Annotated in this window: 93 protein-coding genes and 2 pseudogenes (1 of these 95 running past the window's edge); 65 read left to right on the top strand and 30 right to left on the bottom strand. The window is 65.0% G+C overall.

The features are described from left to right. Nucleotides 1-553 precede the first annotated feature (553 nt). Genes hemL through ccsB form a run of 6 tightly spaced genes read left to right on the top strand, consistent with a single transcriptional unit; the run spans nucleotide 554 to nucleotide 6,791 of the window. The gene (hemL, locus tag ACWDPV_RS02015) at nucleotides 554-1,924 is read left to right on the top strand and encodes a glutamate-1-semialdehyde 2,1-aminomutase (RefSeq protein ID WP_449741560.1); all 1,371 of its coding nucleotides are present in this window, start codon (nucleotides 554-556) and stop codon (nucleotides 1,922-1,924) included. Further along, nucleotides 1,924-2,550 (top strand): histidine phosphatase family protein, encoded by a 627-nt coding sequence (locus tag ACWDPV_RS02010; protein WP_449741559.1) that lies wholly within the window; start codon nucleotides 1,924-1,926, stop codon nucleotides 2,548-2,550. Before hemL ends, ACWDPV_RS02010 begins: the two co-directional genes overlap by 1 nt. Nucleotides 2,551-2,605: 55 nt before the next feature. Next, on the top strand, nucleotides 2,606-3,226 hold the full coding sequence (locus ACWDPV_RS02005; RefSeq protein ID WP_449741880.1) for a TlpA family protein disulfide reductase: 621 nt from the start codon (nucleotides 2,606-2,608) through the stop codon (nucleotides 3,224-3,226). Continuing rightward, nucleotides 3,223-4,011, top strand: coding sequence for a cytochrome c biogenesis CcdA family protein (locus ACWDPV_RS02000; protein ID WP_449741558.1), 789 nt, complete (start codon nucleotides 3,223-3,225; stop codon nucleotides 4,009-4,011). The genes ACWDPV_RS02005 and ACWDPV_RS02000 overlap by 4 nt, the downstream gene beginning before the upstream one ends. Then, nucleotides 4,008-5,711: a cytochrome c biogenesis protein ResB gene (gene resB / locus ACWDPV_RS01995; RefSeq protein WP_449741557.1), complete on the top strand. Its 1,704-nt coding sequence runs from the start codon at nucleotides 4,008-4,010 to the stop codon at nucleotides 5,709-5,711. The genes ACWDPV_RS02000 and resB overlap by 4 nt, the downstream gene beginning before the upstream one ends. A 45-nt stretch (nucleotides 5,712-5,756) precedes the next feature. Beyond that, on the top strand, nucleotides 5,757-6,791 hold the full coding sequence (gene ccsB, locus ACWDPV_RS01990; protein WP_449741556.1) for a c-type cytochrome biogenesis protein CcsB: 1,035 nt from the start codon (nucleotides 5,757-5,759) through the stop codon (nucleotides 6,789-6,791). On the opposite strand, the pseudogene ACWDPV_RS01985 reads toward ccsB, so the two are convergent. The 3 genes and pseudogenes from ACWDPV_RS01985 to ACWDPV_RS01975 form a co-directional block, all read right to left on the bottom strand. After that, a pseudogene (locus tag ACWDPV_RS01985) lies at nucleotides 6,748-6,975 on the bottom strand (helix-turn-helix domain-containing protein); the annotation flags it as partial. The gene ccsB and the pseudogene ACWDPV_RS01985 overlap by 44 nt on opposite strands. 171 nt (nucleotides 6,976-7,146) lie before the next feature. Continuing rightward, on the bottom strand, nucleotides 7,147-7,350 hold the full coding sequence (locus ACWDPV_RS01980) for a hypothetical protein (RefSeq protein ID WP_348805093.1): 204 nt from the start codon (nucleotides 7,348-7,350) through the stop codon (nucleotides 7,147-7,149). A 111-nt stretch (nucleotides 7,351-7,461) separates the two neighbouring features. Further along, complete coding sequence (locus ACWDPV_RS01975; RefSeq protein ID WP_348805092.1) at nucleotides 7,462-7,677, bottom strand: BldC family transcriptional regulator; 216 nt, start codon at nucleotides 7,675-7,677, stop codon at nucleotides 7,462-7,464. Between the two features lie 404 nt (nucleotides 7,678-8,081). Here ACWDPV_RS01975 and ACWDPV_RS01970 point away from each other — a divergent pair, with 404 nt between their 5' ends. The 9 genes from ACWDPV_RS01970 to ACWDPV_RS01930 all read left to right on the top strand — a co-directional run bounded on the left by ACWDPV_RS01970 (nucleotide 8,082) and on the right by ACWDPV_RS01930 (nucleotide 18,507). Next, nucleotides 8,082-8,393, top strand: a complete 312-nt coding sequence (locus ACWDPV_RS01970; protein ID WP_449741879.1) for a DUF4229 domain-containing protein — start codon at nucleotides 8,082-8,084, stop codon at nucleotides 8,391-8,393. Nucleotides 8,394-8,403: 10 nt separating this feature from the next. After that, nucleotides 8,404-9,558 (top strand): PLP-dependent cysteine synthase family protein, encoded by a 1,155-nt coding sequence (locus ACWDPV_RS01965; protein WP_449741555.1) that lies wholly within the window; start codon nucleotides 8,404-8,406, stop codon nucleotides 9,556-9,558. 24 nt (nucleotides 9,559-9,582) lie between these two features. Beyond that, nucleotides 9,583-10,272: an ABC transporter ATP-binding protein gene (locus ACWDPV_RS01960; protein ID WP_449741554.1), complete on the top strand. Its 690-nt coding sequence runs from the start codon at nucleotides 9,583-9,585 to the stop codon at nucleotides 10,270-10,272. Continuing rightward, nucleotides 10,269-12,845, top strand: a complete 2,577-nt coding sequence (locus ACWDPV_RS01955) for an FtsX-like permease family protein (RefSeq protein WP_449741553.1) — start codon at nucleotides 10,269-10,271, stop codon at nucleotides 12,843-12,845. Before ACWDPV_RS01960 ends, ACWDPV_RS01955 begins: the two co-directional genes overlap by 4 nt. A gap of 145 nt (nucleotides 12,846-12,990) precedes the next feature. Continuing rightward, nucleotides 12,991-13,230, top strand: a complete 240-nt coding sequence (locus tag ACWDPV_RS01950) for a helix-turn-helix domain-containing protein (protein WP_449741552.1) — start codon at nucleotides 12,991-12,993, stop codon at nucleotides 13,228-13,230. 31 nt (nucleotides 13,231-13,261) lie between these two features. Then, nucleotides 13,262-14,188: a Clp protease N-terminal domain-containing protein gene (locus ACWDPV_RS01945; RefSeq protein WP_449741551.1), complete on the top strand. Its 927-nt coding sequence runs from the start codon at nucleotides 13,262-13,264 to the stop codon at nucleotides 14,186-14,188. Nucleotides 14,189-14,367: 179 nt separating this feature from the next. Then, nucleotides 14,368-16,149 (top strand): siderophore-interacting protein, encoded by a 1,782-nt coding sequence (locus ACWDPV_RS01940; protein ID WP_449741550.1) that lies wholly within the window; start codon nucleotides 14,368-14,370, stop codon nucleotides 16,147-16,149. A gap of 140 nt (nucleotides 16,150-16,289) precedes the next feature. After that, a complete protein-coding gene (locus ACWDPV_RS01935; RefSeq protein ID WP_449741549.1) occupies nucleotides 16,290-16,928 on the top strand; it encodes a TetR/AcrR family transcriptional regulator in 639 nt (212 codons plus the stop codon). A gap of 184 nt (nucleotides 16,929-17,112) precedes the next feature. Continuing rightward, nucleotides 17,113-18,507 (top strand): MFS transporter, encoded by a 1,395-nt coding sequence (locus ACWDPV_RS01930; protein WP_449741548.1) that lies wholly within the window; start codon nucleotides 17,113-17,115, stop codon nucleotides 18,505-18,507. On the opposite strand, the gene ACWDPV_RS01925 is transcribed toward ACWDPV_RS01930, so the two are convergent. Further along, complete coding sequence (locus ACWDPV_RS01925; protein ID WP_449741547.1) at nucleotides 18,498-20,078, bottom strand: aspartate:alanine exchanger family transporter; 1,581 nt, start codon at nucleotides 20,076-20,078, stop codon at nucleotides 18,498-18,500. The genes ACWDPV_RS01930 and ACWDPV_RS01925 overlap by 10 nt on opposite strands. Nucleotides 20,079-20,231: 153 nt before the next feature. Between ACWDPV_RS01925 and ACWDPV_RS01920 the strand changes: the two genes are divergently transcribed. Both ACWDPV_RS01920 and ACWDPV_RS01915 read left to right on the top strand, forming a co-directional pair. Beyond that, nucleotides 20,232-20,990: a hypothetical protein gene (locus ACWDPV_RS01920; protein ID WP_449741546.1), complete on the top strand. Its 759-nt coding sequence runs from the start codon at nucleotides 20,232-20,234 to the stop codon at nucleotides 20,988-20,990. Between the two features lie 69 nt (nucleotides 20,991-21,059). Continuing rightward, entirely contained in the window at nucleotides 21,060-21,929 is an 870-nt protein-coding gene (locus ACWDPV_RS01915; RefSeq protein WP_348805078.1) for a 1,4-dihydroxy-2-naphthoate polyprenyltransferase, read from the top strand. A 259-nt stretch (nucleotides 21,930-22,188) separates the two neighbouring features. Here the strand turns inward: ACWDPV_RS01915 and ACWDPV_RS01910 are convergent, their stop codons facing one another. From ACWDPV_RS01910 to ACWDPV_RS01895, 4 genes are all read right to left on the bottom strand, one after another. After that, nucleotides 22,189-22,983, bottom strand: a complete 795-nt coding sequence (locus ACWDPV_RS01910; RefSeq protein WP_449741545.1) for a potassium channel family protein — start codon at nucleotides 22,981-22,983, stop codon at nucleotides 22,189-22,191. Between the two features lie 75 nt (nucleotides 22,984-23,058). Then, entirely contained in the window at nucleotides 23,059-24,087 is a 1,029-nt protein-coding gene (locus ACWDPV_RS01905; protein WP_449741544.1) for a cellulase family glycosylhydrolase, read from the bottom strand. A gap of 154 nt (nucleotides 24,088-24,241) precedes the next feature. Continuing rightward, nucleotides 24,242-25,096: an SGNH/GDSL hydrolase family protein gene (locus ACWDPV_RS01900; protein WP_348805075.1), complete on the bottom strand. Its 855-nt coding sequence runs from the start codon at nucleotides 25,094-25,096 to the stop codon at nucleotides 24,242-24,244. Nucleotides 25,097-25,229: 133 nt separating this feature from the next. After that, nucleotides 25,230-26,414: a lipase family protein gene (locus tag ACWDPV_RS01895; protein WP_449741878.1), complete on the bottom strand. Its 1,185-nt coding sequence runs from the start codon at nucleotides 26,412-26,414 to the stop codon at nucleotides 25,230-25,232. A gap of 159 nt (nucleotides 26,415-26,573) precedes the next feature. On the opposite strand from ACWDPV_RS01895, the gene ACWDPV_RS01890 reads away from it, so the two are divergent. From ACWDPV_RS01890 to ACWDPV_RS01880, 3 genes are read left to right on the top strand one after another with little or no spacing between them, the layout of a single operon-like run. Further along, nucleotides 26,574-28,139 (top strand): glycosyltransferase family 2 protein, encoded by a 1,566-nt coding sequence (locus ACWDPV_RS01890; protein WP_348807891.1) that lies wholly within the window; start codon nucleotides 26,574-26,576, stop codon nucleotides 28,137-28,139. After that, nucleotides 28,136-28,447 carry a hypothetical protein gene (locus tag ACWDPV_RS01885; RefSeq protein WP_348807713.1) on the top strand — a complete coding sequence of 104 codons (312 nt, stop codon included), beginning with the start codon at nucleotides 28,136-28,138 and terminating at the stop codon, nucleotides 28,445-28,447. Before ACWDPV_RS01890 ends, ACWDPV_RS01885 begins: the two co-directional genes overlap by 4 nt. After that, nucleotides 28,432-30,495 carry an acyltransferase family protein gene (locus tag ACWDPV_RS01880; RefSeq protein WP_348807714.1) on the top strand — a complete coding sequence of 688 codons (2,064 nt, stop codon included), beginning with the start codon at nucleotides 28,432-28,434 and terminating at the stop codon, nucleotides 30,493-30,495. Before ACWDPV_RS01885 ends, ACWDPV_RS01880 begins: the two co-directional genes overlap by 16 nt. A gap of 767 nt (nucleotides 30,496-31,262) precedes the next feature. On the opposite strand, the gene ACWDPV_RS01875 is transcribed toward ACWDPV_RS01880, so the two are convergent. Together ACWDPV_RS01875 and ACWDPV_RS01870 are read right to left on the bottom strand one after the other, a co-directional pair. Further along, nucleotides 31,263-31,805, bottom strand: a complete 543-nt coding sequence (locus ACWDPV_RS01875; RefSeq protein ID WP_348805071.1) for an excalibur calcium-binding domain-containing protein — start codon at nucleotides 31,803-31,805, stop codon at nucleotides 31,263-31,265. A gap of 95 nt (nucleotides 31,806-31,900) precedes the next feature. After that, nucleotides 31,901-32,890 (bottom strand): glycoside hydrolase family 26 protein, encoded by a 990-nt coding sequence (locus ACWDPV_RS01870; protein WP_449741877.1) that lies wholly within the window; start codon nucleotides 32,888-32,890, stop codon nucleotides 31,901-31,903. 179 nt (nucleotides 32,891-33,069) lie between these two features. Between ACWDPV_RS01870 and ACWDPV_RS01865 the strand changes: the two genes are divergently transcribed. Continuing rightward, nucleotides 33,070-34,155 (top strand): hypothetical protein, encoded by a 1,086-nt coding sequence (locus ACWDPV_RS01865; protein WP_449741543.1) that lies wholly within the window; start codon nucleotides 33,070-33,072, stop codon nucleotides 34,153-34,155. Between the two features lies 1 nt (nucleotide 34,156). On the opposite strand, the gene ACWDPV_RS01860 is transcribed toward ACWDPV_RS01865, so the two are convergent. Further along, nucleotides 34,157-34,453 carry a hypothetical protein gene (locus ACWDPV_RS01860; RefSeq protein WP_449741542.1) on the bottom strand — a complete coding sequence of 99 codons (297 nt, stop codon included), beginning with the start codon at nucleotides 34,451-34,453 and terminating at the stop codon, nucleotides 34,157-34,159. Between the two features lie 176 nt (nucleotides 34,454-34,629). On the opposite strand from ACWDPV_RS01860, the gene ACWDPV_RS01855 reads away from it, so the two are divergent. The 5 genes from ACWDPV_RS01855 to ACWDPV_RS01835 all read left to right on the top strand — a co-directional run bounded on the left by ACWDPV_RS01855 (nucleotide 34,630) and on the right by ACWDPV_RS01835 (nucleotide 37,567). Further along, a complete protein-coding gene (locus tag ACWDPV_RS01855; protein ID WP_449741541.1) occupies nucleotides 34,630-35,454 on the top strand; it encodes a hypothetical protein in 825 nt (274 codons plus the stop codon). 119 nt (nucleotides 35,455-35,573) lie between these two features. Beyond that, entirely contained in the window at nucleotides 35,574-35,969 is a 396-nt protein-coding gene (locus ACWDPV_RS01850) for a hypothetical protein (RefSeq protein WP_449741540.1), read from the top strand. A 74-nt stretch (nucleotides 35,970-36,043) separates the two neighbouring features. Next, nucleotides 36,044-36,604, top strand: coding sequence for a hypothetical protein (locus ACWDPV_RS01845; RefSeq protein WP_348805064.1), 561 nt, complete (start codon nucleotides 36,044-36,046; stop codon nucleotides 36,602-36,604). Between the two features lie 130 nt (nucleotides 36,605-36,734). After that, nucleotides 36,735-37,229, top strand: coding sequence for a hypothetical protein (locus tag ACWDPV_RS01840; protein ID WP_449741539.1), 495 nt, complete (start codon nucleotides 36,735-36,737; stop codon nucleotides 37,227-37,229). Nucleotides 37,230-37,372: 143 nt separating this feature from the next. Then, the gene (locus tag ACWDPV_RS01835) at nucleotides 37,373-37,567 is read left to right on the top strand and encodes a hypothetical protein (protein WP_449741538.1); all 195 of its coding nucleotides are present in this window, start codon (nucleotides 37,373-37,375) and stop codon (nucleotides 37,565-37,567) included. Between the two features lie 311 nt (nucleotides 37,568-37,878). Here ACWDPV_RS01835 and ACWDPV_RS01830 read toward each other — a convergent pair whose 3' ends face one another. The 5 genes from ACWDPV_RS01830 to ACWDPV_RS01810 are packed head-to-tail and all read right to left on the bottom strand — an operon-like array spanning nucleotide 37,879 to nucleotide 49,394. Beyond that, a complete protein-coding gene (locus ACWDPV_RS01830; RefSeq protein ID WP_449741537.1) occupies nucleotides 37,879-39,396 on the bottom strand; it encodes a hypothetical protein in 1,518 nt (505 codons plus the stop codon). 31 nt (nucleotides 39,397-39,427) lie between these two features. Next, complete coding sequence (locus ACWDPV_RS01825) at nucleotides 39,428-43,948, bottom strand: hypothetical protein (protein WP_449741536.1); 4,521 nt, start codon at nucleotides 43,946-43,948, stop codon at nucleotides 39,428-39,430. Continuing rightward, nucleotides 43,948-46,449: a hypothetical protein gene (locus tag ACWDPV_RS01820; protein WP_449741535.1), complete on the bottom strand. Its 2,502-nt coding sequence runs from the start codon at nucleotides 46,447-46,449 to the stop codon at nucleotides 43,948-43,950. Before ACWDPV_RS01820 ends, ACWDPV_RS01825 begins: the two co-directional genes overlap by 1 nt. Before the next feature lie 24 nt (nucleotides 46,450-46,473). Next, nucleotides 46,474-48,534: a DUF6603 domain-containing protein gene (locus tag ACWDPV_RS01815; RefSeq protein ID WP_449741534.1), complete on the bottom strand. Its 2,061-nt coding sequence runs from the start codon at nucleotides 48,532-48,534 to the stop codon at nucleotides 46,474-46,476. 14 nt (nucleotides 48,535-48,548) lie between these two features. Beyond that, nucleotides 48,549-49,394, bottom strand: a complete 846-nt coding sequence (locus ACWDPV_RS01810; RefSeq protein WP_449741533.1) for a hypothetical protein — start codon at nucleotides 49,392-49,394, stop codon at nucleotides 48,549-48,551. 459 nt (nucleotides 49,395-49,853) lie between these two features. Here ACWDPV_RS01810 and ACWDPV_RS01805 point away from each other — a divergent pair, with 459 nt between their 5' ends. The 3 genes from ACWDPV_RS01805 to ACWDPV_RS01795 all read left to right on the top strand — a co-directional run bounded on the left by ACWDPV_RS01805 (nucleotide 49,854) and on the right by ACWDPV_RS01795 (nucleotide 52,608). After that, nucleotides 49,854-51,299, top strand: a complete 1,446-nt coding sequence (locus ACWDPV_RS01805; RefSeq protein ID WP_449741532.1) for an RNA polymerase sigma factor — start codon at nucleotides 49,854-49,856, stop codon at nucleotides 51,297-51,299. Nucleotides 51,300-51,411: 112 nt separating this feature from the next. Next, complete coding sequence (locus ACWDPV_RS01800) at nucleotides 51,412-51,996, top strand: hypothetical protein (protein WP_449741531.1); 585 nt, start codon at nucleotides 51,412-51,414, stop codon at nucleotides 51,994-51,996. Nucleotides 51,997-52,023: 27 nt separating this feature from the next. Continuing rightward, complete coding sequence (locus tag ACWDPV_RS01795; protein WP_449741530.1) at nucleotides 52,024-52,608, top strand: class F sortase; 585 nt, start codon at nucleotides 52,024-52,026, stop codon at nucleotides 52,606-52,608. Nucleotides 52,609-52,681: 73 nt separating this feature from the next. Here the strand turns inward: ACWDPV_RS01795 and ACWDPV_RS01790 are convergent, their stop codons facing one another. Further along, a complete protein-coding gene (locus ACWDPV_RS01790; protein WP_449741529.1) occupies nucleotides 52,682-53,089 on the bottom strand; it encodes a hypothetical protein in 408 nt (135 codons plus the stop codon). Nucleotides 53,090-53,429: 340 nt separating this feature from the next. Then, complete coding sequence (locus ACWDPV_RS01785; RefSeq protein ID WP_449741528.1) at nucleotides 53,430-56,555, bottom strand: hypothetical protein; 3,126 nt, start codon at nucleotides 56,553-56,555, stop codon at nucleotides 53,430-53,432. A gap of 258 nt (nucleotides 56,556-56,813) precedes the next feature. Here ACWDPV_RS01785 and ACWDPV_RS01780 point away from each other — a divergent pair, with 258 nt between their 5' ends. Next, nucleotides 56,814-58,301: a hypothetical protein gene (locus ACWDPV_RS01780; protein WP_449741527.1), complete on the top strand. Its 1,488-nt coding sequence runs from the start codon at nucleotides 56,814-56,816 to the stop codon at nucleotides 58,299-58,301. 48 nt (nucleotides 58,302-58,349) lie between these two features. After that, nucleotides 58,350-60,176: a hypothetical protein gene (locus ACWDPV_RS01775; protein WP_449741526.1), complete on the top strand. Its 1,827-nt coding sequence runs from the start codon at nucleotides 58,350-58,352 to the stop codon at nucleotides 60,174-60,176. Between the two features lie 37 nt (nucleotides 60,177-60,213). On the opposite strand, the gene ACWDPV_RS01770 is transcribed toward ACWDPV_RS01775, so the two are convergent. Continuing rightward, nucleotides 60,214-61,299 (bottom strand): hypothetical protein, encoded by a 1,086-nt coding sequence (locus ACWDPV_RS01770; RefSeq protein ID WP_449741525.1) that lies wholly within the window; start codon nucleotides 61,297-61,299, stop codon nucleotides 60,214-60,216. 645 nt (nucleotides 61,300-61,944) lie between these two features. Between ACWDPV_RS01770 and ACWDPV_RS01765 the strand changes: the two genes are divergently transcribed. The 9 genes from ACWDPV_RS01765 (at nucleotide 61,945) to ACWDPV_RS01725 (ending at nucleotide 68,541) form a co-directional block, all read left to right on the top strand. Next, entirely contained in the window at nucleotides 61,945-62,661 is a 717-nt protein-coding gene (locus tag ACWDPV_RS01765) for a LuxR C-terminal-related transcriptional regulator (RefSeq protein WP_449741524.1), read from the top strand. Nucleotides 62,662-62,709: 48 nt separating this feature from the next. After that, nucleotides 62,710-63,921 carry a sensor histidine kinase gene (locus ACWDPV_RS01760; RefSeq protein ID WP_449741523.1) on the top strand — a complete coding sequence of 404 codons (1,212 nt, stop codon included), beginning with the start codon at nucleotides 62,710-62,712 and terminating at the stop codon, nucleotides 63,919-63,921. Next, on the top strand, nucleotides 63,918-64,367 hold the full coding sequence (locus tag ACWDPV_RS01755; RefSeq protein ID WP_449741522.1) for a hypothetical protein: 450 nt from the start codon (nucleotides 63,918-63,920) through the stop codon (nucleotides 64,365-64,367). The genes ACWDPV_RS01760 and ACWDPV_RS01755 overlap by 4 nt, the downstream gene beginning before the upstream one ends. Continuing rightward, entirely contained in the window at nucleotides 64,322-64,960 is a 639-nt protein-coding gene (locus ACWDPV_RS01750) for a hypothetical protein (protein WP_449741521.1), read from the top strand. The genes ACWDPV_RS01755 and ACWDPV_RS01750 overlap by 46 nt, the downstream gene beginning before the upstream one ends. Before the next feature lie 440 nt (nucleotides 64,961-65,400). Next, nucleotides 65,401-65,814 carry a hypothetical protein gene (locus ACWDPV_RS01745; RefSeq protein ID WP_449741520.1) on the top strand — a complete coding sequence of 138 codons (414 nt, stop codon included), beginning with the start codon at nucleotides 65,401-65,403 and terminating at the stop codon, nucleotides 65,812-65,814. Between the two features lie 48 nt (nucleotides 65,815-65,862). Further along, the gene (locus tag ACWDPV_RS01740; protein ID WP_449741519.1) at nucleotides 65,863-66,324 is read left to right on the top strand and encodes a hypothetical protein; all 462 of its coding nucleotides are present in this window, start codon (nucleotides 65,863-65,865) and stop codon (nucleotides 66,322-66,324) included. 77 nt (nucleotides 66,325-66,401) lie between these two features. After that, nucleotides 66,402-67,415, top strand: coding sequence for a hypothetical protein (locus ACWDPV_RS01735; protein WP_449741518.1), 1,014 nt, complete (start codon nucleotides 66,402-66,404; stop codon nucleotides 67,413-67,415). Nucleotides 67,416-67,422: 7 nt separating this feature from the next. Then, on the top strand, nucleotides 67,423-67,698 hold the full coding sequence (locus ACWDPV_RS01730) for a hypothetical protein (RefSeq protein ID WP_449741517.1): 276 nt from the start codon (nucleotides 67,423-67,425) through the stop codon (nucleotides 67,696-67,698). A gap of 720 nt (nucleotides 67,699-68,418) precedes the next feature. Next, on the top strand, nucleotides 68,419-68,541 hold the full coding sequence (locus ACWDPV_RS01725; protein WP_449741516.1) for a hypothetical protein: 123 nt from the start codon (nucleotides 68,419-68,421) through the stop codon (nucleotides 68,539-68,541). Between the two features lie 208 nt (nucleotides 68,542-68,749). Here the strand turns inward: ACWDPV_RS01725 and ACWDPV_RS01720 are convergent, their stop codons facing one another. Further along, a complete protein-coding gene (locus ACWDPV_RS01720) occupies nucleotides 68,750-70,150 on the bottom strand; it encodes a PQQ-binding-like beta-propeller repeat protein (protein WP_449741515.1) in 1,401 nt (466 codons plus the stop codon). A gap of 376 nt (nucleotides 70,151-70,526) precedes the next feature. Further along, a complete protein-coding gene (locus tag ACWDPV_RS01715) occupies nucleotides 70,527-70,724 on the bottom strand; it encodes a hypothetical protein (protein WP_449741514.1) in 198 nt (65 codons plus the stop codon). Between the two features lie 676 nt (nucleotides 70,725-71,400). On the opposite strand from ACWDPV_RS01715, the gene ACWDPV_RS01710 reads away from it, so the two are divergent. After that, nucleotides 71,401-72,120, top strand: coding sequence for a hypothetical protein (locus ACWDPV_RS01710; protein WP_449741513.1), 720 nt, complete (start codon nucleotides 71,401-71,403; stop codon nucleotides 72,118-72,120). Between the two features lie 228 nt (nucleotides 72,121-72,348). Here ACWDPV_RS01710 and ACWDPV_RS01705 read toward each other — a convergent pair whose 3' ends face one another. Next, nucleotides 72,349-73,881 carry a sugar transferase gene (locus tag ACWDPV_RS01705; protein ID WP_449741512.1) on the bottom strand — a complete coding sequence of 511 codons (1,533 nt, stop codon included), beginning with the start codon at nucleotides 73,879-73,881 and terminating at the stop codon, nucleotides 72,349-72,351. Between the two features lie 441 nt (nucleotides 73,882-74,322). Between ACWDPV_RS01705 and ACWDPV_RS01700 the strand changes: the two genes are divergently transcribed. Both ACWDPV_RS01700 and ACWDPV_RS01695 read left to right on the top strand, forming a co-directional pair. Next, nucleotides 74,323-75,384 carry a hypothetical protein gene (locus tag ACWDPV_RS01700; RefSeq protein ID WP_449741511.1) on the top strand — a complete coding sequence of 354 codons (1,062 nt, stop codon included), beginning with the start codon at nucleotides 74,323-74,325 and terminating at the stop codon, nucleotides 75,382-75,384. Nucleotides 75,385-75,466: 82 nt separating this feature from the next. After that, on the top strand, nucleotides 75,467-75,856 hold the full coding sequence (locus ACWDPV_RS01695) for a hypothetical protein (RefSeq protein WP_449741510.1): 390 nt from the start codon (nucleotides 75,467-75,469) through the stop codon (nucleotides 75,854-75,856). A 31-nt stretch (nucleotides 75,857-75,887) separates the two neighbouring features. On the opposite strand, the gene ACWDPV_RS01690 is transcribed toward ACWDPV_RS01695, so the two are convergent. From ACWDPV_RS01690 to ACWDPV_RS01675, 4 genes are all read right to left on the bottom strand, one after another. Beyond that, nucleotides 75,888-77,489: a cellulase family glycosylhydrolase gene (locus ACWDPV_RS01690; protein WP_449741509.1), complete on the bottom strand. Its 1,602-nt coding sequence runs from the start codon at nucleotides 77,487-77,489 to the stop codon at nucleotides 75,888-75,890. 306 nt (nucleotides 77,490-77,795) lie between these two features. Then, complete coding sequence (locus ACWDPV_RS01685; protein WP_449741508.1) at nucleotides 77,796-79,028, bottom strand: alpha/beta hydrolase-fold protein; 1,233 nt, start codon at nucleotides 79,026-79,028, stop codon at nucleotides 77,796-77,798. Nucleotides 79,029-79,273: 245 nt separating this feature from the next. Further along, nucleotides 79,274-79,870, bottom strand: a complete 597-nt coding sequence (locus ACWDPV_RS01680; protein ID WP_449741507.1) for a YdcF family protein — start codon at nucleotides 79,868-79,870, stop codon at nucleotides 79,274-79,276. After that, nucleotides 79,867-81,279 carry an O-antigen ligase domain-containing protein gene (locus ACWDPV_RS01675; protein ID WP_449741506.1) on the bottom strand — a complete coding sequence of 471 codons (1,413 nt, stop codon included), beginning with the start codon at nucleotides 81,277-81,279 and terminating at the stop codon, nucleotides 79,867-79,869. Before ACWDPV_RS01675 ends, ACWDPV_RS01680 begins: the two co-directional genes overlap by 4 nt. A gap of 237 nt (nucleotides 81,280-81,516) precedes the next feature. Here ACWDPV_RS01675 and ACWDPV_RS01670 point away from each other — a divergent pair, with 237 nt between their 5' ends. Genes ACWDPV_RS01670 through ACWDPV_RS01640 form a run of 7 tightly spaced genes read left to right on the top strand, consistent with a single transcriptional unit; the run spans nucleotide 81,517 to nucleotide 89,632 of the window. Beyond that, nucleotides 81,517-82,977, top strand: a complete 1,461-nt coding sequence (locus ACWDPV_RS01670; protein WP_449741505.1) for a polysaccharide biosynthesis tyrosine autokinase — start codon at nucleotides 81,517-81,519, stop codon at nucleotides 82,975-82,977. Then, nucleotides 82,974-84,290, top strand: a complete 1,317-nt coding sequence (locus ACWDPV_RS01665) for a lipase family protein (RefSeq protein WP_449741504.1) — start codon at nucleotides 82,974-82,976, stop codon at nucleotides 84,288-84,290. Before ACWDPV_RS01670 ends, ACWDPV_RS01665 begins: the two co-directional genes overlap by 4 nt. Further along, nucleotides 84,287-84,982, top strand: coding sequence for a YveK family protein (locus tag ACWDPV_RS01660; RefSeq protein ID WP_449741503.1), 696 nt, complete (start codon nucleotides 84,287-84,289; stop codon nucleotides 84,980-84,982). Before ACWDPV_RS01665 ends, ACWDPV_RS01660 begins: the two co-directional genes overlap by 4 nt. Then, nucleotides 84,979-86,223, top strand: a complete 1,245-nt coding sequence (locus ACWDPV_RS01655; protein ID WP_449741502.1) for a lipase family protein — start codon at nucleotides 84,979-84,981, stop codon at nucleotides 86,221-86,223. Before ACWDPV_RS01660 ends, ACWDPV_RS01655 begins: the two co-directional genes overlap by 4 nt. Further along, complete coding sequence (locus ACWDPV_RS01650; protein ID WP_449741501.1) at nucleotides 86,220-87,536, top strand: acyltransferase family protein; 1,317 nt, start codon at nucleotides 86,220-86,222, stop codon at nucleotides 87,534-87,536. Before ACWDPV_RS01655 ends, ACWDPV_RS01650 begins: the two co-directional genes overlap by 4 nt. Next, nucleotides 87,536-88,750, top strand: a complete 1,215-nt coding sequence (locus ACWDPV_RS01645) for an alpha/beta hydrolase family protein (RefSeq protein ID WP_449741500.1) — start codon at nucleotides 87,536-87,538, stop codon at nucleotides 88,748-88,750. The genes ACWDPV_RS01650 and ACWDPV_RS01645 overlap by 1 nt, the downstream gene beginning before the upstream one ends. 6 nt (nucleotides 88,751-88,756) lie before the next feature. After that, on the top strand, nucleotides 88,757-89,632 hold the full coding sequence (locus ACWDPV_RS01640; RefSeq protein WP_449741499.1) for a sialate O-acetylesterase: 876 nt from the start codon (nucleotides 88,757-88,759) through the stop codon (nucleotides 89,630-89,632). On the opposite strand, the gene ACWDPV_RS01635 is transcribed toward ACWDPV_RS01640, so the two are convergent. Both ACWDPV_RS01635 and ACWDPV_RS01630 read right to left on the bottom strand, forming a co-directional pair. Continuing rightward, the gene (locus tag ACWDPV_RS01635; RefSeq protein ID WP_449741498.1) at nucleotides 89,622-90,617 is read right to left on the bottom strand and encodes a GDP-mannose 4,6-dehydratase; all 996 of its coding nucleotides are present in this window, start codon (nucleotides 90,615-90,617) and stop codon (nucleotides 89,622-89,624) included. The two genes, ACWDPV_RS01640 and ACWDPV_RS01635, sit on opposite strands and share 11 nt — an antisense overlap. After that, nucleotides 90,614-91,609, bottom strand: a complete 996-nt coding sequence (locus ACWDPV_RS01630; RefSeq protein ID WP_449741497.1) for a GDP-mannose 4,6-dehydratase — start codon at nucleotides 91,607-91,609, stop codon at nucleotides 90,614-90,616. The genes ACWDPV_RS01635 and ACWDPV_RS01630 overlap by 4 nt, the downstream gene beginning before the upstream one ends. A gap of 203 nt (nucleotides 91,610-91,812) precedes the next feature. Here ACWDPV_RS01630 and ACWDPV_RS01625 point away from each other — a divergent pair, with 203 nt between their 5' ends. The 7 genes and pseudogenes from ACWDPV_RS01625 to ACWDPV_RS01595 all read left to right on the top strand — a co-directional run. Next, nucleotides 91,813-92,880 carry a hypothetical protein gene (locus ACWDPV_RS01625; protein WP_449741496.1) on the top strand — a complete coding sequence of 356 codons (1,068 nt, stop codon included), beginning with the start codon at nucleotides 91,813-91,815 and terminating at the stop codon, nucleotides 92,878-92,880. Nucleotides 92,881-93,132: 252 nt separating this feature from the next. Further along, nucleotides 93,133-94,290: a glycosyltransferase gene (locus ACWDPV_RS01620; RefSeq protein ID WP_449741495.1), complete on the top strand. Its 1,158-nt coding sequence runs from the start codon at nucleotides 93,133-93,135 to the stop codon at nucleotides 94,288-94,290. Beyond that, nucleotides 94,287-94,916, top strand: a complete 630-nt coding sequence (locus ACWDPV_RS01615) for an acyltransferase (RefSeq protein ID WP_449741494.1) — start codon at nucleotides 94,287-94,289, stop codon at nucleotides 94,914-94,916. The genes ACWDPV_RS01620 and ACWDPV_RS01615 overlap by 4 nt, the downstream gene beginning before the upstream one ends. Nucleotides 94,917-94,926: 10 nt before the next feature. Further along, a complete protein-coding gene (locus ACWDPV_RS01610; RefSeq protein ID WP_449741493.1) occupies nucleotides 94,927-96,042 on the top strand; it encodes a glycosyltransferase in 1,116 nt (371 codons plus the stop codon). Next, nucleotides 96,039-97,298 (top strand): lipopolysaccharide biosynthesis protein, encoded by a 1,260-nt coding sequence (locus ACWDPV_RS01605; RefSeq protein WP_449741492.1) that lies wholly within the window; start codon nucleotides 96,039-96,041, stop codon nucleotides 97,296-97,298. The genes ACWDPV_RS01610 and ACWDPV_RS01605 overlap by 4 nt, the downstream gene beginning before the upstream one ends. A gap of 1 nt (nucleotide 97,299) precedes the next feature. Continuing rightward, nucleotides 97,300-98,430: a glycosyltransferase gene (locus ACWDPV_RS01600; protein WP_449741491.1), complete on the top strand. Its 1,131-nt coding sequence runs from the start codon at nucleotides 97,300-97,302 to the stop codon at nucleotides 98,428-98,430. An 88-nt stretch (nucleotides 98,431-98,518) separates the two neighbouring features. Continuing rightward, nucleotides 98,519-99,169: pseudogene (locus ACWDPV_RS01595) on the top strand (sugar nucleotidyltransferase); the annotation flags it as partial. A 12-nt stretch (nucleotides 99,170-99,181) separates the two neighbouring features. Here ACWDPV_RS01595 and ACWDPV_RS01590 read toward each other — a convergent pair. Continuing rightward, nucleotides 99,182-99,592, bottom strand: a complete 411-nt coding sequence (locus tag ACWDPV_RS01590) for a hypothetical protein (RefSeq protein ID WP_449741490.1) — start codon at nucleotides 99,590-99,592, stop codon at nucleotides 99,182-99,184. Between the two features lie 30 nt (nucleotides 99,593-99,622). Continuing rightward, the gene (locus ACWDPV_RS01585; protein WP_449741876.1) at nucleotides 99,623-99,871 is read right to left on the bottom strand and encodes a TetR/AcrR family transcriptional regulator; all 249 of its coding nucleotides are present in this window, start codon (nucleotides 99,869-99,871) and stop codon (nucleotides 99,623-99,625) included. Nucleotides 99,872-100,467: 596 nt separating this feature from the next. Between ACWDPV_RS01585 and ACWDPV_RS01580 the strand changes: the two genes are divergently transcribed. From ACWDPV_RS01580 to ACWDPV_RS01545, 8 genes are all read left to right on the top strand, one after another. Beyond that, on the top strand, nucleotides 100,468-101,973 hold the full coding sequence (locus ACWDPV_RS01580) for a sugar transferase (protein WP_449741489.1): 1,506 nt from the start codon (nucleotides 100,468-100,470) through the stop codon (nucleotides 101,971-101,973). After that, the gene (locus ACWDPV_RS01575) at nucleotides 101,973-103,274 is read left to right on the top strand and encodes a UDP-glucose dehydrogenase family protein (protein ID WP_449741488.1); all 1,302 of its coding nucleotides are present in this window, start codon (nucleotides 101,973-101,975) and stop codon (nucleotides 103,272-103,274) included. The genes ACWDPV_RS01580 and ACWDPV_RS01575 overlap by 1 nt, the downstream gene beginning before the upstream one ends. Before the next feature lie 517 nt (nucleotides 103,275-103,791). Beyond that, a complete protein-coding gene (locus ACWDPV_RS01570) occupies nucleotides 103,792-104,394 on the top strand; it encodes a glycosyltransferase (RefSeq protein WP_449741487.1) in 603 nt (200 codons plus the stop codon). 29 nt (nucleotides 104,395-104,423) lie between these two features. Next, nucleotides 104,424-105,554 (top strand): glycosyltransferase family 4 protein, encoded by a 1,131-nt coding sequence (locus tag ACWDPV_RS01565; RefSeq protein WP_449741486.1) that lies wholly within the window; start codon nucleotides 104,424-104,426, stop codon nucleotides 105,552-105,554. Nucleotides 105,555-106,866: 1,312 nt separating this feature from the next. Continuing rightward, entirely contained in the window at nucleotides 106,867-108,264 is a 1,398-nt protein-coding gene (locus tag ACWDPV_RS01560; protein WP_449741485.1) for an O-antigen ligase family protein, read from the top strand. Next, nucleotides 108,179-109,321, top strand: a complete 1,143-nt coding sequence (locus tag ACWDPV_RS01555; protein ID WP_449741484.1) for a glycosyltransferase family 4 protein — start codon at nucleotides 108,179-108,181, stop codon at nucleotides 109,319-109,321. The genes ACWDPV_RS01560 and ACWDPV_RS01555 overlap by 86 nt, the downstream gene beginning before the upstream one ends. Next, the gene (locus ACWDPV_RS01550; RefSeq protein WP_449741483.1) at nucleotides 109,322-110,776 is read left to right on the top strand and encodes a polysaccharide biosynthesis tyrosine autokinase; all 1,455 of its coding nucleotides are present in this window, start codon (nucleotides 109,322-109,324) and stop codon (nucleotides 110,774-110,776) included. Nucleotides 110,777-111,526: 750 nt separating this feature from the next. Beyond that, nucleotides 111,527-113,537, top strand: the start of a protein-coding gene (locus ACWDPV_RS01545; protein ID WP_449741482.1) for an amino acid adenylation domain-containing protein. 15,623 nt of this gene lie beyond the right edge of the window; only the first 2,011 of its 17,634 coding nucleotides appear in the window; its start codon is at nucleotides 111,527-111,529; its stop codon lies off the right edge, out of view.

Here is a 113,537-nt window from a genome sequence, read left to right as displayed (position 1 = left end):
TGAGGTGGGTCGGGCTGGTCGTTCGGGGGTTGGGATCACGGCTCGGCCGGCCGGTTGGGGTGAGTCGGGTGGGGGATTGGCCGTCGGTGCCGATACAACCGGGATGGCTCAGGGGTCTCGCGTCAATAATTGTCGTGAGTGGGCGTATTCGTCCCGGTTATATGTGGGCTGTCGGGGTGGATACCCCGACGGTTGGGCAACGTGTGGCGTGTGTGGCCGGTGGTGCTGTGAGGTGGGTCGGGCTGGTCGTTCGGGGGTTGGGATCACGGCTCGGCCGGCCGGTTGGGGTGAGTCGGGTGGGGGATTGGCCGTCGGTGCCGATATAACCGGGATGGCTCAGGGCTTTCGCGTCAATAATTGTCGTGAGTGGGCGTATTCATCCCGGTTATATCCGCACCGACCGGCGTCCGCCCGGAATACAGCGAACAGCAACCGCCCATGACGACGGCACGCTCGGCGTGCGAAGCGCCCAGTGAGTCGCAGCCCGACCGCACCGAACCCCCTGACCAGCGTGAATTTGGGTCACTCGGTGCCATTTGGAACACTGGAGCCCGTGAGCAGATCCGCCGAGGCCCCGCCGAAGTCCAGTGAACTGTTCCGTCGGGCTCAACACGCCATCCCCGGTGGGGTGAACTCGCCGGTCCGGGCGTTCTCCGCGGTCGGCGGCGATCCGCGGTTCATCGCCTCGGCCAAGGGCTGCGAGCTCACCGATGTGGACGGCAACACCTACGTCGATCTCGTCTCCTCCTGGGGTCCGATGATCCTGGGTCACGCCCACCCGGCGGTCGTCGAGGCTGTGCAGAAGGCCGCCGAGGGCGGTCTGTCCTTCGGTGCTCCCACCGAGTCGGAGATCGCGCTCGCCGAGGAGATCATCGATCGCGTCGACCCGGTGGAACGGGTCCGGCTGGTCAACTCCGGTACCGAGGCCACCATGTCGGCGATCCGGCTGGCCCGCGGTTTCACCGGCCGTCCCAAGATCATCAAGTTCTCCGGCTGCTATCACGGTCACGTCGACGCACTGCTCGCCGACGCCGGATCGGGAATCGCCACCCTCGGGCTGCCCACCAGCCCCGGCGTCACCGGCGCCTCGGCCCACGACACCATCGTGCTGCCGTACAACGACCTCAAGGCCGTCGCGAAGGCCTTCGAGGAGTTCGGTGACGACATCGCCGCCGTCATCACCGAGGCCGCAGCCGGGAACATGGGGGCGGTGCCCCCGGTCGACGGCTTCAACGCCGGATTGCGCGAGGTCACGCGACGTCACGGCGCCCTGCTCATCATCGACGAGGTGATGACCGGATTCCGGGTGAGCCCGGCCGGCTGGTTCGGACTCGAAGGCGTCGGCGCCGACCTCTACACCTTCGGCAAGGTGATGAGCGGTGGGCTGCCCGCCGCGGCCTTCGGTGGTCGCGCCGACATCATGGAACGCCTCGCCCCCACCGGCCCGGTCTATCAGGCGGGCACCCTGAGTGGGAATCCGGTCGCCGTGGCCGCCGGACTCGCCACCCTGCGCACCGCCGACGCCGACACCTACGCCACGCTCGACGCCAACGCCGACCGCCTTGCCGACCTCCTCGCCGGCGCCCTCACCGAGGCCGGCGTGGAGCATCGCGTGCAGAAGGCGGGCAATCTCCTCAGTGTGTTCTTCGGAACTCCCGCCGACCGCCCGATCACCGACTATGCCGCGGTGAAAGCGACCGAGACCTGGCGTTTCGCCCCGTTCTTCCACGCGCTGCTGGACGCCGGCGTGTACCCGCCGCCGAGCGCCTTCGAGGCCTGGTTTGTCTCCGCGGCCCTGGACGGGGATGCTTTCACTCGAATCGCCGACGCGCTGCCCACGGCCGCCCGCGCCGCCGCCGCGGCGGTGCCCGCCCAGGCCGGCGCCGCGCGCACGACCGAATCCGACTCCGGGGAGAACGACTGATGCACACGATCGTCCACATGATGCGCCACGGTGAGGTGCACAACCCGGACGGCATCCTCTATGGCCGGCTGCCCGGATTCCGCCTGTCCGACGCCGGCCGGGCCCAGGCCCGCAAGGTCGCCGAATCCCTCGCCGACCACGACATCACCGCCGTCTTCGCCTCGCCGCTGCAACGCGCGCAGGAGACCGCGACGCCGATCGCCGCAGCACACGATCTGCCGATCTTCACCAACGACGAACTCATCGAGGCCGACAACATCTTCGAAGGCCTCAAGGTCTCCGTCGGCGACGGCGCGTTGCGCAAGCCGCGGCACTGGCCCAAGTTGCGCGATCCGTTCACCCCGTCGTGGGGTGAGCCCTACATCCAGCTCGCGCATCGCATGCTCGCCGCCGCCAACAAAGCCCGCGACACCGCCCGCGGCCACGAGGCCATCTGCGTCAGCCATCAACTGCCGGTGTACACGCTGCGTCGCTTCCTCGAAGGTCAGCGCCTGTGGCACGATCCGCGTCGTCGGCAGTGCTCGCTGGCATCGCTGACCAGCCTCATCTACGACGACGACGCGCTCGTCGACATCATCTACTCCGAGCCGGCCGGCTCGTCGGATCCCCTCGTCACCGGGGCGTGACGGGAAGAACGTGAAGGTTGTGAAGGTGCCAGTTCGTGGTGTGCCCGGCACGCCGATGTCCGCTCCCCGGACCGCCCGGTACCTGAAAGTCGTTTTCGCACTGTTCATCTCGATTGCCGCATTCATTGCCGCCGGCTGCAGCACCGGCGACGACGCCGTCTCCCAGGGCGACACCTTCCAATTCGTCTCGCCCGGCGGCAAAACCGTCATCACCTACGACCCCGCCGACCGCAAGCAGATCGCGACCATCTCGGGCGAGGTCCTCGTCACCGGAAAGCCGTTGTCGCTGGACGATCCCCGGTTCGCCGACAAGGTCGTGGTGATCAACGTGTGGGGATCGTGGTGCGCGCCGTGCCGCGGTGAGGCCGCCGCCCTGGAAGAGGTGTACGAGAAGTACAAGTCGCAGGGCGTGGAGTTCCTCGGGATCAACCTGCGCGACGACCGGCAGTCGGCGCAGGACTTCGTCACCGACCGCAACGTCGGCTTCCCGTCCCTCTACGACTTCCCCGGGGCGTCGCTGGCCGCGCTGACCACCCCGACGTCGGTGGTCCCCACGACGATCGTGCTCGACCGGCAGCATCGTCCGGCCGCGGTGTTCCTGCAGGCCGTCGACGCGCAGATGCTCGGCGACGCGGTGGCGAAAGTGGTCGCCGAATCACCGCAGGCGGCGTCGTGAGCAGCATCGGGGAGACCTTCGCCGACACCGTGTCGTCGGGGCCGTTGCTGCTCGGCGCGGCCGCCGCCGCCGTCGCCGGTCTCGTCTCGTTCGCCTCGCCGTGCGTGGTGCCGCTGGTGCCCGGCTATCTGTCCTATCTCGCCGGGCTCGTCGGTGCCGAGGCGCCCGCGGTGACCGTCGACGAACCCGCCAAACGCGGACGGTCGCGGGTGGCACTGGCCGCCGGACTGTTCGTCGCCGGATTCACCGTCGTCTTCGTCGCCGCCACCGCCACCGTGCTCGGCATCACCAGCACCTTCATCCTCAATCATGAACTGCTGCAACGCATCGGCGGTGTGGTGACCATCCTGATGGGTCTGGTCTTCATCGGCCTGGTGCCGATGATGCAGCACGAGTTCCGGTTCGCGCCGCGGATGGTGTCCAACATCGTCGGCGCCCCACTGCTCGGCGCGGTGTTCGCTCTCGGCTGGACGCCGTGCCTGGGTCCGACCCTCGCCGCGGTCATCGCCACCGCCAGCGGCACCGAGGGCTCCACCGCCGCCAGGGGTGTGTTCCTCATCGTCGCCTACTGCCTCGGACTGGGCATCCCGTTCGTGATCCTGGCGTTCTCGTCGGCGTGGGCGCTGCGCAGCCTGGGCTGGCTGCGTGACCACGCCCGCGCCATCCAGGTCTTCGGTGGTGTCATGCTGATCCTCGTGGGTATCGCGCTGGTCACCGGGCTGTGGGATCAGTTCATCGTGTGGGTCCGCGACGCCTTCATCACCAACCAGGAACTCCCCGTATGACGCGCGCCGACACCCCGCTCGAGGTCCCCGCCACCCCGCCGCCACCGCACAAGCCGCACTGGGCGATCCGCCGCCTCTGGTGGCCGGCCCGCAACCTGTGGCGGTCGCTGACCTCGATGCGCACCGCGCTGGTGCTGCTGTTCCTGCTGGCGCTGGCCGCGATCCCCGGTGCACTGCTGCCGCAACGTGAACTCAACGAGCAGAAGACGCTGACCTACATCGCCGACAAGGGCTGGGTCGGCCAGTGGATGGACCGGCTGCAACTGTTCGACGTCTTCTCCAGCGTGTGGTTCACCGCGATCTACGTGCTGCTGTTCGTGTCGCTGGTGGGGTGTCTGACCCCACGCATGATCGAACACGCCAAGAGCCTGCGCGCCACCCCCGTCGCCGCACCCCGCAACCTGGCGCGGCTGCCGCGGCACATCGAGACCACCGTCGACGGTGAGCCCGATGACCTCGCCGAACGCATCTCCGGCAACCTGCGTGGCTGGCGTCGCAGCGTCGTCGTCCGGGAACCGTCGGACAAGTATCCCGACGGCTGTGTCGAGGTGTCCGCGGAGAAGGGCTACCTGCGCGAATTCGGCAACCTCGTCTTCCACTTCGCGTTGCTGGCGCTGCTGGTCTCGATCGCCGTCGGCAAGATCTACGGCTACGAGGGCACCCGCAGCCTCGTCGCGGACGGCCAGGGCCTGTGCAACACCTCGACCGCGGTCTACGACTCCTTCCGCGCCGGCGCCCTCGTCGACGGCACCGACCTCGAGCCGTTCTGCTTCCGCGTCGACGACTTCTCGGCCACCTTCCTGCCCAACGGTCAGCCCGACATGTACGACGCGACGATGTCCTACAGCGACAACGCCACGACCGCGCCGAGCGAATGGCAGCAGACCTCGGTGCGCGTCAACGATCCGCTGCGGGTGGCCGGCGACCGCGTCTACGTCCTCGGCAACGGTTTCGCGCCGACCTTCACCGTGACCTTCCCGAATGGTGAAAAGCGGACGCAGACAGCCATTTTCATACCCGATGAACTGCAGACGATGCTGTCGTCGGGGGCGGTACGCTTCGATACCCCGGCCGGGATGTATCCCGACGAGGACGTCCGCCGCAAGAACCAGATCGCCATCGAGGGTCTGTTCGCGCCGACCGCCGACTACCAGGGCACACTGCTCAGTTCGTCGTCGCCGGTGCCGCACGACCCGCAGGTCGCCATCCGCATCTACAAGGGTGACACCGGCCTGGACACCGGCCTGCCGCAGAACGCGTACACCCTCGACCAGGGGCTGATCGATCAAGGCCGGCTGCAGCGGCAATCCCAGGTGAATCTCGCGCAGGGGGCGAGCACCCGCCTTGCCGACGGCACCGAGGTCACCTTCGACGGCTACCAGCGATGGGTGTCGGTGCAGGTGTCCCACGACCCGGCGCAGACGTGGGTGCTGGTCTCGGCGATCGCGATGCTCATCGGACTGTTGGTGTCGCTGCTGGTGCGTCGTCGACGGATCTGGGCGAGGCTGGTGCCGGTGACCGCCGCCGATGCGGGCGGGGCGAGCACCACCACGACGAAACGACGTACTGTAGTAGAAATCGCCGGGCTCGCCCGGACCGACCAGGCCGGTTGGGGTGAGGGCTTCGACGAGCAGGCCACCGCCCTGATCGATCCCGACGCCCGCCCCACCGGGTGGACGGCCAAATTCCGCAGACTCTAGTTCCGCAGGCTCTGAAAGCTGAAGAGTGACAACCGAGGTGAACCGATGAACACTGGCGCAGTACAGGTCGACGAGACCCTGGCGCGGTACTCCGACCTGCTGTTCGGCACCGCCATCACCGTCTACGTGATCGCGATGTTCCTGTTCCTCGCGGCGCTCGCCGGCGCCCGCAGTCGTCGGCTCGCAGCCAAGGAACTCGTCGGTGCCACCGCCGGATCAGCCGGATCGTCGGCGTCCGGCTCGTCGACGCCGGTCGACCGGACCCCCGGCAAACTGGCCCAGGGGACCCGACGCAGCTTCTCCGAGAAGCTCGGCGCCATGGCCTACCCGGTGGTCTTCGTCGGGCTGGCCGCTCACATCGCCTCGATCGTCACCCGCGGCATCGCCACCGACCGCGCGCCCTGGGGCAACATGTACGAGTTCATCTCGATGACCTGTGCGGCCTGCGTGATCGCCGGCGTCGTGGTGCTGCGCAAGCCGTCCAACCGGCCGCTGCTGTCGTTCGTGCTGCTCCCGGTCATCCTGCTGATGTTCATCGCCGGCCGTTGGCTCTACACCCAGGCGGCGCCGGTGGTGCCCGCGCTGAAGTCGTACTGGCTGGCCATCCACGTCTCGATCATCTCGATCAGCTCGGGCGTGCTGCTCGTCTCCGGCGTCGCGAGCGTGTTGTACCTGGTGAAGATGCAGTGGGGCGCCAAGGCCGAGGATCCCAAGCGCAGCGACTCCGGATTCACCGGCGGCGTGATGCGGCTCGTCGCGCACATCCCGGGCGCCGACACCCTCGACCGCCTCGCCTACAAATGCGTCGTCTTCGGGTTCCCGCTGTTCGGCCTCGGCGTCATCTGCGGCGCGATCTGGGCCGAGTCGGCGTGGGGTCGGTTCTGGGGCTGGGACCCCAAGGAGACCGTCTCGTTCATCGCGTGGGTGATCTATGCGGCCTACCTGCACGCCCGCGCGACGGCCGGCTGGCGCAACACCGCGGCCGCCCGGATCAACGTGGCCGGGTTCGTCGCGTTGCTGTTCAACCTGTTCATCATCAACCTGGTGGTCTCCGGCCTGCATTCCTACGCCGGGCTGTGATCACCGGCTGACGACGCGGTTGGTCCCGCGGACACAGCGATGTCCGGTCGATCCCGGCAGGTGTGCCGGTGATCGACCGCATCTTCACGCGTCGAGAGCGGGATGGCCGAGGATAGGTGACGCTCACGTCGAAGGCGCGGGCAATGGCCTCGACCGTCCGGAACGACGGCGTGCGGGCCCTTCCCGGAGCGTGGTTGCGACCGTGTCGCGTCGCCCCGGGGTGTACGTGCCGGGTCGTGCGTGGATGGCTGGTGGGCGTCGGTCGCGACGGTACGACGCCGACGAGGGGAGTGGTCGGACGCACCCAGTCGACGGATGCATTCAGTGGTCGGACGCACCCAGTGGTTGGACGCACTCAGTGGTCGTCGGCGTCGGAACCGTTGCTACCGCGACTACGCCGGTCGAGATCCTTCAGGAAGTCGGGATCATCGTCGGGGCCGACCGGCCCCCGCGGTGCCGACCTCACGTGCCGTGACTCGTCGGGCATCTGCGGCCCGAAGGCACGCCACAACAGGAACCCGACGGCCACGATGCCGATCAGCGTGAACAGAAATGCCATGGCAACCTCCCTGTAAGCGAGTTTACGTGAGGTTTGTTGCCCAGTGGGTCATCTGTCCGACGTCAACGGGTCGTCGGCGATCGGTCGTCGCGGGGCGACGGTTTGGCTCGGTCAGGGGCGACGGTTCAGCAGCGCGACGACGTCCTCTTCACGGAAACGACGATGCCCACCGGGGGTGCGGATCGAGCCGAGGATGCCCGAGCTGGCCCAACGCGCCACGGTCTTGGGGTTCACATTGAACATCGAGGCCACCTGACCGGGGGTCAGGGTGTGCTGGCTGGCCATGCCCGGGGTGATGACGCTCATGGGGTGATTGATGGCGGTCATGAGAACTCCCTCTTCTTGCGCCGCGAATCCGATGCCGCGGCCGTGCACCATGAATACACGCAAATCGCCCAGGTACTCGAACCGTCAGCGGTAAGTAAAGAGAGTGCAAAGAAGCCTGTGACCTGCGCACACGCCCCACCAGCGCCTTTTACGCGTGCTTTGCCAAGCCCTGCCACACCGTTGGTGGGAAACCGCGCCGACGGCGGTGCACACAGCGTTCGTACAGGGTTCGCCCGGACGCCCGCGTCGACGTTGACGGCGCTCCCGCTCGCGTTGACGGCGCTCACCCACACGTTGACGGCGCTCTCGCTCGCGTTGACAGCGCTCTCGCACACGTTGACAGCGCTCTCGCTCGCGTTGACAGCGCTCCGCCGACCCGAATCGACCACCGGGTTACCCTGGAAATCGTGAGTGAAGAGCAACAAGCGCAGGGCAGCGCCGGCAGCCTGGCCCTGGCCGTCGCCCTGTACACCCTGGCCCGTCTGGCTCTCGTGGTCGTCCTCGCGGCGATCATCTGGGGCATCGGCAAGCTGGCCGGGGTCGACGTCCCCATCCTGGTGGCCGCCGTCTTCGGCGTGTTGATCGCGTTGCCGTTGGGCATGGTGGTGTTCAAGTCGCTGCGGTTGCGCGTCAACAGCCAGATCGCCGCCGTCGACGAGCAGCGCCGACGCCGTCACGACGACCTGCAGACGCGTCTGCGCGGCAGCGGCAGCTGAACCGCGGCTGATGACCCGCGACACCGTGCCCCCGACGGCCCCGACCCGCACCGTCGACATCGACCGCCGCCTCGATCGCGGCTGGGCCGACAACGCCGTCCGCATCATCGAGGCCGACGCCCGCCGCAGCGCCGACACCCATCTGCTGCGCATCGAACTGCCCGAATGGTCCCGCTGGATCGACGAGTCGGGTGCCGAGGTCGGCGTCGACCTCTACCTCAAGGACGAGAGCACCCACCCGACCGGATCGCTCAAACACCGCCTCGCGCGGTCGCTGTTCCTGTACGCGATCTGCAACGGCTGGATCACCGAGGGCACCACCGTCATCGAGGCGTCGTCGGGCTCGACGGCGGTCAGTGAGGCCTACTTCGCCCGCCTGATCGGCGTGCCGTTCATCGCCGTGATGACCTCCAACACCTCGCCGTCGAAGACCGCTCTCATCGAACGTCAAGGTGGCCGTTGCCATCTCGTCGACCGGCCGTCCGACGTGTACGACGCGGCGCTCACCCTGGAAGCCGAACTCGGCGGCCATTTCATCGACCAGTTCACCATGGCCGAACGGGCCACCGACTGGCGCGGCAACAACAACATCGCCGAGTCGATCTTCGCGCAGATGGCCGACGAGGAACACCCGGTGCCCACCTGGATCGTCGTCGGCGCCGGCACCGGCGGCACGTCGGCCACCCTCGGCCGGTACCTGCGCTATCGCCGCCATCCGACCTGGCTCGCCGTCGTCGACCCGGAGAACTCGGTCTTCCTGCCCGCCTACGAGTCCGGCGACGGATCGATCACCTCGGAACTCGGCTCCCGCATCGAGGGCATCGGCCGACCGCGCGTCGAGCCGTCGTTCGTCTCCCAGGTCATCGACCGCATGATCGGCGTGCCCGACGCCGCGTCCGTCGCCACCGCCCGGTGCATCAGCAATCGGCTCGGCCGGCGCGTCGGTGGATCGACCGGTACCAACGTGTGGGGTGCACTGAAATTGGTGTCCGAGATGGTCGCCGGCCGTCGGCCCGGCAGCGTCGTCACCCTACTCTGTGACTCCGGAGACCGTTACGGCACAACGTATTTCGACGACGACTGGCTGGCATCGCAGGGGCTGGAGCTGACCGCGGCGACGGCCGTGCTCGATGAGTTCTACGCCACTGGACGGTTCACCGGGTGAGCCTTCCCACTACGATCTGATCCCATGGCAGCGGTGGGGGAGCAGAACCTGGTGGAAGCCGTCGATCTGGTGCGGGAGTACTCGCTCGGTGATGAACGGGTGCGAGCCCTCGACGGGGTGAACCTGTCGTTACCGGGCGGCCAATTCGTCTCCGTCGTCGGTCCGTCGGGCGCCGGCAAATCGACGCTGCTGCACCTGATGGGTGCGCTCGACACCCCCACGTCCGGTTCGATCCGCGTCGACGGCGTCGACCTCGGCTCTCTCGACGACAACGCTGCATCGGCGTTCCGCCGCACCCGCGTCGGCTTCATCTTCCAGTTCTTCAATCTGGTGCCGACGATGTCGGCATGGGAAAACGTAGCTCTGCCAAGGCTTCTCGACAGTCAGTCACTGCGCAAGGCCAAACCCCGCGCCATCGACCTCCTCGACCGCGTCGGACTCGGTGACCGCGTCGATCACCGGCCGTCGGAGTTGTCCGGCGGCCAGATGCAACGCGTGGCGATCGCCCGTTCGCTCATCATGGAACCCGCGATCCTGCTGGCCGACGAACCCACCGGCAACCTCGATTCGGCCACCGGGGCGTCGGTCCTCGACCTCCTCTCGGAGGTGGCGCACGAGGGTCGGCGTCGCCTGGTGGTGATGGTGACCCACGACGCGGCCGCCGCCGGAGTCGCCGACACCACGATCACGGTGCGCGACGGACAGATCGCGTGAACCGCGTCCGCGCCGTCGGCGCTGGTGTGCTCGCCGGACTCACCCGCGTCCGCATCCTCAACCTGCGCGAGATCCGCACCCACCGGCTGCGCGTATTCACCTCGCTCAGTGTGGTGCTGGTGTCCTCGGCGTTGCTCGTCGCCGTGTTGGGGACATACGGGTCGTTCACCGAATCGGTCCGTGATTTCAACGCCGCGATCTCCGGGACCGCCGACGTCGAGGTCGCCGCCATCACCGACTCCGGGATCGACGACTCGTTGGTCGGCCAGATCCGCACCGAGGTGCCCGACGCGAAGGTGGTGGTGCCGATGATCCGCGGTGCCGTCACCGTCGACGGCAGACCGATCCCGTTACTGGGCTCCGATTTCCGGGTCACCGCCCTCTCCAGTGACCTGCAGTCGGTGCAGGGCGGGACCAGCGTGTCGCTCGACGATCTCGCCGACGGGGTGATCGTCGGCCCGAACACCGGATTCCATGAGGGCCAACAACTCTCGATGGACGGCATCGACGTGCGGGTGCTGCGGGTCGCGACCGGCGAGGGGGCCGACCGGCTCAACGGCGGCACCTATATGTTCGCCTATCTCGATCTGGCACAACGACTCACCGGCAAGGAAGGCGAATTCGGCAACGGTGATGTGGCGCTACCCGGCAAGGTCGACTCGATCTTCATCGTCGCCAAACCCGGTGTCGACATCGCCGCGTTGCGCAGCCGGATCTCCCAGGTCGTCGGCGGACGGGCGGTGGTCGTGGACCCCGACTTCCGCACCCGCCAAGCCGAAGTCGCCACCTCGGTCACCCGCGATGCGACTCTGCTGGTGTCGTTGATCTCGTTGGTGATTGCGGCGTTCCTGGTGTTCAACACGATGAACATGGCCGTCGCCTCCCGTCGGCAGTCGCTGGCGATGGTGCGGGCCCTGGGCGCCCGGCGACGCAACCTCGTCGGCGACATGCTCGGCGAGGCAGCACTGTTCGGACTGATCGGTGGCGGGATCGGCGTACCGATCGGCATTCTCGCCGGTCGTTGGGCGGTGTCGACGGTGCCGCCGGTGACCCGCGACGCGGTGACCATCAAGATCGCCTACCACCTGCCCGCCTACGCGCCCGTCGTCGCCGTCATGGCCTGTGTGATCGCCTGCGTCGGTGCGACGAGTCTGGCTGCGCGGTCGGTGTTCTCGGTGTCGCCGGTGGAGGCGATGACGCCCGGTGAGGTCGCCGACAGTGTGCCCCGCCGCGGCGTGGTCGTCTGGACCGCCGGCATCGTCGGCGTGCTCACCGTCCTCGCCGCGTGGATCATCGTCGTCACCGTGCCGGGCCGCCCGGCCATCATCGCCGGTGCGGTGTACGCCGTCGGCGCGCTGCTGATCTGCTTCGCACTCACCCGGCCCCTGGTGGCCGCGGTGGTGCGGTTGGCCCGATTCTTCGGTGGTCCAGGGCGTCTGGCATCGGTCAACACCCGACGTGCGCCGCGTCGTGCCTGGGCGACATTGATGACGGTGGCGGTCGCGATCGCCGTCGGCATGGGTACCTCCGGTGCTCTGGACAATCTGGTGTCGTCGATCTCGTCGTCGCTCGACGGTCTCGGTGACCCGGACTGCTACATCTCGTCACAGTCGAAAGATCAGGTGCCCCTGGGGCCGGAGCTGTCGCCGGAGATCTATCAGGAGGCCCGGGAGGTGCCCGGCGTCACCGATGTGGTGGTCGGCCAGTGGGCCAACGTGAACGCCGGTGCCGACCGCATCCTGCTGCAGGGCCTGGTGCCGGGGTCCCGGGCGCCGTTCATGCGCAAGGCTTCTCCCGAGGCGGTGCGACAAGTGTTGGACGGCAACGGGATTCTGCTGTCCAATGTGCTGGCACGCACCCTCGGCGTCGAGACCGGTGACACCCTGCGGCTGGCGTCGCCGACCGGCTATCACGACGTGATCGTCCGCGACACAGTCGATTACGTGTCCATCGACTCCGGAACCGGCGCGGTGTCCAACGCGCTGCTGTCGACGTGGTTCGATCGCAGCGGCGCCACCTACCTTCAGGTGATCACCGCACCCGACGCCGACAAGACCGCGGTCCGCGCGGCACTGGAACGCATCGCCGCCGAGAACCCATCGCAGGGCGGCTCCCCGGTGTATGTGTACTCCGGCGCCGAGGCGCTCGCCGCGACCCGTGGGCAGGCCGAGCAGTCCGGTGCCTTCACCGTCGCCATCCAGTGGATTGTCTCGGTGGCCGCGGCGATCGCACTGCTCAACACCCTGTTGCTCTCGGTGATCGAACGGCGACGCGAACTCGGCGTGCTGCGCGCGATGGGCGCATCCCGACGGTTTGTATCCCGCATGGTGCTCGCCGAGGCCGGCGCGGTCGCCGTCGTCGGAGCGCTCACCGGCCTCGTCGTCGGCGCCATCCTGCATGTGCTGAGCGACGAGATCCTCGCCGCCACGACGTCGATCGACGTCGCCTACTCGCCGCGTCCGATCACCATCGTGTTCGTCGCGGCATCGGTGGTGCTGTGCCTCGTCGGAGCGGCGGTCCCCGCCCGGCGCGCCGCCCGCATGAACATCACCGAGGCCATCGCCAACGAGTAGGGCGACGCGCTCCGGTTGTACTGACAGCGCTCTCGGTCACGCATAAACCCAGTTCAGACCTGCCACTGAGTCGTCCGCGGCGTCGCGGAACAATTCTTCGTCAATAATTCTTGACATGCCCAGTCAGTCAAGATAACCTGACACCATGCACGACGAGAACACCGAATCCACCGAGGCCCAGAACCTGGCCGGAGCCGCCGCAAGCGACGACCCGGCACGGGGGTTGGCAGCAGTGCGCGCCCTGCGCACACTCGCCGACCACCTCGAGGGAGTGCAGGTGGCCAATGCCCGCGACAAGGGCTGGAGCTGGCAGGCGATCGCAGATGTGTTGCAGATCAGCCGTCAGGCCGTGCACCAGAAACATTCATCACGCGAGGCCCAGTGATGGGCCCCCACGATCTCTAAGGAGAACCATCATGTTTGGTCGATTCACTCGAGACGACAAGATGCTGCTGGCCTTTGCCACGCAGGAAGCCGCCGACCTGGGGCACACCCGGCTCGGTAACGATCACCTCATTCTCGGAATGCTGTGCAACGCGCGTTCGCCGCTGTTCGGCATCCTCTCCGAGCAGGGGCTGACCCTGGCGGGGGCGCGTGACGCGGCCCGCGCCTACCACGACGAGCACGACGTCGACGACGACACCGCCGCCGAGCAAAGTGCTGCCGACCGCTACGAGGAAGACCGAGAAGCGTTGCGCTCCATCGGTATCGATCTCGACAAGGTGCGGGCCGCCATACGTGACAACTTCGGCGACGACCTCGCCGACGGCTGGGCCGAGCGCCCCGAACGTGGACGCGGTCGAGGCCGCGGCCGTGGATCGCGTGGTCGTCGCGGCCACCACGATCACGGCGAAGGACGCGGCCGTGGCCAGGGGATCTGCGGTCCCGACGCATTCGGCCCGGGCGGTTCCGGCCCCGGTGGCCCGGGCGGACGCGGCGGTTTCGGTCCCGGCGGTCCCGGTGGACGGGGCGGTTTCGGTCCCGGTGGACGGGGCGGTTTCGGTCCCGGCGGACGCGGTGGATGGGGCGGTTTCGGTCCCGGCGGTCCGGGCGAGGACGTTGACTTCGGTGACGGACCGTTCGAACCGGGCCGCGGCCGGCGCGGACCGCGCGGCCGGGGCATGCGCCCCCGCTTCGCCCCCGAGACGCGACAGGCGCTCGAGGCCGCGATTCGCATCGCCCGCGAACGCGGGGACACCACCCTGCGCGGCGAATACCTGTTGCTCGGCATCCTCGAGACCGCAGACGCCGCGTCGGTGGCCGTGATCACCTCGGCCACCACGGTCGACGATCTCAAGGCCGCGGTCCTCGCGAGCCTTCCCGAGGCGCCCGCCGGCGTCTGACTCCCGTCAGGCCAGGTCAAGCACCCAATCGCAATCGGCCGCACACCACCGGTGTGCGGCCGATTGTCGCGTCCGGACCCCGTCGCCGGCGATCTGCGCGCGGCCACCTCGGCCACGCGCGGTAGCTTAGTGTCACCTAAATAGTTGCCCACGAGTCCGTGACGAGGTGATGCGAGTCCATGAACCGTTCCCGCTACCGAGCCCACCCGTTGGTGCTGCGTTGTGTGCAGGTGCGCCGCGTCGAGGACATCACGCCGCGGATGCGCCGCGTCACCGTCGGCGGCCCCCAACTCGGTGAGTTCACCCGCGACGGCATGACATTCCCCGCGTTCGACGCCCCGATGTTCGACGACCACGTCAAACTCATCTTCGCGCCCGGCGGAGACATCGCCGACGCAGTGCCCCACCAGAGCGAAAACGGCATCGACTGGCGGCCGTCGGAGCATCGTGAGACGCGCGACTACACCCCGCATCACCACGATCCGGCGGCCCTCGAGGTGTCCTTCGACTTCGTCGTCCACACCTCGGATCGACACGCGGGTGGCCCGGCCGAGGCGTGGGCGCGGTCCGCGCAACCCGGTGACAACCTCTGGTTCGTCGGGCCCAAGGCCTCGACGATCATTCCCGATGACGTCGACGAGATGATCCTCATCGGCGATGAGACCGCCGTCCCGGCGATCGACCGATTCTTCACCGAACGGCCCGTCGACGGCCCCGCCCGCGCGATCATCACCATCTCCGATGATCGTGCCCGTCAGGACATCCTCACTCGCACAGGGGATTCGGTCACCTGGGTCCTCGCTGAACCCGGCGATCGGGACGCCTTCACCGCGGCGGTGGCATCCGTGCCCGCGCCCCGCGGAGTCGGTTACGTCTGGGCCGCCGCGGAAAGCCGTGCGCTGCTTGCGCTTCGGCGTCACATCAGCCGCGAGTGGGGGATTCTCAAGTCGCACACCGATATCACCGGGTACTGGCACATCCGGGACGAGCCCGGTGTAGATGCGGACACGGAATCGGATACCTCGGCAACTCGCGCCGAGATCGGTTCCCCCGTGCCGTGGTTGGCGACCCGCGCGGCACTGAAGCTGGGACTGCTCGATGCTGTCGCCGCGGGCCCCCGCGACCGCGCCGAACTCGCCGATTCCCTGAATGTGGCTGCCGCACAGATCGACCCGGTGATCAACGTGCTGCTGGACGCCGCCGTTCTACGTCTGGACGGTGACAAGATCTCGATCGGGGAGTACGGCGAGCGACTCGTCGACGATGACCACGCCCGCGAGGAGTTCGACAGCCTCTACGCCGATCAGGTGCTCGCGCTCGCCGGACTCGCCGACGCCGTCACCGCGCGACGGTCGGCGTGGGAACACCGCACGGGCGCCACCCTGCGCCGCCACGTCGCATCCGCGGCCGATCGCTACGACGAGTTGGTCGACGAAGCCGACGGCCTGACCTTCCTGATGCCCGCTCTTGCTCGACTTCCGTTGTGGCGCGGATACTCCGACATCTCCATCGGCGGCCCGGCCGCACTCGTCGTCGCCGACGGGCTGCGCGACGGCGGCGTCAAAGCATCCATGCGGATCGTCGAGGAGGCGGAACCGCTGTCTGCGCTCCGGCGGGCAGATTCGCAGGGCGACAAGGACTTCGGTGAGGAGTGGACCCGCACCGACGTGATGGTGCTGGCGAGCGCATGCGAACACCGCACCGACGACGAGGTGATCGGGAATCTGCGGGAACTGGTCGAGATCGCCGACTCGCTGATCCTCGTCGAATCGACCGAGCCCGACGCGCTCAACGCCCGCGCCACCGAAATGGCCCTGGTGCACCTCGGCGCCGTCGGCGTCCCCCCGCGCACCCAGGTCGACATCGAGCGGCTCACCACCGCCGCCGGCTGGTCGATCGTCACCTCCACGCCACTCGGGTGGGGCGTGGACTGCATCGAACTGACACCGACCGAGAGCTGACCGCTCGCCGACCGGTCGCTGACCCCGGCATCGTTGACGGCGCTCTCTCACGCGTTGACAGCGCTCGCGTGAACGTCGACAGCGCTTTCGAATGCCGTGAATCGGTGAATCGTGGCCACCACTGGTAGAAATAGGGCACCATGCCCCCGGCCCCGTCCCTGACCCGTGACGCCATCGTCGACGCCGCCATCCTCATCATCGAGCGCGACGGTGTCGACGGCCTCAGCATGCGCCGCCTGGCGGCAGAGCTCGGCTCCAAGCCGATGACGCTCTACAATTACGTGGCCAACAAAACCGAACTGCTGCAACTGGTTCTGACCGAAGTGTCGGCACGAATCCCATGGGTCCGGCCCGACGGTCCGCCGCGTGACCGGATGATCGACGTCGCGGTCGGCATGTACGACGAACTGGCGCGCATCTCCTGGATCGTCCCGATTCTGCGTGACGGGACCACCGTCGGCGCACCTGCGCTGGTCCTTGCCGAGACCTTCGTCGAGGCCGCCCTGGAGCTGGGGGTCGACGAGGTCGAGGCGATGTCGGCCTGGCGCGCGGTGTGGTACATCGTCGCCTCCGAACTCCAATGGCAGGACACCCTCGCGCGCCGCACACCGGGCGAGAAGTCGTGGCATCAGACCATCGATCCCGCCGACCTCGTCGACGTCCCGACGATCGCGCGCCTCCTGCCGCACCTGCCCGAGTACGCCGCGCAGTTCCGGGTCCGCGACGCCGTGTCGGCACAGGTCGACGGGGTGCTCGCGCGGGCGTCGCGGGGCGCCTGAGCGCTGTCAACGCACACCAGGGCGCTGTCAACGTAGACGAGAGCGCCGTCAACGCACACCAGAGCGCTGTCAACGGCGCGGGGAGTCCCTTGTACCAACCGGGAGTCTTAGGTTACCCTCACGTACGCATACGTAAACGTACGCGTACCGAAACGCGTCGCGTACCTCGATCGGAGGTTCCCTCGTGACCACGCCGTCGACGTCCGTCGCCGCGCCCGCACACCATCGGGCACTCATCGCGACGATCTTCTCGTTGCAGTTCCTCGTCGCGCTCGACATGTCCCTGGTCAACATCGCGCTCCCGCAGATGCGCGGTGACCTCGGGTTCACTGCTGCCGGACTGCAATGGGTGGTCACCGCCTACCTGCTGACCTTCGCCGGGCTGATGCTGCTCGGCGGACGCCTCGGCGATCTCTGGGGACGACGGACGGTCATCCTGGCCGGCCTCGCCCTCTTCGCGGTGGCCAGCATCGCCGGAGGAATGGCGACGGGCTCCGCCCTGCTCGTCGGCGCCCGCGCACTGCAGGGCGTCGCCGGGGCACTTCTGGCGCCTGCATCCCTCGCTCTCGCGTCGAGCATCGCCGACCCGGCCGTCCGCAAGACGGCGATGGCCTTCTGGGGTGGTGCAGGAGCCGCCGGAGGTGCGGTCGGCGTCGTGCTCAGCGGCGTCCTCACCGACTGGTTCTCCTGGCGGGCAGTGCTGTTCGTCAATGTGCCGATCGTCGCGATCGCCTTCGCCGCGGCCCTGCGCGGTGTCGCGCACGAGCAACGGCGCGATGCCGGACGCCTCGACGTCGGTGGCGCGGTCCTCGTCACCGCAGGCGTCGGTGCGCTGGTCTACGCGGTCAGCTCCGGCGGCGACCACGGCTGGTCGTCGGCGCCCACCGTCATCGGATTCATCTGTGCGGCAGTACTACTGATCGGATTCGCTCTCGTCGAACGCTCCGTCACCCACCCGCTCATGCCGCCGCATCTGATGGCCGCCCGTAGTATTCTGGGCGCCAACATCTTCGGATTCATGCTCGCCGCCGGCCAACTCGCGGCATTCTACTTCGCCTCGCTGTTCGTGCAGACGGTCTGGAATGTCGAATCCGACATCGCCGGATTACTGTTCCTGCCGTTCTGCGTCGGCGTCGTCATCGGCATCGTGGCCTCGAGCCGGATCGCACCGATCATCGTTCCCCGCAACAGCATCGGGGTCCTTGGTCTGCTCGGCGCCGTCGGACTGCTGCTGTTCGCGCTGGTGCCCGACGAGTTCGACTTCTGGCGCGGAATCCTGTTGCCCTCGCTGGTCGCGGCCATCGGTATCGGCGGATCGATGGTGCTCGTCGGAACCGTCGGGACCGCCGGTGTGCGTGACTCCGACGTCGGCCTCGCCTCCGGCGTGCTCAACAGTTCCCGGCAACTCGGCGGCACCATCGGCCTCGCGATCCTGGTGACCGTCGCCGCGCACTCCGCACTCCCCGCCGACGGCTTCCGGACCGGATTCGCGGTGGGCGCAGCATTTCTCGCGATCGGCACGGTGATCGCATGGCTCGTGCTACCCGGCACGACCCACCAGCACGACGCTCAGAAGTAGACCACCATGATCTGCGCCAGAAGCACTTTCACGATCATCGACACCGGGAACAACACCGCATACCCCAGCGCCACCCGCTGATCGGGCACCTTACCCATCGCGAACGCATACGGCGCCGGATTCAATTGCGACCCGGTCAGACCGCCGAGTGCCCGCGCCGTCCCATAGTGCAGCACGGTACGCAGGCCGACGACGCACACCAGGGCGTGCGCCAGGGAGATCGTCAACCCCAGCGTCACCAACTGAATACCGTTGTCGCCCAGCGCCGTCACTAGACCTGCGCCGGCGCCGGTGCCGACCGCCACCAGAAACACCAATAGCGAGTACTGATTCAAGGTGTTGGCGACGTTGCCCGGTAGCGTCCACACCACCGGGCCGGTGCGGCCGAGCGCGCCCAGGATCACACCGACGATGAGAGGCGCTGTGGCCGTGCCCAATACGAGCGTGCCGCCTCCGGGCAGCGGGATCTCGACGAACGCCAGCATCAGACCGATCGTCAATCCCAGGCCGAGGCCGATCGGATTGATGTCACCGGCGGCGCGTTCGGAATCACCGAGTTCGGTGGCGATCTCGGCGAGCCGATCGCGGTGTGCGGTCACCCGGAGACGATCCCCGCTCTGCAGCACCAGATCCGGCGTGGCGATGATGTCGACGTCGCCGCGACGCACCCGGCTGACCACCGCGTCGAACCGCTCCTCCATCCGTAGCTCCTGCAACTCGCGGCCCACCAGCCGCGGATTCGACAGGGTGATCCGACGAAAGTCGATGGCACTGCGATCCATCCACGGTTCCGACGCCGCGGGCCGCCCCAACTCGTCGACGATCGATTCCGCCACATTCTCCCGCGCCGTGATGGTCACCAGGTCGCCGGGATACAGACGTTCGGACTCATGCGCGACGACGGTCTCCGCGTCCCGGGTCAATCGCGAGATGACCGCCGAAAACCGTTGGGAGAAATCGTGAACGGTCAGGCCCGGATCATGCACGATCTCCAGGGTGCGCACCACGATCGGCGGGAGCTTCTCCCGGTCCTCGGCGGTCGGCTTGCGTCTGCCGGCCGAGATCAGATACGTACACGCCAGGATCGTCAGGAACACCGTGATCGGATACGCCACGGCGTAGCCGATCGCGGGTTGCGGTGGGATGGGGCCATCGCCGGCGAGTTGCTCCTGCACGGCGCCGAGCGCGGCGGTCGCGGTACCCGCACCGGCGAACGACCCGGCGATCGTCCCGATGTCCAGCCCGAAGGCCTTGCCCACGCCGAGCGCGGCGGCGGCCATCGCGATGATGGCGGTGATCGACACCAGCACGGGTTTCCAGCCGGTGCGAATGGCGTTGACGAATGACGGCCCCGCGGCGATTCCGACGACATAACAGAACACGCACAGCGACAGGCTCGTCACGATCGGCGGCAATGACACATCGGAGTCGATCGCCGACAACGCGAGCGCGACGAACAATGCGCCCGCCGGGCCGAAGGAAACGGGGCCGAACGGGATTTTCCCCACGATGCATCCGACCCCGACGCAGAAGAACAGGGTGAGAAGTGGGCTGTCGACAAACCAGTGCATGAACTGCTCCCGACGTGAGTTCGAAACCTCTCACAGATCACCACGTCCATCACCCGATGGCAAGGGGCGCCGAAATCCCACCAGTCTCATCATTCACATCTATGCTGGGCGAAAGTCCCTGCCCCTACGTTCGACCGAAGGGGATGATCGTCGATGTCCCGACGACGGCAACGCGCACTCGCCGCGATCGGACTTGCCCTGATGGCGACGCTGACGGCATGCGGATCACCCACCCGACCACCCGAGAATCCTGCGCAAATGGTCACGCTCGACGACGAAACGATCCCCGCCCAATTCGACATGACCTACCGCTGGATTCCCGGTCCCGTCGTCGAGGTCAATGGCCCGGAGGGCACATTCGTGCGTGCCTTTGTCGAATCCTTCGAATTGGCCAACGCCGGGGAATCCCTGCAGTGGGGATATCCCGGTTTCGCCGATGCCGCGCCATCGAATATTTCCCAGATGATCACCGTCTATCCACCCGAGGTGTCCCCGACGGAGCCCGGCGTGGGTACCACCTTCTACACCGCGCTGCGCCGCGAGGACAGGGCCGACTGGACGCGAATCGTGTTGTGCCGATACAGCTATCAATCGGTGCGCGGCGCCGACAGCCCCAAGTGGCGATCCCGGACGATGCCCGCCCGCCCGGTCGAGATCGACCTCGTCCGCACCGGCGCCACCCCACCCGCCCGACCCACCGGCCCCGGTCGTACCACTGGCCGCAACGTCTTCGGCGGCTGGTATGTCACCCGCTTCGACTTCATGGCGATCTACCCGACCCCCACCGCCGACCAGCAGGCCTGCGACGCGTCGACGCCGGCCGAGTTGCCCCGCCGCGAACCGATCGACCAGGCCCAGCCCTGGCCGACGATGCCACCGAGCCCCGGCTGGGCGACCGCGCCGCAGGTGTGACCGATCCCCTGGGAACTCGGCGTCGACGTCGCGTCGGCCGCCCGCACCGGCCGTGGCACGATCAAGGGCGTGGCAACCCCAACCCAGTGGATCGCAGGCGCGCGACCCCGAACCCTGCCCAACGCGATCGCCCCGGTGGTCGCCGGTGTCGGCGCAGCCCTCTACGTCGGCGACGTCACCTGGTGGAAGGCGGTGCTCGCGCTGCTGGTGTCCGTCGCCCTGATCATCGGGGTGAACTTCGCCAACGACTACTCCGACGGCATCCGCGGCACCGACGATGAGCGGGTCGGGCCGATGCGGCTGGTCGGGTCCGGGGCCGCCGCACCCGGGGCGGTCAAGGCCGCCGCGTTCGCCTGCTTCGGGTTCGGTGCTGTCTGCGGTCTGATCCTCGCGGTCACCACCGCGTGGTGGCTGGTGGTGATCGGTGCCGTCTGCATCGCCGGCGCCTGGTTCTACACCGGCGGATCCAAACCGTACGGCTATTACGGACTCGGCGAGATCGCCGTGTTCACCTTCTTCGGCCTGGTCGCGGTGCTCGGCACCCAGTACGTCACGTCGGGCCGCGTCGACTGGGTGGGCCTGGTCTGCGCGATCGCCGTCGGCGCCATCTCCACCTCGGTCCTGGTGGTCAACAACCTCCGCGACATCCCCAGCGACACCGAATCCGGCAAGATCACCCTCGCCGTCCGGCTCGGCGACCGCGCCACCCGCGTCCTGTTCGTCGTCCTCCTGTCGGTGCCGCTGATCGCGAGTCTGGTGCTCATCCCCGCCACCCCATGGGTGTTGATCGGGCTGGCCACCGCACCGTTGATCGTCGTCGCCGCCCGCCCGGTCCTCCGACACGCCACCGGTCCCGGTCTCATCCCGTCGCTGGGTGCCACCGGCATCGCGATGCTGGTCTGGTCGATCCTCACCGCGGTCGGTGTGGCCCTGGCCTGACGGGCCTGTAGCGGATCACTCGATATAACTGGGATGGCTCAGCGGTCTCGCGTCAATAATTGTCGTGAGTGGTCGTATTCATCCCGGTTGTATCGGCATCGGCGCCCGCGACCCCGCTTCCCGTGCCGCATCGATTGCTGCAGCATGCGGGTCTCGTCCTGTAGCGCGTGGTCGGTGCTCGCCGCGGTCGGTGTGGGCCTGGCTTGACGGGCCTGTAGCGGATGAGCCGATATAACCGGGATGGCTCAGCGGTCTCGCGTCAATAATTGTCGTGAGTGGTCGTATTCATCCCGGTTATATCGGCATCGGCGGCCGCGACCCCGCCTTCCGCGCCCAACGATTCCCGCAGCATGCGGATCTCGTCCTTCAACTCGCGGATCTCGGCGGCGGTCGCGGCCCGGCCGGCGTCATCCTCCTCGGCAACCCGCTCGACGATCCACGACGCGATCGTCGCGGTGACCACACCGATGAGACTGATCCCGCCGATCATCAGCAGTACCGCGACGACCCGTCCGGTGATCGTCACCGGCGCAGAATCCCCGTAGCCGACGGTGGTGACGGTGACGAACGACCACCACACCGCATCCCCGAACGACGTGATCGTCGCGCCCGGATGTCCCCGTTCGGCGTCGTACACCGCCAGGGATGCCACATAGATGAGCAGTATCGCCGTCGCGGAGGTGTAGATCGCAACTCGACCGCGGATCGCACCCCCGAGTGCCTTCTGTAGCGCACCGACCAGGATCACCAAGCTGACCAGCCGCAACGGCCGCAGGATCGGCAGGAGGACGACCGCCAGATCGAACAGGTGCCGCACAAACCAGCGTCCCCGATCCGGGGTGATCGACAACCGCACGAAGTAGTCGACGACGAACACCAGCCACGACAACCCGACGACGATCCGGATACCGAAGGAGAACAGCCGACCGGGATCGCCGAGCACATCCACCGAGTACGCGATCAGGAACAGGGCGGCGATGATCGCCAACGGCCATTCCGCACGTTTCTCCCACCCGGCAAGGAGATCGAAGCGCTCCTCGCGCGATCGTGGCATCCCATGTCCTCACGTCGGGTGAACTGTCATCCGAATCGGTCGGCCCACGGTACCTGCCCGGTCCGACATCGGTGATCACTCGGCGGGTTCGGCCTCCGGGATGTCGCTCGGGCCGGACTCCGAGGACTCCGAGGGCTCCGACGGCTCCGAAGAGGTGCTCGGAATCACCTGCCCATCGAATTCGGGGACCTCGGGGACCGCGGGTTGCTCGATCGGCGTCACCGGCGCATGGGTTTCGGAGGTGCTCGGCTCCGTCGTGGTCGTCGACGTCGTCGAACTCGATTCGGCAGCACCGCCGCCACCGCTGCCCGCGTCGGGGGCTTCGGAGGTGGTCTCGGCGGGCGGGGCGGGTGCGGTGGTCGCCTCGGTCGGGGCGGACGGAATGGGTGTCGACGGCACCGGGCTCGCCGGATCGGTCGCCGCCGGGGCGGCCGCGGACTCGGGGTCGACGGAGGCGACCTGGGCGGCAAGGGTCTGCTGGGTCGCGACGAGCGCGGTCGGGTCGGTGGCCTGGATGGCGGCCGTCGCCGCGACGAGCAGATCCATCACCGCGCCGGGTTCGGTGCCCGCAACACCGAGGGAACTCCACACCTCGTATCCGCGGACCTTGCCCCGATACCGTTTGGCCAATTCGGCTGCGAAGGCCGCGAACTCGTCGATGCGCGGGGCGTCGGTGTCGGTCTCGCCCGCCGACCACGGTGAGGTGACCCCCGCGACGATCACCACGTTCATGCCGCGCGCCTGGGCCCCCTCGACGATGTCGTCCAGGCGTGACCACGCCGCCGAATTCTCGCCATCGGCCTCCAGATACTGCCACGGCGCGCCGACCCGGATGTCGGTCACACCCAGCGCACTCAGGTTGTCCAGGGTCGCGTCGAGGTCGGCGTCGGAGATCCGGTAGATCTTGTCGTCGACGACACCGAGTTGGGTGGGTTCGGCCCCCATCGAGGCCAGCGCGACCTGCAGGTCGGTGCTGGGTGCCGACGCGCTGGTGTCGACGCCGGGTACCGCCCACACCGTGGTGCCGACCATCACGCCCGCTATCCCGGCCGTTAGCACACCCGCAGCGACGCGGCGCGTCAGCGGGGTGAAACTCGGCATCATGACGGGACTTTCTCAGGTGCGATAAGGACGTACTCAGGATTGTCCCGTACTTGGGGGCCATAAGGGAAGTAAATGCCTGTCCTACGACCAAGCGAATTTCAAAAAGTGCGCAATCCGTGACCGCGTCGGGTCATCCCGACGGACCGAGGGGGTCTCAGGACGACGCCGGCAACCCGAACGCCGCGAGCACCGTCTTCGACCACAGCTTCTGGCCCGCCTCGTTCGGATTGAGGCCGTCGGCCATCAACGCGGCGCGTGCGGAGGCGTCGGCGGGAAACGCCGAGTACACGTCGATCACCTGAATGCCCGCGGCATCCATCGCCGACGCGTACCCCGACACCTGGTCGGAATTGTCGCCGTCACGCGGCGGATTCTGCTTGATCACCGCAATCCCGGCATCCGGATATTTCTTCTGAATGGCCGAGATGAGTGGCTGGATCTGCTCGGCCAGCGGCTGCGACGCATCCTCGGTGAGGCCGAAGTTGAGCAGCACCAGATCCGGTGTGCCGATCGATTCGCCCGACGGGGCGGTGGTCAGCGCGGTCAGATTGTCCAGCGCATACGCCGCGTCCTTGCCCGACGCCGAACCGTTCCAGAAGCCGATCGCCCCGTTGGGGCCGGTGCCGAGGACCACCGGTGCCCCGTACTTGGAGGTCGTGGGGTTCCAGTAGGCGGTGGCGACCGTCCGGTCCAGTGAACTGCTGATCGCCCGGCCCAGCTCCGGGGCCCACCCCGACGTCGAGGCTCCCGTCGAATCACCAAGCAGCAGAATCGTTTTCGGCTCCTTCGGGTCCGCCTTCGCGGCGTCGAAGAAGGCGACGGTGGCCGGGGTGGCCGCGGGCGCGGTGGTACTCGGCGCGCTCGGCGTCGTCGTCGCGGTCGATGACGTCGGAGCGGTCCGGTTGGACGAGATCACCAGCCCGACCACCAGGATCACCACGCACACGGCCATGACAATCCACGCCCACAGCGGAGCGGAATCATAGATCCGCCGCACCCAATTCTTCACGTCGCCAAACCCCGATCACCGAACCGCACGCCCAACAAATGTCCTCACCCTAGCGGGCCCCGGGAATCACTGCCCGATTCACCGTCGCCGTCGTGTGGTCCGATCGAGGGAATTCTCGTCCGGGAAATTCGCCTCAACAATCACCGGTGGCCGGCTGTCCGGCGAAACGCGCGGCGATCCACTGTCCGAGCAGTGCACCGGGGTCCAGCGAATGCCCCTGCCCCTCGCGACGCACCCTCGTCACGGTGTCCCCGAGCGTGCACGCCCGACCGAGGGTGACTTCCATCACGTCGACCGGGATGATCTCGTCGACGCTGCCGTACATCGCGAGGATGGGCACGTCGGTTCGGGTGCGCGGCAACGACATCGAGTCCAGGACGCCCCGCAGCCGGTCGGCGTCGGCGGCATCGGCCATGAAGGCGTCGCCGTCGGCGGCGTTCACCTCGTCGGTCAATCCCGAGCGTTCCCCCGAACACGACACCAGCGCGTCGACGTTCTGCCCGACCGCCCCGTGTAGGTAATCCCCGGCGGTGAGCTGCGGATTCGCCTGCGCGACGCCCTTCACCAGAATCGGATACAGCCACCGTTGTGACGGCGTCAGTTCGCCCGACTGGGCGCGATCGACGAGGTAACCGGCGTCGAGCAGGGGCACCGTCGCCGCCGCTCCCACCAACTGCCCGGCGCCCGGACCGTAACCGGCGAACTCCTCGGCGCTCGCCCACGCCGCCGCGCCGCCCTGAGAGGCGCCGACCGCCACCCACTCCGGGCCGATCGTCGGCTCCACCGACCGTGCCGCGCGGGTGGCGTCGATGACGTTGTAGCCCGCGGTCCGCGGCTCCAGATAGGGGTGAGCCGGCCCGCTCGTGCGTTCGCCCAGACCCTGATAATCGGTCGTGACCACCGCATATCCGGAGTTCAGAAAGCCGGCGACGGCCCGGATGTCACCGAACATGTCCGCGCGGTCGGACGGCCCGCAATCGCGGGTCACACCCGTGGTGCCGTGCGCATAGGCGATCAACGGCCAGCCGCCCGCGGGCCGGTCGCCGCCGGGAACGAACACCGCACCGGAGACGGTGGTGGCCGCGCCGTCGACCCCGGACACCGACCGATACACGATGCGGGTGGCGCGCGTCTCCGACGGCAGGTACGACGACCACGCGGTCAGCGGATCGGTGGACGACACCACCTGCCCGCGCGCCGCCAGGGTCGCCGCCGCCGGCGAGGGTGCCGCGGCGGGGGAGTGCACGGCCTCCGGTGCCGCGGAATCGCAGCCGACGACGACGATCGCGGTGCACACCGCCACCACCGCACCGGCCATCCGATTCCGCAACAACACACGGAGAACGGTAGCGGGCCCGCCGACGCCGGATTGCATTGGCGTTGCGGGTGCATGATTCTGTTTCGCGTGGGTGTGCTTCTCGGGGGAGAAATCGGGACCGACGACGACGCTGTCGACGACAGGCGGCGGCGCAAGTCGATGCCGCCGGAAATCAGTGCCGACCCCGAGGCGATCGTCGCGCCCGCCGACGACGAGATCTACGAATACCTGGGCCCACAGATGCGATGGGTGCAGCTCGCGTTGCTGATCGCGTTCGGGTTGTCGGCGTGGTCGCTGACCGCCTTCGCCACCGCGCACCCCTGGCTGTGGCCGGCGCTGGTGGTGCTGGGCCTCAACGCCATCGGCACCCTGCTGTCCCTGGCGACCGGCCTCAGCCGACGTCGTGTGACCTGGCGCACACATCAACAGTGTGCTGCCACTTGGGTTCCCGACGGCGGGGTGTTCGCCTCCGTCGACGTGTTCCTGCCGACCTGCGGCGAAAGCCTGGCCATCCTGCGCGCCACCTACACTCACGTCGCGGCGTTGTGCTGGCCGGGTGAGCTCACCGTGCACGTGCTCGACGACGCCGCCTCCGACGAGGTCCGCGACCTCGCCGCCGAATTCGGATTCCGCTATCACCTCCGCCCCGACCGCGGGCACCTCCGCAAGGCCGGGAACCTCCGTTACGGATTCACCCAGAGCTCCGGTGACGTGGTGATCATCTTCGACGCCGACTTCTGCCCACGCCACGACTTCCTCGCGCACCTGATGCCCTACCTCGACGACCCGCGGGTCGCCATCGTGCAGAGTCCGCAATGCTTCGCCACCACCGAGACGATGGGCTGGATCCAACGCACCGCCGGCGCCACCCAGGAGTTCTTCTACCGGTGGGTGCAGCCGTCCCGCGACCGCATGGACGCCGCCAATTGCGTTGGCACATCGGCCCTCTACCGGCGCAGCGCCCTCGAGGCGGTCGGCGGGTTCGCCCCCATCGAACACAGCGAGGACCTGCACACCGGCCGTCACCTGCAGCAGGCCGGCTACCTGATTCGCTATGTGCCGGTGGTGCTCTCACGGGGACTGTGCCCGTCGGATCTCGCCGGCTTCCTCAACCAGCAGTACCGCTGGTGCATGGGATCGCTGTCGCGGGTGCGCAATACCGTTGTGGCCGAGCCGAAACGGATGACCTTCCGGCAGGCGATGGCCCATTGGGCCGGGGTCTTCTACTACCTGACGACCGCATTCAACGTCTTCCTGGTCTTCCTGCCCGGCGTCATCATGGTGACCGCCTTCCCCGACGACGTCCGGCCCTGGCAGCTGGTGCCGTTCCTGTTCGGGCTGTGGGTGTATGTGGTGATGTTCCCGTTGGTGTCGCGCACCCGCTGGCGATTCGAGGTGCTGCGCATCCAGATGGCCTACAGCTTCGCCCACGCCATCGCCATCCTGCACAAGATCATCGGCCGCGAAATCGGTTGGGTGCCCACCGGAGTCGTCGGCAAGTCCAACTCGCTGGCCCGCTCCATCAGCATCCTCGGCGCGGTGTCGCTGGGGGCGTCGCTGATCGTGTTCTGGGTGTTCATCCTGCGCGACATCCGCTACCACGGACTCGCCTCATTCTGGATGATGGTCGGATTCGCCTGCGTCTACACCTATCTCGCCCTCCCCCTGTTCGTCGAATTCATGCGGATCCTGTTCTCCCGCGGACGATCGAAGGTGTCGGCATGAACGGCTGGACCGACCCCGACGACCATCCCACCCAGCGCATTCCGCGGATCGCGGACGTGCCCGGATACGAGATGGGTCCCGACGATGTGGATACCGACCGGTTCGGTGCGGCGGAGCCGACCCCGCCTTCCGACGTCCCCCCGCGTGACACTCTTCCTCGTCCGACCATCACCGACCGCCGCCCGACCGCACCGAACTGGAACCGCATCACCGCGTGGGAAGTGGTGGGCTACACCGCCGTCATCGTGTTCATCGGGGCGGTGGCATTGGGTGTCTTCGACATCATGTTGCCGTGGACGACGTCGTGACCGCACCGCACACCTCGAAGTTCTTCACCGACATCGCCGGGCTCCGCGGCGTCGCGGTGCTGCTCGTCGTCCTGTTCCACGCCCGCATCCCCGGACTCGACGGCGGGTTCGTCGGCGTCGACATCTTCTTCGTCATCTCCGGGTTCCTCATCACCGGCCTGCTGATCCGGGAGTTCGAACGCAGCGGATCGTTGTCGTTCAAGGGGTTCTACGCCCGGCGCTTCCGGCGGATCATCCCGGCCGCCGCCCTGGTGATCGTGGTGTCGCTGATCGGCGCGATGCTGACGATGCCGCTGCTGCGGGTGTTCAAACAGGCCATCGACTTGCTCGCCGCCGCAGCCAATCTCGCGAACTGGCACTTCATCGCGCAGAACGCCGACTACCTCGCCGGCGCCATCGACGGCAGCCTCGCCACCCACTTCTGGTCACTGGCCATCGAGGAACAGCTCTACTTCGTGTGGCCGCTGACGATCTTCTTCGCCGCCATCCTCGTCGCGAGAACCCCACTGCGCAGACACCTTTCGATCCGCTGGTCCATCGCGCTGGTCGTCGGACTGTTGACCATCGGGTCGTTGATCTGGGCGATCCGGCTCACCCCGGTCGATCCGGCCACCGCGTACATGGCCACCTACACCCGCGTCTGGCAGTTCGGAGTCGGTGGACTGCTCGCCGTGATCGAACCATTGCTGGCGTGGTGGTCGCGAAAAGCGCTGTCGGCGCGAGCGTTCGCGATCCTGCTGGGGTGGGCCGGGCTCGCGGGCATCGTCGCATCGGCGGTCCTCATCGACGCCTCCACGCCGTACCCGGGAACGGCGGCACTGCTGCCGACGCTGGCGGCGGCCCTGCTGATCCTGTCCGGACAGGTCAGTCCCGGAGCATGGTTCGCCCCCGGATTCCTGCTGTCGTTTCCGCCGATGCGTTTTCTCGGTCGGGTGTCGTACTCGTGGTACCTGTGGCATTGGCCGGCGCTGGTGCTCTTCGAGACGCAGACCGGGATCACCACCTGGCCCGCGTTGCTCGCGGTGAGCGGGGTGTCGCTGCTGATCGCGACCGCCTCGACGCTGTACTTCGAAGAGCCGATCATCCGCAATGCCGAACTGAAGCGCAACAATTCGGCGTCCATCTCGGTCGGGCTGACCGGGCTGGTCATCGGGTTGGCGACGGCGATGGTCGTCGGCGTGGTGACCGTCAACATCGCCAGCAAGGACACCATCACCAACGCCACGTTGAGTTATCAGTCGGTGTTCGGGCAGGAGAGTTCGGCCACGTCGGGACCGGTGGTACCCAACCCGTTCCAGGCCTACGACGACCGTCCCGAACCCCACGAATGCCTGGTCCCGGTGGGGGAGTACGGCCCACCACACGAATGCGCCTTCGGGCCCGGTGACGGTATCCCGGTGGTGCTGTTCGGTGACTCGCACGCCGAACAGTGGGCGGAGACGGTGCGCGACATCGGGAATGCGCACGGCTGGCGGATCTACCAGTTCACCAAGGCGGCCTGCCCGGTGCAGAACATCCTGCCGCAACGCGGACGACCCGACCCGTTCAACAAGGAGGACTGCATCCGCTGGCGGGAGGACACCCTCAACCAGATTGCGGCCATCCAGCCGAAGGTCATCGTGTTCTCGTCACTGTCGACGTATGTACCCACCTACGAGGAGTCGGCCGCGGCCTGGGACGACAGCCTCACCCGGCTCCGCGACACCGGTGCCGAACTGGTCTACCTTGCCGACACCCCGTACCCCAATTTCCAGATCGCCGACTGCATGTCGGGTGCCCTCGACGACTGGACGAAATGCAACTTCCACCTCGACGACGTCGTCCGCCACGAACCCATCCTCACCGAACAGGCCCGCGGCGGCGACCGCGACATCCTCACCCTGTCGGTCAATGATCTTCTGTGCGAGGGCAATACCTGCTTCCCGGCCCGCAACAAGATTCTCTTCTACCGTGACGAATCCCACCTGACCGCCACCGCCGCACGCGTTCTCGGTCCGGCCCTCACCAAACAACTCGACAAGGCGCGGTTCGACTATCGGGCGAGGTGACCCCGCCGACCGACCGTAACGCCCGACCGTAACCCCCCCCGGCGGCTACGCCGCCGACTCGCAACGCTCGTCGGCACTCGGCCAGCGGGAGCTGGTCGGTACGAACTGCTTGGTGGGCCAATATAACCGGGACCGCTCAGCTCATCGGGAGCAATTATGGTTCTGATCGGCTGAGCCATCCCGGTTGTATTGCCTCGCTGCCCGATCCCACCCCGAAGGCCGATATAAACGCGGTGTGAGAGGGCCTTCGCGTCGTATATCGACACGAGCGGCCTCTCACACCGCGTTTATATCGGTTGCTGGTGCTGGTGCTGGTGCTGTTGCGGCGAGATCAATCCCCTGGACGATCGTCACCCCGCTGGCCGAGTGCTCGCGAGGAACGATCGAGTGTCGAGGCCGCTTGGCCGCACGGTGCTGGGAGTTGTTGGGCGGGTGAGGCTGTCGTGTTGCGGTGAGAGCCTCGACCTCGACGAGCTCGGCTCGTCGGAGACACCACCGACTGGCAACGCTCGTCGGAACTCGGCCGGCGGGAGCTGGTCGGTACGAACTGCTCGGTGGGCCAATATAACCGGGACCGCTCAGGTTATCTGGAGCAATTATGGTTTCTGATCGGCTGAGCCATCCCGGTTGTAGCGCCTCGCCGCCCGATCCCACCCCGAAGGCCGATACAAACGCGGTGTGAGAGGGCCTTCGTGTCGTATATCGACACGAGCGGCCTCTCACACCGCGTTTATATCGGTATCCGGCTGGTCAGCTTTCACCACCCGTCAATTCTGGTCGCAGGCAACCCCGTCGCCGTCACGGTCGAGGCCCGGCCGGTAGCCGGGTTCGCCGAGATACAGCGGAGCCGCCCCGGCCGCGCGGGCATCGGCGCAACTCGAGTAGTACGCACCCGGCGCCTGCGTGGTGGTCGGCACACGGGGAATCGTGGTGGTCGGCTCGGGGGTCTCGGTGCTGGTCGGGATGAGCCCACGGGGGACCGTACTGGCGTTCGGCACCGCCGAGGTCGACGCCGGGGCCGACGACGACGCCCTCGAACTGGTGCTCGGCGATTCGGTGACCGTCACCGTCGACACACTGGTCACCGTCGTGGTGCTCGGCGCGGCCGCGGTGTCCCCGCCGGAGCCGATCACCCCGCCGATCCCGCACGACAGCAGCAGCGCAAACAGTCCGAGAATGATGGCGCCGATGATGAGCAGCGGCTTCTTACCCCCACCCGACGACCCACCCGACGGCGGTTGCCCACCCGTCGGCGGCTGATCACCCGGCGGCGGGGTCGGGGGAGTCGGCGGCCACTGCTGCGTTGTCATACTTGTTCGCCTTTCACACGATCTCCCGTGTTCCTACCAGTCCGGGTGCAGGTGTCACTGTCCCCCGAAGAGACCAATTCGGACAAACCGCCAGGTCAGCCGCCGACCATCGTCGCCAGTCCCTGCCGGAACGCGGCCAGGCTCGCCGGCGTCGAATTGAAACGCCAGTCCCGTTCCTTGTCCATCTGAAACCAGACGAATCCCTGCACCCGCGAGTGGTTTTCGACGACACCGAAGAAGTCGCGAATCCAGTTGGCCTTGGCGTCGGGACCCTCGCCCTCGGCGGCGGCGACCTCGGTGATGAGGATCGGGTGGCGGGAATCCAGACGTGCCAACGCCGCCAGACCCGACGTGAACAGGTCGGGGGCGCTCTGCCAGTGATGGCCGGGCACATCACCCCAGTTGTAGCCGTCCAGGCCGAGCCGATCCACCAGGTTGGGTCCGGGGTAGGCGTCGTCAAAAGGACTGGTGCCCAGGGTCAGTGTGTTGGGCGCCCACACGAACTCCAGTGTGCCCGGACGTTGCGCGCTGATCACCGTGTGCATCCGCGTCCACGCGGCGCGGTAGTCGGCGGCGGTGTTGCCGTTCACGCCGACCGCCCACGGATACCACGTCCCGTTCATCTCCTGAGCGAACCGCAGCAGCACCGGTTTGCCCCACGACGCGAGAGTGCGTCCCCAACGGGCGAATTCGGTGTCGTACCGACCGGCGGCCACCTGCGACAACGCATACGCGGGCTGGGTGATCCCGCCGTCGGGACGCCACGGTTCCAGCGTCAGTAGGGGAGTCGCGCCGAACTCGGTGATCGCCGACAGCGTGCGTAGCGGTACCTCGTCGCCGATCGCGGCAAAGCAGTGCACATACGACGGTGGCGCACCCGCCAGGTTCGTCAGCTGCTGCAGCGGAGTGCGGGTCGTCCCGGCCACCGGCATCACCGACGGAATGAATGCGCCCCACCGTCGCGGGGGCGGGGCCGCCGAGGAACTGGTCTCCGCCGGCGTCGTCGACGAACAGGCCGCCACCGCCAGCCCCGTCGCACCCAGCAGACCCGCACGCAGCAGGTCACGGCGTCGCAGGCCCGGCATCTCCACCCGGCAATGCTATGCGACCTGCCCTGGCCGGTCCCGCCACGTACGGGTCCACTGATCCGTCACGCCATTTCCCCACCGAGCGCGCCACGCCGTGAATAGACTTTCGAAACAATGACCACAGAGTCGTCGGGAGGCTCGCAGTGAATGCCCGCAGAATCACGTGCCGGACATTGGTGACGACATTCATCGTGGTCATTTCCGTGGTGATCGCACTGATCGCCGCGACGATCGGCGGCCCGGCCGCCCGCGCCGCCGACGTCCCCGCCCCGGACGACGGCTACGGCTTCTCGCAGGGTGCCGCCACCCAGTACCTCAGCGCGACCGACGTCAACCGCGAACTGGACGCGGTGTCGAAGACGAATGCGCAGTGGCTGCGGGTGTTCATCGACTGGTCGAGCGTGGAGGCCACCAAGGGCAGCTACGACTGGACCATCCCCGATCGGCTGGTCGCCGCGGCCCGCGCACGCAACCTGAAGGTCCTCGCGCTGGTCACCACCACTCCGACGTGGGCGCGGCGAGCCGCGGCACCCGGGCAACTCGGCATCTACGCACCGCCGTCCGATCCCGCGACGCTCGGCGCATTCCTGCAGAAGGTGATCGCGCGCTACGACGATGTCACGCGCTTCGAGATCTGGAACGAGCCGAACCTGCCCGCATTCTGGGGTCTGACACCGTCGAATCCCACCGAGTACACGGCCCTGCTGAAAGCGGCCTACACCGCGATCAAACAGAAACTGCCGGGAACCGAATCGACGGTGGTGGCCGCCGGAATGAGCCCCGATGCCGGGGCCGTGGATTTCGTCACGAAAATTTATGCGGCAGGAGCGAAAAGCTATTTCGACGCCGCGGCAATGCATCCCTACGTCTTTCCCGGCGGCATCTCCGCGACACCCAACGGCTGGACGGAACTACAACAGATCCGAGGGGTGATGGTGACCAACGGTGACTCCGACAAGCGCATCTGGATCACCGAGATGGGCGCGCCCACCCGGCCGACGAACACCTCGGACGCCACCAGTTCGTCGGGCTCCACCGGGTCGCTGGGATTCGGGGCCAACGAGATGGTCAGTCAGCAGGAGCAGGCCACCCAGATTCTCGACGTCCTCAGCGCCGCCAAGAACTCCGGGTACTGCGGGCCCGCGTTCATCTACTCGGTACGCGACTGGGGGACCTCGGCCAACAACCGCGAGGACAACTTCGGCGCGCTGCTCACCAACGACTGGCAACCCAAATACACCGCGTCGGTGCTCGCGCGGTAGGTCACCGCATCCGCGTCGGGGTGTGCCGTCCGGTGCGTCGGCGGGCCGTGACCGTCACTGCCCACACCGCGATCCAGACCGCGACCAGCGACAGCAGATCCGACTCGGTCAGGCCGTTATGGCTGGTCACGGCGAGCAGCACGGCCCCCTCGAGGGGCCGATTCCAGATCACCCACGCCCCGGCCACGAGCACCAACACGGCGGCCGCGCGAATACTCGGCCGCAGCAGAGTCCACAGCCCGCACGCGAAGAGCAGGTTCAGCAGCACGAGAGCATGGAAGAGGTCAGGTGAACGCATCGTGAACAAGTATGGCCGGATTTGCTGCTGCGTCGCTGACCGACCGGTGTGAACCTGCCCTACCGACTCTCGCGCCAAGGCACGATTCCGAATCGATTCGAACCAATCCATTGCGATACCAGCGCAGGTCGTGTCACCGTCCGCGTGTCGGGACAGCCGTCACACCGAGGAGCGACATGACCTATCCCCCGAACAACCCTGGTGGCACGCCCAACCCGGAGGACCCATACGGCAACCAGGGCTACGGCAATCAGTCCTACGGCAACCAGCCATATGGAAACCAACCGTACGGCGGCCAACCGCAGTCCGACCAGCCCTACGGGCAGTATCCGCCACCGCCCGCGGCGCCCGGCGGATATGCCACCGGCCCCGCCGATTTCGACCTCGGAACGGCATTGAGCTACGGCTGGAACAAGTTCAAGGCCAACGCCGGGACGTGGATCGGCATCTCGTTGATCGCGTTCATCATCGTCGCGGTGATCAACGGTGCGGCAAGGGGATTCGACTACCAGTCGACCAGTGTTGCGTCGAACATCTTTCCGGGTCTGGTGTCGGGAATCCTCAGTGTGCTGGTGCAGGCCGCGTTCACCCGCGGCGCGCTCGACGAACTCGACGGCCGCAAGCCGGGTATCGGTGACTTCTTCAAGTGGAACAACCTCGGCAACGTCTTCATCGCGGCGATCCTCGTGTGGGTGATCACCACGATCGGCTACATCCTGCTCATCATTCCCGGCCTGATCGCCACGTTCCTGCTCTGGTACACCTTCGCTTTCGTCATCGACCGCAATCTGTCGGCGGTCGACGGACTCAAGGCCAGCTTCAATCTGACGTCGAAGAACGTCGGCTCACTGTTGCTGCTCGCGGTCGTGGTGATCGTGCTCAACATCGTCGGCGCGATCCTCTGCGGTGTCGGACTGCTCGTCTCGGCCCCGGTGACCCTCATCGCGTCGACGTACGCCTACCGCACCCTCTCCGGTGGAGCGGTGAGCCCGGCGCAGTGACGCACCGAGACGCCCGCGCATCTGTGGTGCCCGTCACTCGATGACACTGGAAGCGAGTCCTGTCTCACTCTCGCGTGCACGCATGGTGGATCGACCGATCCACACCTTAAGCTCACCTCATGATGATGAGTCGGGGCATCATCGCGGGAATCGTAGGCGTCTTCGCGGCGCTCACCATGTCTGCGTGCAGCCAATCACCTCTCAGTAGCGGACCCACGTCCGCTTCCACCACCGCTGAATTGCCCGCGGGCATGAAGCTCACCGCCAATGGCGACGAAATCGTCTGGTGCGCAATATCTCCGCCCTACCAAGGGATGTACTGGGTGGTCGTCGTCGGCGATCCAACCGGTGGACCCTGCGGCGCCGGGGAGGTCATCACCCAGGAGCAGTTCGACGCCATCGGGGCCACCGAGGTCTGCGAGGTCACACTTCCTGACGGGGGTACCGCCACGTACTACGCCAACTCGGCGGCACGTGCCCGGAACCTCGCCCAGGGAGCATGTGTCGCGAGTTGATCTGCGGCACAGGTAATTTCAGTATCCACCACATCAATCTTCGGGGGAGATTGTTCATGTTCTCTGGAATGCGCATGCGCGCAACCACTCTCGCCGTGGCGGCAGCCATCGGCACCACCATCGCCGCGGGTCCGGCACTCGCCGATCCAACGCCGGTGCCGGCGTCGACGCAGTCGGCGATCGGTCTGGACTGGACCGCCATCGGCGCGCACGCGGCCGCCGCCGGTGACTCCGCGGGCGCGGCCGCCGCTGGTTGGGTTCTCGACGGTCAGCGTGGCGTGACACCCACCGCCGCCGACAGGCTCACCGTCGAGCACGCGGTGCTCGCCGCGGTCGCCTACGACGACGACACCACGGGTACCACCACCGAGGGCGCCACCGGCGAGGGCACCACGGGCACCGCGACGCCGGACACGTCCACCGGGTCGTCGTCGACGGGGTCCTCCGACCTCGGTTCGGACTTCATCCAGGACGCCCTCAAGCAGTTCTTCGCCGACTTCGACTGGTCGGTGATCACCATCCCGCTGCTGTCCATTGCGCTTCAGGGACAAGGGATTCCGGCGGTGATCGCGACACCGTTGGCGCAGCTGATCTGGACGGTCATCGAGGCCACGTTCCCCTCGGCAACCAAGTAGCAACGAACCTTGACTCGGCCGGTCCGGCTCCCACTTCCTCGGGGCCGGACCGGCGGAGTCGTGTGGACGGAACGGACGAATCCGACACGAGCACGCGCACACTGTCGGGGCGGCGGGTTGAATACCGCACATGTCGATCATCCGCCGCGTACTTGCGTCCGCGACTGCGCTGGTCGCCGAGTGCGTGGTGGCGGCGTGCACCGCGACCGCCGATGGTGATGCCGACGCCGTCGACGACGTGATGCCGGTGTCGTCGGTGGACGCGTCCGAACTGCCGACGGTGCTCGACGAACTCGAACCCGAGGCCGGCAGCCTGACGATCGCCCCGGAACTCATGAGCACCTCGGTGATGCCGGCCGGACCCACCACGTGCGGTCCGGCACCCGAGTGGCGGGCGTATGTGGTGGTGACCTCCGGCGCGTTGTCCTGCGCCGAGGCGATCACCCTCATCGAGCGCTTCAACAACGTTCCCGGGATCCGCCGCGGCGATCACGGTGCCACCGTCGACGGCTGGAACTGCACCATCTACGGCGCCGCCGAGGTCGTCGACACCGGCTACGTCATCAAGTGCGTTCGCCCCGATGGTGCGACGGTGACCGTGTCGGATCCGCGGCGGGCGCCGTGAGGGTGAGATGGCGGTTCGCGACGATGCTGTCGGTGAGTGACGAGCGCGGTCCGCGATGATGCCCGCATGACTCCGGACACAGCCGGGTCGGACGAGTTAGCTTGTGCACGAAGGGCTTGTCGCACCACGCCGAGGTCGGGATCATGGACGCCAACTCGCCGGTCGTGTCGGGGACGACGGTACACCTGCAACACCTCGTGAGGTTGATCATGGTCGTCGCTGTCATCGTCATTGTCGTCGCCACCGTGGTGGTGCTCATCTCCCTACCCGTCACTCGCGCAACATCGGCCGACTTCTATCACCGGTCGACGGCGGCGACATGGAAGTCGCGAAGGTAACCGGCCTACCGCCGCCCTCGCTTGCCCATTTCTAGACACTTGGTCGAGTATCGGGCGTCCGTGACCTGGGGTTTTGCCGCAAGGCTACTCGGCAGATGTCTAGAAATGGGCAAGGGTCGCCGTGGTTCGTGCGTATCGGCCCCGGATAGGCGTCAGTTCCGGCCTCGGGTCGCCCAATCCCGTTGACAGCGCTCTCTCATTCACTGACGGCGCTCGTCTCCTCGACGTGAACGCGCTGTCAACGGAATTCAGAGCGATGTCAACGGAATTCAGAGCGATGTCAACGGAATTCAGAGCGCTGTCAACGGAAGTCAGTCGAGACCCCGTTCGACGAACTCGTCGAACCGAACGTGTTGACTGGGTGGTCGCAGCACCGGCTGACGTTGCCGCTCGACCCACAGGCACGGATTGCCGTCCACGTCTCGAGCCAACTTGTGGCGTCGAACGATTCGGGTACCGATCGACGGTATGGTCGCCGGTTCGATCTCGTGGACCTTCTCGCCGTCGGCGGTGTGCACGCGCAACACCTCGGCGACCGGCGCGTCGACCAACGTCGGCTCCTCGCCGGACAGGTCGGCAATTCGACGCTGTACCAACCGTCGTCGCAACTGCTCGTTCACGGGGACCTCGTCCAGCCCGTACGCATGCCAGAACGGAGTCGGTGTGGTCCCGGGTAGATAGTTGTAGCGCCGCGCGCCGGGATCGACCGTCAGTGCTGCAGCGGCGGGAGCCTCGTCGGACCTCGATGACGGGGCCGCCTCCCGCCCGTCGATACGCTCCTCGACGGCCCACAGCAGATTGCTGTACTCGTCGAGCCCGAACAGCACCTCTTCGACGGCCGGCCCCTCCACCGGGGTGAGTGCGCGAAGCCACACCACCAGCGACCACGGATCGGCCCCGGACAACCCGAACATGAACCAATCATCCGGCACCCGTGCGGTATACGTGTATCCGAAAGAGTCGGTCACCTCGATCTCCCCGTCCAAGAGTGAGCTGACATGACCGGCCGGTACGTCGATCGGGAACAGGAACCAATCGTCGGCGTGTGAGCAGATCAGCTGAATCAGCATGGCGGTCACCGGGTGAGCACTATCCGGCGGATACCCACCGATGTCGACGGCGGCGTCCTCGATCTCCCACCACCGGCTCGCCGGCGCACCCGGATACTCCAACTGCGCCGGATACGCATGCGACACCACCGCGTCACCGGTGAACCCGGCACCGGAGGCATCGGCACTCGACCAGTCCACCTCGCCACCCCGATGGCGTGGCACGAGCAGAGTCGGCGATCCGTCGCCACCGGTGGGAAACTCGGCGCCATAAACCAATTCATCAGACTTCCAAGCAGATCCACGCCGAGCTGGAACGCCGACCGCGGCGAAGTGGGCGTCGCCGAGGCCCAACGGGTCCGGATCACGCCACATCGCCAGGCCGTCGGGTGCGCCGACCAGATTCTCGTATGGTGGTGGCGGCGAGGAAAACAGATACTCCGCGTCGACGTCGCCGACCAGATCCGCGAGCACCCGGCCGATCCGCAACCGGCGCCCCATCGTCCACCAGCCGGTGTCCTCATCCTCGATGATCGCCTCGGCGGGCACCTTGGTCGGGTCTGTGTCGGGCGCCACCGGCGACGGCCCGATCGGAGTGGTCACTGTCGAATAGTCGACGCGCACCGGACTACTCGCGTTCTCGCCCTGCATCTCACCCATCTGCCATTGGCGCGTCAGGAACCACAGTGGATCGGCGATGCGGGCGGAGAAGCCCGCGGCGAAGTCCTGCTGACGCGGATGTGGATCGAGACGGTAGTGACAGTCCACACGAATCACCATGGCAGCGGCGTCCTTTCACGTAGAGACGGGGTCACGGATACCCCGTGTCGGGATCGAGGCGCAGCCCGGTCGGAGAGGCGGCGGCGAACATCGCGGTCCCGACCGCCGCCTGCAAACCGCCGAACTGATGAGGGCCGGCGGCGCGGGCCCGCGCACTGAGTCGGGTGTCGGCGACGATCTCGACGAGTAACTCCTCATCCAGTGGAGCACCGAACTCGCTGAGATCGGGAGGTACCGCAATCAGGATCGCCTGGGGCGCGCGGGACGCCGGTGCATTGAAACCGAAAGCCGCCGTGGTGGTCTGGACAGGACGGGGCACCGACTCCACCCAACTGTCGATCAGTCCGACCGACACACGTGCCTCAGGGTCACCATCCAGCCAATCCGTCGAATATGCGGCGACGAACCGTGGCACGGACCCGCTGGGGTCAGCGCGCCGGTTGCGTGCGGTGACGAAGTCGCCCAATGCCTCCCGCTGCCAATGATCCTCCCGCGAGTTGCTCCACGTCAGCAGGGGAGGGAAGGCCGACGGCACCATCGCCTCGAGCTGTAGCGCTTCGACCCGAGCCAGGTGCGGGCGGACCGCGGCGCACACCGACAACCAATCCTCATCGAGATCGTTGTCTTCGGTGGGATCGATCCCGGTGACCCGCAGTAGATCTCCGATCTTCATCGACGCCAGCACCCCGACTCGTCCGGTCGGTGAGGCGAGTTCGACGATGGCTCGCGCGATCGTCTCGTCGGCACGCGGGATCTCATGGGCATCCGGGGCTGTCGCGGGCAGTACCGGCGCGGCGTCGACACGAACCGTAAGAGCGGTCGCTGCCTTGCCGGCCAGGTCACGGAGTTCGACGACAGACGCGGGCGCCAGATCGGCGGGCGGCGCCACCCCCAGCATCGCCGACAACACCGCGGGGCGTCTCGCGCCCTCGACGTGCGGGACCACACCCCACCGCAGCGCCGACGACAGTGCCTCCGCGCATGCGGCGGCGTCACCGCCGCCGGAGGCACTCGACAACATACCGGCGACTGTAGTGGCGGCATCACGTAACCCGTTGTATCGCAACAGAAGATCGGCGGTGATAGCCCCATCGAGCGCGGCGACCTGCCCAGAGGAGATGCTGGTAGCGTCGGACACCACGTCGGCGACAAAGGCCGGCGCTCCGAGAGAATCGAGCACATCGGTCGCCCGACGATGCCGCCGAAGTGCGGTCGAGGCGACGGGATCGGGCGGACCACCCAGCACACACGCCGCGAGGTCGGCGAGCAGATCCGGCGCGAGTGCCGCGGCGTCGGCGGGAGTCAGCTTGAGATCGGCGAGCGTGGCCCGCGGTGCGGCCGCGCCGTCGACGGCCGTCCCCACCCACACCCACTCGTCGGCCGCCCCGGCTTGCGCCTCGATCGCCGCCGCCACCGAGGGGTCCGCGATGAACGCCGGGCCGTCACCGCCGTCCGCAGGGGCGGCGGGAAGAACGCTGATCACGCTGGTACGCAACGCCTCCGCCGTCAACGGAGTGCGCACCACATCAAGCTTCGGGGGAGTGGCGAACCCGGCGGCGACATCCATGACGTTGCCGGCGATGTCGGGTCGTCCACTGACCACCTGGTGGACGCCCTCGGCGACCAGCAGGTCTCCGTAGGTGTCGAGTGCCTCGCGGATCGCGGTCAAGCCCTCGCGCCGGCCCTCGATGTCCATGTCGACGACGGTCCCGCCGGTCGGTCCGAGCAGCGTGTCGAGAGCCTCGATGCCGTGGCAGACTCGCGCCGCATCCGGGCGATCGAGCCGCAGCGGGAACCGCTTCCGCACCGTCTCGACGTCGTCGTGGCCGGCGATCACCCGTTCCACCTGGCGTCCGATCGCCTCGAACGGATGGGCACCGATACGCACCTCGTCGGCGATCTCGTCGGCGAGCCGAATGCTGTTCGACTCCAGGCTCATCGGCACCTCGGCGTCACGCAGAATGATCGCGGTGAGCGCCTGCTCATGAGACTGTGTATGCAGGACACCGGCATCCGTGGGGCCGGGCGACCCGAGCAGCGGCCCGTCGACCCAGCCGTACAGACCGAGCCGGTGGCGGGCGGTCGGCGACTCCGAGAGTCCCCGCAACCGTCGCGACACCATACCTGTGAACCATGGGTCGATGCGGTGAGTGGCCGTGTCGAGGGTGGCACGCAGAGCGAACTCGAGCTGCTCGACGGCGCCCGGCAAGGTCACGATGTCGCAGAGCTGCGTGATGCCGTCGATCATCGTCCGCGCGAGATCGTAGGCCGGTCCGCTGTAGCCGAGCGTCTCGTCGTACTGATAGGCGTAGGCGCCCAATTCGGTGCCGTTCAGCTGGACGTAGGGATGATCGAGCATCGGGTCGGTGAGTTTGAGGAAGTCGCGCACGACATAGGCCTCGGCCGTCAATTTGGACTGCCACAGCATCCGGATCAGAAGGCTGTCGGGCATCATCCCCCGTTCTCTCTGCTCACCGCCCCAGAAGCGGGGCAGGTCCAGCCCAGAGACGGTGGCTATCTCCTTCAGCACCTGCGCCATCGCCTCGCCGACCGGCATCTCCTCGGTGTACCAGTGCGGCCACTGCGAGGGCACGACCAGTGGGAGTTCGAGGCTGGTGGCCTCCCCGACACCGAAATAGGTGCGGGCGGGGTCTTGGGCGTAGAGATCCTTCGCCGACGCCACCACATCGGCCACCTTCTTCTCGAACGCATCGGGATCGGCGCCCGCACTGACGTAGAGCTGCTGCCACAGTTCGGCCGAGAAGAAGGGCCGATACACGTAGTCGTGGGACACCGCGTCCACGCCGATCAGTTCCATCAGACGGTCCGGGGAGGCGCCGGCGGCGGTCGGCGAATCAGCACCCGATCCACCGACGGCGGCCGTTTCGGCCACCTCCCGAATGCGGTTCAGTACCTCCACCATTCGAGGTTCGCAGTCGGCGTCTGCCTCATCGTCGACCGACCACCGACCCATCACCGACGTCGGCAGGAGTCCGTACGGTTGCTCGCTGATGCGAATGGGCGGGTAGGGACCTTGAGGTGAAAGGTTGGTGGCGGCCCAGAGCCCGAGTCGGTCGGTGTCCGGACCAAACGCCCACAGATCCCGGAAATGGTGCCCCCACAACACCGGCCACGCCGACTGGACGAGGAGGCGATCCAGGCCGGCAGGTCCGTCGAAGTCGCCTCTGCCGGGAATGGGACCCAGACGAAAGACGTCACCGGTCAGCGGCAGCGACACCCACGGGTCAGAGAGGTCGTCATGAAGCCGTCGACGCGCGATCGCCAGCCATGTCTGCGGGTCAGCGCCCAGATCGGCGGCGTTGGCACCGTCGACAGTATTGGTCGGCGTACCCAACGGAACTCGCGACATCCCACCGGCATTGACGAGTTCGGCGAAATGGTCCTCCGGCGAGTCATCGCCGATACCCACCACATACAGCGCCGCAACGTCATCCGGCGAATGCCCCGCCGGCAACTCGAAGGTCGCCCCCAGACCGACCTCCATGGCGGCCTCGAACGACACCCACCACCGATCGGTCGGCTCGACCACCCTTGGATCGCCATCCTCGTCGACGACGAGGTCCGCGCCGACGACGTCAAACGGAAGGTCGCTCTGCGCAACGTCGATGACGTGGACGCGTTCTGCTCCGGCACCGAAGTCACACCACACCTCGATCCTCGGCGGTAGCCCGGACACTCGATTCGCTGGTGTGGGGTGGGCCGCTCCGGCGTCGATGTGGATCTGGCCCGCCACGATCCGATTCGGTGGGAATGTTCCGACCAACCAGGCTGCCCGCGGGCCGCCGACCCTGCTGCACAACGTTTCCCAGGGTGCACCGACGAGCTCGTCGTGATCCAACCACGTGAGGTAGGGCGTCTGCTGAACAGCTGGGGGGAGACTGTCGTAGAGCTGCTGCCACATGGCGGTCACGAGGGCGATCTCGGTGTCGGTGGGTACGGGATCGTGCCGCAGCACGCTGGGTTCATCGGGAATGATGCGCAGTCGCATGATCCACGGATCGGCGGGGGAGGCTTGGCCGACAATGGTTTCCAGTCGTACCGGCAGCAGGACGCCGACGTCACGCCAGAGATCTGCCCGCAGTTCGATCGGATCCCTCAACCGGTCCGCGCGGGCGATGGCCACCAAGCTGTCGACGGCCGGATCGCCCACTGCCGCGCGCAGATCCGCCGGCGAGGTGCCCGGTCCGGGATGCATGGCGGCGATGGTGGCCGCGACGACGAGGTTGACGGTCGGAGGTGGCGACCCGTGGGGCGAGTTCGCCTGATAGACCAGGTCCTTGGCCGCGGCGTCGGCGATCTCAGCGGCGGTGCGGTGCTGCAGCCAGGCCAGCATGGTGACCTCGCCGTAGCGGTCGGTCCGTTCGTCGGCTGGAGCTTCCGACAGGAGCCGACGCTCGACCTCGAGTTGTTCGCGCAGCGGCATGACCCACCCAACGCCGACGAGTTCGGGCGGTTCGACGCCGCCGGCCAGTGGGATGGCGAACGCCACCGCCTCCACCCGTGCATCGAATAGCGCTGTGCTCTCGGTCATCACGCAGTTCCTATCGCCAGGCCACGCGCCTTGAGGTCGGCTCCGTCGAAGGCGACGCGGGTCGGATGGTCGAGGGTGGCATTCGCGAATACTGCTGACGTGGTGGCGGATTCACCGAGGGGAGCGGCCAGCGCGTCGTCGGCCTCTCCGCTGAATCGGCGGAACCGCAACTCGGTGGGCGGTTCGTCCAGCACCACCCAGAACTTCTCGAGGGTGCCCGGGTCGATGTCGAAGGAGAAGAAGACGATGTCGCGGCTGATGGTGCCCTGGAAGTTGGGTGCGATGTGCTTGCCGCTTCCCGATGGATCGAGGAATCCCGGTGTTTGACGCAGTAATTGGTCGACGGTTGCCGGATTGTCGGGTACGGGTTTGCGAACCAGGTACACCAGGGTCTTGGGATAGCGGCGGAACAGGTCGGTGCGGAACACGAGGACCAGATCGCCGGTGGCGCCGTGGTCGACGCCGGTCGGAACCTGATGTTCGGGGCCGCCGAGGTCGCTGGTGTCGGCCCAGTCGCCGACGCCGCGGATGTCGGCAACGCGGGCACCGGTCCGGTAATCGATGTGCCGCCAGAACGACAACAGCGGGGTTGACGATCGGTCGATCGGGATGTTGCGCCAACGCAACTCGCCGAGTATCTGCTCGTTGATCCCGACCAGGAAGGCGTCGATGAACGTCGGGTTGGTCTGCATCGCCACCACGGAATCGGGATCCAGGGTGCCGACGCCGGGCAGGAGCCATTCCTTGGCCCTGTCGCGCAGCAGAATCCAGGTGGGATAGTCCACGCCGGCGGGGTACTCGGGCGGGCGGAGATCACCGATATCGAGGCCATGGATGCGAGACTGGACGCGTCGACGGCCGGGGGAGTTCGGTCCTCGAGGGTCCAACCCGGGGGTGATCATCCCGGCGACGCCACCCAGATGGATGGGATCGCACCGTGGTCTCGGTGGTTGCGGTAGCAGCGACACCACGATGTCGACGGGGAACTCCACACCGCGGTGGCGCCGCGGATCGCGCAGGAGATCCTCGGCGGGTGGTGCGCCGAGGGCCTCTGCGACGCTGTCGATGCCGGGGAATCCGTCGCCGACAGGCACCGGATCGAGGCGACACGTGTTGACGTATCCGATGGCCGAGGTATGGGTGATCGGTGCGGTGGTGTGGCGGGTGCGTGCGGTGCGGGGCCGTAGCATGCGGCGGGCCGCGGTGGAGAACACCTCCGGGACCAGAGGGCTCTCGGCCCCGGTGATCGCCTCCATCGCCGACCCGCCGCTGGTCGCGCGTAGTCGACGCAGCAGTGGTGCGAGCAGCGCCACCTGTTCGGTCGCGTCGTCGGGAAGCTTGCGCCGCCAGAGTGATCCGCTGATCTCGACGCCGAAGGCGAGGTGGGCGATGAGATGTGCTGCCAGGGTGGTGGCGCCCAACTCGGCGACAATGGCCGCCACCAGATCGTCCTGGGCGTCCTGACCCATCCGGACACCGAGGGCGGCGGTACCGCGCAGGCGGGGGTCGTCGTTGAGGGTGGTGCCCCAGGTGGTGGTGCGCGGATCGGCCACCCAACTGCGTCCGTAGTGGGGTGGGCCGATCACCGTGCGCCCCAACGGATCGTGCGACACCTCCGCGTCGGCGAGCAGCGCCGCCACGTCGTCGCGGAGGCGATCGACCTGGGTGATCTCGGCGTCGGTGTCGTCGGCGAGGGTGCTGATCGCGCCCCGCACATGAACGTCGGCCTGCACTGTGTCACGTGCGTAATGCATTGGTGCGGTGCCCAATCCGGCGGCGCCGGCCGGGTCGATGGCGGTGGCCATGGATTCGAAGTCGCCGGAGTCGCCGGTGCGGAAACTCCACGAGTACAGCAACGTCAGCTCGATCGGCGATCCGATCGGACCCGTCCACGCGGGACCCGCGGCGTCGTCGAACGCGGTCACCACCGCGGCGGTGTAGTCGCGATGGGCGATGAGGAGTTCACCGCCCGCGGCGCCCGGCACGCGATGCGGGCAGACCAACCGCGCAACCTCACCGCGGCCGTCCTCGCGCTGCACGTGAGCCCACAGGTGTGAGCGGGTGAGGTCGAGGTCGGCGATGACACTCGGCTGCACCCGAATTCGTCCCGCGGCCCGGTCGATCTGCATGTCGGCGGATTCCCCGACCAGCAGCACCATCCACGGACGCAGCGCCGCACCGGCGGCCCGAGTGGGCGAATACTGCCACGGCAGAGCGGGATCGGCGAAGTCGATGTGCACCATCTTGGTGGTCTCCGCGTCGACGACCCCGGCGGCCGGGGCGGTGTGCAGCACGGTGCGTGGATCGATGCCGTCGATGTCGCGGGGCGCGATGAAGTGAAACGGTACCGATCCCGGTGTGGTGACGCCGGGTTCGGCGGTATCGGTCATGGACAGGTCGAGCCGGCCGGTGAGCCGGCCGTCGACCGGTGCGGCCTGGGCGAGGCCGTACAGCGCGGAGCGCCGCCAACTGGTGAACGAGAGTCCGGCGGGATCAGGCATGGCTGAGTCCTCGAGGGTCGATGATCACAGGGGAACGCTGATGTCGGCGTCGGCGACGGGGAATGCGGTCACGGATATCCGGGACTGCTGGAACGCCTGAAAAGCGCTGGTGGGGGCCGAGAGTCCGGTGGCGTCGGCTGTCCGGAAGGTCTCGTCGGTGACGATGACCGCTGCCGGGCGGGCCGCAACCGTCGGCGTGGTGTCGCGCTCCCGCACCGCCTCGAGGAGCCCGCGAACCCGGTAGCCGACGACGCCGGTCACGAGAAAGGGCGATGATGTGGGGCCGGGTACCTTCCTGAGATGCAATGTCAGCGATGCGGCCACCGCATCCCCGGAGGTGACCGCCCCACCGCCGACGATCCGCATGCCGCCTGGGAGGCGTTCAAAACCCGGATTGTTGAGCGTCTGTGAGGACTTCAGATCCAGTGCGGTGAACGATCCGGGGCTGAACCATTCGCGTGCCTCGGTGGTGCCACCGACGGCGGGTGCGGTGACATGCAGCCGATGTCCCGATCCCGTCAGTGGCGCTCCCTCGAAGCGGTCGACGTCGGTGTCGAGGGGGACGCGTTTCTGCGTCCACACCAGCGTGCCGGTCGGCGAGACGAGGGCAATGTTCTCGGGGCGAGCGATGTTGCGGCGTAACCGAATGGACGGGTCGGTGCCCTCGGCTCGGAGATTCTCGCGCTGGGTGAGTTCCTCGGCGACCGCCGTCAGCAGACTGGGGATGGCACGAACGGAATCACCATTGCGTGCACCCAGTTCAAAGGTGGCGCTGCCCCGCACCCGCACAAACAACACCTTGACGCTGGCCTGCGCGCCCACCACCAGCGGTCCGGGCCCGGTGACGCGACCGGAGACGGTGATGCTGCCGAAGGTCTCACCGAACACCCGGATGGCGAAGCCGGCGGCATAGTCGACGTCAAAGGTGAACGGCTTGAACGTGATCAGTGCGTCGAACTGGAAGAAGCCGTCGACACTCAACGGCCCCAACCGCATTCCGGCCTGCACCCGAGCCCCGGCCTGCAGCGTGTTCGGCGTGAACGCGGTGTACATCTCCAGTCGCAGAAACACCCCGACCGGAGCCTCCAACGCCGCCCCGACACGGGCGATCGCGGGCAGGTCGAGCGGCCCCGGATCAAACCGCGGATGGAACCCGCCGATGCTCAGCAGCACATATGGATTGGCGCCGTAGAAGATCCGCAACGCCATCCCGCCGGTGAGGCGGAAGATACCCATGGCGTGGGAGTTGACCAGCGCGGCGTCGACGGAGATCAGCTGCCGTTGCAGGTCGACGACGCCGAGAAAGTCCATGCGCAAGAACAGCAATGCGAGGTTCTCGTCGGCACCGATGAGCACCCGCAGCGTTCCGAGAAGGACGACCTTGGACGGGCCGGGCAGTTCGATCAGGACGGCGGCGTCGGCGCGGACGATCGGGGAGAGCCAGCTGAGCTGCAGCGTCGGTCCGACGATGAGTGTGCCTGCGGCGGCGGGGAAGAACCTGCTCAGATCGTCGAGGATCGCCGGGGCGCTGGCGACCGGGTCGTCGGAGAACAGTACGTTGCCGACGGCGCCACCGGCCAGGCGGTGACGCATGAGGTCGGTGTCGGCGCGGCGGTTGATGCCGATGAGCCCGCCGACACCGGTGAGTTCGAAGCCGAAGCTCAGTTGGATTCCCGGCGTGAAGCGGATACCGAGGACCGTCAGGATGCTGGGATCGCCACCGACGTGGCCGATGATGAACAGGCCGGTGACATCCACGGGTCCGAGGTCGGCGGCGATCGCGCCGAGCCATTCGCGGGTTGCCTTGTTGTGGCGGATGTAGCCGCCACCGGTGATGCCGGCAAGGTCGATCGCGGCGTGCCCACCGTCGGGGGCCTGGGGTGTGATGACCGGTCGAACGGTTAATTCGGCTGCGGTGAAATCGATCTGGAGGCCGGTGTGTACGACGATGTGATCGACCCCGACGGTGATGCCGGGTGGTCCGCCGCTGATGTCGATACCGATGTCGGCGCCGAGTTCCGGCGCGAAGGGCACTGCGGTGCCGTTGACGACGAACGTGACGTCGGTGTGCAGTCCGTCGGCCATGTGGGTTCCCTTGCTCAGGCGCTGCGATGGCGGAGGTCGAAGGTGGGTGCTCCCGCAGCGGGTCGCGTGTAGATGGGGCTGTACTGTTCGTCGATGGTCGCGATCGAGATGACCTCGGCGAGAACACCCAGCGACGACCCGAGATCGATATGCGCGCGCATCCCGGCCGTCGAGGCGGCGGTGGAATCGCCGAGACCGATCGTCACCGCGTATGGTTTCGCACCGCCCGCCGGTTGAGAATCGAGAGTGACTGTGGCCGCGGCCCTTCCGGTGGTCAATGCGACGGGCGGTACGGTGAGGTCGGGCGGGTCCCAGAACACGGTGGCTGCGACGGTCGCAGGTGTTGCCGGTTTCATCAGCGGCGTCCCGAACGCGAACTTCCAGTCACCGCTGCCATGGGCATCGAGGGACAGACCGATCCCGCCGGCCACCGGGAAGGTGTGGGTGACGTCGGTGTGGATGCGCAGAAAGACGCCACGGGACAGCAGAATTCCGGCGGCCGTCGTGTCGGTGAGGGGTGCGACGCCCACCGTCGCTGCGGCCTGCGCGTCGACGGTGTAGGTCAGCGTGATCATCCGAGACCATCCCGGCGGCTGCATCGCGCCGACGGTCAGGTGATCGTCGAGGGCGCTGAGCTTGACCAGGATGAACAGCAGCAGGGAGAACCAGTCGGGGTCGCTGACCAGGTCATTGAGGGCCTGCCGCGCCGCGTCGGGAAGGTCCCGCGCTTGATCGGTCAGTGCCCCGGCCTGCTGGAAGATCTTGTTCAGCTCCTCACGCTGGGCATCGGTCGACTTCTGGATCTCGGCAAGGAGCTGCGAACCGAGCGCATCCAGCGTCTGCGGGGTCGCGGTGGCCATGTGTCACAGTGTCGCGGCCGGTGAGAGTGGCGGCAAGGGGCCGCGTATGCCGAAGAGACCACGCGGTCGCAGTGACGAGCGACCACCGTTGCGCTGACTGCGCCTCTGCCGCCACGTGTTGAGTTTCGTGACGACGACAGCGTGGGGGCTATCGGAAAGTGGTGCTCTGGGGCTCACGAGGTTTCTTCCCCGCCGGGGTGGGTCGGCGATGACGATTGCCTCAACAACGCAAGATGTCGTAGAACGTCACCCTCAGGCGAGACGTTTCGCGACAACGTCGCCCCGGGTCGCGTGACCGCCCGCAACCGCGAACCGCCTCCGAAAACTGTTGCATTCTGCCCGCCTGCCGTCTCCATCCACTGAACAGCGGATATGACGCCGCGTTTTCATCGCTGCGTCTTCACCGTTGTGCGCTGCTCGCAGGTACCATCGATACCTGCGCCAACCCGGGAGGTTGCGATGTCCTCAGCCATCGAGTCGGGCCGGATGCCACCCTCAGATGCCGACATCGTCTCCGCGTTGATGGCTGGTGACACGGCCGCGCTCGGCATTGTCTACGACCGCTACGGGTCCGCCCTGCACACCTTTGCCTACTCGATGGTGCGCAACCGGGACCGCGCCGCCGATGTCACTCACGACAGCTTTGTCGTGGCTGCGGCACGAATTCATCAGCTTCGTGATCCGGATAGGCTACGCCCGTGGCTGTACGCCATCGTCCGTTCGGAGTGCCTGCGGAGCTTGCGGGGCTCGAAACGGGAAGCGGCATTCCACGAGTGGCACGACACCGCCACCGACGACGAACCCGACCGTGACCTGCGCCGGCGCGAGATCCAAGCACTGGTGCGCGACGCGCTCGGGGGTCTGTCGCCGAAGGACCGCGAGATCGTCGAGCTGAGTCTGCGTCATGACCTCGACAACGCAGAGATCGCCGCAGTCCTCGGCGTCAAGGCATCCCACGTCACGGCGTTGACCTCGCGCGCTCGCAAGGCCCTCGAACGCAGCCTCGGCACATTGCTGGTGGCGCGCGCCGGTGGCGCCGGATGCGACGACCTCACCGACCTACTGTCGGCGTGGGATGGTGAGTGGACACCGTTGTGGCGCAAGCGCATCGGCAAACACGTCGACGACTGCCCGGTGTGCGTGGGAGAACGACGGCGGCGTTTCACTCCGGCGGCCATCTTGGTGGCGCTGCCGCTGCTGGCCGTGCCGATCGGACTCAGGGTCCGCACCGTCGCCGACGCCGAACCTGCCCTGGTGGCAGCGCACCAGCAAGCGGGAACTGCGCACGCGGCCACTATGCAAGGTGCACAGGCCAATCCGTATGCGCCGGCGCCGGTCACCATGGGTGGAGCCGATCCCTCCGATTCCCGCGGAGCCGCTTCACCGACGAATATCGGTGGACGGGAAGCATGGACGTATCCGGTCGCCGACTCTCCGCGTCATCGATGGATGCTGTGGTCGAGTGCCGCAGCGTTGCTGGTGGTGGCGGCCACGGCGTCGGTGCTGCTCGTCACCACCCTCGACGACGCGCCCGTAACTCGGCCCGCCGTCGACGTCAACGCTCCCGCATCGGCCACCGTCGGATCGTCCACACTGGGATCGACCACCACCGACCAAGAGTCGCCGACGCCGGTCCTACCGCCCGGGGTGTCGCAGCAGCCTGCGGGGTCTGGTCCGCAGACGCCGGGATCGCCATCACCGGTGTCGCCGGTGTCGCCTCCTTCGGGATCTGGCTCGGTGTCGCCACCGGTGGAACCCCCGCCGGTGGACCCGCCGCCGGTGGACCCGCCGCCGGTGGATCCCGGCAGCGGTTCCGGAATCGATCCGCGACTGCGCTGCCCGGCGTGCGCAACGCTGGCGCCGTCGTTCCAGGTCCCGGCAAATCCGCCGCCGGTAGTGCACTGACCTGCGTCAACGCTCTTTCAACAAAGTTCTCGAGAAAAGTTGTTGCACCCAGCTGAGGTGGCGACTCCTACCTCTGAAGGCCGAACCAGTCGGCCTCAGAGCACGAGGAGTCATGATGACCTTCACCACCACCACCGCCGGCCGTGTCGTTCTCGGCGCCGTCGCTGTCTCCGCCCTGATCGGCGGCGGCGCGAGTGCGTTCGCTGCGGAGGCCTCGGCCGATCCCGTCGCGCAGCCGGCACTGTCCATTCAGGATCAGATCATCGTTCCGGGCGCGCAATTGCCGAATCGTCCGGACATCACTCTGCCGTGTACGCCGGGACAGTGCCCGGATATCCCGACCGACCCGCCGACCGACCCGCCCACGGACCCTCCGACCGATCCCCCGACCGACCCGCCCACGGACCCTCCGACCGATCCCCCCACCGATCCGCCCACGGACCCTCCGACCGATCCCCCCACCGATCCGCCCACAGACCCTCCCACCGATCCGCCCACCACATCCTCGACCCCGACGACTCCCCAGACCCAGCCGCCCGTCGTCAACGACAACAACGGTCGGGTCCGCTTCGACACCGGCGACGAGCCCTCGGATCTGCCGGTGGCACTGATCGCCGGCGGGACCATCGTGTTGGTCGGTGGTGCGGCGGCGGTGTCGACTGGCCTGGTCGCCCGTCGTCGGCGTCAGCAGTACTGAGTGCCGCCGAACCAAGGGAGAACTGCGATGACAACGCGTGTCCTGAGTTCCGCAATTGCTCTGCTGGCGTTGGTCATCGGCGCGGCACTGACGCTTGTCGGTTGTACGTCCGCCGGCTCCACGGCGCTGAATCCGGGGACAGTGCTCTCGGGCACTCTGAACAACGCGGCACCGACGACCGCCGCGGTCGGCGATCCGGTGCACATCGCGGTGCCGGCGGTCGGGGTCGACGCGTCCGTCCGCGAGATCGTCGACACCTCCGACGAGATCGATCCACCCACCAATGACGACGCGTGGTGGTGGACCGGGCGCGGGCGGCCCGGTTCCGCCGACACCGTCTACATCGCGGGGCACACCCTCGACGACGGGACCGGGGTCTTCGGTCCGTTGGGTGGTGTGCATCCCGGCGCCGAGGTGCGTCTCGGTACCACGGCCGGCGACCTGATCTACCAGGTCGATGCGACCGCCACGTACACGAAGTCGCAACTGGAGCAATATGACGAAGTGTGGCAGTCGATTCCGGGTCGGTTGATCCTGGTGACCTGTCACCTCGATGCCGACGGAAACCCCACCGACGACAACCTGCTCGTTTATGCGAGTCTTCGGGGTTGAGCGGTCCTCACACCGACACCTGGCCCGATCTTGTTCTCCGCGAAGAGAAGTCGAGATCGGGCCAGGTGCCGCTCTACCGGCAGACCTCGCTGATGTTGAGTGTCGCGCCATAGAAGTGGCGCGGATAGCTGTAGCCGGAGATGGTCACCTGCTCCAGCAGGGGAGCATCGGACTGGACCTGGGCATCCGGATACGTCCGGGCGGCAGCAGCCAACTCTCGAAGTGCAGGGTTGATCGCCGCCGGGTCGGTGCCGCCGTTGCGGACGGTGACGGCCGCAGCGGCGTCGTAGGCTGCGCAGAGTTCGGTCCGAGTGGTCGGGCCGCTGTCGGTGGTGGTCGCGCCGGAATCGGCCAAAGGATCTGTCAGGACGGGCAGATCTACGTCGACGGGCTGTGGGGTGGCGGTCTCGGTTGCAATGGCGGTGCTGCGGGAGTCCAGGACGATCCACCCGATCAACGCGGCGAGGAGAATTGCCAGCACCGCGGCAACGCCGATGAGAATGTTGCGCGTCGTGCGCGATCCGTCTGTCTGGGGCGGATGGCCAGGTCGATACGGTGGTTGCGGCGTCATCGGTCGACGGCCTCGGGGTGGCATTCCATGGGTGGAGGCTAACACTGTGATGGATGTATGGCGCTGCGCTGATTCGAGTTTCGTGGGAGCTCCGGCAATAGCCGCCACGACGATTCGGCTGGGCAGTAGACAGGAGCTGAACATCGGTGACGGAGTAGGGCCCGTTCAGGATATCGGTGAGCCACCCGGGAGTGGACCGGGATATCTCACGAGCGGTTGCGCCGGCGCCGAGATCCGGTGGTGACCGACGTCAGCTCACCGGCTGACACACCAGCGCTTTGAGCGTTCTCAATCCCGTCGAAGGGAAGCCGTCCGCGCCGCACAATGCACCGGTCCCCGCCGCATTCTGCAGCTGTCGGACGCTGGCTTCGGACAGCGTCCACCCCAACGGCAGTTCGACATTGGGGAGCAGTGGCGGCGCCGCGGTGATCACCGAACCACTCAGCGCGGCACCCAGCGGCCCCTTCACCTGGGCGAGCAACTCCCGGCGCGCGGCGTCACACGCGGGGTCGACGGGCAACTGCGTCGTCGGCGACTGTCCGAGCGACGGTGGCCGACTACACGCGAGCGTGAGCGCGTTGCTGATGCGTTGTGTGGAGGCGGCCGTACTGGCCAGTGCCGCATGCGTATTGAGATATCCGGTCACGGGGACGAGCGTCTCGACAGTGGATTTCGGATTCTCCGCACTCGCCGGATCCTGGGGCTCGTCATCGAGGTAGACGACGATCGGCACGATGTACCCCCGGGCATCGCCGGCGCTCACACGCGCATTATGTTCGGCCGCAAGGAGACTGATCTGCGGAGCGAGATCGGCGATGGTCGCCAATCCGCTTCCGTCAGCGTACCCACCGTCGATGAACTGCCAGGCGTTGCCCTCGCACGGGCCACTTGACGCGCTGACGCGCCCCGACGGAGTGACATAGGGGAAGCGTGCAGAGAGCATCGCGGCGGTCGCCCACGACATCGTCGGCAGGCATGGTGCAAAAAGGTCCGCGAAATCGACCGCCGCGGCTGGTTGGCCATCGACACTCGAGCAGCCGGCGGTGTCCGGACCGTCGGTGGTCCCCGGCCCCGTCGCGGCATCCGGGGGCGGCGCCGGGATGGTGACACCCGTCTGGAGTTGACTGACCAGCACGCGGCAGTGCGGGCCCACCGACGTGGAGTTCAGGATCAACGGTCCGGTCGGTGAGCCGGCAGCGGTCCACGGGAATGTCTCGCCGAGCGCGGGAACCTGTGTGGCCCAGCCCTGTTCGATGAGTGCCGCGCGATCCGACCATTGTGGGCCCGAGTTCTCCAGTTGGGCACGGATTCCGGTGCCCGAAGCAACCGGATCGCCGATGACGGTCCCGGCAAGCCCGGCTGCGATGACGTCGGGATCGGCCAGGTTCGCACCCGCCTGCCGGATGGCCCGTGCGGCGTCGATGGACTGCCGGACCGTAGGCGTGTTGTTGCCGTACCGTGCGTAGGCCTCGGCGCGGGTTAGCGCCAGCCCCACCGAGCCGCCGCTGACTCCACTGGACGCGAAAACAGCACTGCGACAGTTCTGCTGGGCATCGTCGGCGTCGTCAGATGCTTGCGTGATCGACGCCATTGCGCTTGCGGTCCACACCGCGGCACGGATGCCGCCACCACTGGCGGCCACGATCACCAACGGCCGCGTACCCGGGCAACCGTCCGTCCGGTCGACCCACGACGTGAATGCGGCCGCGACGTCGGTGCGATCACTCGGTGAGTCCGAGGATCCCGGCCGTGCCTTCACCGCGTGCAGATCGGGGTCGCCGCCCGCCCAGCCGACGATCACCAGCAGGATCGCCGTGAGTGACAGGACCGGGGCAGCCTCCATCCGGAAGAACGTGAAGATCTCCGGCGGCCGCCGGAACTGCAGGCCAATGATGATGGCGCCGAGCAGGATCGGCCACACGCCGATGCCGATCGTGACCGTACCCATGACGCCGAAGAACTCGGAAATGTGGGCGGGCCACGCCACGTAGGCAAGAACGAATCCGCTCCCGACAACCATCAGCAGAGCGACCGACGTGCGGAAGAACTCCGGCTTGGTGACGGACCCTGCGAGGTCGATCAGCCGGTCCCAGAGGACGGCGACGACCACCGATCCGACGCCGACGAGAAGCCATCCGGCAATCAGCACGGCGACCTGTGTCCAGACGAGAGGTTCCGGGCCGGTGATCCCGACGACCACCGGCGCGGTGAACGCCCGGATCAATCCGATGATGGCGACGGCCAACACCAGAATGACCGACACGTTGCCCACGACCTGAACCTGGCGGCCGGTGATCGGTGGAGGCGGTTTGGTGGTGGCGTCGTCGGCGGCGTCATTGCCCTGGGGTTCCCGACAAAGTCGTCGCCGGGCCGCTGACACGACGACGGTCACCACGAACGCAGCGATGAAGATCCAGAAGCTCACGCCGTCGACGAGGGACGAATACCCCGTGGCGAACAGCCACACCCCGGCGATCGCCACGACGACAGGCGGAATCAGCCACGGCCACAGCAATGCCCGTGCGGTCAGCCCGGCGTTCTTGTCGGACTCCTTCTCCGCCACCAGTTTCGCGCGCCAAGACCCGATGACGTAGAGCGCAACGGCGATGAGTGCGAACAGGAACGGAAGGAACCAGTAGTAGCGTGGGCCCTCGTCGAGGACGCGGCGTTGTGCATCGGGGATCTGATCGAGCTCTCCCGGGATCGGTGGCAGCGTCAGCACGCCCAGGAGTACCGCGGTCAGCACGGACAGTCGTTGCACCCAGACGGGGCGATACCAGGTGCGACACCACGTCCGCACATGACCGCGAAGGTTGGTGTTGCGGCCGATCGTGACCGCCAACGCGATGACCGTCGCCCACTTCACCAGCGCGACGATGGCGATGGCCGACCGTAGCGCCCCGGGCACCGCCCCGCCGGATACGCCGACCGCAGCAGCGATCAACAGGATGGCCTCGACGACCTCGGCGGCAATCAGTGCGGCAAGGATGCCCAACGCGATCCGGTTGGTGCCACCCGTGCGTCGGGGAGCGAACAGAAGAATCAGCCGACACAACAGATACCCGTAACACACGAAAAACACTGCGTCGAAAAGGGTATGGAATCCGATGAGCCCAGCGACTCCATCCCCGAGGTTGGCCATGGTCGCGGTGCCGGGAACCATCGTCGACCCGAGATCGGTCCACGAATCCCAGCCGCTACGGTTGCCCCATGCACCCGGACCCACGATGGCCGCGATGGTCGAGTGGGTTCCCGACACCGAACTGCGGCCGATGATGCGGTCGACCTCGGTGAGCGCGATCAGCGCGGAGACCCCACCGAAAAACGTTACCCAGCCGAAGATTCGGTGAAGCATGGTCGTGTTGCCAACGCTCATGTCCTGCTCCCGTGTCCGGTTCAGCTGACTCGGCAGCCATCGTTCCACAGTGGCTGCAGGCGCAAGCGTGTATTGGATGGGTTGCGCCGGCGACGAACACCACCCTCAGCAAGGCGAAACGTACCCACCCGACTGACCCCCAAGCCGGCGCGGGCGACGGAAGCCCTAAACCAATAGCCGCTCTTACGATATCGCGGCCCAATGAGATGTCGTACCTGACTGGTAGCGTCCGCTCGACCACCCGTACCAGGAGGAAAGATGGCGAACCCCACAGAATCCGAGCGCCCCGACCTTGCCGCACTATGTGCACGCATCGCCGCGTCGGTCGACGTCGTCGAGGTGTTGACCGTCCTACTCTCGTTCTGTCGAGCCAACGCTCACGTCTGTGCGGCGATGGTCCAGTCCAGCGAAGGCCGATCGACGATGGCCGCCATCGCCAATAGAGCTCGACGCCGTCTGCGGTCGTCCTACCTATCCGCGACCGATCGGGATGCGATCATCGACGTTCTCGCATCGCATGATCCGATATTGGCTGCCCGCGGAATCGCCGTGGGTATCGACCAGTTCGTTCACGGCATGGGCTATCGGACGTATCGCGCGCTCCTCGTGGGGCGTGGGCCAAGGGATCTGAAAGACGAATCACCCTATCCGACGACACCCGTCGACTTGACGACTCTCTACCCTGGGCTCCGCGGGTTCACTTCGTTGCCACGCGACGCGGGCAGTGTCCTCGCCGTCGATCGAGTGGGCGGGTTGGCGTTGTGGAACGCCGCCGAGTTCGGTTCGTTGCGCGTGATTTACGATCCTGATGCCGGCGCTGCGCTGGATCACGCTCTCGGTGACAGCGTGTCGGCGCTCCTGACGACCCCCAATCAGCGCTTGGCGCAGGAGTTCACTATTGACGAAGTGTCGACATCAGGCTTCTTCGGGGTGCGGGTGGTCGACAAGGCTCGTCAGAATCAGATGTTCGCGTGGGCGCTCGACCACTGCCGAACCAATGGCGTTGAGCTACTGATGCTTCCGGAGCTGTCGGCAACCGAGAGCTTCGGTGACATTGTTGATGCGGCCGTGAACAGCCATGAATCGAAGAGTAGCGCTGCGTTCTACCCGTCGGTTGTCCTCGCGGGTTCTGAGCACACAGAGGCAGACGGACGTCGCGTCAACCGGATGTCGATTATGTATCCCCGTGACCGGCATCACGTCGTTCACGACAAGATCGGGCGATATGTCAACGGCCCCAGCGAAGTTCGTACGGCAGACGGGTGGACCACAAATCTCGCAGGAGAGGAGAACATTGACAGATCGACAGTGTTGCATGTGCACGCCGGTATCAGGTGGTCGATGATTCCACTGATCTGCGCGGATTTCCTCGACGAAACCGTGGTCGATGCGGTTGCAGCCTTGCATCCGACATTGGTGCTGGTGTCGGCGATGACCGAGAAGACCGGGGGATTCGAGAACTCGGCGGGGACTGTCATCGCCGCATGCCAGGCCACGGTAATGGTTGCCAATGGGCCGGTGGACTGGTCCGCGGAAGACTCTCCCGACACTTTCGGTGGTGTCGCGACCGCGTTGGTGGTGATGCCGTTCGCGGACAGAGAGGTGGCGAGAGTGCGGCACGTGCCGCGCCCCGAAGATCCTGCGCCGCGCGCCATTGGGTTCAGCATGGCCAGTGCCGGTCTTGAAGTGATCACAACGCCGGACTTTGACTCACGTGCTGACGTTCACGATGATCAGGTCATGTAAGTGTCATGTATCCTTGAATTCTGCCGAATGGATGGGTCGGAGGGTGGAGTGAATGCATCGGTAAGCGCGCTGCTGGACCTGCTTGATGACGTCGCGACTGTGGAGTCACAGAGCGTCGACCACCTCTTGGGGCAGGTGTCGGCTGAGGTCTTGGCGAGTTCGCCGACGACTGATGACATACAGAAAATCGCAGCTCGCGCACAACTTCATCGCTCACATGTCGGTTCGCTGTCAGAGCAACGCCGGGCTGCTCTCGGCGTCGTCGCCGGACTGTTTCACGCCTTGCAGGCGCAGCGTGCTGCGGGGGCGGATGAGAGTCAACAATCAGTCAAGGAGCGGCTACTGTTCGAGTTGTCGGAGGGACCTGCCGGCCCGACAGCGCTGAGTGAACGCATTGGGAGTCCAGTGGCGGTGACGTCACGTGGTCTGAGTGCGCTCAGGGATCAGGGTCTCGTTCGCCATGTGAACACCCCTGATCCCACCGACCGTCGCCGTCGTATCTATGCGCTGACTCCCCTCGGCGAGACCTTCGTGATGGACCGGCTGGGTGGTGACTACTCGTCTCAGTTGGCTGACACCGCCGGCGAGGCGATGGCTGAGGGGAGCCACCCCGAGGAGGAACTGAGAAACCTCCTCACGGTCATGAAACGAACAGGACCCCGCGACCCGATGACCGCATGCGCCTTGGCACCGACAGTGAACCGTTTGCGCCGACTCGTCAAGGATGCGCGGCTCCAGGCTGAGGCGATCGGGGAACTGAGCGTTGTCGCCCGTACGACCGAGGGCTGCTTCAGTCGCGATGATCTGCGTCTGTGGTACGAGGAGCTCAGTGACCTTGCGGCCGTGCATCCTTCGATCGAGGCCCGTGCCCTCTACGATCGAGGGAGGTGGCGAATGATGTACGAAGACCCAGAGTCGGCGGCGTCGACGGCCGCCGAGGACTTCCGGGCCGCGATTCGCGTTGCGTCGAACTGTGATGACACGGACGATCGACATCATCGAATCGGTTGGTGCGAGTACCAGTTGGCGATGATCGAGTTGCATTCCGGTGATCCCGCAAGCGCGGTGGAAGGCGCCGAGCGTGCGCGAGAAGCCTTCAGCGCCATCGACAACGAACGGTGGGATCCTCGTCAGGGTGAAGTGGCAAGCATGATCCTGCGGGCCCGCGCGCATGCCGCGCTGGGAGGCGACGGGATCAAGGCCGCCCGACGCCTACTCGAGGACATCATTCCGGTCGCGGACGAACATGGATACGTGCGGCAGATGGCCGACGCCCGATTTCATCTGGGCAAACTCGAGGCAGACGATGACCACGAACTCGCAATCGAGAACCTTCACTCGGCGGCCAAGAGATTTGTCGCAGCCGGCAACAACGACAGGGCGGCACTGGCCGCTGCCGCGCGAAGTTCGGTCCGCTTCGCCAGTACAGAGCGATCAACCTTCGACGCGGAGTTGTTCCGTCGTGAACTCGACAGTGTTGCAAAGCGTTTGAATGATCCTGGCCAAGGTGCGTACCCGTCGGCGCACTACTGGCAGCAAGGCACCGTGTGGCACAGTCTTGCCGTACTGGCAGCCGATACCGGCCACGAATCCGAGGCAATGTCCGCGTGGAAGAACGCCTTCGACAGCTTCGGAAAGGCTCGGAGCGCCCGACACCAAGCGCGGGTACTTGCAGCTATGTGGAGGCGCATCGGTAAGTCAGGAACCCCATCCACTCAGGATCTCCACGATCTCGCTCATCGTGTCGGTATCGGCAGGCTCGATAGTGAAGTCATGGCTGCGGCACTGGCTGATATAACGGAGATCGCCATGCACGGTCCTGAACTGCCCGCGCCAGATACGGATGAGATCATTACGTCCCTGCTGAGGTTGTGAGACAGTTCGCGGGCGAGGGAGGCCTCCGTGGGGACATCTATCCTAGACCAAACTTGTTCACCCGCTGCACTTCCGCAGTACGTTCCCGCGCACCCAGGAGCTCGAAGGCAGCCAGGATATCGGCGTCGTTGCGGATCTTGACGGCAAGACCGTTGTCGATCGAGTAGGCGGATGCGAGAAAAGTGTTGCGCTCCTGCGGCGATGGGTAACGACCCCACGAGCGAATGAAGTGGAAGACCGAGTAGACGGCCAATCCCACGATCGCGACGACGAGGAAACCGATGGTGATGGGATCGGCGCCGTCGGCCGAGGAATCTGCGAATCCTGCGATGATCTTGAGCGTGGGAGCAGCGATCACCAAGACCAGCGCAACCACGGTCACCAAGAATCCGGTCGAATTTCGACCCTCGGGCTCCGGCCAGGAGACCGCCTCGCCGACCTCGGCTCGGCCAATCGTGTGAAGGGCATTGGCCCGGGCTCGGGCGACGGCCTGCGGGTCGGTTGAGCTCTTTCCTTCCAGGATCGACCACGCCGAGTACATCCAGCAGATGAAGCCGACGACGGTCGCGATCACCCCGTACATGAACATTGTGCCCTTGAGGGTTTCCGGGATTCCCCGCACACCAAGGTCGGAGAAGGCGATGATGGCGCCCGCGATCAGGGAGGCGACGCCAGTGAGGAACAGTGCTGCCGAGGCTCGGCGACCGCGCGGGTGCGGATCGCGATCATCGATGGTGGTTCGAAACGCCGCCACCACCCAACCGCAGCCGAATACTGCCGCGGCGAGAAACAGAGCCTCCTCCCACCACCACGGTCCGCCAGGTGTGCGAAACAGCCCGGCGATGACGATGATCATCAGTGTGCCGAGGATTCCGGCAGCAAGGAACGGCTCCCGAAAGATCGACCGCCGGGGTATGAAATCATGGTTGTACCAAGCGAACTCGGTGACAATCACGGAGCTTGTGCCGGGCCGCATGAGGTTCGCTGCGCCATTGTTCGCCCATGCCGGCAGATGGTCGTCGACGATGCACAATGCAGCGCGTTCGGGACTCCGCGTCAACCAGACCGCCGGACGATGCTCCGACAGAACGTCGATTTTTCCCGGTCCCAGATGTGTGCTCATGGCATTTCGGGTCGCGTCGGGGGAGTGTGGACTGAGGGAACAGGTGCGGACCGCGAAGAGCCCATCATCACCGCACGGAATTTGGTGGCGGACTAGCGTGTGGAACGTCGGTGTGGTCATGTCGGCAACTCCTGTGACGAGGTCCCGGAGATGATCATCTGCGCTCGGGATGCACTGGGCGACAGCGTAAACAAGGTTGTGATCGATGCCGCCGCTGCGGGCACACGGCGTGCGTCGTCACCATCGGTGCGTGGCATGGGCCAGTCGGTGTCGTATGGGAACGACCCGATGGTCGGATGGGCGTCGTCGGCAGGATCTCACGCGTTGGCGTCTTCGGACACGGGCCGTCGCGAAGTCTCCTGAGGAGGCTGACCATCCACCTACGCATCGCGACTCCCGGTACGGATCGGCCCCGACAACCAACGGCGAATCTGCCGTCATGATCACTCTGATCCGGATCGTCGTCGTCGATCAATGATCGATACCGAAGTTGGTCCACCCGGCCGACGCATCTTCTGGGGACATCGTTTGTCTCCCTAAGGATTAGGCGGTCAGGGGAAACCACCACGACTGGAGAGGCGCAGTGACCGGAACCCGCACCAACTGACCTGCCCAAACCACCCGCACAAACACACCCAATCGGACATGATGACCCCTATGCCCGACGAGCGTGCACCGGCCGACCAGCACCCATTGGCCGACGCGCCCCCACCGGCCGACATACCGCGACGCATCGGCGTCGTCGACGATCACGTCCAGATCGTCCGCGGCCTGCGTGCGACCTTCGACGACTGCGCCGACCTCGAGCTCACGGCCGGCGCCGACACCGTCGACGCGCTGCTCACCCAGACCACCCACCTCGATCTCGTCCTGCTCGACCTTCGCCTCGGCGACGGCAGCACGCCTGCGTCCAACATCTCCGCGCTGCACGCGGTGGGCCTGCCGATCCTCATCTACACCTCCGGCGACGAGCCCTTCCTCATCCGGCAGGCCGCGAGCGAGGGCGTACTCGGCGTGATCCGCAAGAACGTCCGGGAGAAGGACCTCGTCGACGGCATCCGGCACGCACTGGCCGGCAACACCGTCGCCGGCATCGACTGGGCGTCGGCGATCGACTCCGACCACGAATTCGTCAGCTTGTCACCGCGGCAGCGTCGCGTCCTGGAACTGTACGCAGCGGGGGAATCCACCGCGCGTGTCGCCGAGGAACTGAATCTCTCACCGGAGACGGTCACCGAGTACGTCAACCGCATCCGGGCCCGCTACGCCGAGGCCGGCCGACCCGCGCGCACCAAACCGGAACTGCTCAAACGCGCCATCGAGGATGGGTGGGTACCCATCCCACGCCGCCGCCGACAGTGACGGGCAGACCGTGACACGCCGTCCGGCAAAGGGCCGACGATGAACGCGATGTCGGCGGTCGAGCACGCGGTCGGCACCCAGGACCGCCAGGCCGGGGTGCGTATCCTCCGACTGATCCCGCAGTACCTCGCGCTCGGCTACCTCGTCTACAGCATCCTGCTGTTCCCGACGATCCTCGCGTCGCGGACGTACATGGCGACGTGGTGGACGGTGATCTGCGCCGTGCTCACTCTCGGCGCCGGCATCCTGATGGGCCCGCTCAGCTGGCGTGGCGACGCCCGCCGACTCCGCATGATCGCCGCAATTCCCATGGCGGGCTATCTGTTTGCGTTGGCGACCTTCGGATTCGCCTGGAACGGAGTGCCTTTCGACATCCCCCGCGGGCTGTGGCTGGTGCACTTTCCCGGACTGGCCGTGCTCGCCGCCGGTTTGGCGCTGCGTCCGGCCGCCGCGTACGCGGTGCTGATCGTGGTCGGCGTCGGCGTCGGAACGATCAGTCACCTCACCCGACTGGAGGATCTCCGCAGTTCGGTGATCTCCTCGATCGCCTGGGGGATCGGCTTCAGCCTGATCTTCCTCTCGGCGGAGGTGATGGCGATCCGCGCGGCACACACCCTCGATGCGACCCGCGCGCAGGCCTACGAGACCGCCGCCGTCACCGCGGCCAGTCAGGCGCGTTCCGCGGAACGCGACCGGTTCAACGCGCTCACCCACGACACCGTGATGGCGACATTGCTGTTGGCCGCCCGCCGCGATCAATCACCCGACCTGGCCCGCAGTGCCGACGCCGCCCTCGCGGCCATCGACGAGGCCGGCGGGTACGTACCGTCCCGACAGATCACTGTGCCCGTCGCGCTGAATCACATCCGTGCCGCCGTCGCGATCGTCGACCCCACCGTGCCGGTCACCGTACGCGTCGACGACGAGAACGCCACCTGCCCGGAGTTTGCGATCACCTCGATGGCAGGGGCCACCGCCGAGGCACTGCGCAATGTGCAACGCCATGCCGGTGCGGATGTCGATGTCACGGTCACCGTCATCACCGACGGCGACGGGTGTCGAGTGCAGGTCCACGACAACGGCATCGGCTTCGACCCGAGCGAGGTGCCGCCCTCGAGATTCGGTATCGCCGCCAGCATCATCGGCCGGATGCAACGGGTGGACGGGGGAGCGGCCCACGTGGCCTCCGAGCGTGGGCGGGGCACCACCGTCGACATCGTGTGGACACGCACAGCCGTCCCCGCGGATGTACGACGATGACCGCGCGAGGGTATGACATCCGCGATGTCCTCGGCATGAAGCGCTGGGGAGTCTGGCTCGTGCTGGTCGGATACCTGCTGGCGATCTGGGTGCCTATCGTGGCCTCCCGTCACGAGTTCACCTGGCTCGTGCCACCGCTCATCGGCGGACTGCTGATCTCGGCGATGGCGATCGCGGTGGTCATCGTCCCCGGTGACCCGATGCCGCTGACCGCCGCCTGCCTGACGGTCGCCGCGGGGCCGCTGGCCAACGCACTGGTCCTGCTGGAGACACCGACGAGTAAGGGCAACGCCGTCACGGTGTCCCACAGCGCGGTGATCGGGGTGTATGTATTCGTCATCCTGCGGGGCCGCCGCATCCTCCCGTGGTGCGGGCTCGCCGCCATGGCCGGTGTATACGCGTGGTGGGCACCCGGATCGGGCAGTCGCCGACCGGTGCGGCGTTGATGCTCGTCTTCGAGATCGGGCCGCTGGTGATCGGTGTGCTGCTGTCATTTACCCTGCGTTCGACTGCGCGCGAAGTCTTTTCACTGCGCGAGCAGATCACCGACGACGTCGGGAAGGCCGCCGCGGAATCCGCGGCCGCCGACGAGCGTGCCCACCAGGTGCACTACCTCGACGCCACCGCCCGACCGCTACTGGAACTGATCGCCACCGGCGCGCCGCTCGCCGACGCCCAAAGGCTGGATTGCGAAGTGCTCGAAGCACATCTACGCGACCGGATGCGCGCACCCCTGATGACCGAACTCCACCTCGACGAGCCGGTCTACCGAGCACGTGTCCGCGGCGTCGACGTCGTACTCATCGACGACTCCGGCCACGATCGCGACGACGCGTCCGATGCATTCGCTATGTCTGTCGCAGACGCCATTTCACAGATCGCGACCGACATGCTCGACGACGCCGGCGACGGCGAGGTGTTCATCAGAATCCCGCCGCCGGGTCGGGGCATGGCCGCCTCGATCCTGCACCGGTCCACCGACGGCACGAGCCGCCGCGTCGAAGTGACCGACGACGGGCAGGTGCGTCTCGCCGGGTAGCCGCTTCGCCCTCTCAACGGCCGACCCGCTGCCGCTCGCCGGTCGAGCCGCTGCCGCTCGCCGGTCGAGCCACCTCCCGTCGGTCGAGCCGTGTCGTGGCCTCGAGAAGTCACTCCCGGCACCGAGCGATCCTCACCTCCTTCGGCGCGATACGACGTACCTCACTTGCCTTGCGGCAGTGGCGCAATGGTGCACTGATCGGCCGACCCACGACCGTGGGGCATCGTTCGCGATGCGAACAGGCGCGACCCCCTGACCAGCGCGTTCGTCCGACCGCCGCGTACGTGGGTGTCCCCAGTTCGGGGTTCTTCGATCGATGGAAAACGCGAAACCAACACCAAAACCGTTGTCGTCGAATCATTTCGGTGACCACAATCAGATCACGCGGCGACGTGTCCGCGCGGGACATCCCAGTTCCGAACTCCGGCGAAGGAACCGACATGACAACACACCTGAGACTCCGGGCAGCAGCGTTGATTGCGGGCCTGACGGCTGCACTCGGAATCGGCGTCGCCACTGCGCCGCAGGCCCAGGCCGCCTCGCCCATCAGCTTCTGCGCCAAGTACTACAGCAACGCGCCGTACGCGAGTCAGCCGGTGGCGCTTCTGAAGTGGAATGGCTCGGCGTGGCAGGACTGGCGTGCTGGTTCGACCAATGCCAGTGGATGCGGAACGTTCACCAACTACTCCGCGTCCGCCGGCTACTACGCGATCCGGGCCTACCGGGCGATCGGTAACCGCTGCGGATATCCGGGAATCACGGCTCTCAGCGGCTACAGCCGGCCTCTCTACCTCGCCTACAACCAGTCAGCGAACTTCGGCACGTTCTACGTCGCCAGCGGCCGGATCTGCTGATCCCAGCGCACAACACATGAGATACCGACACAGAGGCGGACGATCGAAATGGATACCACCACCACAACAACAGCCACCATGAGTCCGGCACGGCTGCTGGGGGTTGCCGCGGTCATCGCGTTGGCAGCATTCGGCGGGCTCTACCTGTGGAACAACGACGACGACGGAAAAACTGCAGCATGCTCGATAACGGGAGCGACCATGGGCTACTTGGCCACTGCCGCAACCAAAGGACACGCTCCGCCGGCACTGAGCGCCGCAGGTGGTGGCGCAGCTGGGACCTATGCGTGCAACAAGGCATTGAAGTCGCTGCGCCAAGGGGATTCGACCAGCCTGCTGGTGCAGACCGACGACGGTGACTACGACGTCGACGTCACCCTTCAGGATCTGGTTGCGCGGCAACAAACGTGGAATGCGACGACGCGCGCAGAGCAGTGTCGGAGTTCATGGTCGCACCCGACTCTCCAACAGCTCTGCATCGCAGGCACACTCGACCCCGTCGTCGGATGACGGGTGCTGAAATGCCCTCATGCACCGCAAAATACCGATATCGTCAAAGCCTGCATCCGGAAAAGTAGAGTCCACTCATGTCACCGGACAATTCCTCGATCGTCATCTCCACGTATCGGAACCTGCGACTCGGCATGATCGCACTCATTGCGATGCTCGCGGTATCGGTCATCTACAGTGCAGTGACCTACCGATCGCCGAGCCACTCGGAGTTCATGGGATCGATCAGCGCATACTTCTACACCAGCGCCCACATGGTCTTCATCGGATCGCTGTGTGCGCTCGGGGCGCTGCTCGTAACGTACAAAGGAAGCACCGAACCTGAGGACGTGCTTCTCAACTACTCAGGATTTCTGGCCTTCCTGATCGCTTTCATCCCCGCGACCGTCCCTGATTCCGCACATGATCCGGACGTACTGTTTCCATGCTTCCCGATCGACGCGACCCTCAAGAATGCCGTCCTGGCCGCAATGATCGCCGGGGGCATTGCGCAGGTGCTGGGCCTGATCGTGAAGGCCATCGGAAAGTCGAAGTACGACAGCTACCAGACGGTATTCACGTTCACCGTGCGGAAACGAAAGTGGTTCACGACGGGATTCTTTGCCTGGGTCTTCCGGCTGCTGGGCGTAGCGGTTGTCGTCGTGCTCGTAGTCCTCTATGCGGTCGAGGTCAGGAGCGCACCTCCCGCAATCCATGAATGGATGCACAACATCGCCGCGATCGCCACGTTCTCTGGGCTGGGTCTCGTCGTTGCCTCCAACGCCTTCCTGCGGGCCGCGAATACCGCAGCCGAACCGACAAGTCGCCGTGCTCAATTCAGGGCCTTGGTGAAGGGGTTGTCCGCGTTATACACCGGGCTCGCTCTTGCGATGGTTGTGACGGTGATCTTTCTGATCATTGCATTTGTGCGCCACCTCGGTCACCTGATCATTCTGGGGGAGTCGGCGGCCCTGCTGATATTCGCTGCCGCCTGGATAGCGCAGACCATCGAACTGTGGAACATAGGACCGCGGCAGATCGAAACCGATGCTGTGATCTTGGCAGCCGGCTCGCCGGAGAGCGATTCAGCAGATGTGTCGGCGCAGCCTTGATGAGCACGTGGTCTCGTTCCCGTTCTTCCTGCTGTGGGCGGCGGTCGCGGTCGGGTATCGCCTCGGCGGAGGCGGTGGATGCGACCCGCTCGCGATGACCGTGGGCGCCGGGCTGCTCGGCATGCAACCGCTATTCGGGGCCGGTATCGCAGTCCTCGCGATGACGGTGCTCGGCTCGGGCGGAACGCCGGAGTTTCGCAGGTCTGTCTCTGCCGGATCGTCACATCAGGATGAACCCACCTCACGCCGGTCGCGTGCCGGCGCGAATGAAGCCTCGCGTTGAGCTGCGTCTCAGCGAGCTCGTGTCGGCTCGAAACCACGCACTTGACGTGTGGAGGCGTTTTGTCCAAGTTGCGCGTCACGGGTGACCTCCCGCTAGTATGGATTCCGCAAGTCCCTGCGACGACCCCCGACTGTCGCAGGGACTTGCTCTGTCTCCGGCCTCTGACCACGAGGAATGGCCCAACACTGTCCGCCGCCCTCTCCACCGGCGCTCGGCACGCACTGGCCGTCGCACACACGCAGGCGTAGCGTCGGGACAGGTCCAGACCGGGGCCCACCGCGGTCGCACCTGCGCAGTCGGCCCGGTGACCCGAACGTCCTCCGATCGGAAATGCCCACCGAGGAGTCGTGATGAACCAGCCCGTCCCCGTTCCACCACCTCCGCCGACGCCGCAACCGGCACCGGAGCCGCTTCCCGAGCCGCCGTCGGAACCGCCGATCCCCACACCGAGCCCGCAACCGGACCCACGGCCCGCGCCACCGCCGCCGGACCCGGCGCCACGGCCCACAGTCATCTAGCGCAGTCCATCTAGCAGTACTCCGCCGACGACGGCGGTGTTCACCGCGCCGAGGCGGGTAGTACCCCCCGACGGTAGGTAGCCGACCTCACCGAACCCGCGTAGTGCGACCGCCTATCGACGGGGCGTCGGGGACGCGATGGTGGACGGGTCAGACGTCACCGCGTGCGTGGTGGCACCCATCCCGGTTCGTAAGGCGCCCCATGGACATGCTCTCCGACATCCTCGTGATCCTCGGCGTGATTGCTGCGATCTCGATGGTGAGTACACCGTCGGGTGACTTCTGTTCACGCGCGACGTTCGCGGCCCGACGGGGCTACCTCTGATGTGCCGCGGAGCGGCGAGCGGACGCCGACCGCGGGGCGCGCCCACGCCGCGCGCCTCCCCGGTGCCGCAGCCGACGCCATGCCCGACCCCCCGATCGCTTCGACCCGGGACACGTCATGGAGATCCCCGCCCCGACGCGGGTGAATGATGCCGCACCGCAACAAGAACCAACGGACCCAAGCCGTATTACTCTGCACTGCAACGACATCAGGGCGTCAGGAGCTGTGTGCCGTCCACCCGACTGAGGTTGTACATCCGCGGACCCACCGCCCTGTACTGATCGGTGTAGGCGCCAGCGAGCTGCCACACCTGAGCGCCGGTGCCGAGGTCATAGGCGACGAGGGCGTTGGCGGACTCGTCGGCGGCGATGACGCGCTCACCGTCGGTGGTGAACGCCGCTCCGACCGTCGTCGGCCGTGGTATCTGCAACCGGGTGGAGCGTACCGTGCCGCTCACCGGGTCGAGGAGTTGAAGTGGGCCGTTGACGAAGTCGTCGTCGTCGCTGTGCGCGGGCGAGTCCGGCGCGCCCTCGGCGCCGACCCGGATACCGATCAAGTTGCCGACCATATCCGCCGACAACCGGTAGGCGTTGAACTGGGAACCCGTTGTCCGCCATAGGAGATGGCCGGTCGCCGGATTGGCCGCGCCGATGGTGAACGAATTGTCGTTCGGATTCTCCGCGAGACGCCCCAGGATCGGTACCGGTGGCAGCGATGTGTCGGTGGAGCCCTGCTCGTCCGCGGGCTTCCAACCGAGCGCCGACGCGGTCTTGGTGCCGTCGGCGCGGTAGATGTCGGTGCCGGTTCCCTGACCGTTGACGACGGCGATACCACCGGCAAATCCGGTCCACGGCACCGCCCAATGCCGGGTATTGGTCGCACTCACAATGGTCTGCCCGTCGGTGGCGCGTAGGAAGTCGATCCGTTCGGGCGTCGGCGATCTGTCCGAGGGGCGCACCACGATCGGCTGATCGGCCAGCACGAAGGCACCGGGCTGCCTCCACATGGTCCGCCCGGACAGGTCCAGTCCGACCATGTCGCCGATGTCGGTGGACGGGTCGGTGCCCTGGCGTTTGACGATGAAGCGATCGCCGACGCCATAAATATCCTGGAAATGCTCACCCGCGGGCAGTGTGGTGGTGGCCACGACGCGACCACCGTCGGCGTCGATCACCATGAGCACATCGGGTCGGGCGTTGTTCACCGCGGCCGCCATGCACCCGATCCGGTCACCGGTGATCGCGCACCCGTTGAGGACCAGTCCGGCCGGCATCGTCACGGTGAACCGATCACGACCGGTCGCCGCGTCGATGACGGTGGCCACCGGCGCGTTCTCCGACGCGGCGAGCACGATGGCGGTGGCACTGGTGGCCCACGAGATGAGCTCGGGGTGGACCGCCCACGCGGCGCTCGGCTCGGTGGGCATGGGGACCAACGCCTGTGCCGGGCCGGCGGCGATCGACGCGATCTCCTCGGGATGAACGGAATCGTCGCCGGGTGCCATCGCCTCCGACGGCGATCCACCTCCCGACCCGACCAGCAGTACCACCACCAGCGCGACGACGGCGACGACGACGGTCACGCCGACACCCAGCCCGATCCACAGCATCGGACGAGAAGAGCGGTGCGGTGGCGGCATCGGTGATCCGCCGAACGGGGGGTGCGGTAGTGGCGTCGGCCATGGTGGGACGGGACCACCCGGCTGCGCAGGCCACGGCGGCGGCGTACCGTACGGCGACACGATACGCGGGTCGACCGGCCGAGTCTCGTTGTCGCTCTTCGTCAGCGACACCCGCACCTGCGGTGGCGAAGCGGCGACCGGTGGCGTCGTGGGTGGCGGGACGGTTGTCTCACGGTTGTCGGGCGGCATCGTCACCGCACGAGGATATAGGGGAGGGCACTACTTCGACACCGATGGGGACGTCGTCCGACTCCGACCGCGTCGGGCCGACGTATCACGACCGCGCAGTAGGGGCCGTCGCGATTTACCGAAGCATCCGGCTCCGCCAGATCGCCCACAGCGTTGCGACAAACGCCAGGGGAAAACAGATGGCCATCACCCAGGGGTAGACACCGCCGTGGTGAATGACTCCGAAGATGGCATAGATCGTCATCGGGACATACATGACGAGCGCGACGATGCGAACTTTCAGTCGCAGTTGGGGATTCAGGGGATCTTGCATGATGGTGTCCTCGGTGGTCCGGGTGTGAACGCAAGTCTAGGAGCGTGACCGGCTGCAGGACAACGAGAATGCTGGTCACCGTCGCAGCATCGCGCACTGCCACGCCCTGTGCGGACGGCGAGAACAGTGACGATGTATGCACCCTGTTTGTGGACCGAGTGGACGGACCGCGGAGTGCCACGGAGTGCCCGGTATTGAGTTGCGTTGTGGTGCAACATCAGTGGGGTCGTGGTATGCGGAGGGGGATCCTGAGCGGAGGCGTCGGCACCCGGAGTCCCGTGGCTGCCGAGCCGTGCCTGAATGACCGCAATGCCTAGCGGACTTAGGATTTCGGTGAAGTCCCGCCCATCTGCTGAATGGAGGACCCGCATGCGTCGTCGCCGCATGCCGAGTTGGTGCCCAGGCGTGAATCGCGGTGACCGGAATGGCCGACTCGCGCAAGTATCCCGCGGTGCCGGTCTCACGCCCCCGGCGTGAGCGTTCCGCGGAGCACACCGCGTCCGCGGGTGACGGCGGCGTCGGGGCGGGTCATGACACTGCCGCAGCGTTCACCGGGAAAGACCATGCCCTTCGGACCGCGCCAACAAATCGGTGACGGTCCCGAGGAAAACGGCACAAGCACCCCACCTGTCGGCCTACCCTGACCACGTCGCCGCCGACGTGAAGGGAATCGCGCATGTTCACTCGAATCCGGAGTCTCGCGGTCGCAGCCGCCGCGAGCGTTGCGCTGGTCGCCGCAGCAGGCACCGCGTCCGCCGCACCCGAACCCACCACCCTCACGCCGACTCAGGTGTTGAGCTGGATCGACGCCCATCCGGTGCCGGCCGCCTCGGTCATCGACGGCATCGACGCGGCCAATGCCGTGCTCAAACAGCTCGGCATCACCCCGTTCACCCCGACGATCGGTGCCTGCACCGATCTCACCTTCCCGCTCGCCGTCGGTGGCGCGGTACCCGGGCCCTACACGCCGGTGCTGGGGAACCTCCACCTCGGTGGAATGGACCTCAACCTGGTCCAGAAGGGAGAAATCCTCTTCGGGTTCGCCCCCGTCGGCATCATCGACGAATCGAGTGACAAGTCCGGAATGCAGGTCGCCTGGCTCAACATCAACACCTTGCAAGGCAGCCTGGGTACACCGATGAGCGGCATCACCGACACGATCCTGAACGCCATTGCGAAGCGAGCAAAGGAAGCCGGGATTCCGGCCCGGCTATACCAGCCGTACATCGATACGGTCGCCAAGCCCGCCCTCAACGCCATCCCGCAGGGCGGAGTCCGAGGCGGCCTCGTCGACACCGGATCGGGCACCGTACTTGCCGCGATCTACGGGGTGGTGCACCGGTCGAACGCCACCTGCCTGTTCTTCCCCAGCCTGGGTATCGTGACCGCGCAATAGCGTCGACGGGGATCATTGTCCGGACTGATCCGGCTGACTCCGTCAGATAGCCCACTGGGTCAGAACGCTGCCGACGGTCTTGCCGCTGGATCCTCGCGTCACGAACCTTGTCGGGTCACAGTGAAAGATGTTGCGCAGCAGCGCCGGACACATCGATGAGTTGCACACGGCTGTTGTGCACCAGACGAAACCCGGCGTGGCCTCGCGGTGGACACGTACGGGGGACACTCAGTACGCACCATCCTTCCCGACAACAGCCTTGGCGGTCCGCCAGAGGATGGCCATGTCCTGCATGATCGACCAGTTCTCCACATAGGAAAGATCTAGTCGCACAGACTCTTCCCATGAGAGATCGGACCGTCCCGACACCTGCCACAGGCCGGTGAGGCCGGGCTTGACCAACATTCTGCGGGCCACCCGACCGTCGTATCGTTCGACCTCGTCGGGTAACGGCGGCCGGGGCCCGACTAGACTCATCGTTCCGCTGAGCACGTTGAACAGCTGAGGTAATTCGTCGAGGCTGTACCGGCGGATGAACTTGCCGACGCGTGTGACGCGCGGATCGTCACGCATCTTGAACAACACGCCGGCACCCTCATTGCGGTCGACCAAATCGGCGCGAAGAGCGTCGGCGTTGATCACCATCGACCTGAACTTCCACATCTCGAATGGCCGGTTGTTCAGGCCGATTCGGTTGGCGCGGTAGAACACCGGGCCACGTGAGTCCACTGTGACGGCGAACGCCACGAGCAGCAGAATCGGTGAGAGCGCGATGAGCATCAGAACTGCGCCGAGCCGATCGAGCGCGGCCTTGCGGAACTTGTTGGCACCTTCGTATCGCGGTTTGTCGATGTGCAGCAATGGAAGTCCCGCCACGGGCCGAACCAGCATGCGGGGTCCGGCGACGTCGGTGACGCCCGGCGACACCAGCATCTCGATCTGACGTCCCTCGAGATCCCATGACAGTTCCTGCATCGCTTCGTGTCCGAGTGCCTCGGCCGAGGTCACCGCGACGGTGGTCGCACCTCCCACGTCGGCGGCCGCGCAGACATCGTCGAAGTCGCCGAGAACCGGGATCTCTCGACCATCGACCTGCACGGACGACCGCGGGCTCGACCGTGACGGCGTGCACAGGCCGACGACGGCGTAGCCCAGCGTCGGATCGCTGAGCCGCCAGATCAGCGGGACTGCCGACGACAACTCGCCCACCACCAGAACGCGGTCCATGTACTGGGAAGCCCACTGTCCGTTCGCTTTCCGTCGCCGTGCGAGTCGCCGACGCCATGCCCAGCGAGACAGCGGAAGGACGACGATACCCACGGGCAGCGCCACGGCCACGAAGCCGCGCGCGACGTCGAGTTTGAACAGGAGATCGATGATGGCGAGGGCCCCGAAGGTGGCGAGGCACGCGGTGACTACACGGCTGTATTCCTGGGCGCCCGAACCGATGATGCGACGATCCAGCGACTGAAACGCACGCAGCGAGGCAAGCCAGCCCACGATGAGGCACAGCGACACCAGATTCGCACTGATCTTGGTCCCATTGAGGACGTCGGCGTCACCCCACCCGAAGCGCAACCATTGGGCACCGACCGTCGTCGCGACGACGACCACGAGATCCGAGATCATCAGGGTGCGTTGATAGCCATGCACCCAGGATCGCGAGTTCTCCCGCTTACGAATTCCGGAGAGGCGGCGGGCGACGATCTCGCGCGGCGTGGTGCCACCGACGGCGACCTCCGAGTCGAGGCGATCGGTCATCAGGCTCCTCTGGGTGTTGGGCGCATGGTGATACTCCGGAGCGACAACGGGGTAAGGCGGTTCGGCGGGTGAATTGTGGACGGATTCACCCGCCGAACGACCATGGCGATGCCGAAATAATAGAAGGTGCGCGCAGTGCCCACAACCGCTGTAGGTGTGTGAGTGTTGTGGACCACGCGGAGAACACGATCACAGACCTATTCGTCGAAAAACGCAGAGTGGTACGCACGTCAATACAACATATCCGGGATATTTCCGAGAATGGATCAAATGATCCGAAACGGTGTTGTCGAATTGCGAATTCGGTCAAATCGCCACTTCGGCCGGTCCATCGCAGCGGTGCGTACCAACAAATGCCGCTGCTGGTTGGGCGCCGATACCCGGCCGCGGATACACTGCCCCGGGTTGGGTTCCGTTTCCCCGAGGCGTCCGGAGGATGCAATGACACTCGCGAAGTCCGTGCGAATCTCGATCGCGGTGATCGCCACCGTGGTGGCGATCGTTGCCGGCCTGATCGGTGGTGGTTCGCGCGCAGACGCCACGGTCCCGGCTCCGGCCGCCGGATACGGCTTCGCCCAGGGTAGTTCGCCGCTGTACCAGAATGGCGCGACGACGAACCGCGAACTGGACGCGGTGGCACGAACGGGCGCCACGTGGCTTCGGGTGATGGTCGATTGGTCGACTATCGAGCGGGTCCGCGGGCGCTACGACTGGAGTGTTCCGGACCGGGTGATCGGGGCAGCTCGGCGGCATCACCTCACCGTCCTCTCCAACGTCCTGACCACTCCGGAATGGGCACGCGGAGGTGCGCCGTTGGGGATATACGCGCCTCCGGCCGACCCGGCGACGTTGGGTGCGTTCATGAAGGCGTTCATCAAGCGCTACCCGGACGTCACCCATCACGAGATCTGGAACGAGCCGAATCTTCCGCTGTTCTGGGGTGCGCAGGCACCAAATCCCGTGCAGTACACCGCGGTTCTGCGAGCCGCCTACCGGTCCATCAAATCGGTCCAGCCCGGGTCGACGGTCGTCGCGGCCGGGCTCAGCCCGAACGCGGGGGCACCGGGATTCGTGTCGTCGATGTATGCCGCGGGCGCGGGCCGCTACTTCGACGCGTTGGCCATGCATCCGTACGTCTTCCCGCGGGGTATCGGCGCAAAACCCAACGGCTGGAGTGAGGTTCAGCAGATTCGCAACATCATGGTGCGACACGGAGACAGCAGGCGGAAGATCTGGCTGACCGAACTCGGTGCGCCGACGCTGCCCGCCGGTGGGGCGTCGCCGCTCGGATTCGGTGTCACCGACATGGTGTCGCAGCGTGAGCAGGCGAATCAGATCACGAGCGTGCTGGCGGCGGCCGCGCGGTCGGGATACTCGGGCCCCGCGTTCATCTACTCGGTCCGGGATGCGGGTACCTCCCCGTCGAATCGGGAGGATCACTTCGGGGCTCTGCTGACGTTCGACTGGAAACCCAAGTACGCGGCGACCGTCCTCAGGCGCTGACATCATGCCGCCGTCGGGGGTTTCGACGCTGTCGGCGTGGACGCGCGGCAACGGCCGCGCACGGCCGAGGCGAGCGGTCTGGATGCTGGGCGTCGCAAGCGTCGCGGTGGTGCTGCTGAGCTCCTGCGCGACCCTGAACGGGACAGCGCGCGAATCTGATTCGACGAGCCGCGCGCCCGGCGTCGGGGAACGCACCACATGTGGTCGACTGGCCGAGGACGCCGCAGGTCACATCGTCGTCGCCGAAGGGAACGTCAGTTGCGATCAAGCGAACGCGTTGATGAACCGTGTCTTCGCCATGGCGCTCGACGGCGGCGACTCACAGCGCAAGCAGATCGACAACTGGCTCTGCTTCATCGGCCCCGTGGCGCCGGCAGGTGAGCACCGGACGATGACATCGGCCTTCTGCGCCAGCAGTACCCCCACCGCAACGGTCCAGGTGACCACCGCACCCCAGGGGCAGCAGCGATAGGCCACCACCCCCGGGGGCTACGACTACCGGATCACTCGGACGCCGACGCGGTAGGAACCGCGGTGTCAACCGTCTCGTCGTCATCCCCGGTCCCGGATTCGGTTGTCGCCGTACTCGGGGCGACCTCCGAGTCCGTGTCCGTGTCGGAGTCGGCTGTGGTCACCGGTGTGACCTCCTCGGACGTCGTCGACGCCGACTCCGAGGGTGCCGCCGATGCGGCCGGCGGTGAAGTGGGTGCAACAGTGGCCCATGCCTCGGCGCCGGCATCCGACGACGTGGCCGAATCGGCCGTCGCCGTGACCTCGGCAGTCGTCGAAGAGAGCTGGGCGGCAACGAGAATCGGAGTCTCGGCACTCGCCGCACTCACCGGCGTCTCCTCGCTCGGCGAACTCGCCGACGGGGAAGCGACCCGCGCCGCGAGCGTGCTCGTGGTCGTAACGGCAGGAGCCGCCGACGCACCGAACGCGGACTCCAGGGCGGCGGCGAGGCTTTCCAGCATCTGCTGGAGTGCGGCAGCCTGTGCTTGCACGAGGGATTCCAGAAGCTGTTGCATCGCTGCGGCGAAGGCGGCACCGAAATCGCCCGTGTTGCTCGCGGTCGTCGAGTAGCGGGCAATGAGGTCGGCCAGCACCTGCGCGGCCGGTTTGGCCACCCAATTGGTGGTGTACAGGCCGAAATTGTCCTCGAGGTTCGATGATCCGGTGTTGGTGTCGCGGGTCGAGTAGATGTAGATGGGCCCGGCGTTGGCTTCGTTCTGCCACGCCTCGATGAAGTTCTCGATGAAGGTCGCCTGCTCGGCTTGTGTGTGCGTGCCGCCGGTGGGTTGACCGTACTCGGTGATCCAGATCTTCTTCGCCGCATCGCCGTACTGGGCCATCAGGGCACGGATCGCCGCGATCTGGCTCGCGGGTGAGTCATCGTGGTCGTTGTCGGTGTACTCCTCCAAGTACTGATACGGGTGGAAGGACAGCGCATCGAAGTAGCCCGCCGCGCCGGACGAATACATCTGCTCGACAAAGGTGATCGGATTCAGCGTCGCTCCGGTGGTGACGGTGGCCCCGAGAACACCGGCGATCACCACGGCGGCCGGATCGGCGGCCTTGATGGCCGTGTACGCGGCCTTGAGGACCTCGGTGTAGGCGACCGGGTCGATCGGGTTGTAGAAGAGCGCCGCGTTGGGCTCGTTCCAGATCTCGTAGCCGCTGATGTCACCCTGGTACCGGGTTGCCACGGCGCCCACGAACTCGGCGTACTCGGCCGGATCGAAATGGCCGTTGACGATATTGCCTGCCCAGAACGGGGTACCGGTCACCGTCGCCACGATGGACATGCCACGCGCATCGGCCGCGGCCACCAGCGCATCGAGCTGGGTCCAATTGTAGGAACCCTCCAGGTATTCGACGCTCACCCAGGGAATCGCGACACGCACACTCGTCACCCCGAGCGCGGCGATCTTGTCCAGCGTGGTGTTCAGCGTCGCCGAATCAAGGCCGTAGAGCGACGAATCGGCGATGCCGATGGTGGTCGAGTTCTCGTCGATCACCGCGACGAGTTGGATCGGTACCGACGTGGGAGCCGGCACGGTGGACAGGACTGCTGACGAGTGCGGTGCGATCACCGGCATCGATGACATTGATCCGACGCCAATGGCGGCGGTAGCACAGACAGCAGCCATCCGTGTGGACGAGATGACTAGGCCGCGACGGCGCATGGATGTGGTCCTTATCGTTGGCCCCCTGCCATATGAATAGCAAGGAGTCATCAACGGTGCGCCGTGTGATTCTAAAAGTGGACTTCTAGCGGGGTTGATCAACTATTCCGGAACGATCCCGGGATAGATCACGCATGCAATCCAGTATTGCGCAGGAAATACTTCCGGGTAATGCAATCAAGAACGTGGAGGAACCGGTGCGGAGGAGTCGCCGCCCGGCGGACTGCTTTACGCTGCAGGCGCAGACGGTACCGAAGCCCGATCAGGCTCGGACACAGGGGTTGATTCGGTAACCGGCGATGGGGTGGCCGAACTCGAGGGGCCGGTCTCCTCCGCAGGCGACGTATCAACCCCCTGCGTCGGTGATTCGGTCACCGGCCCGGGTGATTCCGACGGGCCGGCGGTGGTTGCGGCCGTCGACGCGTCACCGGGTTCGGCGGTGGCCGTCTCCGTGGAGGTTGCCTGCACCGCGGCAGTCGCCGGAACTGTGATGGAGTACCCGGATGCTCCGGCCGGCGACACGGACGAGGGAGAAGCCACCTCCGACGCGGACGCCACCGTCGGCACCATGCTCGCCCGCGCCGTAGGCGTCGTCGCGGCAAGTGCAGCCTGGACCGACGCCGCATCGGACACCGCATTCGCTGACCATTGAGTCCAACTATGAATCCCGACAGTGTATTTGAAGTCGACGGGCAGTCCGAGAAGTAGCGCTTCGGCGTTGAGCGCCAGGGTGGATGCCAACGTACCGACCTCCAACGCGACGCCGGTCACGAAAGCCACCGGGTTACCGGTGGCAATCGCGATCACCACGTCCTCGAGCCGCGGTATCCCGAGTCCGGCAGTGATGATGATCCGCTGCCCCGATGCGTTCAGTGTGGCGATCCGGGTTCCGACGTCGTGGGCCCACCAGGAGCTGTTGGCGCCGAGCGGATCGCCCCACATCGCCGTGTACCCGTTGGCGATACCGGTGACAAAGCTCTGGATCGCCGGGATCACGAACCAGCCCACCGGATTGTTGGTCTGATAGAAGCTCGACATCGACTGGGCGACGGAGAAGAGCTCGGGATGATCGAGGGCGATGGTGACTGCCGACCCGCCTGACATCGACAATCCGACGATGGCATTCGAGCTCGTCCCGACCCCGAACCGGCTGTTGAGGTATGCGGGGAGTTCGCTGGTGAGGAACGTCTCCCACCTGCCCGGTGCGGTGGTGCCGTCGGCGTAGCCGATGGCGTCGTCCCAATCGGTCATCCAGGTGCCGGCACCCCCGGCGGGCATGACGAGGTTGTACCGGGTGCTGTAGGCCGCCAGGGCTCCGCTGTCCGCGTCGGCCCAGGTGCTGCGATCATCGGGGGCACTGATGCCATCCAGGAAGTACACCGCCTGTTCGGTGGCGCCGGCGGGCTGATCCGATGGCCGGATCTGGACCAGCACAACACGTCCCAGACTCGGTGAGGCCACCGCGCAGGTCTGGACGTGCGCAACCCGGTCGGCCTCACTCGCCCATGTGCAGTAGTCCCGCAGAGTGTCCGGATCGGCCGCATCTGCGGGTGCTACCGTCGATAGCGCGGCGGCACCGGAGATCCCCACCGCGGCAACGGATATCGTACGTCGGATCGCTGTGCGGGATCGCTTACGGTGTCGAGCCATGGCAGAACCTCCCTGGTGAGGAGTACGGACATGGTGGGCGTAACGGTGACCACCGGCTACTCATGGCAGCCGACCACGGCCGCCTTCGTCAGACCGACGAACTGATAGGCGTACTGGAAGCCCCAGTATGCCAGCGATTTTGGGTACTCGCGTGGTACCGATCGCATGATCAGGGTGCCTGCATCGCATTGCTCGAAGATGTACCGCGCACGAACGAGATGAAAGCGCCAGCTCACCACGATCATCGAACTCCAGCCGTGCTCGCGGGCCAGCTTCGCCGCGAACATGGCCTCGCCCACGGTGGTGCTCGGGTCCGGCCGGAAACAGATCACCTGCACGGTCGACGTCGAGGACGCGCACGCACGATCCATCACGGGGTCGGGTTTCTTGCCGTCGAATCGGTCGTACGGATCCGACAGCAGCACGACCGGCGCATATCCACGGCGGGCCAGATCGATACCGTACTGCTCGCGGCCGTCGTGCTCGCCACCGAGGACGACGATGACGTCCGCGCGGCGCAGCGGGTCCTCATGCGACCGATAGAACATCACATACCCGGCAGTCCAGAACGCGATCGCGAGTATCACCGTCAGCATCACCACGACAATGAGCGAGCGGCGCAATGCCCGACGCCCCCTGCGTAGCGCGATCATCGGGGGCGGGTCATTGCGGCTCCGGCCGGTGCCATCACGACGCGGTCATCGGCGCCCGCCGCCGGTGCTGTGGCATCGACATCGGTAAACCGCTGTGCGACAACGATGAACGCGATCATCACGGACAGGTCGGTGACCGACACCGGGATCGTGACGGTGCTGAAATCGAGCTGCATGCCGAGGACGAAGAAACCGATGAAGCATCCGCCGAAGAAGGCCGGTTCCCACCGGCTCTGCCGCAGGCAGCGGTAGGCGAGGTAGCAGCAGTAGAGCATGACGATCGTGAACACGATGCCGACGAGGAGCCCGGCCCGGTAGATCGACAACAGCGGCGCGTTGGCGACGTAGTTGATGGTGAACGCCAGCGAGGGATCTTTGAACTCGGCGATACCCCAGCCGTGCCCGACGAGCCAGTGGCCGGCCATATTGCCCGGATAGTCGCGCAGCGCATCGCCGCGCGCCGATGACCCGGTATCACCGGACCCGAAGGACGAGAAGATCCGATGCCGCGACGCCGGTATCGCCGCAAGGACGATCAGTCCGCCGACGATGGAACCGGCGATGATCCCGCGTGCCCGGCCGGACATGGTGTGGAACAACAACATCAGGATCACGCCGACCACCACGGAGAACAACGCCGCCCGGCTCAGCGTCCCGGCGATGCAGGCGAGCAGCAGCGCCATCAACAGCCACCGACTGCGACCGCGGAAGACCAGTGGACAGATCATCACCGCGGCCAGGAGGCCGATCCCGGCGGCGTTGGGATCGATGAACGTTCCGGACAGGCGGGCGGTCACCGAGGTTCCGCTGTAGACGAAGCGGCCCGCCGATTCGGCGGTGTAGCCGAACGGTGAGAGCAGGGTGAAGGTCTTACCCGAGGTGTCGACGGTCAGCATGGCGATTCCGATCAACCCGGATACCGCGGTGGCGCCCACGAAGACCCGACCGAACGTGGCCAACTGGGCGAGGGGGAGTCGCCGAAGAGCGACGATCAGGAGCACCGCGGTTGACCATTTCGCGTATTCCACAATATCGACGAGACCATTCATTGTCAGGGCCACCGACGGAATAGCGCACAGTGTGAAAACGATCAACATCCAGTCGAGGGGCTGCAGTGAACGGTTCTCAATAGGGTGGATAACGGTCGCCAACAATACGGCCGAGGTCATCGCGAAGATCAATGGCAAATGAACACCGGGAAGGTAGCCGGCGGGCAGACATGCCACCACGATGGCCAGCACCCACAGCAGCCAGGTCGGATGCGCCAGTCCCACGTAGGCCGCGACAATCAGGATGACCAGCACAAAGGCCAGCTGCGACGGCGTCGATCCGGCGAGTAACGCTCCCAGGACGATCAACGAAACCGCAACCGTGATGACTGTTGCGCGAACGGCTCCCACGGGGAGCATCCTTGCATGCCGGGTGGACCAACACACGGTGAGATCTTCCGCGAGTGCCGGAATCCGGACACAGCGGGCCGGCACTATGGTGCTTCTCACCATTGTGACAACCACATTCTCTCGGTGGGCGCTTTGGTGATCTGTGCACTACCGTTTCTTGTGACGTCCTGTTTTGCTTGAAGTGATCGGGGGATTCACTGCGGTTTCGCCTAGAGGTGGGCGGCGCAGACGAAAGGAGCTCGGCTGGTGGCTGTGCGCGAGTATGTCCATATCGCCGTGAGGTTCTGGTGGGTCATCGTCGGAGCCGTGGTGATCTGCGCCACTGCAGGATTCGTGTACGGGCAGTTCATCCAGTCGGTCACCTACGTCTCGACCTCGAAACTCTTCGTCTCCGCCGAGGGCGGCACGTCGGTCGGCGAGTCCTATCAGAACAATCTCTTCGCCGAAGCCCGCGTCAATTCCTATGCGCAGATCGCCACGAGTGATCAGGTCGCCCAACGTGCGTCGCGCGCGCTGAACGGGGAAGTCGGTGCCGGCGAACTGAAATCGTCGACGACGGCCACTCCGGTCGACAAGACGGTGATCCTCGAGATCTCGGTGACAGCCGGATCGGCGGCGCGCGCGCAGTCCGAGGCGGCTGCGGTCGCCCGCGAAACCGTGAACGTGGTGCAGGAACTCGAAACCTCGCGCCGCGGAGGCGAGCCCGCCGCCACCGCGATCGTCTACGACGAGGCGTCGCTGCCCGGCTCGCCGTCGGGCCTACCGGCGTGGATGCTCGCGGGCCTCGGCGCCGCCGCCGGACTCATCGTGGGTGTCGTCATCGCCTTGCTGCTCGGACTGCGGCAACGCCGCCGGATCGGCGGTGCGGACGACCTCGCCGACACCGCCGCCCGTCCGGTGCTCTCCGTGATTCCCGATGATCCGGAGCGGGAAAATGCGCTGCTCATAACGGATTTGGATCAGGACGGTCAGGGCGACGCCTACCGCGACCTGCGCAACGCCGTCCGATTCCGCGGGGCCCGCCTCGGTGACGGGCAGGCACCGCGGGTGGTGGCGGTGGTCGGTGTCGGGAGCGGCGTCGGAGCCTCGAGTGTCGCGGCCAATCTCGCCGGTGAGATCGCCGCGTCAGGACGCTCGGTTCTGCTGGTGGATGGCCACCTGAGGGCCGCGAGGGCGGCGGGTTCCAGTTCATCTCGGCATTCGTCACTGTCGGAGGTACTGGCCCCCGACGCCGCGTCCGGTTTGTCGACCGTCCTCACCGATGAGACCGAGCTCCTCGCGGCGGTCGTCGGCGTCGGCTCGTTGTCGTTCCTGCCGAGCGGACCTGCCCCGAGCTCGCCGGGGGAACTCCTGGGTTCACGCGAATTGGACACCGCACTCGGCGTGGCACGTCAGCACTTCGACTTCGTCGTGATCGATGCCGGCCCCGCCGGTCCCGATGCGACGGTCTTCACCGGCCTGGCCGACGGCACGGTGCTCGTCGCGCGCCGCGGGCGAACCACCCGCACGGCTCTGCGTGCTGCGCTCGAGTCGGCCGACTCGGTCGGAGTTGCCATCGGAACCGTGCTCACCTTCGCCGGGAACCGGCCCCAGCGGTCTCCGGAGCCAACCGAACCGACACCCGAGGAAGTCACCGATGATGAAGCACCGGAACCGAATCCGGTCGAGGTGAGCGCAGCATCGCCGTCACTCGGTGAGCCGCGGTGATCATCGGTCGGGGAGCAGCGAGTCGTGGTGGGCGAAGGCGTCACCCGCGTCGTCTCCGGGGACGACTCGTCCTGCTCCTCGTCGCCGCAGTCCTCGGTGCCTCGGCCTGCTCCGCCGACGAGGAGCCGGGCGCCATCCCGTTGCTTCCCGACGTCTCGGGTTCGGCGCTGGTGACGCCCGATCCGGTACCGGTGGCCCGGCCCGCGGCAGGCGGCGCCGGTGTGGGATCGGTTCTCTCGGTGGGAATGGCGGGAAAGCAGGAGATCCGCCCCATCACCGAACTCGGTGCGGTGGTCAAGAGAGTCGAGTACCGCTCCACCTCAGGTGTCACCGGGCAGCCGACCGTGGTCTCCGGGATCGTGGCCGTCCCCGGCGGTACGCCCCCGGCCGGTGGCTGGGTGACCGTCGCCTTCGGACACGGCAACACCGGCGTCCGGCACAAGTGCGGGCCGTCGGCCTACACCAACCTGCTCGGCAGCGACGTGATCGTCGCGGCCCTGCTGTACAACGGTTTCGCCGTCGCCATGCCCGACTACCAGGGTCTGGGAATGACCAACCTGGACAACCCTTTTCTCGACGCACGTACCTACGGATACAACATGATCGACGCGGTCCGCGCGGCACGCGCCACCTATGCGTCGCTGTCGGATCGGTGGATCTCCTACGGCGTATCGCTGGGAGGTATGTCCGCTTGGGCGGCAGGGGAATTGGGCCCCACCTACGGGCGCGGACTGGATCTGCTCGGCACCGCGGCGCTGGTACCGGTGTCGAATATGCGGGACCTGGCCACCAAGGCGGCAGCAGGAACCCTGACCCGGGATCAATACCCACTGCTCGCCTATCTGATCGATGCGTTGTCCCGGGTGGCGCCCGACCAGTTCAACCCGGACGACTACCGCTCGTCCTACGCGAAATCGGTGTGGGAGGACGTCCTCAACTGCATCCCGACCGATAACCTCGATGCGCAACTACGCACCATCCAGTCGCTGGGACCCGCTGATCTGCGGCCGAAAGATGCTGCCGCGCAACAACGACTCTATGACTGGCTGGATCGGACCGGACTGCCGCTGGCCACCGGAGGCGCCCACGGGACACCCACTCTGATCATGTACGGCACCGACGACAAGTTGATCGACTGGCCGTGGACCGCGCGTGTCGTCAAGCAATCGTGTGACCAGGGGGCCAACATCCAGGCCATCAAACGGGTGGGTGAAACCCACTCCACCCTGAATTCGGCGCAATCGGTGGCCTGGATGCTCAATCTCGCCAACGGAGGACGGGCCGCGATGTCGAATTGTGGTGTCCTGCCATGAGATCGCCGTCGGACCGGCACCCCGCCGACTACGCATCCCTGTGGGTTCGTGGGCTTCCCGTCGTGGCCCTGTCGATGATCGGTGCCGTGCTCGCCGGCCTGGTGGCGTTCGCGCTCCTGCCGCGCACCTACGAATCCCAGGCCCGGCTGCTCATCACCGCGCCCGGACCGGCATCGGTCACCGCCGCTCAGGCGTCGGACCTGGCGGGGCGTCTGAGGTTGTCGAGCTACGAGGAACTCGCCACCTCCGATCAGGTCCTGGGCCGCACCCGCCTCGAGGACGGCGCGGGCGCCCTGTCCGGCACCGACATCGCCACGCTGCGTGAGCGGATCACCGTGGTTCCGTCGGTCGACGATGCCGTCCTGATCATCAACGTCACCGGCCCCACCGCCGACGCCGCAGGCACCCTGGCCCGCGGGGTGAGCACCAACCTCGCCGCGGTCGTCAACGAGGTGGAATGGAGCGGCGCCGACGGTGCCGCCCAGTATTCGGTCGAGGTCATCGACGCCGGGAGTACGCCGGAATCGGCGTCGTCACCCCGGATCTGGACGACGCTGCTCACTGCCCTCGGGCTCGGTGTTCTCCTCTCGAGTGTCGCGGTCATCGCGGTGGGACTGCGGCGTGATCTCGTCGACGGTCCGCGTGACGCGCTGGTTCGCGTGCGCGACGTACACGCGGGAGTCGGCTCATGACCTCGACGCACCGCCGATGGGCTTCGTGCTGGTGGGCGATTCTCCTGCTGATCGGGGTGGCCACCACAGGATGTTCCAACGCCGAGGGGGATTCGCCACCGGCGGACGCCGGCGTACCGTACAGCGTCGACACGAGCGGGTCCGGTCCCGGCGCTCTCCGCTCCGCCGAGACCATGCCCTTCGTCGATCGCCGCGTCACCGCGCAGGCCTCGACGGTGCTGCGCGTCAAGTACGAGTCCACCGACGGCCGGACCAACGAGCCCACCCAGGTGTGGGGTGCGTTCCTTGTGCCCGCGTCCCCACGCCCCGCCGACGGGTGGCAGACCGTCGTCCTTGCACACGGGACGGTGGGACTGCTCGGGGAATGCGGTGCCACCCTGTCGCCGGCGCTCGGTGATCTGGCCGCCACCGCCGCCGCGTGGCTGGGCCAGGGCTACCTGGTGGTGGTACCCGACTATCAGGGACTCGGTTTCCCCGGCGGCACCGAGCCCACCCATCCCTATCTCGATGCGCGGACCGAAGCGATGAACGTCATCGACGGTGTGCGCGCCGCCCGACGGCTGGTGCCGGGGGTGTCGCCGCGGTGGGCTGCACTCGGTGGATCGCAAGGTGGACAAGCCGTCTGGGCTGCCAACACCCTGGCCGCCGACTACGGCAAGGGACTGGAGTTGCGGGGCACCGCCAGCCTGTCGCCGGCCGCACAGTTCGCCGGGATCGTCGATCTCGCGCAACGCAAGCAACTGACGACCGATCAGTACGGCCTGTACACGTGGCTGCTCCTGGCGGTGCAGCAGGAGAACCCCGGCTTCGACGTGACGCACTACGTCCGTGGCGCGGCCAAGGACCGATGGCATGACCTGGCGCAGTGCCTGCCCGTCTACGCCCAGACACGGGCAGATGTGCTGCGGTCACTCAGTCCCGACGATCTCACCCCGGATTCCGACGCGGCCGCAGCCGAACTCAAGGCTCTCCTGGCCCGACGTGCGGTGCCCGACGAGCGTGCCGGCGCGCCGATGCTCGTGCTCTACGGAGGTCGAGATCAGCTGATCGCCCCCCAGTGGACCGCCGCCGCGCTGGCGACGGCATGCGCGAACGGCGACACCGTGATGTCGCAGTTCCAGCCGACCGCCGACCACGGCGGAGTCAACGGCGACATCGTCGTCGGCTGGATCATCAACAGGTTCGACGACGAACCGGCCCTCTCCACGTGCGCGTCTGAGCCCAGGAGTGAACAGCAATGACCGAAGACGTTGCCAAACACCGACAGACACAACCCACCGCGTCGCCCACACCCGAATACCAGCCCACACCTGAATACCAGCCCACACGTGAATACAAGCCCACACGTGAATACAAGGCAGGCCGCATCATCGGCCTCGACGGTCCACGCGGGATCGCCTGCTGGGCTGTTCTCGTCGTCCACGTGGCCAATCAGGCATCCCCCGACACCATGGCGGCCGGCGGGTTGGCGTTGCTCGGACAGGCGTTGATCTTCTTCTTCGCCCTGTCCGGATTCCTGCTGTATCTGCCGTATGTGCGGTCGCTGATGCACGACAAGCCGAGGCAACCGAATGTGCGCGCGTATGCGATCCACCGGCTCCTGCGGGTATTTCCCGGCTACCTCGTCATCTTCCTGATCGTCAACTTCGTCCTGCAGGCCTCGTTCCTGCACAACGAATGGGCGTCGAGCAAGACCGGCACCGATGCGGGAACCGGAATGATCACCGACCCCGGGATGCTCAGCACCAATCTGACACTGCTGCAGTCGTATTTTCCGCAGTACCTGCAGACCGGTATCAGCCCGTCCTGGTCGTTGACCCTGGAATTCGTCTTCTACGCATCGCTACCGGTGTTCGGTGCCGCAATGTGGTTCCTGCGCAGACGTTTCGGCACCAACCTCGCCGCGCTGGTCCTCGCTCCACCGGTGATCCTCATCGTGATCGGGATCGTCGGGAAACTCCTCGCCGCCCGGGTGGCCGAGCGTGACGGGATCACCTCCACCATCGAGCAGAACTGGGGACCCAACACCGCCGCGGTGATCCTGCGGAGTTTCGCTGCCTCGTGCGACAACTTCGCCTTCGGGATGTTCGCGACGGTGGTGTTCGTCGCCGTCGGGTTCGGGGTGATCGATGGACGCCGGGTACGTCCGATCCGGGTCGTCGCGGCCATCGCCCTGCTGCCCAGCCTGGCAGCGATGCTGTGGCTGATCGTCGCGGGCTCCAACTTCCAGTCCACCTTCACCGCGTTGGCCTCCGGGCTGCTGATCCTCGTGATCGTGCTCCCGATGGCCGCGGGCAACACCTCGCCATTCGCGCGGGCACTGGACTGGCGGCCCTTTGAATACCTGGGCCGGATCTCGCTGAGCATCTACCTGTGGCATTTCCCGGTGATCATCGTGCTGATCAGAATGGGTGTCATCCAGGGTGATTCGTGGGGTGGACTGGCCGTGAACATCGTTCTCGTCACCGCGGTGAGTGTGGCGTTGGCGAGTATGACCTTCCACTTCGTCGAGAAGCCGGCGATGGGCTATGCCCGGAGATTCAAGGCCCGGTGATGGGTGCGATCCGCAGGCATCCCGTTGTCACCGCTCTGATCGTCGTGGCGGTGCTGGTGTTCGGCATGGTGGCGCTGATCGGGGTCCGATTGATCCTGACGGTCGTCGGCGGTGATGCCAAGTCGGTCGAGTTCCGTACCGGTCAGGGACCGGGTTCGGTGGTGTCGGCGGAGTCGTTCGACGGTCTGCCGCTGCGCACCAAACTGGCCGGTGTGACCGCCACCCGCGTGGTCTACCGATCCACCGACGCCGCGACCGGCGAGCTGACCGAGGTGTCCGGGATCGTCGTGGTGGGGGAGAAACCACCACCGTCCGGCGGCCGTCCGGTGATCGCCTTCGCCCACGGCACCACCGGAATCGACCAACCCTGCGCGCCGTCGGTGGCATCGGGGATGTACGGCCTCGGCGTGTTGGCGGGGAATCTGGCGCAGCAGGGTTTCGTGGTGGCGCTGCCCGACTATCAGGGACTCGGCTCACCCGGCGTGCATCCCTACCTCGATGCGCGTACGGCAGGCTACAACGTCATCGACAGCGTCCGCGCCGCACGAGCAGTGGTCGACGGCACCTCGGACCGTTTTGTGGCGTACGGCGGCTCTCAGGGCGGCGGTGCGGTGGTGGCCGCCGCCACCGAGTTCCCCTCCTACGGTGATGGTCTGACGATGCTGGGCGCGGCCGCGCTGGCTCCTGCGGCCGACATCGTCGGCGTGGCAGGCAAGGCGCGCGCCGGGCAGGCCACCAGCGATCAGCAACTGATGCTGCAGTGGGTGGTCGAGTCGTGGGCGCGGGCCGATCACGGCGTGAACCGCGACGACTTCCGGGCCGGGGCGGCGGTGGCCGGCTGGGATGCTCTCTCCCAGTGCTCGCAGGCCGCGGCATCACAACGCACATCGGTGGCCGGACAACTCGGACGTACCGACATCGCACCACGCAACGACACGGCCCAGCAACAACTCAGCGAACATCTCACACAATCACGGGCACCGATCGAGTCGACGCCGGTGCCGATGCTGATCGTCTACGGCGGCAAGGACACCTTCATCGACCCGGCCTGGACCCGTGCCTACATCGGCTCGCTGTGCGCCGCCGGGGTCGTCGTCGACGCCGACTTCCAGCCGGACAAGGGACACGGCGACATCAACGGCGACGCCGTACTGGCCTGGATCGGTGACAGATTCGCCGACAAGACCGCACCCAACACCTGCGCAGGAGGATGATGCGAGATGGCCGAATGGGTTCCGAGTGCCGACGATCTGCGTGTGCACGGCGACGCGCCCGGCGTCGTGCAACTGAAGATCCGCGCCAAGGACGTCGTCAAACGGGCGCTGGCCACGGGGACGCCGGTTCCGCAGGCGGCACGGTATCGCGTCGTCGCGGTCCTCGGTCAGTCCAATGCGCATGGCGCAGGCCAATCGGCATCCGACGACGTCCCCGACACGGATCCCCGGGTTCATCAGTGGGCCGGGTGTGGTCGTCGTCGCGATCGGATCCTGCTCGCAACGGACCCGCTGCTGCACGGAACGCCCGGTGCGGGTGTGGGTTTCGCCACCACCTTCGGTGGTCTCCTGGCGCAGCAGACCGGCGACGCGGTGCTGCTGGTTCCTGCGGCCCGCGGCGACACCTCGTTTCACCCGAAGAACGGATTCACCTGGGATCCCGACGACGATGCGACGCGCGTCAACCTCTTCGATCGATCGGTGCGGCAGATCGCCGGCGCGCTGCGCACGGCCGGACCGGACTCGGAGTTGAGCGCGGTGTTGTGGCATCAGGGAGAAAGCGATGTCCCGCTGACCTCACCCACGCGGTATCAGAATCGGCTGGACACCCTCATCACCCGGCTGCGTGGACGATTCGGGACGGTGCCGTTCATCATCGGTCAGATGGTTCCCGAGGAGATCGCGAACGGTCATCCCGGCTACCCGGGAATTGATGCGGTACATCGCAGTACACCGACGCGCCACGATTTGTGTGCCTTCGTCGCCGGCCCGGACGGGATGCACAATCCGGGGGAGAGCATCCACTACAACGCAGCCGGCGCCCGGGAACTCGGACGTCGGATGTTTGCCGATTACCGGGACACCGTCGCCGTCAACCGGTGATCGCCGGCAACCCATCCGACTGCGAGATCAGATCCATGTCGTGTGACACCATCGCCGCAACCACATCGTGGAAGGTCTTGGTGGGATGCCAGCCCAGTCGTGATCGCAGTCGGGTGCTGTCCCCGACGAGGTCGACACTGTCGGCGGGCCGAAACAGGGTGGTGTCGGTGACGACGTGGCGTTCCCACCTCTCGATTCCGGCCGCGGCGAACGCCTCGCGGGTGAAGTCCTCGACGCTGTGGGATTGGCCGGTGGCGACCACGAAGTCGTCGTTGGCCCGGTGTTCGGCCATCCGGATCATCGCGTCCACATAGTCGGCCGCCCAGCCCCAATCCCGGCGTGCCGTCAGGTTGCCCAGCGCAAGTTGGGTTCTCGTCCCGTTCGCGATCTCGGCTGCCGCCTGGGTGATCTTGCGGGTCACGAATCGTGGGTCACGCAAGGGGGATTCGTGGGGGTAGAGGATCGCGTTGGACACCGTGACGCCCTCGCTGCGAAAGACCGCGCCCAGTATGTGGCTGTAGCCCTTGGCCGCCCCGTAGGGTGACGTCGGACTCAGCGGCGTGGTTTCGTTCTGCGGGGTGATCGTAGCCCCGGCGAAGATCTCTCCGCTGGTGGCGTTGACCACGTGGACCGGATGGCCTTCGCGTACCAGATCGCGTGCCGCGGTGAGTAATCCGGCGGTCGACATCCCGTTGACGAGGCCGGTGCCCACGGGATCCTGCCAACTCCACCCGACCGAGGAGATCGCGGCGAGATGAACGATCACCTCGGGTTGGACGGCATGTACCACCTCTGCACACGCTGCCGGATCGGACAGATCGGCGGACAACTGTCGATATGCCGGGTCGCCCGCGGCGGGCTTGTTGACGACGCCGGTGACCGACCAGCCACGAGCGAGGAGTTCCCGCGTCAGGATCTGCCCGTCTTGGCCGCCTGCGCCGGTGACCAGGACGGTCCGTGGCTGCGAGGTATCAACCCCGGTCATGCCACCCCGCGGGCACCGGCGGCGGACTCGAGGGCGACGTCCGCGCGCACCATCATGCGGATGAGTTCATCGAAACTGACCTCGGGCTTCCATCCCAACTGGCTCTGTGCCTTTGCCGAGTCCCCGATGAGTAGGTCCACCTCGGCGGGCCGGAAGAACTGGGGATCGACGGTGACGTGACGATCCCACTCGCTGATGCCGATCTCGTCGAACGCCACGTCGAGTAGGTCCCGGATCGAGTGGGTTTCGCCGGTGGAGATGACGTAGTCGTCGGCGACGGGCTGCTGCAGCATCAGCCACATGGCGCGCACATAGTCACCCGCGAATCCCCAATCACGTTTGGCGTCAAGGTTTCCCAGGGAGATCGTCTCCTGCAGTCCGAGGTGGATGCGGGCGACGGCGCGACTGACCTTGCGAGTGACGAACTCAGGGCCGCGTCGCGGTGACTCGTGGTTGAACAACACACCCGAACTCGCGTGCATGCCGTAGGACTCGCGGTAGTTGATGGTCATGTAGTGACCGAACACCTTGGCCACACCGTAGGGCGAGCGGGGCCACAGCAGGGTGGACTCGCGTTGCGGAACGTCTTGGACCTTGCCGAACATCTCCGAACTCGAGGCCTGGTAGAAGCGCACCTCCTTGCCCGCGACGTCCTGATACAGGCGTACCGCTTCGAGCATGTTCAACACCCCGGTGCCGGTGACGTCGCTGGTCAATCGGGCGTTCTGCCAGGAGTAGGCCACGAACGACACCGCGCCGAGGTTGTAGACCTCGTCGGGCTGGGCGATGGTCATCGCGCGCATCAGGCTCGAGAGATCGAGCAGGTTGCCGGAGACCACCTCGACGAACGGATGCGTCCTGGCCAGCAGATCGACCTTGGGGTTGTTCTGTCCGCGGACGAGGCCGACGACGCGGTATCCCTTGGAGTGCAGCAGTTCTGAGAGGTAGAGACCATCTTGGCCGGTGATTCCGGTGATGAGTGCAGTTGTCATGGTGATCCTGGTTTCTGTGACGTGTGGACGTGGCGTCAACAATGAACCGTCGCGATTGCAACCACCGAATGGTCCCATGTGGCGGCCGGATCGGCACGACGAGCGTGACCGAACCGTCCCCGGCAGGAGAGTGGTGAGGCCGCAGTGCTGACGGGTACCGCGAAAGAACTGAGAAATATATAGCAAAATGCGGCTATCCTGTCATGATGAAATGGATCACGTGGGTACGCATGCATAAGTTGACGCGCATTTCCCTCGTCGTTGCGATGTCCACCATGTTGGCATTGTCGGTTTCCGGATTCGGCGAATCCGGCCAGGCGGAAGCAGATATCACCGTTCCTCAAGCTGAGTATGGCTTTGCGGGAGGAAGTGACATGCTTTGGTTGTCACAGGCCGATTTGAATCGCGAACTGGACGGTGCCGCGACAACGAAAGCCAGCTGGCTGCGCGTGGTCGTCGACTGGAACTCGGTTGAACCCAGCAACAATTCCTACAATTGGGCAACACCGGATCGAATGATCAATAGTGCGCGTCAACACGGATTCAAAGTATTGGCAACCGTGGTCTCCTCGCCGGCCTGGGCGCGTCCGAGTGGATCGTTCTTCACCGCGCCGCCGACCAACAATGCCGACCTCGCCGACTTCCTCCGCGCCTTCGTCGCCCGCTACTCCAATCGGGTGTCGACCTATCAGATCTGGAATGAGGTCAATCTGCCGATCTTCTTCGGCGGTTCCGTGGATGCCGCGCGCTACACCGCGCTGCTGAAGGCCGGGTACTCGGCGATCAAGTCGGCCCAGCCGGGGGCCACCGTGTTGTCGGCGGGCCTCGCGCGGTCGGTGGGCCCGTTCTCGCCGTTGACCTACTACACCGCGATGTACAACAACGGCGTCAAGGGCTATTTCGACGCTGCGGCAATGCACCCCTACGTGTTCCCCGGCGGGGCGTCGACCAACCCGGAGAATGCGATCAGCGACGTCGTCGGATTGCGTGAACTCATGGTCGCCAGAGGGGATTCGGCGAAGAAGATCTGGTTCACCGAGATCGGCGCGCCCACCGCGTCGGGTTCCCCGGACGGCGTCACCGAGCAGGAACAGGCCAAGCAGATCACCGACATGCTGTGGTTCGCCGCCACGAGTGGGTATAACGGTCCGACATTGATCTACACGATCCGTGATTCAGGAACGAGCACCACGGATCGGGAGCAGAGTTTCGGGGCGGTTTTCACCTACGACTGGCGACTGAAATACACGGCGTCGGTGCTTGCAGGGTGATCCGACATTTGTCGCCGATTCTGTAAGTGACGTTACGGAAATCCGGAGAGATTCCTGTCACATGTCTTTCGGGATGCCGAACGGGCGTGGCGGTGTTAGCGTTCTGCTGTCGCCGCAACGGTAGCGTCCACTGCCGTGCAGGCGATCATGTTCTCTCGGTAAAGGCGTCTCGTCGATGACGGGACGGCGGTAGTCCGCGACTTCGCGGCATCCTCACGACGGTGGGGCATTGTTGTCAGAGAGGGATTGTGAATGCCTGCCACAACCACACGTGCGCGCCCGAAAATCGCCATCGCACATGACTACCTGACGCAGCGCGGAGGTGCGGAGAAGGTCGTCCTATCGCTCAGCCGTGCTTTCCCCGAGGCCGAGATCCATACGCTGCTCTATGAACCGGATCAGACGTATCCGGAGTTCGCAAGCAAGGTGATCGTGACCTCGCCGGTTAACAGAATCGGGTTCCTGCGTGAGAATCACCGTGCGGCACTTCCGGTGTTGCCGTTTGCCGCATCTCGCATGACGATCGACGCCGACATCGTGATCGCCAGCTCGAGTGGCTGGGCGCACGGTTTCACCACCACGGGCCGCAAGATCGTCTACTGCTACTCGCCGGCCCGCTGGCTGTATCAGACCGACGTGTACCTCGGCGAGAGTTCCAGCACCGCCAAACGCTTCGCGATGAGCGTGATGGGCAACGGGCTCAAGCGGTGGGATCGTCAGGCGGCGTACACCTGCGACCGGTATCTGGCGATCTCCAACGCCGTGCGTGACCGCATCCGCGCCACCTACGGACTCGAGTCGACGGTGGTCCCCGCGCCGGTGACCGAACCCGAGACCATCAGCAATGCGGTGGCTCCGGATGAATCCCTCCACGGGCAGCCGTACTTTCTGTGCATCTCGCGTCTGCTCTCCTACAAGAACGTCGACAAGGTGATCGACGCGTTCCGCGGCACCGACAAGCAACTGGTGGTGGTGGGCCGGGGCCCCGAACTCCCCGTTCTGCGGGCGTCCTGCCCATCGAATGTGATGATGCTGCAGGATCTCTCGGACGCCGAGATGGCCTGGCTGTATCAGCACTGTACCGCGGTGGTGGCCGCCAGTTACGAAGATTACGGGCTCACGCCGCTGGAAGGCGGAATGTATGGAAAGCCCTGTGCTGTCCTGCGGTGGGGAGGCTTCCTCGATACCGTTGTCGAAGGCATCAACGGTGAATTCTTCGACGAGCCCACCCCCGGTGAGATCCGGCGGACGGTGGAGCAGGTGGCCTCCATGACGTGGGATGCCGATGCCATCCGGCATCACGTCCACAAGTTCGACGAGCGCGCCTTCATCGACGAGATTCGCCGACGCGTCCGCGACGTCGAGGTCGAACCGCCACGTGCCACGTCATCGACAAGGGAGACAGTGTGAGTGACAACGGACCTGCGAGCGCCCCGGCGTCGGTGACGGTGCCGCAACGCAGTGATTTCGTCCCGCGGTACTCGTTCAACGAGATCTCGACGATCGCCAAGGCCAAGAACCGCATCGGGATCCTGTTGTACAACAACCTGATCACGTTCATCCCGTCGCACACCATCCGGCAGGGGTTCCTGCGGTTGTTCGGCGCGAAGATCGGCAAGGACACCTCCATCCTGCGGGGATGTCAGGTCTTCGACATCGATCAGATACGCATCGGTGAGGCATGCTCGATCGGGTTTCGTGTGCTCTTCGACGCCCGTTCGGGGATCTGCATCGGCGACAACGTGGTGATCGCCAGCGACACCCAGATCATCGCAGGCAAACATGACCCGGCCAGCCCCGACTTCGCTCCGGTCATCGAACCGGTCTATATCGGCGACTATGTGTGGATCGCCAGTCGCGCAACGATTGTCAGTGGCGTCAGCATCGGACGAGGGGCGGTGGTGGCCGCGTGCGCGATGGTCGGCAAGGATGTCGCCGACCTCGACATCGTCGGTGGTGTACCCGCGCGCGTGATCTCCAAACGGCCGGAATCCGCGCTGCGCTACCGGCCGAAGTACCGGCCGCTGTTCTACTGAGGCGATGTCGATGGCAGACCCGGCAGATCTGCGGGTGATCCACATCGCACCGGATGCGGAGTTCGGTGGTGTGGGTTCGTTCGCTGACCGATTCGGCCGGACCATCCGTCCGCACGTTGCCGAGTTCATCGAGATCCGGCACGGCGGCCCGGGCTCGGATCGGGTGAGCGATCTGCGTCGGCGGCGACGCGAGCTACTCGAGCTGATCGAGAGCTCGCCGCGGCCCACCGTGGTGCACGTCGAAGTGTCTGGTGGATCGGTGGAATCCTTCTGGCCCACAGTGGGTGTGGAGGATCATGGGTCGGTGCTGGTGTCGGCGACGGTGCATGACCCGCCGGGACTGGTGTGGTGGCCGGCGCGAACGAGATTCCTCCAGCGTCGGCGCGTACTCAACCACGGCCTGCACTTTCCCGTGCGAGCCGTGTCGCGGGCGGTGGAGAAACGGGTGTTCGGCCAGCGAATGCTGTTCGCCACCAGTGACATCGGTGCGGAGTCCCTGCGTTCCCGCTATCCGGGAGCCGAGGTGTATGTGGCGCCCCTACCGGCCCGCGGGTTGCCGACGATGCCGCCCGCGACCGAGCGTCCGCGGGCGGTCGGTCTGTTCGGTCTGGTATACCGCGGCAAGGGTTTCGAGCATGTGGAGAAGCTGCGTGAGCACCTTCCCGAGGACATCGCCATCCGCATCGCCGGCCGCGGTACCGAGAATCTGCCGAGGCGCGCGGGTATCGAGATCCTGGGTGGCCTCGACGACGGCGAGCTCGCCGACTTCTTCTCCTCGATCCGCGCGCTGGTGGTGCCCTATGGAGATCGTAGCCCGTACGGCACCGCGTACCCGTCCTCGGGAGTGGTGGCCGACGCGATTACCTATCTGACGCCCATCGTCACCACCGGGCACGGTGCCCTTCGGGAGTTGACCGCCGAAGGCGGTGTTGCCGCAATCGATCCCGATACTGGTGTTGACGACACTGCGGCGGCCCTGGCGCGCTGCGTCGTCGAATCCATCGACGATCCCGACCAACTCGCCGTGCTGGCAGCGGCCCTGACGGATATGCGCAAGATCCGTGAACCCGAGACCGTGGCACACACCTACCTCTCGGCCTGGGCGGCGGGCGTGGCGTGCGCATGAGAAGCACTCCGCCGGACACCGAGCAGACCGGAACCGGAACGGTCCCGGACGAGTCGTCGGTTGCCGGACCCGACGGTCGGCGCAACGTCATCAAGGCCGGGGTTGCCGCGTTGTGGGCGTACGGTGGACGAGCCGCAGGACTGCTGTGGACGATCATCGTGGTGGCGCACCTGGGCGTCGGGTCGTACGGCCAGTACGCGATGGGCTTCGCGCTCGGTGCGATCATCGCTGCGCCGCTGGATAATCCGTTCAACGTCCGCGCGATCCGCGAATCCTACGATCGCTTTCTCAGCGAACGCGCCACCCGCAGCCTGCTGGGCATCACGTTGATGCTCGCGGGTGCGGCGTGTGTCCCGTTCTCTTACCTGGCGTGGTTCGCGTTGGCGGTCGGCGGCGGTGAGATCGCGTTCAATGCGGTCAAGAGCGGTGCCCTCCGTGACGGGCATCCGGACCGGGTGATGCGGCTGGACACGATCCGTCAAGGATCGAGCATCGCACTCGGTGCCGGATACCTACTTCTGGCGCCGCAGCCCGGCCTCGAGATCGCCAGCGCGCTGTATGCGGCGCCGTATGTGATTGTGGCGCTGTGGAGTACGCGTCTGGTTGTCGGGCACCGGTTGGGAATTCCCGGCAATCCCCGCCTGATCGCCCTCCTCTTCTCCGAGCACCTCGCGAACGCCGCGTACATGCAGGGCGACATCCTGCTCTTGGGTGCACTCACCGACAGCGACATCGCCGGCTACTACGCGATCGCCAGCACGGTGGGATGGGCTGCGGCGCAATTGGGAATGGCCCTGGGCAACACCTACCACGAGCCGCTACGCGCGGCGGGTGGCGCACTGGAGGCCGGGCCACCGCGATCACACATCGCCGGCGTCGCCGCACTGACCTCCGGCTCGGTGATGGCGGCGGGACTGATCCTGTTGGCCTTCCCGGTCTCGGAGCAACTCGCCTGGTCGTTGGTCATCATCGGGGTGTTCGTCGCGATGCGGGTGGTCAACTTCGTCCTGATGACGGTGCTCTATGTGCAGCGACGTGACCTCGTGCGCAGTGCTGCGGCCGCCGTCCTCGCACCGATCAAGCTGCTGTTGGTGTTCGCTCTGGCCGGCTGGGGATCGATCGGTGCGTGCGTCGCATCGGTGGTGACCGACGCCGTGCTGTTGGTGATCTACCTGGCGGCGGTGCGCCGCCCCCTCCCGGCGGTACCGAGCGAGCCGGATATGGCCGTGAATCATGCTGCGGGACTGAAGGAGTGAGATGACCTCGGTGACCTTCCTGCTGTCCAAGGACCCCGAACACGAACACGGCGGTGACATCGCCCTGTCCCGGGTCGTCATGGACATCGCCCGGGAGAACTTCGACGTTCGCGCGGTGTGCCTATCCGGTCACGGGGTGGGACCGAACGCGGACGGTACGCTGACACGGGTCGCCAAACCCGCGGTGAGCGCGCGTTCTCTGGCGTGGTCGAGCCTCGTCAGGCGACGCAGCCTCTGCCACGTCCGCTACGACGTCGACGATCTTGTCGATGCGGTGAACGCGACGTCAAGCGACATCTTCTTTGCCGAGCATTCCTATATGGCCGAAGCGTTTCTCCGCTCACGCCACCGCGGCCAGGCACCCTTTGTGATCAACACTGTCAACCCGGAGTCGTCGGTGTGGAAGCTGACCCGCGGAACACTGGGGCGCATCGAGGCTCCCCGCATCGTGGCTGACGAACTACGCGTTGCGCGTGAAGCCGACGCGTTGGGCGGCTACGACCTGGAGGAGGCACAGTACTACCGCGCGCACGGAGTCCCGGGCGCGCGCTGGATCGACCTGACACTGCCGCCGGGACAACCCGCCTACCTGCAAATGGCGCCGCCGCGACTGGTGTTCATGGGCACCCGGGGGTGGCCCCCGAACCAGGAGGCCTTCCTGGAGGCGCTACGCCTGTGGCCCGAGATCTCGAAAGGCATTGCGGGGGCTGAACTCTGCGTCATCGGCGCCGCCAAGTACGGCGCCACCCCGCCGCCGCTGCCGGACGGTGTCCGCGATCTGGGCTTCGTCGACGACATCTCGGCATTGCTCAGTACCTGCCGTGCGTTGATTGCGCCTGTCCGGACCGGGGGTGGTGTGCGAGTGAAGCTGCTTGATTCGGCCAGCATCGGGCTGCCGGTGGTTGGCACCTCCGCAGCCATCGGCTCATTGGGGCCGGTGTTCGGCATGACACCGTATGACGACGATGCCGAATTCGTCGCACGTTGCCGCGAATTTCTTCTCGACGCCGACCTTGCCACCAAAGAAGGTCAACGACTGTACGACGCGAATGCCGCTCGTTGGCAGGATCGCGTTCCGCACCGGGCGGTGGAGGGCCTGATTCGTCGAGAGGCGCCGTCGGCGAGTCATTGATGGCGGGTTCGAGGGAAGCCACGGGTCCAGCCTGATATCGGCCAACTCTGTGGCGCCATCAGCCTCAGGTGATGAGTACCAGATCTCCCACCACATCTCTTACGTGCAGCAGCAGTCGCTGGACAGTCTCGCCCAGGCGTTTGTGCTCGGCGCGAATCAAATCGGGGACGACTCCGTATCACTTGTTTTGGGCGACAACATCTTCTACAGACCGGCCTGGGGACGCAGTTAGCTGGATTTGACGCACTCGACGGCGGGGCAGTGTTCGCCTACTGGGTTGCCAACCCGCACGCTTGCGGGGTTGTCGAGTTTGACGAAGCAGGTACGGCTGTCTCGTTTGAGGAGAAGCCCACAGCACCGAAGTCCCACTATGCGGTCCCCGGCCTGTACTTCTACGACAACGACGTCGTCGAGATCGCCAAGAATCTTCGACCCAGCGCGCGTGGAGAGTTCGAGATCACCGACGTGAACATCGAAGACATGACGCAGGGCAGACTGGCGGTGCGGGAGCTGCCGCGAGGCACGGCTTGGCTGGACACCGGAACCTTCGATTCGCTGCTCGACGCCGGCAACTTTGTCCGAACTGTTGAGCAGCGCCAGCGGACTCAAGATTGCGGTGCCTGAAGAGATTGCCTGGCGTCAAGGATTCATCGGTGACGACGAGTTGGTAGCGCGAGCCGAGAAGCTGAGTAAATCCGGATACGGGGACTACCTGATGCAGTTGCTCGCTCGGGGATAGAGCCAGCTCTTCTCAGCTTACTTGCGAACTCGGTCCCGCCGCCAGGATAGTGCCGTCGATCAACGCTGCCACGTGTGGCCCAATGGTGAACTGCGCGTGAAATTCCGGCCACCGGGATGCAAACTGACGGATCGTGGAGAACTCGTCGGTCGTCCACGGCTCGGATGGCGGGAGAACCAACGGCTCAGCGGGCGCGGCGCGGACGTTCTGGCCCCACTGGAGCTCGCCACACACGAGAAACCAGGTGGAGCGCCACAACCCAAAGGCACAGTCCGGTGCGATCCCCGCCTCGAGTGCCGCGCTTAGAAACGACTCGGCCAGTACCAGTGGGGGTGGGCCGACACTGGTTCCCGCGCGGAGAACGGCACTCATCCAGGGGATCTCGCCGAGACAGCGATAGGTCTCCAAGGTCTGCGCGATCATCCGCTCTCGCGGGGAGCCGACGTGAACAGGTCAGTTGATGCGGTTGCCGGTCTCCGCGACCACCAGGGACAACAGCGCAGCCTTGTTGGGGACGTAGTAGTAGAGGGTCATCGGGCCGACGCCCAGGTCGCTGGCCAGGGCCCTCATGCTCAGCGCGTCCACACCGTCACGTTCGAGAATTCTGATCGCTGCATCTACGATCTCGGTGCGCCGCGGCGATAAGTGTGCTGACACAACGACTAGCTTTGCCGATCGACATCGTGAGCGCCACCCAGACATCTCCGCGATGCCGGAACGACGCCCGGTGTACACCGTCAGGGTCGTCGAGCAGCGGCAACTTTCGCGAGGGGCCGGTAACGACGCCGTAAAATAGTGGGCTGCAACACATGTAAATCGCGTATAAGATTCGCGATAGCGAATTCGGTGGAACATCGAAGAATTCGGTGTCGTACGTTCGGACGAATTCTTGCTCGGCAGAGTGGGTCGGTCATGTTTCTGGCACATCTACCGCGGGTTGCCCACGTCGGAGAACTCTGAGTTCGAGCGCAGCGTCTGATTTCGATCAACTCGAAAGCTGTTGTCTAACAGTGTCTAACGTGTCAAGTGCTGGTGTTGTCGTACGGACGGATGAAATCATCCAAAGTTGCGAGAATAGCTCGCTTGCCGAATTGTGCGCCGGTCGAAGCGCCGATAGAATCAGTCTTCGTACACGTCCGACGCCCTCCTTGGGCAATTGTTCATTCGCATCAGATTGTGTCCGACAGTGCATCGCCGCATGGCGGGCTGTTGGGTGCGCGCCACATGTCCTGGACAGCAGAGGGAGGAGTCGCGGTGTACGCTTCAGCTCTCATCGGTTCAACTCTTCGGGGGAAGTTGTGACCGCAGATCCAGACGATTGCGGCGTTGGTGAGCGGCTCGCTGCCGCGGCCGATCCGGCGCACGATCGACAAGCAACACCGTGGGCTCGCTCTTATCTCAATGCACTGGCGTGGAGCGACGGCCTCATCGTCGCGTGCGCGGTGGCCATCGCACAGGTTGTCCGCTTTGGCTCTGACGATCCGCTGCAACCGAACGGCAAGTTTGGCGTGCCGGCGCTGATCGTGTCGGTGCTGTTGTACCTTGCTTGGCTGGCTGCTCTACGCGCCTTTCAAACACTCGACCGCCGGGTGATCGGCTCCGGTCCAGAGGAATACAGCCGCATGGTCACGGCATGTCTGTCGGTCTTCGGTGTCCTCGCCATGCTGGACCTACTGTTCCGACTCAACATCGCCCGCGGATTCCTGCTGATTGCTTTGCCGCTCGGGACACTGGGACTATTACTGGAACGCTGGATGTGGCGTCGGCGTCTGATACGGCAGCGCGAACGCGCACGCAATCTTGACACACTCCTCGTTGTCGGTGGGCTCGAGGCATCCGCACCACTGGTGAAGCGGTTCATCGCCAATCCGGCTCTCGGGTATGACGTTGCCGGAGTGTGTCTGCCGCCTACCCACCGCGGCGCCCCCGGCGAGCTACGCGTAGGGGATCGCATGATTCCGGTGTTTGGTGACTTCGACGACGTACGCGACGCCGTGGTCCACACCGGGGCGACCACTGTAGCTGTCACCAGCAGCGAAGCTCTCGGACACCAAGCGATGCAGGACCTTTCCTGGGATCTCGAAGGCATGAACGTGGCGATGCTGGTATCCCCCGGTGTCACCGATGTCGCGGGACCTCGGATGCTGGTTCGTCCGGTTGCAGGCTTGCCCCTCCTGCATATCGACAAGCCGCGGTACGAGGGCGCCAACCGCTTCCGCAAAGCGGCGGTGGACAGGGTCGGAGCGCTGCTCGGAATCCTGGCCACCTTGCCGCTCATGATCGGCGTGGCGATCGCGATCAAGCTAGACTCACGGGGCCCGGTCTTCTACCGGGCGACCCGAATAGGAGCAAACAATCACCCGTTCCGGATGTGGAAGTTCCGGTCGATGGTGCAGGATGCGGACCAACTCCGCGCGACGCTGGCCGATCGCGATGAAGGCGCCGGGGTGCTGTTTAAGATGCGTGAGGACCCGCGCGTCACGCGGGTAGGGAAGTTAATCCGGCGGTACAGCCTCGATGAGTTACCACAGCTGTTCAACGTCATCGCTGGAAGCATGAGTCTCGTCGGACCACGGCCTCCGCTGCCGGCAGAAGTCGAGCAGTATGACGGCCGGGTCGCCCGCCGCATGCTCGTCAAGCCGGGTGTCACCGGGCTGTGGCAGGTCTCGGGTAGGTCAGATCTGAGTTGGGAAGAATCCGTGCGGCTGGACCTTTCGTATGTTGAGAACTGGTCGATTATGCAGGATGTTGTGATCCTGTGGCGCACGGCTAAGGCCGTGGTGAAGAAGGATGGAGCTTACTGATGAGGTTGGTCGTGATTGGGCTTGGATACCTCGGAGCCACCCACGCGGCATGCATGGCGGAGATAGGGCATGAGGTCCTCGGCGTCGAAGTTGCAACCGAAAAGCGTGAAGCACTCGCCCGAGGAGAAGTGCCATTCTACGAGCCAGGGCTACCAGAGCTCCTAAAGAAGCACATTGACTCGGGGAGCTTAACTGTAACCGACTCCTACTCCGATGCCGCTGAATACGCAGACGTCTTCTTCATCGCAGTCGGAACACCACAGAAGAGGGGAGATAATAGCGCCGACCTAACGTATGTTGACAGTGTGGTCGAGGAGCTTATACCGCTCCTAGAACGGGACGCGCTCATATTGGGCAAGTCGACTGTCCCGGTCGGAACAACGCAGCGTCTTTCGAAGCGGGTTGAGCAACTATCACCTGCAGTGAAGGTTGAAATCGCATGGAACCCCGAATTTCTCCGCGAAGGACATGCCGTCCACGACACGTTGCATCCCGACCGACTCGTACTCGGGGCGTTTCGTGGGGGCGTGGCAGAGGAGGTATGTCGAGAAGTCTATGACAAAATCCTGGACGACTCGACACCTTTCATCATTACTGACCCTCCAACCTCCGAACTAGTGAAAACCTCCGCAAATGCGTTTCTAGCAACCAAGATCTCCTTCATTAATGCAATTGCCGAAGTATGTGACGCAGCAGGCGCTGACGTTCAGGCTATAGCGGACGCAATTGGATATGACGCACGAATCGGAAGACGGTACCTAAATGCAGGCCTAGGCTTCGGGGGAGGTTGCCTACCGAAGGATATCCGAGCATTCATGGCGCGAGCGGGGGAACTCGGCGCATCGGAGGCGCTATCGTTTCTACGCGAGGTCGACAACGTGAATATGCGACGTAGGACTAGGATGGTCGATCTGGCACGTGAGAAGGCTGGCGGGTCGCTGCTCGGAGCTCGAGTGGCCGTTCTAGGAGCAGCTTTCAAACCCAATTCAGATGACGTTCGCGATTCGCCAGCACTCAATGTCGCAGGGCAGATACAACTCCAGGGTGCATCGGTAACGGTGTACGACCCGAAGGCAATGGACAACTGCAAGCAGCAATTCCCGACGTTGGCATACGCGGATAGTGCCGTTCTGGCATGCGAATCGGCCGACGTTACTCTGGTACTAACCGAGTGGGAAGAATTTGTAAATCTCCCACCGTCGAAGATAAGCCAAGTCGTTTCACGACGGACTATAATTGATGGCCGAATGTGCTTGAATCGCGAGATCTGGCGGAACGATGGGTGGGACTACTATGCATAGAGAAACGTCGGAGCAGTTGAAGCAGACCATACCCACAGGCTTCGGCGATTATACGGTCGTGCATGACTTTGCGTACGTTTACGGGGGCGCAGAACTCGTAACACATTCGCTCGCCCAAGACGCGCTCCCAAAGTCCGCGGTAGCATATCTGGCAGGCCACTCAGGCATTGCGAAGCAGATGCATCGAGAAGCGCAAAGATTACTCCCGAGCTTCGTTACCCAAAAAAACTACCGGGAACTATCACCGATATATCCACTTTTGATCCAAACAAGGAGACCACACGAAGGCAATATCGTTGCGTCTTCATACGGATTCTCACACCACATCAGGGCCACCGGTCGAAAGATCGTTTATTGCCATAGTCCACTTCGGCAGGTTTGGAGTGGACGAGAAACCTACGCCCGACACTACAATTGGGCTCGCGCTATCGGGCTCCAATCGCTGGCAGGATATCTTCGAAGACAAGATATACGCGCCGCCGCGAGTGCTGATCTGTATATCGCTACCAGTCGCGCGGTGCGCGATCGTATCGCAAGGTACTACGGAGCTAAAGATATTCCAATAGTCGCGCCGCCTCTTACTCTCAATCCAAGCAGCGAAACAATGCGTATAGCTACTTCCGATAGGTGCGGCCTTGTGTGGGTGGGAAGAATAGTCGAACCATATAAGCGCCTTGAGCTACTTCTTGAAGCCATGCGCCTACTACCGCAAGAGACGCTAACCGTAATCGGGGACGGTCCGGACCGCGAACGGCTGGAAAGTCGAGCTCCCACCAACGTCATCTTTAAAGGATGGGTTCCGCGAACTGAAATCTGGGGTTATTACTCCGCTGCCCAGCTACTGGTATTTCCAGGTGAGGACGACTTCGGTATAACACCGATAGAGTCAATGTCGTGTGGAACGCCAGTCGTCGCGTATAGGGCTGGAGGCGCGAAAGATACAGTAGTTGAGGGATTCAATGGAAATTTCTTTGATGAGCCCCAACCTGAAGATCTGTCGCACAGTATAAAGAACGCACTGACCGAAGTTTGGGACGCCGACGCCATCGCGAACTCGGCAAAGACGGCGTACGGGACGGAGCGATTCGTGGCTGAGGTGCGGGAGGCGATTTCATTATGAGAATTGTCGTCGTTAATCACTGCGCGCAGATGTCAGGAGCCGAGATAGCTCTGTTGAAAACCCTGCGAAATCTAAAATCCGACAGGATACTTGTTATCCTGGGTGAGGATGGCCCTCTCGTACAGGCGCTAAGGACAGAAGAGATCGACGTCCAGGTGAGGCCGATGGATCGCTCCGTGCTGAACGTACGTCGCGACAAGATCTCGTTCGGCCGCAGAGAAATAAGGCAAATGGGGTCCTCGGTGAAGTACGGATTCCGTCTCAGAAGGACAATCTTAGAAGCCGCCCCGGATGTGGTGGTCTCCAACTCAATGAAAGCACACGTTGCGTGTGCAATTAGTCTGACTTGGATCAAGATACCCTATATCGCGCACGTTCGCGATCACGTCGATTACAACACCATGTCAACCTATGCAGTGATGCTAATGCGAGCAATTGTAGGCGCAGCCGCTTGGGGAACGATATCGAATTCAAAATCCACAAAGATGTCGATACCGGACAAGGCCCGTAGCGTCGTAATACCCTCGCCGATAACGTTTCCGCCAGCAGTATCGCTCTACATAGCGCAGGCTTCGCCGTTGTTTGTGTGCGTAGGACGCATCGCTGAGTGGAAGGGACAACATATCGCAATAGAAGCTCTACGCATTCTACGATCCCGTGGCGTGAACGGGAGACTGAGGATCGTCGGCGCGGCTCTATTTGGCGAGACGGACTATGAGGAGAAACTGAAGTCATTGGTCCAACAATACGACTTGAACAATTCGGTTCAGTTTGTAGGACATGTGCAAGACGTATATAACCAGCTCGAAGGTGCCGCAGGCTTGGTTCATTGCTCAACTATACCGGAACCTTTTGGGCAGGTCGTGGTGCAGGGCATGGCGGCGGGGATTCCAGTAATAGCAGCCAACGAGGGCGGTCCAGCCGAGACAGTTACACACGGTAAAGACGGGCTTCTGTACGAACCTCGTAATCCAGTAGCGTTAGCTGACGCGATGCAGGAGATCATTGACGACAGCGGTAGCGCCCGCGCCATGGGCGAGCAGGCGAGAAAGACAGCTGAATCGTACACTGAGAAAGTTGTCGCCAAAAGATATCAGAATTTCTTAGCCACGATGGCAACTCCGGGTGGCCGTAGAGCATTGAGCCGACGGAAAGCATAGCGGAACCGCAGCCGATGTTGCGACAGAAGAGTGGTCAGCACCGCGACACGATAATCACACTGGCATCGAGTGCGCTGGTTACGTTATCGACGTTCGCTGTGGGAGTTCTTACCGCCCGCCTGTTGATGGTCGATGACCGTGGGCATTACACCACGGTAGGATCGATCGTCGCAGTTCTCGCTGCCGCCAGCACCGCGGGTTCGGCTGAACTAATCGCGCTGCGTACGCAATCGCAGGTTGCGACCTCGTTGAATAGGTCGTGGCCATGGATATACAGCGCTATTGCCGCGTCGGCTTCGTCGGTTGTTGTGTACTTCGCGCTTATTGCCACACACCGCGTCCCCGGACTTCTGGCGGCAGGCTACTCGGCGCTATTGATGCTATCTGGATTTATAGGGCCGCTCACAATCTTCACTCTGGTTGGCGAGCGAAAGGCGTTCCACGCCGGCGTTGTGAGAGCGATACCGCCGATATCGCAGCTTCTACTTCTGGTGTTGGTCGCCGGGTTCGTTAACACTACGGTGACTCTCGTATTTGGGACCCTCGTGGCGGGGAGCGTGTTGGCATCGGTATACGGCTTAGCTGCCATCCGAATATGGACAATGATTCCCAAGCGCGTCCGGCTGATCGATAGCCATGTCGTCCACTCGGGACAGATACGCAACTTCTGGCTCACCCGAGGGAGATCCTGGAGACGCGGCTTCCAAGACGCGAAGGACAAGACGACGCAAACGCTACTTCTGGGTATGCCGCAGATCGTCAGGATTGGACTAAGTCGTGTGGACATTTTCATCGTTGCGAGTGTCCTCGGGGCGTACTCGGTGGGTATTTACGCGATCGCCAACGGCATCGCGCAGGCTGCGGTGTCCGTATGCGCCGCGTTGGCTCCTGTGGTTCTGACTCGTACCCGGCAAGAGTCCAGATCTTTATATGTAAGTATCGCACTTTGTACGATAGTGGCGGTGATCGGAATTGCTCTTACTGGTCCGGTCGTTATTAGGCTGGCCTACGGCGACGCGTACGCTGGCGCTTCAAGATTAGTGCCAGCATTCGCTATCTTCGCGGGCGCGACAATACTCGGTGATCTACTTTTAAGGATTCATCAAAAGGATGGACGAGCGAAATTTGCGTCTGCGGTGACACTCGTCTGTGCTGCCGCATACATTCCGATATCTATCTCGCTAGCAGTATCGCGCGGGTTGGAGGGTGCCGCGTGGGCTGCAGCCATCGCACCCTGCATTATGTCAGGCATCCTATTGTATAGCTTACTGAAATCTAGCGTCCTGAAACAGCGTTTGAATCGGGGTGCGAGATGACTGTCAAATCACAGGAACCCGTAGCGGCGGGGATTCGAAGACGGCTGGAGGTAAAACGTAAACAGGGATGGTTGAGTGCCGCCACTTTTGTTAGTGACAAGGGCCTCGTTTCTTTGGTCACCGCAACCGCCCCAATTGGCTATCTGCCACTTGAGACTGGTCTTGGATCGATTCCATTGGCGACAATTCATGCGCTGCTGACTGTTTGGGTTGGGATTCGTCTCCGCGTGTTTAGATCAGCGTTAGCGAGTTATGAGGTACTGACCTGCACACTTTGCGCCTGGATAGTAGCCAGGCTGGTTGGAGTGGAGATGTTTTTTGGTGGCGTCTCCCAGCCATCAATAGTGGCGGTTCGATTGATCTCGATATTCGGGGCCAGCCTAATCGCGGCTCGTATCTGCTCTACGCCATCTTTTAGAGAATCCGCTCTGAGGGGCTTGGCAATCGGCGCCCTGATAGTAGCGGCTTATACGTCGTTTCAGTTAATGGCAGGTTTGACTTACCTGCAGTCGACAGGATATCGTGTTCCGAGGTTTCGATTCTATACAGAGGCGGGGGACTTCCGTCCAGTTGGCAGTTTCTTTTCTCCTACAGTTTTGGGAGCCTACGCGGCAATAGTCTCCAGCGCTCTGATTTGGCAGATTGGAAGAAGTCGTTGGCTCATATCTGCAGGTGCATTGAGCTCAATCTTCATTCTTCTGTCGACGCAAACGCGTGCGGCGTGGATAGCATTTGCAGTTGCGAGTGTGGTTGCATCTGCGATATTGGTGAGACGCTCGAAGAGGGCGCGTGCAGTGGTCGGGAAGTTTCTACTCCCAGGCATCATTGGATTCGTAGTCGTAGGGATAGCGTACATTCCACGTGCTACTGCGTATTTTGATGACCTATCGAGAAGTCGAACTAACTCGAATCTCTACCGGACCGAAATCTGGACCGCAACTATACGTGCGATTCTCAGTAAACCTCTATCCGGCTATGGTAGGGACACGTTCAAGGCCGTTATTCCCTCGTATGCACCGGAACGCATAGCGGAGCTGGGCCATGCGCACAACAACTTCTTACAGGTTTGGTTTACGCTGGGGTTTGTTGGATTTATGGCTTTTCTGAGCTTGATTGCGTGTTTGCTATGGTCCTCATTTGAGGCCGCGCACGCGGATGTCGGGGTTCGTCTCGCACGATCTCTTGTTGCGCTAGGTGGATGTGCCGGAGTCGTGGCTTTCACGGTGGATAGCTTCTTTGAGACTACGTGGACCAGTTACGGCGTTGTAGTCACTATGTTCATAGTATTCGCGCTATCTCAGGAGCGCGGTGATCCGCAATTCAATGCAGCGAAGGTTCAAGCGCTTGGTGGAAACCTTGGCAGCGCTGGTCGCGTTCCCGCTGTTGATCAATAGAGGTGTGAAGGATGAAATGCGTATGAAGATCGTTCATTTAGCTCCCAGATTTTTCTCGAGTGGGCGTAAGGGCGGCGCTGAACGGTACGTGGAGGAACTAGCTCTCGCCCAGCGAGACGCGGGGTCCGACGTCGTTGGTATAGCGATCGACGACTATCGGAGGTTGTTTATCTCGCATTTCGATTCTACTGGCTTGGAGCGGATTCGATTTGGGTCGCTGCGTGCGATACTGCGATCTGCAGACATTCTTCATCTTCATCAGATGAATACATTTAGTTTTGACGTGGGGATCGTAGCCTCCATAGGGATAGACACCCCGGTTGTACTTACCGACCATGGCGGCGGTCGGCTGGCCATTGGACGGGCGTTTGGCTCGTGGAGACTGCGCCCCATTGACGCGCTGGCCCCTGTCTCTGAGTGGAGCCGACGCGATATCGATTCCGGTGGAGTTGTGAAAGAATCGAGGGTTCTCTATGGGGGCGGTGATCACCTAAGGATGCACGGTGACTCTGACTCGAGTCTATTCGATCGATTTCCGGCGGGTTTTGATTTTCTCTGTGTTGGACGCCGGTTTCCCTATAAGGGATTTCACGTGGCTATCGATGCTCTGCCGGCGGGTAAGACTATGGTGGTCGCTGGGCGACCATATGATGCTCAGTACCAAGAACTCCTCGAGTCGAAGGCTGCCGGAAAGCGTGTCATTTTCCTAGATGAGGTTTCGGAAATGGATTTAGCGGCATTATATGCCTTGGCAGGTTGCACGGTTCTGCCGTCGGTTTATCAATTTGGCGATTCACGATTTACTCGACCCGAGTTGTTGGGTATCGTTGCGCTTGAAAGTCTGTTCTTTAAGACCCCTGTTATTGGTTCCGCCGTTGGCGGACTGACAGAGATACTTGAGAAGGGTGGACAGCCCTCTTTTACTCCCGGCGACGTCGATCAGTTGTCGGATATAATGGGCGGCATTGCTCATGATGTGGACGAAAACCTTGTGAGAGAATTTACATGGTCTGCTACCGCAGGTCGTGCAGCCGAGATTTACGAACGGATTATGTAGATGTCCACGTCCGCAAAGCAAGTCAGCGAGAGACGAATGATCCCCAATTTTTACACAGATGGTGATTCGCCAGGTTTGATGTCTTCGATGAGGAGCACATGCATTTCGCTCGCGAAGTATTGGTGGATGTTGGCGTTGAGCGTGCTAGTCGCGCTCTGCTTTGCGGTAATCTACACCTTGTCGGTGACCCCAGAGTACGGCGCGACCGCATCGCTCTACGTGACGTCTAGCTCCGGTGATAATTCACAAGCAGCTTACCAGGGGAGCTTGGCTTCGCAGATGCGCGTGAGTTCGTATTCGGAATTGGCTGACTCAGATGCTGTGCTCGCTCGTGCCATTCAGCTTTCGGGGCTGGATATTTCCGTAGACGACGCCCGTGAGAGTGTTTCGTCGCGCGCATCGGTTGATACTGCGTTATTCGAAGTTACGGCTCAGGCGACTGACCCAGTGTCGGCAGTGAAGTTGGTGGATGGAGTGTCTCGCTCGATAACGGAGTATGTTTCGGCGTTGGAGACACCCGCCGGTGGTGGAGTTCCGTTGGCTAAAGTGACCGTGGTGTCTCCCGCGGCGGCGAGTAACGGTGCGATTAGTCCGAGAGTAAAGGAGACGGTGCTTGTCGCAGCGTTCGTAGGCCTGTTTCTGGGTGTCGCAATTGCCCTTGGGTATTCGCGGTTAGTCCGGAGAGTTTCCGGCTATACCGAATTGTCCGCGGAAGTTGGACTTCCGCTTCTCAGTAGTATTCCCACTAACGCGAACGGATCGGTTTTAGAGAGATGGACTGTCGCGGGTCGCGAGTCGTCTTCTGTGGTCGAAGCGTATCGAAGGCTACGGCTCGCCCTTCGATACTCGGAGTTTCCCGGCGATTCTCGCAGTCTACTTATTACTAGTGCCTCGGCGGACGATGGAAAGTCGACCACTTCCGCGAATCTGAGTGTTTGTCTCGCGCAAGAAGGCTTCAAAGTACTTTTAATAGATTGCGATCTAAGGCGGGGTAAGCTTCCCGGAGCCTTTGGCGTTTCCGCTGCCTTCGGTGTCATTGATCTAGTCCAGGGGTTGGCCGATCGTTCTGATGTTCTTCAGCATACCTCAATTGACGGTCTTGATATTTTGGCCGGTGGAGAGTGTCCGCCTGATCCTCTGGCGGCCTTAAGTTCGCAGAAATTCTCCGAGTGCTTGCGGGAATTTTCAATTGAATACGATTGGGTAATCGTCGATTCGCCACCGCTGGGTTCTGTCGCAGATAGTCTGGCGCTGGCCCCCCTGTGTGACGGTGTGTTGTTGGTAGTGCGCGATGGCCGTACTCGTTACGCCGACGTGCGTTCGTCAGCGCGAGATATTTTCGCAGTTGGTGCGAATCTACTAGGTGTGCTATTGAATGATTCCAAATTGCGCGCGGGTTATTACGGTTACGATGTGTACAACTCGACCTCGGTCCGGGATTCCGGCGCTGGCTAGCGCTGCTTGGCCGGATTGTCGGGTTCATGAAACTCGTTTGTTTGCAAGGTGTCGTCTGCCCAAGACTGGTGTGTCTGCTGCTGCTACGGGCTCGCAGGCGGCGTCTGAACGGGTGACTAACCGTGAGGAGGCGATCGGCTTCGTGGGCGCTGAACGATTGGTGGAGACGTGTTCGAACAGTGGCGGCGGGTCGGTTGGTGGTGTGGTGGCTGCAGAGCGAGGGTTCGATGTTGCCGCTTCGAAGCCGTCGGTTTGTGGCGTTACCTCTGGCCGCTTGGTGCTGATGTCCAGATTCGGTGCGACATTCGGAAATTGTGGTTTTCACAGCGGTGTCCCTAGCATTTGTGCCATGTTGGTGTACCAGGCAACTGCAGTGCTTTCCGGCCGCGAGTCGCGCTTGTTGCCTCGGGCCAGGGTAGCGAGGTTATGCTGTTTTTTGAGCTTCCTCGCGATTGGCGGTGTCAGGCGTTTCGTGTTTGTGGATGCGTCTCTTGTCGCTCACATGTGGTACAAGCGACAGTGCTGCTCCCCTAGTAAGTCCTGGTTTGTGTATGCGATCACCGGGATTGCAGCGCTCTACGAGTATGAGGCCTGCGATTCTGTTGGCTTCTGTTTTGTGCTTCCTGTGGAGTTTTATCTTTCTACCGTGGGCGTCGAGGTTTTGTCTGTTGTTCTTTTGGTGAGGTGGTGCGGTTTCTGTTTTTTGGTTAAAACGCTGTCAGGCTTTCGATTAACTATGAGAATTCTGTGATGACGTCGAGTGGTACGCGATTGAACGACGCACAGCGAAGCATGCTGTCTCGCCAACACGCGCTACGCGAGGTCCCTTTGAGGATCGCGAATTTTGCTGTGATCGACGGTAGGGATCTCGATGTTTGTGAGTTTTTCGGGGCTCTTAGCGCTGAAGTGCGATCGCAGTTCTTCTCCGAAACTGCGGCTCTAGTTTCGTCGTCTTCGGGTACGTCGTCTCGTAACGACCAGTGTGGTCAATACGCGGTTGACTTTATGGATGTGCGAGGTAGGGATGATCCTATGTCCCATGCGCTGCAAGTGATGTATCTTGACTTGAGCACAGCGGTCAATCCGATCGAGGTGGAAGTTGGTCGTGGAATTCTCTTCCAAATAGACCTTGGGCGTTTTGTGCTGTATCAGCGTACGCATCACGTTGTCACCGACGGTGTTGCGGCGATGGGTGCCATGGTTCGCGTCCTTCGGAACTGTGCGGCGGTAGTTTCAGGGGAAGCAGCGTCACAGTTGGCGGCTGTTGACCTTAGTGTTGCGGCTCGGGCTGAATTGGCATATAGAAGGTCATCGCGCTTCGCTCTTGATCGGGATTACTGGGTGCAGAACTTGTCCGGACTTGACGGACCTGCAGTGTCTTTGGCGCTGCGACTGGGGCAATCGGAGATCGTGAACCGCACAGCGTCAATAGCGCTCGACCTGCGGGTGATGGCGCTGCTCAGGTGTATTGAAGGTTCCAAGGGCGTGACTATACCCGGCGTCATCTGTGCTGCAATTGCCGCATTCTTTAGTCGTGTGACCGACGCCAACGATGTTACGTTTAGTCTCGCGGTCGCCGCCCGTACGACGGCTGAGCTGCGGGCTTCACCATTGCCGATGGTGAACTTTGTGCCGTTAAGGACCGGCGTCAGTTCGAGCGTTTCTGTGAGCCAGGCTCTTCACTCGAGCCAGGGCTCGTTGATGGGAGCATTGCGTCATCAGCGCTATCGTGACGAGGACATAGTTGCAAACATGGGGTTTCGCGTCGGTGGTCCAGTCCTGAATATCATGATGTTCGATCGTAAGTTGGAGTTTGGGGCGTTCACGGCTGAGTTTCATCCGATCACGACTGGTCCCGTGGAGGATTTATCGATCAATTTGTATCCTGAGGGTTTGGCGAAGGAGTCGTTAGCGAGTGGCCGTCTAATCCTCGACCTTGAGGCCAACCCAAATCGGTACGACGAAGCAGAAGTTGCGGAGCATCACCGCCAGATTGTTGCGATGATCGGTGAAGTGGCGAGGGCGCTAGTGGAGAGCCCGGATGTGCTCATCGATGACTTGCCTTTGCTCGTGGATGAGCCGGAGGCGCTGTCGACAGCGAGCGTGCCAGTTGTGCTCCCGGATGTTTTGGATGCCACGGTTGAGAGGTTTGGCGGTCGTGTGGCTGCTGATGCTGGTGCGTTCGGCGAAGTGGGTGCACTTACGTTCGGTGAGCTCGATTCCTTGGCTCGGGGACTCGCCAAGGAGCTTCGGGAGTCCGGGGCGCTGCCGGGTGGGTCGGTAGCGGTGATGCTGGGGCGCGGCGTTGAGCAGATCATCACATGGTGGGCGGTGGCTCGGACCGGTGCGACTGTCGTTTTGGTGGATCCTGATCAGCCGGCGTCGCGTACGGAGTATGTGCTTGGTGTTGTTCGGCCGGTTGTTGTGGTGGTTGGGGATGGTTTTGCGGCTGGGCGGGTCGATCTTTCGGGATGTGGGGGTGTGGTTTCGGTTGGTGGTTGGGCTGCGGGGGTCTCGACTCGGTCCTCGGATAGCGCCTCGGACCGGCTCGCTCGGCGAGGGGAAGTCGTGGGGCGTGAGGACTGGGAGCTGCCGCACGTCGATGATGCCGCTTACATTGTGTTCACCTCGGGGACAACGGGAACTCCTAAAGGCATCGCTGTCTCTCATCGTGGACTGGCCAACCTCTTGCGTGACGCCGAGAAGCTTTTCGATGACGGAAGGGGTGAGCCGGGTCGTCTTGCCGGAGTGGCATCGCCGG

This window comes from Gordonia sp. NPDC003504, from assembly GCF_053587995.1.
This window is presented reverse-complemented; position numbering and strand designations above follow the sequence as displayed.

Excerpts from the sequence above, each read along its gene's own strand:
- ACWDPV_RS01610 (WP_449741493.1), top strand. The coding sequence starts at position 94,927 with ATGGCAGACCCGGCAGATCTGCGGGTGATCCACATCGCACCGGATGCG.
- ACWDPV_RS01780 (WP_449741527.1), top strand. The coding sequence starts at position 56,814 with ATGGCGAACCCCACAGAATCCGAGCGCCCCGACCTTGCCGCACTATGT.
- ACWDPV_RS01965 (WP_449741555.1), top strand. The coding sequence starts at position 8,404 with ATGACCCGCGACACCGTGCCCCCGACGGCCCCGACCCGCACCGTCGAC.
- ACWDPV_RS01885 (WP_348807713.1), top strand. The coding sequence starts at position 28,136 with ATGAACGGCTGGACCGACCCCGACGACCATCCCACCCAGCGCATTCCG.
- ACWDPV_RS01960 (WP_449741554.1), top strand. The coding sequence starts at position 9,583 with ATGGCAGCGGTGGGGGAGCAGAACCTGGTGGAAGCCGTCGATCTGGTG.
- ACWDPV_RS01875 (WP_348805071.1), bottom strand. The coding sequence starts at position 31,805 with ATGACAACGCAGCAGTGGCCGCCGACTCCCCCGACCCCGCCGCCGGGT.
- ACWDPV_RS01605 (WP_449741492.1), top strand. The coding sequence starts at position 96,039 with ATGAGAAGCACTCCGCCGGACACCGAGCAGACCGGAACCGGAACGGTC.
- ACWDPV_RS01910 (WP_449741545.1), bottom strand. The coding sequence starts at position 22,983 with ATGCCACGATCGCGCGAGGAGCGCTTCGATCTCCTTGCCGGGTGGGAG.
- ACWDPV_RS01745 (WP_449741520.1), top strand. The coding sequence starts at position 65,401 with ATGACAACACACCTGAGACTCCGGGCAGCAGCGTTGATTGCGGGCCTG.
- ACWDPV_RS01560 (WP_449741485.1), top strand. The coding sequence starts at position 106,867 with ATGACTGTCAAATCACAGGAACCCGTAGCGGCGGGGATTCGAAGACGG.
- ACWDPV_RS01940 (WP_449741550.1), top strand. The coding sequence starts at position 14,368 with ATGAACCGTTCCCGCTACCGAGCCCACCCGTTGGTGCTGCGTTGTGTG.
- ACWDPV_RS01905 (WP_449741544.1), bottom strand. The coding sequence starts at position 24,087 with ATGATGCCGAGTTTCACCCCGCTGACGCGCCGCGTCGCTGCGGGTGTG.
- ACWDPV_RS01700 (WP_449741511.1), top strand. The coding sequence starts at position 74,323 with ATGACACTCGCGAAGTCCGTGCGAATCTCGATCGCGGTGATCGCCACC.
- resB (WP_449741557.1), top strand. The coding sequence starts at position 4,008 with ATGACGCGCGCCGACACCCCGCTCGAGGTCCCCGCCACCCCGCCGCCA.
- ACWDPV_RS01850 (WP_449741540.1), top strand. The coding sequence starts at position 35,574 with ATGATGATGAGTCGGGGCATCATCGCGGGAATCGTAGGCGTCTTCGCG.
- ACWDPV_RS01620 (WP_449741495.1), top strand. The coding sequence starts at position 93,133 with ATGCCTGCCACAACCACACGTGCGCGCCCGAAAATCGCCATCGCACAT.
- ccsB (WP_449741556.1), top strand. The coding sequence starts at position 5,757 with ATGAACACTGGCGCAGTACAGGTCGACGAGACCCTGGCGCGGTACTCC.
- ACWDPV_RS01705 (WP_449741512.1), bottom strand. The coding sequence starts at position 73,881 with ATGACCGATCGCCTCGACTCGGAGGTCGCCGTCGGTGGCACCACGCCG.
- ACWDPV_RS01795 (WP_449741530.1), top strand. The coding sequence starts at position 52,024 with ATGACAACGCGTGTCCTGAGTTCCGCAATTGCTCTGCTGGCGTTGGTC.
- ACWDPV_RS01740 (WP_449741519.1), top strand. The coding sequence starts at position 65,863 with ATGGATACCACCACCACAACAACAGCCACCATGAGTCCGGCACGGCTG.
- ACWDPV_RS01625 (WP_449741496.1), top strand. The coding sequence starts at position 91,813 with ATGATGAAATGGATCACGTGGGTACGCATGCATAAGTTGACGCGCATT.
- ACWDPV_RS01575 (WP_449741488.1), top strand. The coding sequence starts at position 101,973 with ATGAGGTTGGTCGTGATTGGGCTTGGATACCTCGGAGCCACCCACGCG.
- ACWDPV_RS01975 (WP_348805092.1), bottom strand. The coding sequence starts at position 7,677 with ATGACCGCCATCAATCACCCCATGAGCGTCATCACCCCGGGCATGGCC.
- ACWDPV_RS01600 (WP_449741491.1), top strand. The coding sequence starts at position 97,300 with ATGACCTCGGTGACCTTCCTGCTGTCCAAGGACCCCGAACACGAACAC.
- ACWDPV_RS01755 (WP_449741522.1), top strand. The coding sequence starts at position 63,918 with ATGACCGCGCGAGGGTATGACATCCGCGATGTCCTCGGCATGAAGCGC.
- ACWDPV_RS01935 (WP_449741549.1), top strand. The coding sequence starts at position 16,290 with ATGCCCCCGGCCCCGTCCCTGACCCGTGACGCCATCGTCGACGCCGCC.
- ACWDPV_RS01710 (WP_449741513.1), top strand. The coding sequence starts at position 71,401 with ATGTTCACTCGAATCCGGAGTCTCGCGGTCGCAGCCGCCGCGAGCGTT.
- ACWDPV_RS01800 (WP_449741531.1), top strand. The coding sequence starts at position 51,412 with ATGATGACCTTCACCACCACCACCGCCGGCCGTGTCGTTCTCGGCGCC.
- ACWDPV_RS01820 (WP_449741535.1), bottom strand. The coding sequence starts at position 46,449 with ATGCCTGATCCCGCCGGACTCTCGTTCACCAGTTGGCGGCGCTCCGCG.
- ACWDPV_RS01735 (WP_449741518.1), top strand. The coding sequence starts at position 66,402 with ATGTCACCGGACAATTCCTCGATCGTCATCTCCACGTATCGGAACCTG.
- ACWDPV_RS01845 (WP_348805064.1), top strand. The coding sequence starts at position 36,044 with ATGCGCGCAACCACTCTCGCCGTGGCGGCAGCCATCGGCACCACCATC.
- ACWDPV_RS01895 (WP_449741878.1), bottom strand. The coding sequence starts at position 26,414 with ATGGCCGGTGCGGTGGTGGCGGTGTGCACCGCGATCGTCGTCGTCGGC.
- ACWDPV_RS01925 (WP_449741547.1), bottom strand. The coding sequence starts at position 20,078 with ATGCACTGGTTTGTCGACAGCCCACTTCTCACCCTGTTCTTCTGCGTC.
- ACWDPV_RS01805 (WP_449741532.1), top strand. The coding sequence starts at position 49,854 with ATGTCCTCAGCCATCGAGTCGGGCCGGATGCCACCCTCAGATGCCGAC.
- ACWDPV_RS01675 (WP_449741506.1), bottom strand. The coding sequence starts at position 81,279 with ATGCTCCCCGTGGGAGCCGTTCGCGCAACAGTCATCACGGTTGCGGTT.
- ACWDPV_RS01945 (WP_449741551.1), top strand. The coding sequence starts at position 13,262 with ATGTTTGGTCGATTCACTCGAGACGACAAGATGCTGCTGGCCTTTGCC.
- ACWDPV_RS01715 (WP_449741514.1), bottom strand. The coding sequence starts at position 70,724 with ATGCAAGATCCCCTGAATCCCCAACTGCGACTGAAAGTTCGCATCGTC.
- ACWDPV_RS01725 (WP_449741516.1), top strand. The coding sequence starts at position 68,419 with ATGGACATGCTCTCCGACATCCTCGTGATCCTCGGCGTGATTGCTGCG.
- ACWDPV_RS02010 (WP_449741559.1), top strand. The coding sequence starts at position 1,924 with ATGCACACGATCGTCCACATGATGCGCCACGGTGAGGTGCACAACCCG.
- ACWDPV_RS01810 (WP_449741533.1), bottom strand. The coding sequence starts at position 49,394 with ATGGCCACCGCGACCCCGCAGACGCTGGATGCGCTCGGTTCGCAGCTC.
- ACWDPV_RS01550 (WP_449741483.1), top strand. The coding sequence starts at position 109,322 with ATGTCCACGTCCGCAAAGCAAGTCAGCGAGAGACGAATGATCCCCAAT.
- ACWDPV_RS01695 (WP_449741510.1), top strand. The coding sequence starts at position 75,467 with ATGCTGGGCGTCGCAAGCGTCGCGGTGGTGCTGCTGAGCTCCTGCGCG.
- ACWDPV_RS01645 (WP_449741500.1), top strand. The coding sequence starts at position 87,536 with ATGGGTGCGATCCGCAGGCATCCCGTTGTCACCGCTCTGATCGTCGTG.
- ACWDPV_RS01825 (WP_449741536.1), bottom strand. The coding sequence starts at position 43,948 with ATGACCGAGAGCACAGCGCTATTCGATGCACGGGTGGAGGCGGTGGCG.
- ACWDPV_RS01770 (WP_449741525.1), bottom strand. The coding sequence starts at position 61,299 with ATGAGCACACATCTGGGACCGGGAAAAATCGACGTTCTGTCGGAGCAT.
- ACWDPV_RS01765 (WP_449741524.1), top strand. The coding sequence starts at position 61,945 with ATGATGACCCCTATGCCCGACGAGCGTGCACCGGCCGACCAGCACCCA.
- ACWDPV_RS01890 (WP_348807891.1), top strand. The coding sequence starts at position 26,574 with ATGCCGCCGGAAATCAGTGCCGACCCCGAGGCGATCGTCGCGCCCGCC.
- ACWDPV_RS01870 (WP_449741877.1), bottom strand. The coding sequence starts at position 32,890 with ATGCCGGGCCTGCGACGCCGTGACCTGCTGCGTGCGGGTCTGCTGGGT.
- ACWDPV_RS01680 (WP_449741507.1), bottom strand. The coding sequence starts at position 79,870 with ATGATCGCGCTACGCAGGGGGCGTCGGGCATTGCGCCGCTCGCTCATT.
- ACWDPV_RS01835 (WP_449741538.1), top strand. The coding sequence starts at position 37,373 with ATGGACGCCAACTCGCCGGTCGTGTCGGGGACGACGGTACACCTGCAA.
- ACWDPV_RS01785 (WP_449741528.1), bottom strand. The coding sequence starts at position 56,555 with ATGAGCGTTGGCAACACGACCATGCTTCACCGAATCTTCGGCTGGGTA.
- ACWDPV_RS01760 (WP_449741523.1), top strand. The coding sequence starts at position 62,710 with ATGTCGGCGGTCGAGCACGCGGTCGGCACCCAGGACCGCCAGGCCGGG.
- ACWDPV_RS01660 (WP_449741503.1), top strand. The coding sequence starts at position 84,287 with ATGAGATCGCCGTCGGACCGGCACCCCGCCGACTACGCATCCCTGTGG.
- ACWDPV_RS01655 (WP_449741502.1), top strand. The coding sequence starts at position 84,979 with ATGACCTCGACGCACCGCCGATGGGCTTCGTGCTGGTGGGCGATTCTC.
- ACWDPV_RS01830 (WP_449741537.1), bottom strand. The coding sequence starts at position 39,396 with ATGGTGATTCGTGTGGACTGTCACTACCGTCTCGATCCACATCCGCGT.
- ACWDPV_RS01840 (WP_449741539.1), top strand. The coding sequence starts at position 36,735 with ATGTCGATCATCCGCCGCGTACTTGCGTCCGCGACTGCGCTGGTCGCC.
- ACWDPV_RS01950 (WP_449741552.1), top strand. The coding sequence starts at position 12,991 with ATGCACGACGAGAACACCGAATCCACCGAGGCCCAGAACCTGGCCGGA.
- ACWDPV_RS01815 (WP_449741534.1), bottom strand. The coding sequence starts at position 48,534 with ATGGCCGACGGACTGCACACCGACGTCACGTTCGTCGTCAACGGCACC.
- ACWDPV_RS01860 (WP_449741542.1), bottom strand. The coding sequence starts at position 34,453 with ATGCGTTCACCTGACCTCTTCCATGCTCTCGTGCTGCTGAACCTGCTC.
- ACWDPV_RS01980 (WP_348805093.1), bottom strand. The coding sequence starts at position 7,350 with ATGGCATTTCTGTTCACGCTGATCGGCATCGTGGCCGTCGGGTTCCTG.
- ACWDPV_RS01635 (WP_449741498.1), bottom strand. The coding sequence starts at position 90,617 with ATGACCGGGGTTGATACCTCGCAGCCACGGACCGTCCTGGTCACCGGC.
- ACWDPV_RS01640 (WP_449741499.1), top strand. The coding sequence starts at position 88,757 with ATGGCCGAATGGGTTCCGAGTGCCGACGATCTGCGTGTGCACGGCGAC.
- ACWDPV_RS01630 (WP_449741497.1), bottom strand. The coding sequence starts at position 91,609 with ATGACAACTGCACTCATCACCGGAATCACCGGCCAAGATGGTCTCTAC.
- ACWDPV_RS01920 (WP_449741546.1), top strand. The coding sequence starts at position 20,232 with ATGTCCCGACGACGGCAACGCGCACTCGCCGCGATCGGACTTGCCCTG.
- ACWDPV_RS02005 (WP_449741880.1), top strand. The coding sequence starts at position 2,606 with ATGTCCGCTCCCCGGACCGCCCGGTACCTGAAAGTCGTTTTCGCACTG.
- ACWDPV_RS01585 (WP_449741876.1), bottom strand. The coding sequence starts at position 99,871 with ATGTCTGGGTGGCGCTCACGATGTCGATCGGCAAAGCTAGTCGTTGTG.
- ACWDPV_RS01590 (WP_449741490.1), bottom strand. The coding sequence starts at position 99,592 with ATGATCGCGCAGACCTTGGAGACCTATCGCTGTCTCGGCGAGATCCCC.
- ACWDPV_RS01855 (WP_449741541.1), top strand. The coding sequence starts at position 34,630 with ATGACCTATCCCCCGAACAACCCTGGTGGCACGCCCAACCCGGAGGAC.
- ACWDPV_RS01720 (WP_449741515.1), bottom strand. The coding sequence starts at position 70,150 with ATGCTGTGGATCGGGCTGGGTGTCGGCGTGACCGTCGTCGTCGCCGTC.
- ACWDPV_RS01650 (WP_449741501.1), top strand. The coding sequence starts at position 86,220 with ATGACCGAAGACGTTGCCAAACACCGACAGACACAACCCACCGCGTCG.
- ACWDPV_RS01690 (WP_449741509.1), bottom strand. The coding sequence starts at position 77,489 with ATGTCATCGATGCCGGTGATCGCACCGCACTCGTCAGCAGTCCTGTCC.
- ACWDPV_RS01565 (WP_449741486.1), top strand. The coding sequence starts at position 104,424 with ATGTCAGGAGCCGAGATAGCTCTGTTGAAAACCCTGCGAAATCTAAAA.